This window comes from Streptomyces coacervatus (genome assembly GCF_029223485.1).
Classification (GTDB): Bacteria; Actinomycetota; Actinomycetes; order Streptomycetales; family Streptomycetaceae; genus Streptomyces; species Streptomyces coacervatus.
In genome coordinates this window covers 280,000-394,266 of the sequence record NZ_JARHTP010000004.1, presented here as the reverse complement: position 1 = coordinate 394,266, position 114,267 = coordinate 280,000, and the positions used below count along the sequence as shown (strand labels likewise).

Sequence of the window (114,267 nt, the reverse complement as noted above, 5' to 3'; positions counted from 1 at the left end):
CGTGGTGCTGGTCGGCGAGGCACTCGTCCGCTCGGGGGACCCGCGGACCGCCGTACGCGAGTTCATCGAGACGGCCGGGGCATAGCTGAGGCATGAACGGCGTCCGGCTCGGACCGGCACGCCTGGAGATGCGGGCCGACCCACACAGTGATTCGGCCCCGGCCCCGGCCCAGGCTGCGGCTGCGGGGAAGCCGGGGTCGTCTTCTGCCGGGTCGGTGGGGAAGAGGCGGCTACGGAGCACCTTCTACGCGCTTCCACGACCACATGGCGATCTACCAGAACGACATCTGGGTGGACCGCGATGTCGACGGATACCAGCCGGCGCCGTTGATCACGCTCAGGGCGGCCCCCGGCAACACCGCCGAGGACGTCAGCACCCTGGTCGCCGCCGACGACGGCCTGGTGTGCCTGACCTGTCTGTGGTGGACCGCAGAGGGGCCGGCGCGGCTCGTTTCGGCCACAGATACCTGCATGTCACCTGGAGGATTCCTGGGCGTTGCCTGGTCATCCATATGATCGTCGCCCCGATGTCAACGATGACACCTGCGTCAGGAGTATGGAGGTACGTGTCATGGGGCGTCCCGAGAGACCGGTGGACCCACAGGCCGGTCCCGTTCAGCGACTCGCGCACGAGCTGCGTGAGCTGCGGAAGGCCGCCGGGAGCCCCTCGTACCGGACGATGGCGAAGGCGGCGGGTTTCTCGGCGACCGCTCTGTCACTGGCTGCCGCCGGCGAGCGGCTTCCCTCTCTCGCCGTGGTCCAAGGCTACGTCCGCGCCTGCGACGGCGATCCCGCCGAGTGGGAGCCGCGCTGGAAGGACGCCGAGGCCGAGGCGAACCAGGCCCCCGTGGAGGACATGGAGGACGCGCCGCCGCCGTATCGCGGGCTGGCCCGTTTCGAGCCCGACCACCGGCACCTGTTCTTCGGCCGGGACCGCATGATCGACGAAGTCGGGCACCTGGTGTGCGAGCACCGGTTCGCGGTGCTGTTCGGTGCCTCGGGGAGCGGGAAGTCGTCCCTGCTGCGGGCGGGGCTGATCCCGCGCCTGCAGCAGGAGATCGCGGCGCGCGGCTGCCCGGCCACCCTGCGGATCCTCACCCCGGGAGCCACCCCGGCCACGACATACGGACATCTGCTGAGCCCCGCCGCGGATGAGCCGGAGGGATGGGTGGTGGTGGACCAGTTCGAGGAGGTCTTCACCCTCTGCCGTGACCCACAGGAACGTTCCGGCTTCGTCGATCTGCTGCTTGCCGCCTGCGACCCGGACAGCCGGCTGCGCGTGCTCGTCGCCGTACGCGCCGACTTCTACGCCCGCTGCGCCGAGCACCGCGGCCTCGCGGACGCCCTGCGCGGCGCCGGGCTGCTGCTCGGCCCGATGACGGCGGACGAACTGCGGGATGCGGTGGTCGGACCGGCGCAGAAGGCCGGGTTCCGGGTGGAGCGGACACTGACCGCCCGCCTGCTGGAGGAGGTCCAGGGCGAACCCGGCAGGCTGCCGATGCTCTCGCACGTCCTGCTGGAGACCTGGCGACGACGGAAGGGACGGATGCTCACCCTCGCCGGATACGAGGCCGCCGGCGGGGTGCGCGGCGCGATCGCGGCGAGTGCCGAGGAGGTGTACGGCGGCCTGTCCGCGGCCCAGGCGAGTGCCGCCCGGCGACTGCTGCTGCGGATGGTCGAGCCCGGCCAGGGCACCCCCGACACCCGGCGCCCGCTCACCCGGGCCGAGCTTCAGGAGTGGGCGGATGCCGATGTGCGGGTGGTGGTGGAGCGGCTGACCCGGGCCCGCCTGCTGACCGCCGACGAGGACGGCGTCCAGCTCGCCCACGAGGCCCTGATCACCTGCTGGCCCCGACTGCACGGCTGGATCGAGGAGGACCGCGAACGGCTTCGCCACCACCGGATGCTCGCCGACGCGGCCCGCACCTGGCTGGAGCACGACCGCGACCCGGGCGACCTGTACCGGGGCACCCGGTTGGCCCGCGCGGAGGAGAACTTCCCGGACCACGACAGGGATTCGGCGCTGACGGCGGCCGAACGTGACTTCCTGACCGCTTCGCTGGACGCCCGGGAGGCGGAGCGCAGGGCCGCCGCCCGGACCGTCCGCAGGCATCGGTTCCTGACCGTGTCGCTGTCCGCGGTCCTGGCTGTGGCGCTGCTGACGGCTGTCGCCGTCTGGCAGGCCTACGCCGACAACGAGCGCCGGCGCACTCAGGAAGCGGCCCGCCAGGTCGCCGACGTGGCAGACGCGCTGCGCACCACCGACCCGCGCGCGGCGCTGCTGCTGGGCGCGGCTGCCTGGCGCGTCGCCGAGCTGCCCGAGACCCGCCGCGCACTGCTCGGCTCCCTCGCCCAGCAGGAGCCGGACACCTTCACCGACCCCGTGCCCGGCGATTCCGCCTGGCGTTCCCTCTCCGCCTCCGGCCGCACCCTGCTGAGCCCCGTCGACCGCACCTGGCGCACCTGGGACGTCAGAACGCACCGGCGCACCGGCTCGGGCCGGCTACCGGACGGCATGGTCCTCGGGGCGAGCCCGGACACCCGGGTGCTCGTGGTCAGCGGCCACGACGGGATACGGCTCTGGGACACCGCCACCGGGCACTGGACCGGCGGCCAAGACCCGCTGCCGCAGTTCACCGACGTCCGCTTCACCGGCGACGACCGCGCCTTCCTGAGCACCGAGGGTGACCGGGTGCGGCTGCGCTCGGTCACGGACGGCCGCGTGCTGTTCGAGGCCCCGGCACCAGGTGTGACGGGCACGGCGCTCAGCGCGGACGGACGGCGCGCGGCCGTCTGCTCTGGCGGACAGGCCCCCCAGCTGTGGGACATACCCGGTCACCGTGCCCTGTCCGGGACCTGGCAGAAGGACCACATCTGCGACGAGGACACGAACACGACCGTTCTCGCGCTCGACGAGGACCGGCTGGCCGCCGCCACCGGCACCGGGCTGCGGGTCTGGGACACCGGGACCGGCAAGCGGATCGCTGACTTCGCCGACAACGGCGTGAACCACGCCTCCTTCAGTCCGGACGGCGCCTTCCTGGCGACGGCCGACCACGAGGAGATCCGGGTGTGGCGGCTGGCGGCCCCCGAAGTGCCAGTCTTCCGGCACTCCCTGAACAACCAGCGCCCCTACAGCGGCCCGGCCTGGGACCCCGACGGCCGCACCTTGCGCTACCTGGAGGGCACCACCGTCCACACCCTCGACCTCGGCCCGGCGGTCACCCGGGCCTGGCACGGCATCCCGCTGGACGCCGTCGGCTTCAGCCCCGACGGCCGTACCTACGCAACGGCCGAGCGAACCGGCGACCACTACCTCTTCCGGCTGCGCGCCACCGCCGACGACCGGCTGACAAGCACCCTGCCCTCGGTCGACGTGCCCGTCTTCCGCGATCCCGCTCCGGTGATCCCCGTCGCCCCTCTGCCCCTGCTGGCGTTCAGCCCGGACGGCACGGCGCTCGCGTACGGTGTCTCGGCGCCCCGCCAGGAGGTCGTCTCACAGTCCTTCACGGTGTGGGACATCGCCCGCCACCGCGTCCGCTCCACCATGCACCTGCCCGGCGACCCGGTGCTGAAGACCGCTCTGGGACCTGGTGGACGCACCTTGTACGCCTGCCGCGCCCCTCTTCGGCCGGGCGGCGACCTGTACGGCGAGGCGTGGGACACGGCGGCTCGCCGCAGGACGGCGGTGCTGCCGGGACTGACCGGCATTCATCTGGCGGTCCGCCCCGACGGCGGGCTGCTGGTGGGTGACGGACGGCTCGCCGGGCTGCCGTCGGCCAAGGTCACCAGCCGTGACCTCGTGCAGGGCGAGCAGGTGGGCGCGGTGGGGTTCTCGGCCAACGGCTCACTGCTCGCGGCCGGCGACCAGATGGGGCGGGTCGCCTTGTGGGACGGGACGGCGAGCCGGCGTGCCGGTGTGCTGCGCAACGTCTTCCCGGCGCCGCTCGGTGACCGCCCGGAGGCGGTGAACGCGCTGGCGTTCAGCCCCGACGGCCGGACGCTGGCGGTGAGCGGCGACGCCGGCAGCGTGCAGCTGTGGGACGTGGCGACCCGCCAGCCCCTCGGCACCCCGCTGACCACACCCGGCGACGCCATCGCGTCCCTGGCCTTCTCCCCCGACGGCACGACCCTGTACGCGGGCGGTGCGCACATCCCTCTCCAGCGGTACGACATCGATCCCGGACGGGCGATCGCGCGGGTCTGCGCCCGGGCGCGCACCGACCTGACGCGGGAACAGTGGCGGACGTACGTGCCGGACGCGCCCTATCGGCGGCCGTGCGCGGTCAGTGCGGGAGCCGGGGGGTGATCTGCCGGGCCAGCGAGACGAGGCGGTCGGCGCCCTTCGCCCCGCCCGTCTCCGCGAGGGTGAGCACCCAGGTCCTGGAACCCGCGCGCCACACCACGTAGGCGACGTTCTGCCGTGGCTGCAGCACCACCACCGTCTCGCGGAAGGCGCTCTGCCCCAGTCCGGTGACCTCGGTCGCCTTCACGTCGCGCATGCCCGCCGACGCGGGGTCGCGGACCAGGCTGTGCGAGGCGGAGACCTCGGCGTCGTAGGAGCGTGCGGACGGGTTGAGGGTCAGCAGCGCCGTCCCGTCGCCGGAGGCGTAGCTGCACGAGTCCGGAGCGGTGCCGTTGCCGGGTGCGAGGCGGGGAGCCTGCTTCGGGTCGGTCAGCACCTGCCGGGCGGCGGACCGGTCGAGGACGGCGCACAGCCGCGAGGGCGGCAGGGTCTTGGGCGAGGAAATGACGGAGGGCGTGACGGCGGGGCCGGGCGAGACGGTCGCCCTCGGAGCCGCACCGGTGGGGGAGGCTTCCGCGGCGGCCGGGGATGCGCTTCCTGAGGAACAGGAGGCCAGCAGAGCGCACAGGAGGGCGGCGGCCGCGGGCAGGGCGGTGCGGGGGAGACGGCGGAGACTGCGCGGGTGCATGGCCGGGGTACCTCATGAGGTCGGAGATGGAACGGGAAGGGGGCCCGGCCCCGGTGAAGGTGCAGGAACACCGGGGCCGGGCCGGCTTTTGGGTGTCAGTTCCAGACGTTGTACGAGCCGTAGTCGTTGACCCTGAGGTTGGCCGTCCACGAGCCCCACTCGTAGTTGCCGTCCCACCAGTACCGCTCCTGGCCGCCGCCGCAGCTGGAGTGGTCGGTGCGGAAGGCGCCGACGAAGGTGCCCTTCGTCCAGCGGCGCTCCACCACCTGGATCGGCTGGGCGTACTGCCCCGGGCTCAGGTTCGTGCCGAAGGTGAACGACGTGGTGGTGGACCCGTTGCGGCCGTAGGAGGGGGTGATGCTGGCGAGCACCTGGTTGAGCCACGGGACGGGGTTGCTGACGCTGACGCCGACCGACCACTGCCAGCCCGTGGTGTTCGACTGCTGCCAGGAGTAGGAGCAGCTGGGTGCATTCGGGGGGCAGCGGAAGGTGGGTCCGCGCCACACCCAGTCCTGGTAGGTGTTGGCTGCCTGGGTCTGGGACTTGGCCCAGGTGGTGTCGCCCTTGCGGATGTCGTAGCCGTCCGGCTTCCAGCACCAGGTGTCCGCCGAGGCGGAGCCGGGCGAGGCCAGCAGGAGGAGCGGGGCGAGGCCCAGGCTGAGCACCGGTGCCAGCCAGCGGCGGCGTGTCTTGCGCTCGGGGACGGTCGTGTCGTTGGAAAGCACGTTCGTGACTCCTTGATCGGAAAGTGGGGGGAAGCCTTGCTGAGCTTGTCCGGGCCTAGGAGGCACTGAGGATCCACCACTGGTTCTGATCGGGTCCGACCCACCTGTAATGCCAGTTGTCGGTCTTCGACCAGCCCTCGCAGTTGCCGCCGGTGTATGCCGTGGTGTTGACGGCGTCACGGCCGGAGAACCACACATCGGGGTAGTAGCTGATGTGGCCCAGGGGCGTGGTGCCGGTCAGGCACCGGGTCCACGCGTGGCCGTTGGGCTCTGTGACGTAGAGGCGGACGCTGCGGACGTTATAGGTGCCGTTCTGGATCTGCACGCATCCGGTGAGCGGAGGGGAGTTGCAGGTCGAGGCGGCGCTGGCCTCGCCGGAGGCCATGGTCAGCGAGCCACCCGCGAGGGCGACCACGGCCAGGGCGCCGGCGATTCTTTTACGGAGTGAACGGGACATGGCCCCGCTCCCTTCTGTCCGGTTGGGTTGGCACAACCGAATCTCCGGGGTCGGCAGTTGATAAGGGAGTCGGATCCAGGAGGTAATCAACCCCGAGGGGGTTTAATCAATGCACTTCATCAACGGTTCACAGGACGAAGCGCCGCGGCTCGCCCCGGGCGGTCAACAGCGTCCGGACCGCGTGCGGACGGCTTCTCTTGCGGCCGTCCACTTCGCAGCACTTCGCCCCGCCGCAAGTGGCGGGGCGAAGTAATCAATCCTTGAATCAACCGACAGCGTTCCCTGCGCGGGTCAGTGCCCTTGGCAGCAGGAACCACCCTGTGTCCGGCCGGCGCCCAGCGCGCCCATGCGCTGCGCCGCCTCGGCTCGGGCCCGTCCCGTCTCCGATGCCGCGTCGTGGACCACCCGTCCGGAGACCAGGGTGTAGCGGACCTTGGTGGCGCGGATGTCCTTCTCCGGCACGCTGGTGGATGTCCCGGTCGAGGACGATCAGGTCGCCCCGCCGGCCCGGCCGAACGGTTCCCGAGCCGCCGTCGTGCAGCTGGTGCGCCGCGCCAGCGGTGTGCATGACCAGCGACTGGGTCCGGGTCAGCGCTTCCCGGGTGTTGAGAGGCGGCTGGTTCTCCTCGGGGTTGCTGCGGTCGATCGCGGTGGCGATCTGGGTGAAGGGCAGCAGCGGGTCGACCGGCCAGTCCGAGCCACCGGCCAGCCGGGCCCCCGCCTTGGCCAGGCTCTGAGCCGGGTACAGGCGCGCGTACCGGTCCGGCCCGATGTACGGCCGCAGCGCGTCGTTCGTGAACGCGGAGGGCATCGCCCACTGCAACTGCATGCTGGCCACCACTCTCGCCCGGGTGAAACGCCGGTAGTCGTGGGGGTGCACCAGTTGGAGGTGGGCAATGGTGTGCCGTCGGCCGGGGCGGCCCGGGCGGGCGACGGCCTCGTAGGCGTTCAGGGCCGTGCGTACGGCGCGGTCGCCGATGGCGTGGGCGTGCAGCTGCCAGCCGTCCGCGTCCAGGGCTGCGACGAGAGCCCGGTAGTCCCGGTCGCTGACGTGCAGGGTGCCACGCTGATCGGTCGGCCTGCCCTCGGCGTCCAGGTACGGGTCCAGCAGGGCGGCGGTCTGCGCCGGGAACTCCATCACCCCGTCGAGGAAGACCTTGGCGGTGGTCAGCCGCAGGGTGTCCGGTCCGGTGAAGCGCCGGCGCACGCCGCGCAGGTACTCGGCCGCCGCCTGGGGCTTCTTGGCGAGGTCGGCGTCGATCAGCAGCGCGGGGGTGATGTGCTGCGGCAACAGGCCCTTGGCGATGAGGCCGGCGTATGTCTTGACGGAATCCTCACCGCTGGCGGCGTCGAGGAAGGACGTGATGCCGGCGGCCAGCAGCATGCCTGCCATCTTGATCTGGGCGGCCTCCATCCGGTCAGGGCTCGGCGGAGGGATCACCCCGCTGACGAGTCCTTGGGCGTCGTCCTTGAGCAGGCCGGTCGGTTCCCCGGACCCGTCGCGGACGATCTGTCCGCCCGCCGGATCGGGGGTGGTGCGGTCGACTTTCGCGAGGGCCAAGGCCCTGCTGTTCGCGAGACTGTTGTGGAAGTCCGAACCCTGCAGGAAGATCGGGCGCCTGGTGTTCAGCGAGTCGAGCAGCTTCTTGTCGGCCACCGTGCCCGCGGGCAGCAGGCCCACCGGGTTCCAGTCGGTCACCTGGAGCCAGCCGTCCGGTTCCTGCGCCGTCGTCGCGTCCAGCATCTCCTGGATCTTGGCGCGGAACTGCGGAACCGTCATGGACGCATTGCCCAGCGACGGGTTCAGGGACTGCGCGGCCGCGCCGAGCGGGTGCATGTGCCCGTCTTGCAGGCCCGGCATGACGGTACCGCCGCCGGCGTCGATGACGACCGTACGGGGGCCGATGCGCCGCCGTATGTCCGCGTCGCACCCGACCTCGATGATCTTTCCGTCGCTGCCGACGGCCACCGCCTGCGCTCGCGCGCTGCCGTGGGCTGCGGTGAACACTCTTCCGTTCAGGATCACGGTGGACACCCGCACCGGATGCCGGCCGGTCGCGGCCTGTGCGGCTGTACCGGAAGCAGCCACCGTGAGGGCGCCTGCCCCGGCTGCGGCCAGAAACGTCCGCCGGTGGAGCGGGCCGCCCGCGGGTGCCGCAGAGGCGCTGTCGAAGACTTCTGCCATCTGAATAACTCCTCACCCGGCGGCTGGTCCGGCCGCCGTCGCCCGGCACGCTGATTGATTAAGGTCATAACCACAAGCCGCCACGGGGCTGTTGCGGAACATGGGGTACACATGACGAGCTCGCGTGCCTGGCGGCGTCCCACGCTGGATGCCGTGGCCGCACGTGCCGGGGTGTCCACGGCCACGGTGTCGAATGCGCTCAACGGCACCGGACGACTGTCCGAGACGACCAGGCAGCCGGGTGCTGGCCGCGGCACGCGAACTCGGTTACGCCCCGGCCAGCACGGCCCGTGCCCTGGCCCGCGGGGGCACCGGAGTGCTCGGCCTGACCATGACGACGTACGGCGACCTTCCCGTCCCGTACACCGAGATCCCGTACTACGCACAGCTGACGCTCGGCGCCATGGCTGCGGCACACAAGCGCGGCTACCTGCTCCAGGTGATGCCGAGTTCGATGTCACCGTGGATGTGGCTCAACACGCCGATGGACGGCGTCATCCACGTCGATCCGCGCGCGGAGGACCCGGTGCGTTCCCTCCTGCGGGAGCGAGGCATACCGATGGTCTGCGAAGGCCGGCCGCCCCAGCCGCACTGGGGCGACGCGTGGGTGGACACCGACTACGAAGCGGGCCTGCACCTCCTGCTCGACCACCTCACGCAGTCCGGCGCCCGGCGGATCGGGCTCTCCCTGCCCCTGCACGACGACGCGTACCCTGACCTGATCGCACACGCCTACCGGTTCTGGTGCGACAAACACGGCATGCCTGCCCTCGTGGAGGAGTACGCCCCGCTGCCCGATCCCTTCGCGGCCGAACAGGACGCCGTCAGCCGACTGCTCGACCACGATCCAAGCCCGGACGCTGTCGTCGGCGTCTACTCCGACTCCGGTCACAACATCCTCGCCGCTGCTCGTCGCCACGGTCTTCGGGTGCCGCGGGATCTGCTGGTGGCGTGTGTCAGCGAGGATCCGGACTACGCGACGACCACCCCGCCCGTCACCACGCTCAGCCTCGATCCGGACCGGGTGGGCGCCGAAGCGGTCGACCTGCTGATCGCTGTCATCAACGCCCGCAGCGGCGTCGACCGGCATCGGCTCGTGCAACCGGTGCTGCTCCCTCGCCGGTCCACACGGCGCGCGGGCAAAATGCCCTCGAAATGAGTAGTACTCATTTTGGAGTGACGGTTGGCTCGACGGGTTGATCGGGCGGCGGCAAGCGTGCCGATCGCCACGGTCAATTGCGTTGCCACCTGCGGTAGTTCTTCGTTGCGAGCGGTACGCGCGCGCCGAGCCCGACATGTCGTGGCCGCGTAGGCGGGTTGAGCGGGCAGTACGGCCGCGAAGACGACAGCCGCCGCTGCGAGCGCCTTGACCGTCCCCGCGCCGATGCGTAGGGGTCTAAACACCGTCCGAGCGTCATCCAGTGGCCGAACTCCGGTGGTGCCAACCAGCAGTGGAACATCGTTCCGGTCAGCGGGCAGCTCGCTGCAGCAGTACGCCGACAACGGCGGCAACAACCAGCTGTGAGCCTTCGAGCCGACCAGCGGCGGATCGACGGCGAACGGAGCCGCCATCGATCAGTGGATGCCCCTGAACCAGTCCAACCAGGCTTGGACGATCCAGTGACAGGGTGACCCGGCGCAGGCCAGTGGGCGGTGAGGCCGGAAAGCGACGGCATTCCGGCCTCACCGTACTTACTTTTCGGCACGGCTCTCCGACGGTCGGATTCCGGTCGGTGAGCGCTCCATGCGGCACGTCCGGCTGGCGATCCACATCACTCCTCCTCGGCCGGAACCGGTGCGTAGGCGGGCAGCAGTCCGCATTCCTTGAGCTCCGCCCAGAGCGCGCCGGGGATGGGGTGGTTGACCATCGCGGCGGCGTCCCGCACCTCGTCGGCGCTGCGGGTGCCGACCAGGACCGACGCGACGGCCGGGTGTCCGAAGGGGAACCGGAGCGCGGCGGCGCGCAGCGGGACGCCGTGCCGCTCGCACGCTTCTTTCAACTCCGTTGCCCGGGCGAGGAGTTCGGTGGGCGCTGCGGCGTAGTCGAAGGTGGCGCCGGGCTTCGGGTCGGCGAGCAGGCCGGAGTTGAAGACCCCGCCGACCACCACGCCGACGCCGCGCTCGGCGGCGAGCGGCAGGAGTTCGGCCAGGCCTTGCTGGTCGAGCAGGCTGTAGCGGCCGGCCAGCAGCACGGCGTCGATGTCCGTCTCACGGACGAACCGGGCAGGCAGCTCGGCCTGGTTCATGCCGATGCCGATCGCGCCGAGCACGCCCTCGGCGCGCAGGCGTTCCAGCTCGGGGTATGCCTCGGTGAGGGCCCATTCGGCGTGGTCGTCCGGGTCGTGCAGATAGGCGATGTCGATCCGGTCCACGCCCAGGCGCTCGAGACTGCCCTCCAGCGAGCGGCGTACGCCCTCGGCGCTGAAGTCCCACCGGCGGCGGTGCGTCGCCGGGACCGCAAAGCCGCCGTGGGCCAGATCGTCACCGTCAACCGAGCCAGTGGGCTCCAGGAGACGGCCGACCTTGGTGGAGATCGTGTACTCCTCGCGGGGCATACCGCGCAACACGGTGCCGAGTCGGCGCTCGGACAGGCCGAGGCCGTAGTGCGGGGCGGTGTCGAAGTAGCGAACACCGCACTCCCAGGCGGCGACGACCGCTTCCTCGGCCTCGGCGTCGGTGACCGGGGTGAACAGATTGCCGATCGCCGCCGCGCCGAAGGCGAGTCCACTGACCCGCACCGGCCCGGGCCCGAGCATGTTCTGGCGCATGGTCATGGCTTCACGCCGGGTCGCAGGCGCAGGCCCGCCATGCCGCCGTCGACCGCGAGGGCGGTCCCGGTGACCGAGGCGGCCGCGGGGGAGGCCACGTAGACGATGGCAGCGGCCACCTCCCCGGCGGTGATCAGGCGGCCGGTGGGCTGACGGGCGTTCAGGGCGGCGCGTTCGGCGGCAGGGTCGGGAGCGGCCTCCAGCAGCCAGCCGACCCACGGGGTGTCGACGGTGCCGGGGTTGACGCAGTTGACCCGGATGCCCTCGCGAACGTGGTCGGCCGCCATGGCGAGGGTGAGCGAGAGCACGGCGCCCTTGCTCGCCGAGTACAGCGCACGCTGCGGCAGATCGGTAGCCGTGAGCGTCATCATGATCCCAAGGGCCGTTCACTAGGAGTGAGGCGGTAGAAGGTGGTCGCGGTGCCCGCGAGAATCGCCGAGGTCTCGTCGGCGGAACATCCGGAGAGGAGTTCGTCCACCGTGGCGGCCCAGCGGTCCCAACCGCCCGCGAGATTCGCCACCGGCCAGTCGGAGCCGAACATCAACCGGTCGGGTCCGAAGGCGGAGAGCAGGACGTCCCACACGGGGCGGATGTCGTCGACGGTCCACTTCTCGTGATCCGCCTCGGTGATCAGCCCCGACACCTTGCAGACCACCTGCCGGTGTGCGGCCAGCGTACGCAACTGGCGTTGCCAGTCGGCCAGTTCACCGTCGGCGATCGGCGGCTTGCCGGCGTGGTCGAGCACCTGGGGCAGGTCCGGGAACCGCTCGGCCAGCCGGATCGCCTGGTCCAGCTGGTGGCTGCGGACGAGCACGTCGTAGCAGAGCCCGCGGTCCCGGACCGCCGCCAACCCGCGTTCGGCATCGGGGCGTTGCAGCCAATCCGGATCCGTCTCACCCTGAACGAGATGACGCAGGGACCGCAGATATGCGCCGCCCGGTCCGGCGAGCAACCCGTCGAGCTGGTCGCCGATCCCCGGGGACGTCAGGTCCGCCCAGCCGACCACGGCCCCGATCAGCGGCTCCCGCTCCGCGAGCGCGAGCAGGTCCTCCGTCTCGTGCACGTCCGGCACGCACTGGACGGCCACCGTGCTGTGCAGACGGCGGTCCGCGATGAGTTGGGTGGCGGTGGTGCGCAGGTCGTCGGGGGTGAAGGTGCGGCGGATCGTCGCCAGGGCGGGGTCGTCGAGCCAGGGTTGCGGGCGCTGGTCGAGGTCCCACAGGTGGTGGTGGGCGTCGATGAGTGGGGCGGTGGCGGGGGTCACTGGTGGTCCAAGTCGGGTCGATCCACGTCGGATGGGGCCAAGTCCGTCTGGGGCAAGGTGTGTCAGGCGCTGCTGGTGGCGCAAGGCGGGTTCAGGTGCCAGATCTCAGGGAGCTCCGTCCACTGGCGGGAGTCGCCCTGGTCGGGCCAGGGCTCCTGGCAGGGGTCGGTGAGCTTCCACCACGCCTGGGTCTCGGGGTCGGCTTCGAGGACGGCCATGTCGGCCTCGAAGTCGCCGCCGTGGTACTCGAAGTAGGCGAACAGCACATCGCCGTGGAGGAAGATGCTGTAGTTGCGGATGTTCGCCCGGTGCAGGGCGGCTTCGACTCCGGGCCAGACGGCCGAGTGGAGTGCGAGGTACTCCTCGCGGTGCTCGGGCCGGAGCCTGATGGTCTGGGCGACGCGCTTCATGCGGTTTCTCCCTCCGTGTCCGGGGCGGGCCGACCGGCCGGGGTGTCGAACGGTGTGCGGTAGCTGGGGGCGTGGGCGCGCAGCCGGAGGCGCAGGGTGAGCCGGATGCGGGTGGACGCGGGCAGCCGGACTGCCAGGAAAGCGCCGTCGCAACTCCGCTCCGTCTCGGTGACGACGGGCTCGGTGTGGCCGTAGTCGTACATGTCGCCGATCCAGCCGTCGTCCGCGCAGGTCGAGTACCGGACAGCGGTGATGGTGTGCTCGGCGAAGGCGCCCGCCTGGACGATCACCGTGCGGTCCGTCTCGGGGGCGAGGTTGACCAGTTCGACGGTGGTCGCGTCGGGGTCGATGGAGGTGACCAGTGCGGCCACGTCCGGCGGTAGGCCGGCACGGCGGGCGTCGGCGTCGTGGTAGCGCAGCCGGGCCTGCTGGAGGCCGCCGTTGTACAGCACCTGGGGGCCGCCCCAGGTGAGCTGGACGAGGGCTTCGGTGGCCACGGGGTTGCACTGCTGCCACACATGGATGTCGGCCTCGGGCACGTCCAGGTCCCGGTAGCGGTCGATGCGCCGCAGGCGGTGGCGGACCTGGGCCTGGGCGGTGGCGAGGATCCGCTCGGGGTAGCCGGGATCGTCACCGGCGAGGAAGGCGAACCACGCTTTCTCGTGCCCGGACTCCTCCTTGGCGCGGAAGGGCCGCACGGTACGCCAGTCGATGCCGTCGGCGTCACGCAGCCCCTCCAGCCGGGCGCGGTCGGCGTCGGAGGCCGAGTGGTGCCACAGGGCCACCGGGACCGGCGCGGTCGCAGGGTTGTAGTCGAACCAGCCCGAGTCCTTGTACCGGAAGGGGAGGTGGAGCGTGGGTGTGTGAATGTCGGGGCCGAGTTCGACCGCCCACTTGGAGGGGAGGCTGGAGTCCGCCTCCGTGTGGGGCATCACCTTGGCGTGGCCGATGAGGGCGTCGAGCGAGGTCGTGACCATGGAGAGGTAGTCGTCGTCCCCGGTGACCGTGGCCGCCGCCAGCGCCGCCACACAGGCCGCGTGGCCCACGCTGTGCCAGCCGTGCGGCCAGGACCAGCCGTAGTGGCCGCCGTACCAGCGGCCCTCCAGCAGGCTGCCGACGACGCCGTCCGGGCCGGCGTTGTCCGGGATGAGACCGCCGTTCGCCTCGGTGCGCTCGCGCCACGCACCGACGTACTCGACAATCCAGTCGCGGTAGCGCTCCTCGCCGGACAGGATCCAGGCGTTGAGGACCAGCCCGGCCGCGGCCAGGTTGACGGCGGTGTCGCCGACGCCCATCCGGTCCCGCATCTGCGCGCCGAGCCGCGGGTCCGCGGAGAGGGAGTACGGGCCGCCGTCCGCCTCGGGGATCCAGTCGAGCGGGAAGCCGTACGTCTGCGCTTCCTTGGGCAGCCAGGGGTAGACGTCGCCGTCGAACAGGCCCGTGCGGTCGGGGTCGCTGCCGTTGTGGGGGCGGGTGATGATGCGGTGCTCGGGGTCGTAGTTGCCCTTGGCCGGGTCGACGTACAACTCGGCGAAGCGCAGGGCGCGTTCGGACCAGCGCTCGGGGTCGGCCATACACAGGAAGAAGAGCAGGAGCAGGCTCTCGCCCTGGTGGAACCAGTCGTAGCCGCGTTCGTACTCATCGCGCAGCATGTCCAGTTCGGTGAGCTGCCGGGTCACGCCCTCCCAGTGCTTCTCACTGGCGGGCAGCAGGTCGTCGGCGCCGCCGAGGAGGTACAGCTGGGGCCAGTTGAAGAACACCTCGTAGAAGTCGTCCACACCGTCGCGGGTGGTCAGCGGGCCGGAGTAGTTCAGTCGTCCGTCCGGGCCGGTGAAGTCACGGGCGAAGCGCCGCCAGGCGTGGTCGAGGAGGTCGAACAGGGACCGCTGGGCCACGGCCCAGCCGGGTGGTTCGAGCAGCGGCACCCCCGCCTCGATCTCGGGCGGCGGGACCGGATGATCGCGGGGGGCGTCCTCGGCGGAGGTGCGGTCGGCGGAGCTATAGGGCATGGGGTATCTCCGTTCGGGTGGGCGGCGGGGCGGCGCACGCCGGGGACGACGGCCGGGCGGTCGGGACGGGCCGCTATTCCTTGGTGGCGCCGGCGAGCATCCCGCTGACCAGGAAGCGCTGGGCGAAGAGGAAGACGACGAGCACCGGTGTGATGGCGACGAGGGTGGCCAGAGCCAGCTGGGGCCGCTCGATGGCGAGGTTGCCGACGGCCGGGTTGAAGGACGGCACGTTGCTGAGCAGGCTTCCGACTCCCACCTGGATGGGCATCTGGCTGCTCTCGGGGAGCATGACGTAGGGCAGGAAGTAGTTGGTCCAGTTGGCGACGAAGCTGAAGAAGCCCACGAGCGCGATGACCGGGGTCGCCAGCGGCAGCGCGATGTGCCAGAAGACGCGGAACTCCGAGCAGCCGTCCATGCGGGCCGCCGCCAGCAGGTCCTTGGGTACGGCGGTGGTGAAGTAGATGTACGTCAGGTACACGCCGAAGGGGTAGAACGAGTACGGCAGGATGATCGACCACATGGTGCCGATCAGGTGCACCGCGTTGATCTCCAGGAACAGCGGCACCACCAGGGTGGCGTTCGGCATGAGCATCACGACCAGCGTCGCGATCAGCAGGGTGTGCCGGCCGCGGAACTCGGTCATGGCCAGGGCGTATCCCGCGGGAATGGCGACAGCGAGTGTGATGACCAGTGAGATCACCGCGTATAGGGCGGAGTTGCCCAGCCACTGCATGACGGCGTCGTCCTGGAATGCCGTGAGCGCATCCCAGTTGGCCTTCAGTGCGTGCCACGACCCGAAGGACATCGGGTTGTCGTGGACCAGCTGCTGGTCGGTCTTGGTCGCCGCGAGGACGAGCCACAGCACCGGCAGCACGAAGAAGGCGAGGAACGCGGCCAGTACGGAGCCCGTCAGCAGCCGGGAGGCCAGCTGCTGTGCGGACCGGCGGCGGTGCGGTGGCTGGTGGTGAGGTCGGCTCATGAGGGGGGCTTCCCGTTCCCAGCTCGCCGTTGCGGCGTCTCGACTGCCAGAGGTCTTAGTCGGCATCGAAGAACCCCGACCGTGCGACGAAGAGGGCGGCGGCCGACACACTGACGACCAGGAGCTCCACCGAGACCGCGGCGGCGCCGTTGATGTTGTTCATCTGGAAGGCGAAGTCGAACGTCAGCTGGTTCAGCGAGTAGTCGCGTCCGGCCACGCCCACGCTGGCGAGCGACAGCAGTTGCGGCTCCACGAAGAGCTGGGCGCCGCCCGCGAACGCCAGGATCACCATGTACACGATCCACTTGCGGAGCATCGGGATCTGTACGTGCCAGGCGGTCTGCCAGGCGCCCGCGCCATCGATGCGCGCGGCTTCCATCACGTCCGTCGGGATGTTGTTGAGCGCGCCGTACATGACGACGATCCAGCCGCCCGCGCCGGTCCAGAACGCGATGACCGTGAACAGCAGGGGCAGGTTGCCGGGCGCGATCACCTCACCAAAGGTGTGGAATCCCAGCGCGCCCAGCAGCGAACTGACCGGGCTCACCGTCGGGTCGAGCATGAACAGCCACACCAGCACACTCGCGGCGCCGGCGAGCGCTCCCGGAATGTAGTAGAGGAAGCGCAGCGCCTTGCTGGCGCCACCCGAGGCCAGGCGGTGCAGCAGCAGCGCCAGGGCCACCACGAACACGACCAGCGAAACGAGCCAGAAGGCGAGGTAGGTGGCGACATGGGTCACGGCGTCCATGAAACGGAAGTCCTGCGCCGTGGACACGAAGTTGGCGAAGCCGGTGATCCTGCCACCGGCGTCGGTGAAGGCGAAGTAGATCGCGTACGCGGTCGGAAGGACGCCGAACGCGACCAGCAGGACCACGTAGGCGGCGACGAAGGCCATACCGGCCCGGCTCTGCCGGGCGGCGCCGCGGCGGCGCCGGTGGGCAGAGCCGGCCGGGGAGTGGGTGAGGGTCACTGGGAGACCTTGTATCCGTTGGACTTGGCGTACTTGACGATGGAGTCCTGCCAGGCCGGCAGCATCGAGACGACGCTCTTGCCCTGGGTCAGGCCGGGCTTGACGGTGGCGGCCCATATCGCCTCCTGGCTGAACTGGCCCGAACCCCAGCCCGGCCAGACCTGCGAGGAGGCGTCCTTGAGTGCGCTCAGGCCGGTGGCGAAGTAGCCGGAGGCGTCCTGCCCCTTGAGCCAGTTCTCCGCCGCCGGCGCGTAGGCGGGGAAGCCCGGCGCCTTCTCGCCCTGGTAGGCGTTGTCGGTGGTGACCCACTTCAGGAAGTCGGTGGCGGCCTTGATGTGCGTGGAGTGCTGGGACAGCAGCCAGGTGCCGCCGCCGACGTTGCCCGTGGACGGCGAGGTGTCACCCTGCCACTGGGGGATGGGCGCCGCGCCGATCTGCTTGGCCGGGGTCTTGAAGGTGTCCTTGAACACCGCGCCGCCGTACCAGGCGGGGCCGGGCATGAGCAGGACCTTGTCGGCCTTGTTCTTGCCGAAGTCGGTGCTGAAGACCCCGCTGATGGACATCGACTTGTTCTTGATCAGCACGTCCATCAGCTTGGCCATCTTGGTGCAGGCCTCGCCGGAGGTGTTCACCGACACCGACTTGGGGCCGGTGATGTGGTTGGCGCCGCACTTGCTCGCCCACAGGTAGATCTCGGGGGTGTAGGAGTCGCCGGCGTCACCCACGAGATAGCCCGGGTGCTCCTTGGCCACCTTCTCACCGAGCGCCTGGAACTCCTCCCAGGTCGTCGGAATCTGGTAGCCGAACTTCTTCAGCAGCGGCGCGTTGTACCAGAGCACCGCCTGGGAGAGGTCGTTGCGCAGACAGTAGACGGTGCCGCCCACCGTGCAGACGTCATTGGCCCCACTGGCAAACTTCCCCAAGGACTCTGAGGGGATCAGGCCCTTGTTGAGCGGAGCGACGAAGTTCTGGTCGACCGCCCAGCTCGCCTCGTTGTTCTGGGAGCTGAACACGACGTCCGGCCAGCCCTTGCCGGTGCGGTTGAAGAGCTGGACCTTGGTCTGGAGGTAGTTCGAACCGTTGGCGTCGCCGTCGTAGGTGACGATGTTCAGCTTCACGTCCGGGTGCTGCTGCTGGTACAGCTTCGCGGCCTCCACACGGGTCGCGTCCACCCAGACGGTCAACGCACCGTCCTTCTGCGGCGCCTGGGCGAAGCCGTCCTTGTTCGTCGTCCCTGTGGCGCCGCCGCCACCGCAGGCAGTCAGTGCCAGGGCCGCGCCGGCCGCGCAGCCGGCCAGCAACGCCGCACGCCTCTTGCTGGACAGCCTCTCCCGGCCGGACGAAGGCTTGTTGACGGTCATGTGCGACTCCACTGGTTTCACAGGGCGCCCTGAGCGAATGGACAGGTGGCGCCAGGATGGGGCGACGCCGGGCCGTACCGGTCGGGCGTCTGTGACCGCGGACGGCCGTCCCGCTTGCCGTCGCGGAAGAAATTAGGCGCCTTATCAAGGGTTCCGTCAAGAGCTTGTGCGGCCTTCATCCCGCGATTTGCGGATGATGATGCCAAGCAGAGGTGTGAAATGCCCAGTAAACAACTAGATGCAACGGTTATAGCCCCGGCTTTATGATGTGGATCTAGCTGCTAAATGAGTACGACTAATCGAGGCTTGAGATACGATGAGTACGGCTCCACAGCGATCAGCCGCCCCAGTTGCGTCAGCCAGGAGGCAGGACAGATGAACGACACGCCCGCGGCCCCGGCGGCCTTGCCGACGCAGGCACCTCCCGTTGCAGCGGCAGCGGTGAACGGCGCGGACGCGCGGGGGGAGTACAGGCCCGGCTACGAGGTCGTGGCGGAGCGGATCCTCGAGTTCATCGCCGAGAGCCGTCTGGTGGCAGGTGACCGGCTGCCCACGGAGAACGACCTGGCACAGAGACTGAACACCAGCAGGGCGGTGGTGCGGGAGGCCGTGAAGATCCTCTCGGCGCTCGGCCGGGTCCGGGCGCACAAGGGGCGCGGACTGTTCGTCGCGGACGACGAGGGCATGCTCATCACCAGCCGTTGGGGCGGCTTCTTCCGCCCTGTCGACCTCGATCACGTGCTGATGCTCTTCGAGTTCCGCCGGGTCCAGGAGATGGCCGCGAGCAGTCTGGCCGCCACCCGTGCCACGCCCGCCGAGCTGCGGACCATCGAGGTGGCCATGCAGCAGTGCCGGCATGGGTTCGTCCACGGTCAGGTCGACGTGTTCAACCAGGGGGACGAGGACTTCCACATGGCCGTGGCCGCGGCCTCGCACAACACCTTCCTCGTCAGCGCCGTGCGCGACGCGCGACGACTGCAGCGGCAGTCCAGCGCGATCGGGATCCACGACACGCTCGGTGAAGGCACCGAGCCCGCGGTCGAGGAGCACGAGGTGATCTACCGGGCCATTCGTGACGGCCGGCCCGACGAGGCGGCCGAGGCTACGGCGGTACATCTAGACAGGACGCTTGAGGACTACCGGCGGGAGATCCAGCGACGCCTGTTCGGATAGGGTTCCGGGCCGAAGTCCGTCAAGCGCCGACAATGCCGGCGCTGCGCCCGCGAACGCGGACCGCGCTCACCCTCCAGCGCAGTCTGCTGCCCGAGCGGCTGCCACGAGCGCAGGCGGTGGACCTTGCCCACCGGTACTTCCTCACCGGTTCGGGCGACGGACCATCGCCGACGCCGACTTCGCGCGTGACCGTTGCCGTGGTGGTCACCGCTGCTTACGGCAGGACGCCCGCTGACCGGCACAGTAGGTGCCGCGCAGATTCAGCAGGCGGCCGCCGCTGACCGTGGCCGTCGTGGCGCACATGACGCTGGACGGGGTGCGCCGACCGGAGGGGAGTACGCGCGGGGGCCGGACCGCGCCGTCACGCGGTACGGCCCCCGCCCGGCGTTGTCAAAGCGCGAGGATCTGCCAGTCCTGGTTGGAGCCGCCGGAGGCGGGCCACTGGATGATCGAAGCACCGTCTGCGGTGGAGGCGTCCTTGACGTCGGCGCACCAACCGTTGCGGACGTTGACCAGCTGGTGGTAGCCGCTGGTCTGGGAGGGCACCAGCTTCCACGACTGGTTGTCGCCGCCGTCGGCGGTCCACTGGTTCAGTCCGTCGCCCTGGGCGGAGCCGCCCGGGCTTTGAAGGACCTTGCCGCTGCGGACGTTGGACAACTGGAAGGAGCCGTCGGCGTTGGGCAGCAGCTTCCACTGCTGGTTGGTACCGCCGCTCGACGGCCACTGGATGACGGCGCCCCCGTCGGCGGTCGAGGCGCCGCTGACGTCCAGTACCTTGCCGCTCTTGCGGTTCACCAGCCGGACGGTGCCAATGTCCGCGCTGAAGGGCCGGTCGTAGACCTCCAGGTTGCGGATCGAGGCCCAGGCGCCGCTGGGGAGCCCGGTGACGGTCACCCGCACATAGCGTGCCTGAGCGCGGAACACGGACACCTGCACCTGGCTGGTGCCGGTGGTGGCGGTCAGGTCGGCGAGCGTGGTCCAGGTGCTGTTGTCGGTGGAACCCTCGATCCGGTACCGGTAGTTGGTGGCGGCGGACTCCCAGGCGATACGGGTGCCGGTCAGCGACTTCTGCGAGCCCAGGTCGACCTTCAGCCACTGTCCCGTGCTGCCGTTGTTCGCGGACCAGCGGGTGGTGGTGGAGCCGTCGAGGGCCTTGGCGGCGGTGTTGCCCTTGGAGTTTTCCTCGCTGCTGGCCGTGGCCGTCCTGCCGGCGGCGATGTCGGCCGGCTGGACGGAGCGGTCCAGCGTGACGCCGACGATGCTGTCCTCGGGGATGCGGGTGCGGTTGATGCCGGTTACCGTCACGCTGCCGTCCGCGCCGGTGGTGAACGACAGGTCGGCGCCCGTGGCGACGTCGAAGACGCGGGTGACCTTCGCGTCACCCGTGGACGGGGTGGTGAAGGAGGTGCCGCTGTAGCCGGGCAGCAGGTGGACGTAGAAGGTGTTGTCCTTGTACGTGTAGCCGTACTTGCCGTCCAGCGGTTCCCACGGTCCGCCGCGTGTGCCGTAGACGGCCTGGCCGCAGCTGGACAGGAAGGAGCCGACCCTGCGCACCACGGCGGCCTGGTCGGCGGGGACCGTGCCGGTGCGGTCGGGGCCGACGTTGAGCAGGACGGTCATGTTGCGCACCCAGGAGTTGACCAGGATGTTCATGATGTTGCCGTAGCTCATCACGGGTGCGCCGGCCTTGTAGCCCCAGGATCCGCAGATGGTGAAGTTCTTCTCCGCCAGACGCCCGTTGCGTATCGCGCCGGTGGGGACCGCGCCGCCTTCCTCGCTGAGGTAGTCGCCCATCCAGCCGGAGCGCGGGTTGACCACGACGTCCGGCTGATGCTTGCGCACCACGCCCATCACACCGAGGGCGCTGCCGGTGGCGGAGTCGGTGTCGCTGTAGGCGGCGTCCACCGGCCACTGGTTGGAGCTGTCGCGGAGTTTGCCGGGCTCCCAGAAGAAGGCGGCGTCCGCGTCCGAGCCCTTCTGGCCCAGCCAGCCGCCGTCGAAGTAGATGTCGTCGATCTTTCCGTACTGGGTCATCAGCTCCTTGATCTGCTGGTACACCTCGTTCTTCATGATCCGCGCGTTCTCCTTGTGCGCGGGATCGGTGGTGTAACCCCAGGTGTTGGGAAGGCAGTTGGTGCCGGTGACGTCGTAGTAGCCGGGGTAGCGCCAGCTCAGGGGGGAGTAGTAGAGGCCGACCTTGAGCCCGGCGGCGCGTACGGCCGTGACGTACTCGCCGACCAGGTCCCGTCGCATCGGGGCCAGTCCGGAGTGGAAGGCGTTCGGGTGGGTGGACGGCCACAGGGCGAAACCCTCGTGGTGACGTGTCGTCAGGACTGTGTACTTCGCGCCCATGTCCTTGGCCAACTGGGCCCAGTCGGCCGGCTTGTAGGCGCTCGCCGTGAACTGGTCGCCGGTCGCGTCGGTGAAGTACTTCCGGTAGTTCTCCGGCGTGACGGCGGCGTTCTCCATGTACCACTCGCCCTTGGCCGGGCCGGAGTAGACGCCCCAGTGGATGAACATGCCGAGCTTGGCGTCCTGCAGCCACTTGATCTTCTCGTCGGACTGCTGCTCGATGCCCAGCTCCGACTTGGGGATCCGCAGCGGGAGGAGCGGCAGCGGATGGGGGGAGGAGGCGGCGGCCTGGGCGGGGGTCGCCAGTGTGGGGGAGACGGCTGCGGCAACCGTCATGGCGGCCAGGCCGGCCAGCACTCTGCGGCGACCGATCGGTTCGGACAAGGAACTCTCCTGACTCTTCACAGAACAGCACGTGCGGCTCATTCGCGGGAACAGGCATAGGGAGGGGCCCGACGGTGGATCGCGTGAGCGGCACGTCAGGGACATGGGATGGATTAGCAGGCACCGGCAGGGCTGTTGTCCAGTGGTGGGGCGAAAATCCGCAAAATCGCACACGACTTGAAGAATAGTGGTGATCGTCGACTCTAGACATGGGATGTATTTACTTTGCGTAACCGTTGACGCGGGCATGTCGGGTGCCTACTGTCCTGCGACGGATCGAACACATTCCAACAATCAGCAAACTGTCTGCCCTTGGGAGCGCGGTGCCGATGCTCAGACGTGCCTTCACACCTCTTCTCGTCCTGCTTCTGGGCGTGTTCACCCTGCTCGTCACTGGATCCCCGGCCCAGGCCGCCGCGGTCACCGTGACCAACGGGAGGCAGTTCACCGACACCAGCGGCGCCGTGGTGCATGCCCATGGCGGTGGTGTGATCAAGGTCGGCTCGTTCTACTACTGGTTCGGCGAGAACCGGAACGCCGACAACACCTTCAGGGCCGTCTCCGCCTACCGCTCCACCGACCTGAAGACCTGGGAGTTCAGGCGCAATGTGCTGACCCAGGCCAGCGCTCCCGAGCTGGCGGTCGCCAACATCGAGCGGCCGAAGGTGATCTACAACAGCACGACCGGCAAGTTCGTGATGTGGATGCACAAGGAGAACGGCAAGGACTACAACGAGTCCCGTTCCGCGGTCGCCGTCTCCGACACCGTCGCCGGAGACTACGCCTGGCGGGGCAGCTTCCGGCCGCCGTCCGGTACGACGTCCCGGGACATGACCCTGTTCAAGGACGACGACGGAACCGCCTACCAGGTCACTTCCGCGGCCGGCAACGCCGACCTGCACATCTACAAGCTCACCGCCGACTACACCGGCTACGACAGCCTGGTCGCCAACCCGTGGCCGAACAACTTCCGTGAATCACCCGCGCTGTTCAAGCGCGACGGCGTCTACTTCATGCTCACGTCCGGCACCAGCGGCTGGAACCCCAACCAGCAGCGGTACGCCACCGCCACCAGCCTGACCGGTCCCTGGACCCCGATGGCCGAGATCGGTGACGCCACCGCCTACGGCTCCCAGACGGCGTACGTGCTGCCCGTGCAGGGCACCTCGGGCACCTCCTACCTCTACATGGGCGACCGCTGGGGCAACTCCATGGGCGGCACGGTCAACGACTCGCAGTACGTCTGGCTGCCGCTGACCTTCCCGACCAGGACCACCATGAACCTGCCCTGGTACCCGCAGGTCGCCATCGACACGGCCGCCGGCACGGTCACCGGAGTGGGCGGCGGCCCGTACTACAACCTGGTCGCACGGCACAGCGGCAAGTGCCTCGACATCACCGACAACTCGGCCGCCGACGGCGCGACCGCGCTGCAGTACTCCTGCAACGGTGGCCTCAACCAGCAGTGGCGGCTGCAGGACGCGGGCGGCGGTTACGTCCGGGTGCTCGCCCAGCACAGCGGCAAGTGCCTGGACGTCGACGGGGGCTCCACCGCTGACGGCGCGTTCGTGAACCAGTACCACTGCACGACGGGCACCAACCAGCAGTGGCGCTTCGACGACCAGGGAGGCGGCCACTACCGCCTGGTGGCCCGGCACAGCGGCAAGTGCCTGGACGTCGCGAACGCCTCGACCGCCGATGGCGCCCGCCTCATCCAGTGGCCCTGCGGTACCGGCACCAACCAGCAGTTCCAGCGAACCGCGGTGTGAGACGGGGCGGACGCCGACCAACGGTTCCAACTGCAGCGCGCCCCGGCCACACCCGGGGCGCGCCCCCCCCACAGCGGCGAGGCAGCCGCACGCAGTGAAGGAGACACAGATGACGGGCATGCGTACGGCATGCAGGGTCCCGCGGTGGCGACGTGGGAGGCGTACGGGGGTGCTCGCCGCGGTGACCGCCCTGATGGCGACTCTCCTGACCGGGTTAGGCGCCGTCGGGACGGCGCAGGCGGCCACCGTGGACACGAGCGCGTGGTACGTGCTGGTCAACCGGGGCAGCGGCAAGGCGCTGGATGTGGCGGGCGCGAGCACGGCCGACGGGGCGAGTGTGACGCAGTGGCCCCAAAACGGCGGCGCCAACCAGCACTTCCAGTTCGTCGACTCGGGCGGCGGTTACTACCGGCTGAAGGCGCAGCATTCCGGCAAGGTGCTGGACGTGCTCAACTACTCCACGGCCGACCATGCGGATGTCGCGCAGTGGAGCGATGCGAACGGCACCAACCAGCAGTTCCGGCCGGCCGATTCGTCGGACGGTTATGTCCGTCTGCTCAACCGCAACAGCGGCAAGGCTCTGGAGGTGGACAACGCCTCGACCGCGGACGGTGCCAAGGTCGTGCAGTTCACCGACTGGGGCGGCGCCAACCAGCAGTGGCAACTGGTCCGCGTAGGCAGCGGCAGCGGCGGCGCACTGCCGTCGACGTTCCGGTGGTCCTCCAGCGGCGCCCTGGCCGGTCCGAAGCCGGACGCACAGCACCAGACCGTGGCCATCAAGGACTTCTCGGTGATCCGCAACGACGGCCAGTGGGTGGTCTTCGCCTCGGCCGTGGGCCCGAACTACGGTTACGGGCTGGAGCAGTTCAGCTTCAGCGACTGGTCACAAGCCGCGTCGGCACCGACCTCGTACCTGGACCAGTCACCGATGGGACCGGGCTACCGTGCCGCGCCCCAGGTGTTCTACTTCGCGCCGCAGAACCTCTGGTACATGGTCTACCAGACCCCTGCGCCCACCTACTCCACCAGCACCAACCCCGCCGACCCCAAGTCGTGGTCCGCGCCGCGCACCTTCATCGACCAGGAGCCGCCGATCGTCACCCAGAACAAGGGCAACGGCACGTGGATCGACTTCTGGGTCATCTGCGACTCGGCGAACTGCCACCTGTTCTTCAGTGACGACAACGGCCACCTCTACCGCGCCGACACCAGCCTGGCGAACTTCCCGAACGGTTTCGGGAACACGCAGATGGTGATGTCGGACACCAAGAACAACCTGTTCGAGGCGAGCAACGTGTACAAGGTCGCCGGCAGCAACCAGTACTTGCTCCTTCAGGAGGCCATCGGCAACTCCACAGGCCGACGCTACTTCCGCTCCTTCACCTCGACCAGCCTCACCGGCGGCTGGACCCCCCTCGCCGACACGTGGGACGAACCCTTCGCCGGCCGCAGCAACGTCACCTTCCCCGGCGGTGCCTGGACCCAGGACATCAGCCACGGCGAGATGGTCCGCGCCGGTAACGACCAGACCCTCCCCATCGACCCCTGCCGTATGCAGTACGTCTACCAGGGCGTGGACCCCAACGCCGGTGGTGACTACAACTCGCTGCCCTGGCGGATGGGCCTGCTCACCCAGACCAACTCCACCTGCTGACCGCCTGAACCGTCACCGATCATCCACGTCACCCGGCTGGGCAACTCACCCGGCGGGGTGACGTGCTGTGTGCGCGTTTCCGCCGGTCGCGGGCGCCCTCAGGCCATGGCCAGGACGGCGGAGATCAGAGCCCGCATACAGACTTCTTCCGCCTTCTCGTCCGGCAGTGAGAGGTGCTGCATCGTCAGTCCGTCGAAGCCCGCGAGGAAGAACCTCGCGATCGTTTCGGCGGGCTGGTTGAGCTGGTGGCCGGTGCGTTCGCAGGCCTCACTGATCAGCTTCGTCGTCACGGCCGTGATGTCGCGCTGGTGGCCGTGCAGAGCCTCCTGGAGGTGGGGGGTGCGCAGGGCGAACATGGACAGCTCCGTCAGGAGCTGGTGGGACGCGGGTTGTTCGAGCACGGTGCGCCACAGCGCCTCGGCGAGCGTGGCGATCGTGTCCTCGAAGCTCGCCTCCGTGGGCGCGGCCCGCTCCACCTGGGCGACCAGGTCCTGGGTGAGCTGCTCCATGACGGCCCGGTACAGCTCTTCCTTCGTGCCGAAGGTGTAGTGCACGGTCGCCTGGGCCACACCCAGCTCGGCGGCGATGGCGCGGGTGCTTCCGGCGGCCACACCCTCCCTGGCCATGAGGTCGATGGCCGCCTTGATCAGTTGGGGGCGGCGCTCCGCCGCGGATACGTGAGCCATAACGGCATCCTATGCGACTCAGTCTGTCGAACAGGTCGCTCGACAAGATATGACTTCGAAAGGTTCCGTCAATCGACTGTGTCAGTCAACACAATCAATCGACATTGTCGAGTGACAATGTCGATCGTATGGTTCTGACCAGCGACAGCCTGCGCCGAACGAAAGGCAAGCTCATGACTCACGAGACCCTGCGCGGAACCGAGCCGATCCCTCAGCGGCGCGCCCTGCCCCTGGTCGGCCACGCGTTCGACATTCCGGGTGGCGCCGACGGCCTGCTCTACGTGATGAAGGAGGCCACAGAGCTCGGGCCGCTGTTCAAGCTCCGTATCTTCGGCAACGAGATCAACTTCGCCTCCGGTCTCGACCTGGTCACCGAGCTGGCGGACGAGAGCCGGTTCCGCAAGAACGTGCACCCCGACCTCGTGATCCTTCGGGAGATCGGTGGCGACGGACTCTTCACGGCGTTCAACGAGGAGCCCAACTGGCGCAAGGCGCACGACATCCTGATGCCGGCCTTCTCGCTCGGCGCGATGCGCGGCTACCACGCGACGATGCTCAAGGTGGCCCGGGAGCTGATCGGGAAGTGGGACGAGGCGGCCGGTACGCAGCCCGTGGACGTGGCCGGTGACATGACGCGGCTGACGTTCGACACGATCGGCCTGTGCGGATTCGGCTACGACTTCGAGTCCTTCGGCCGCGAGGAACCGCACCCCTTCGTCACTGCCCTGTCCCGGGCGCTCGGTTTCGCCCAGGCCAAGGGGGAGTCCATCCCGGGCACGGACCTGTTCAAGTGGAAGCAGGCCGAGCAGTTCCGCACGGACGTGACCGTGATGAAGGACCTGGTCGACGACGTGATCCGGGAGCGCCGGGCCTCCAGAGACCCGAGCACCGGCGACCTGCTCGGACGCATGCTGCACACCCCGGATCCGGTGACGGGCGAGCCCCTGGACGACGTCAACATCCGCTACCAGGCGATCACGTTCCTCATCGCCGGGCACGAGACCACCAGCGGGGCCCTGTCCTTCGCTCTCTACTACCTGACCAAGCACCCCGAGGTCCTCGCCCGAGCCCAGGCCGAGGTCGACGCGCTGTGGGGCGACTCCGACACCCCCGCGCCGGACTACGGGGACATCGGCAAGCTGACGTACATCCGCCAGGTGCTCAACGAAGGCCTGCGGCTGTGGCCGACGGCCCCCGCGTACGCCGTGGAGCCGCTGGAGGACACCGTCATCGGCGGGAAGTACGCGGTGCGCAAGGGCGAGTCGATCCAGGTGCTCATCCCGCAGCTGCACCGGGACCCCGCCTGGGGCGAGAACGTCGAGCTGTTCGACCCGGACCGGTTCCTGCCCGAGCGGGAGGAGGAGCGGCCGGTCCACCTGTTCAAGCCGTTCGGCAGCGGCGAACGCGCCTGCATCGGCCGCCAGTTCGCGCTGCACGAGGCGACGCTGGTCCTCGCGCTGCTGATCCACCGCTACCGCCTGATCGACCACACCAACTACCAGCTGAAGATCAAGCAGTCGCTCACCCTCAAGCCCGACGAGTTCACACTGAACCTGGCCCGGCGCAGCAGCGGGGAGCGCCGCCTGCCCACCGCCGCGACCGTCGCAGCGGGCAGCGCTCCCACCGACCAGGGCCGGCCCGGTGTCCGGCGGGCCACCGGATCCGCGCTGACCCTCCTGCACGGCTCCAACCTGGGCACCTGCGCGGGCATCGCCCGCGACCTGGCGGCGGACGGCGACGAGCGCGGCTTCGCCCCGACCGTCGCGCCGCTCAACGACGCCGTGGGCAAGCTCTCCCCGGGTGACGGACCGGTGGTGATCGTGGCCGCCTCCTACAACGGCAGGCCCACCGACGACGCCACGGAGTTCGTCGCATGGCTGGAGGGACTGGAGCCCGGCGCGCTCGACGGCCTCCGGTACGCCGTACTCGGTGTCGGCGACCGCAACTGGGCCGCCACCTACCAGCGCATCCCCACCCTCATCGACGAGCGGCTCACCGCCGCCGGCGCCACCCCACTGCTGGCGCGGGGCGCCGCGGACGCCGCCGGCGACTTCGCCGGCACGGTGGACCGGTGGACCGGCGACCTGTGGACTACCCTGCTGGAGCGGTACGGAGCCGCCGCGGCAGCGCAGGAGACCGGGCCTGCCGCTGAACAGGAGACGGGACTGTACGAGCTGGAAGACGCGACCGATTCGGTCATCGACGGCCTCGCGGCCCGACACGGCGTACAGCCGATGGAGGTGCTCGACACGTACGAACTGGTCGACATGGACAACGAGTTGGGCCGCTCGAAGCGATTCCTGAGGCTGCGGCTGCCCCAGGGAGTCACCTACCGCACCGGCGACCACCTGGCCGTGCTCCCGAGCAACCCGGAAGGCCTCGTGCGTCGGGTGGCCGACCGCTTCGGCCTCGATCTGGACCGCACCGTGCGGCTGCGCGCCCGTCGCCGCAGCCGGAGCGCCCTGCCCGTCGACCGGCCGCTGACCGTGCGCCGTCTGCTGACCGACTTCGTCGAACTGCAGGATGCCGCCACCCAGGAGCAGGTCGCCGTGCTCGCCGAGCACACCGCCTGCCCGCCCGAGAAGCGGCCCCTGGCCGAACTCGCGGCGGCGGACCCGGAGGCATTCCGCGAGCAGGTGACCGCCGCCGGACACAGCGTCCTGAACCTGCTGGAGCGCTACCGCGCCTGCGAGCTGCCCTTCGAACGCTTCCTGGAACTGCTGCCCGTCCTGCGCCCGCGCCACTACTCCATCTCCTCGTCCGCCGGAGCGGCACCCGGCGAGGTCGACCTGATGGTGTCGCTGCTCGCCGCGCCCCACCGCGGCGGCCAGGGCACGTTCCACGGCATCGCCTCGCACCACCTCCAGACCGTGCACGCCGGCCACACCGTCCAGGCCAGGGTGCTGCCCTGCAGCGACGCCTTCCGCCTGCCGCAGGACGAGTCGGTGCCGGTGATCCTGGTCAGCGCGGGCACCGGTCTGGCACCCTTCCGCGGCGCGGTCCTCGACCGCCACCACACCAAGTCCACCGGAACGCTGCTGTGCTACTTCGGCTGCGACCACCCCGACGTCGACTACCTCCACCGTGCGGAGTTCGAGGCGGCCGAAGCAGCCGGAGCCGTCAGCATGCGGCCCACCTTCTCCTGCGCCCCCGAGGGGGGTGCCCGCTTCGTCCAGGACCGCATCGCGAAGGAGAGCGATGAGGTCTGGGCGGTACTGGAGGCCGGCGGGCGTGTCCACATCTGCGGAGACGGCCGTCGCATGGCCCCGGCGGTGCGGGAGGCGTTCATGGCGATCTACCGCAAGAACACCGGCGCCGGTGACGAGGAGGCCACCGCCTGGCTGGCCGCCCTGACCGAGTCCGGTACCTACGTCGAGGACGTCTGGGCCGGCTGACCGCCCACACCGAATCCCTGATCGACGGGCCACGGACGTCCGACACGCCCGCGGCCCGTGCCCCGAAACGCGGCTAGTGCCCCCTGACTCCTGAGGCTCTCATGCTTGTTGCACACTCGGCGCTCCGCCGAGGAACGGTCGTAGTCCCCAACTCCCCGCAGAGGAGCGGCCGGTGAATGCCCGCAGCACCTCCGCCCTGACCTTCGGCGTGGCGGTGGCGCTCATCGCCGGAGTCACCCTCGGCAACGGCGGAGCGAACGCGATGCCCGTCTTCGTCGACGACTTCGCGTCACGCTTCGGACTCTCCGACTCCGGCGCCGGACTCGTGGCCGCGACCCAACTGATGGCGACGGCGGTGGTGACGCTGCTGCTGGCCAAGCGGGCCGCGCGGCCGGGCCGGGTGCGGATGACCCGCCTCGGTCTGGCCCTCTCGGGAGTCGGCTTCCTGGGAGCGGCGGCGGCCGGCGACCCGGTGACCCTGGTCCTGGCCAACCTGGTCCTCGGCGCTGGGCTCGGCGCGGTCTACGCGGCGGCCACGGCGGCACTCGCCGCCACCGACGACGCCGACAAGGCGTCCGCGGTCACCATCTCCGGCACGGTCGGCGTGACGGCACTGCTGATCATGGGCGTCCCCGCGGCCAACCACGACCTGGGGGAGGGCTGCGGCTTCCTGCTCATGGCATTGTGCTGTCTCGCCGCCTGGCCACTGATACGCCGGCTCCCGGACGGTCCCTCCACACCGGACGCCGGTTCCGTCGGCACGGAGGAGACGACCGCGACCGGGCCCTCGGTGGTTCTGCTCCTCGGGACCGCGCTCCTGTGGGCCGTCACCCAGGGCGCGTGGTCGTACGCCTCGGTCCTGGGCCGTCAGCACACCGGGATGTCCCACTCGGCCGTGTCGGCCGTCCTCGCGATCTCCAGCGTCGTGGCGCTGGCCGGCGCGGTGGTGGGTCCGGTGGCGGCGCGACGCTTCGGGCGCATGCGCTCGATGGCCGTCTTCGTCACGGCGCAGGCCCTCGCGATGGCAGCCCTGATCCTCACCCACGACCCAGTGCTCTTCACCGTCGCGGCCGTCCTCTGGCAGGCCTGCCAACTGGCGGTCCTGGTGCAGATGCTCGCCGCCGCGGCGCTCATCGACCCGACCGGACGCATGGTCGCCTCCCTCAGCGGCGCGGGCGCCCTGGGCACCGGCGTCGGACCTCTGGCGGTCGGAGCCGTCCTCGACGCCGCGGGAGCCGCCGTGCTCGGCCTCGTCCTGGCGCTCGGCACCCTCATCGCCTCACTGCCCCTGCTCCGGATGACGGTGGCCGACACGCACGCATCGGCCGAGCGCGGGCTCGCGCCCTCCTCCGCAGCCGGGACCGGGTGAGTACTTCAGGCGGGTTGTCCGACGGCTCGACGTCGTGCAAGCGGCCAGACCCCTGTTCTGCGTCAGGGTGCGGTGGCCGCTTCACGGCGTCGAGCGTCTGTCAGGCGACGTCGCAGAGGGTGTGGCCGGACCGCCGACGAACCAGCGGCCGTACCAGCCGGACGACGATCCGGCCGCCCCGTTCGACTTCGATACATGCCTGAACACGCCCGCCCTCGTCGGCAACTCGTGGACGCGCCCCTGCGACAGTCCAGCCAGTGCCGGGACGGCCACGGGTGAAGGCCGCCCGCGACACCACCCGCACGGCATCCGCGCCCTGGCCCTCCGATCGGTCTCAGTCCGTGCTGAGGGGAATCCGGAGCCGCACTCGGTAGCCGCCCTCCGCGGTCGGGCCGGATTCCAGGGTGCCGTGCAGGATCTCGGCCCGTTCCCGCAGCCCCACCAAACCCTGCTGTGACCCGGGGAGCGGGAGGGAGGGGCGCGTGGGCGGGGTGTTGGTGACGGTCACTCCGATGTCCTTGCCGTCCTGCCACAGCTCCACTGAGGCCGTGGCGCCGGGGGCGTGCTTGCGGACGTTGGTCAATGCCTCCTGGACCGCACGGTAGAGGGCCCGTTGGGCGGGTGTACCCACGGTGGGCGGAAGCGCACCCTTCAACTGCGCCTGAGTACCGCTCGATTGCACCAGTTTGTTCAGGTCGGCCAGGGTGGGCTGCGGCGTCAGCTCGGTGGCGCGGCCGCCGGAGGCGCGCAACAGCGTGACCATGGTGCGCAGTTCGTCAAGCGTGGTGACGCTCAGTGAACGGATCGTGCGGGCGGCCTCTTTGGCCTCCGGGTCCTTGGCGGCCACCTGCAGAGCTCCGGCCTGTACGGCGATCAGGCTGACCTGGTGGGAGACCACGTCGTGCATCTCGCGAGCGAGTTGGGCGCGTTCGCGGGCGAGTACGGCCTGGGCGTGCAGTGCCCGCTCGTGCGCCCTGGCCTCCTCGATCTCTGTCAGCCGCCGTGACAAGTCCCGTTGCGTCTGAAGGAGCTGCCCGAAGAGGACCGGGGCGGCAGCGGTCGCCAGGCTGTACACGAAGGCGATCAGCGTCATGGCCCGGCCGAACTCGGTGATGCCGCCGAGGGGCCACGGAGTGCTGCTTGCGACGGCGGACGTGGCGACGCACACCGCAAGGAGTGCTCGGTTGCGGGAGCGTTCGGCCAGGGTGAACAGAGCCACGAGTGGTGCGACGGCGACATCCTGCGTCAGCGCGACCGGCAGGGTGAACAGGAAGACGCCGAGCGGGAACCGGCGCCGGAACGCCAACGCGGCGCAGCCGAGGGCGGCCAGCGCGACGCCGAGGCGCGAGTCGTCCCACAGGTTCAGCCATACGTCCACGGCGGCAGCCGCCACCACGACGAGGTCGGCGACCGGTGCGGGCACACGCTGCCACAGTGCGAGTGGCCGGGTCATCGCCCGGCCTCCGACCGTGGACGCCCGTCGAGCAGTCCCGCCCGCTGCGCCAGCAGCGCGGCCTGCACCCGGCTGGTCACCCGCAGCTTGGTGAGGATCGAGCTGACGTGGTCCTTGACCGTGCCCGCGCCCAGGTGGATGCGCGCCCCGATCTCGGCGTTCGACAGCCCTTCCGCCACCAGGACGAGGACGTCGCGCTCGCGGGCGGTGAGCAGGCGGACGCGGGCTGCCTCCTCGTCGACCGCCGCCTCGTTGCCGGGGTGGCTGTGCAGCAGTGTCCGGGACGCCTTGGGGGACAGCACCACGCCGCCCGCGGCCAGGGTGCGCACCAGTTGGGCGAGCTGCTCCGGCTCGGTGTCCTTGAGCAGGAAACCGGCCGCGCCGGAGTGCAGCGCGGTCAGGATGTACTCGTCGGCGTCGAACGTCGTCAGCATCGCCACCACCGGAGCGTCCGGCATCGTCCGCAGCTCGCGCAGCACGGTGAGCCCGTCGACGTCAGGCATCCGGATGTCCAGCAGCACCACGTCGGGCCGCTCCCGGCGGACGGTCTCGACGGCCTCGCCCCCGCTCGAGGTCGCGACGACCTCGATGTCGTCGGACGCGCCCAGGATGAGCCCGAACCCCGACCGGACCAGTGCCTCGTCGTCCACCACCACTACCCGGATCACGCGCTCCGCCTCGGATTCGTCCATGCCACCCGGCCTTTGCAGCCTCGACCTTAAGGCCCGCGAGAGTCCGCGTGGCCCGACGAGCGGCAGCTCCAGCTGTACGGCGGGGTATCACCCGCCGGTCGGCGGGGACAGCGCAGCCTGTCGCCGGATACTCCCTGGCCGGCCCGTCTTCCAGCCTGAGAGCCATGACACAGCACTCAGACACCGCGATGCCCTCGTTCGGCGCGGAGTCCCCGATACGCGAGAGCAATGAACCCCGGACAGCCACGCCCGGCGTGGGCCGGCTGATCGGCGTGGACCTGGCCCGCGGACTCGCCGTGTTCGGCATGTACGCGGCCCATGTCGGACCCGACCCGAGCGAGGGCGGAGTGACCGGGTTCCTGATGGAGCTGGCCCACGGCCGTTCCTCGGCCCTCTTCGCCTTCCTGGCCGGCTTCGCCATCGTGCTCATCACCGGGCGCAGCGCGCCGAAGACGGGCCGGGCCGGACGTCAGGCCGCCGCCAAGGTGGTCATCCGAGCCGTGATCCTGCTGGCCCTGGGCACCGCGCTGACCATGTCGGGCACCCCGGTCGAGGTGATCCTGGCCTTCTACGGCGTCTACTTCCTGTTCGTCCTGCCGTTGTATCGACTCAGCGCCGGCGCTCTGGCGGTGACGGCGGCGGGCACGGCCCTCGTCCTGCCCCAGGTGCTGTACGTGGTGAAGCCGGCGCTCGGCGACGGCGGATTCCCCTCGCCCGGTGAGCCCGACGGCCTGCTGTCCCTGCTCTTCACCGGAAGCTATCCGGCCCTGACGTGGGTCCCGTTCGTCATCGCGGGCATGGCCGTCGCCCGCCTCGACCTGGCAGCCACCGCCGTACGCCTGCGCCTCGCGCTGACCGGCGTCGTGCTCGCGGTCATCGGCTACGGCGGCTCCTGGCTGGCGCTCCACCTCGTGCCGGGTGCGCTTTCGGCGCTGAGCGCATCGGGGTGGGGCGGGAACCCGGCGAGTGCGTGGTGGTCCGACACGGCCGGTTACCCCTTCGGTGACACTCCCTACTGGCTGCTGGCGGCCTCCCCGCACAGCGAGACGACCCTGTCGATCCTCGGCAACACCGGCGTGGCGATCACCGTCGTGACCGCCTGCCTGGCCGCCATGGACCACCTTCCTCGCCTGCGCCGGCTGGCCCGGCCGGTCATTGCGGTCGGTTCCATGTCGCTGACGGCCTATGTCTTCCACATCGTCGGCATTCGGTTCCTGGGCATCGAGGAGCTGCCCGGGTCGCCGCTGCACGTGCTGCTCGGCTTCATCGCGGCTGTCGCGGTCTTCGCGACGCTCTGGTCGCGGTACGTCTCGCGTGGCCCGCTGGAGTGGCTGATGGCGAAGGCGACCGGCATCGCGCGTCATGTCCGGTAGGGATTTCGCGGCGTGCGGAGCCCCGTACGGTCCGTCCCGAAGGGCCGGAAGCCGGTCAGCGGCCTCCGGTCCTTCGGGCGCCCTTGCATCGAGGGGGTGGTTCAGGACGTCGAACCGACCACCGTGCCACCGGACTTGGTCACGTAGTACGTCACCTTGGCACCGCTCCAGAAATGGAAGGTGAGGTTCACCCGTGCGCCGTCGCGAAGCGAGTCGAGGAAGTCACGCGTGAGCGTGATGCCGTTGCCGGTGTAGCCAGGCGAGAAGGCCTTGGTGAACTGCTGGTACGGAGTCCAGTCGAGCGGTCCGGCGTTGCCGCCCTCGGCATACTTGGACTCCATCGTCGCCAGCAGGTCGCCCCGGAACTGGGTGGGGATGCGCACGGAACCGGTCGTTCCGGTGGCGTTCGAGAGTACGGGCGTGCTGTTCGAGATCACCTTGATCTGCCAGGGCACGCCCTTGGAGAACTCGGCCTGGAGTGTCGCGCGGACGCCGTAGGCGCGGTCGCCTGCCAGCCTGGTGAGCGTCGCCGCCTTCAGCGTCAGCCGGTTGCCGGAGAGGGTGTAGTCCCTGCCCTTGGCCAGCGTGACACTGCCTGCCTTGAGTCCCTTGAAGGTGGTGCGGTTCGGGTTCAGGGTGAGTGTCCGGTCCGGGATGTGCCCGGACCGGGGCACGAAGACCAGGTCCGAGGAGGCCGTTCCCGAGCGTGTCGTCCAGCTCGACCTCATCTGGCGGAACAGTCCGGCATCCTTCCACCGCAGCTTGCTGCGGTCGAAGAACGCGCCGTTGTCCCACAGGAGGTCGGTGACCCCGTTGGTGCGGGCCGCGTTGCCGAATGCCTCGAAGTACTTCAGCATTTCGCCGCGCTCCACGCCGTCGGGGCCGAAGTCGTAGCCGAGCACGCCGTACTCACCGATGACGACGGGGACTCCCTTGGCGACGAAGGTGTCGTGTGCCCGCTTGAACACCTTGGCCATGTCGGATTGGGCCGCGGCGTCGAAACGGGTGGAGCCTGCGAGGTTCGTGCTGAACGGCCAGTAGCCGTAGTAGTGCACGCTGGCGACCAGCCTCGGGTCGTGCAGCGACTTGATGGTGGTGGCCAGGTTGTCCATCAGGGCCTGGTCCGGAGTGTCGACCATGGTGGGCAGCACGAGCAGCCGCTTGGCGTTGTTGCCGCCGGACTTGCGCACGACGTCGTGGAAGGACGTGTTCAGCTCGTTGAGCAGCTTGGCCTTGAGTGAGTTGTCGGAGCCGTCGAACGTCGGCTCGTTGATGCTCTCGAAGGTCAGCCGGCCGGGCTCGTTCCGGAACGTGCCGGCGATCTGGGTCCAGGTCGCTTCGTAGCGGGCGAGCACCGCGTCGTGGTCGGTGGGCATCTTGCCGGCCCATTGCCATGAGTCGTGATGGATGTTGAGCATCACGTAGAGGCCGTCGTCCAGGGCCCAGTCGACGACCTGCTTGACGCGGCTCAGGTAGGCCTTGTCGATGGCGTAGCCCGGCGCCGATTGCTGGTGGTCGCTCCATGTCACGGGGATGCGGATGCTGCGGAAGCCCTGGGAACGGAGCTTGTCGAGCATGGCTTTGGTGGTGCGGGGCTGGCCCCACGACGTCTCGTCGGTGCCGGCGTCCAGGCTGTTGCCCAGGTTCCAGCCCGGCTGCATCGCGGCCACTGCCGTCATCGCGTCATCGGAAACCGCGGGCGCCGCGTCCGCCTGCGACCGGGAACCCTCGCCGAACGGGCCGAATTCCGTGCCGTATGCGAGAACGCCCGCGGCGATCAGCGCCAGCGGGGCCCCCACCACCAAGCCGAGCCTGCGCCTGCGGTGCCGGGCGGCCTGCTGCCTTGCCGTCATTGCTCATCCGTTCTGGAAGTCGAGTGGGCCTTGCCTCCCTTGGTGGTCACAGGCGGCTCAAAGGGTGCCGAACTTTCCGACGAAACTTTCGTTGTTCTCCCGGCCGTTCGGGGAACGGGGTCACGTCCCGGCAGGACGCGACCCCGTCTTCGCCGTCAGTACGGCCTCGCGGGCGGCCGGTCAGAGGCTGACGATCTGCCAGTCCTGGTTGGAGCCGCCGGTGATGGGCCACTGGATGACGTTGGTGCCGTCGGCGGTGGAGGCGTTGGCGACGTCGGCGCACCAGCCGGTGCGGACGTTGACGAGCCGGTGGTAGCCGCTGGTGGCCGAGGGGACCAGCTTCCACCACTGGTTGTCACCGCCGTTGTCGGACTCCTGGGCCAGGGTGGCGCCCTGGGTGCTGCCCGGGCTCTGCAGGAGCTTGCCGCTCTTGACGTTGGCCAGTCGGAACGATCCGTCGGTGTTCGGCAGGAGGCTCCACTGCTGGTTGGTCCCGCCGCCGTAGGGCCACTGGATGAGTGTGGCGCCGTCGGCGGTCGAGGCGTTGCTGACGTCCAGCGCCTTGCCGCTGTTGCGGTTGATCACCTTGTAGGTGCCCAGGTCCGCGGTGAAGGGCCGGTCGTAGACCTCCAGGCTGCGGATGGACGCGTACACCCCGGCGGGCAGCCCGGTGACGGTGACGCGGACGTGGCGTGCCTGGGTCTGGAACACGGCCGTCTGGACCTGGCTCGTGCCGGCGGTGGCGGTGTTGTCGACGAGCGTGGTCCACGTGCTGTTGTCGGTGGAGCCCTCGATCTTGTACTGGTAGTTGGTCTTGTCCAGTTCCCAGGCGATCCGGGTGCCGGTCAGGGAGCGGGTCGAGCCGAGGTCGACCTTGAGCCAGTGGCCGGTGTTGCCGTCGTTGGCGCACCAGCGGGTGGAGGTGGCCCCGTCGACCGCCTTCGCCGCGGTGTTGCCCTTGGAGGTCTCCTCGCTGTCGGCGGTCGCGGTCCGGCCGGCGGCGATGTCGCCCGGCTGCACGGGGCGGTCCAGGGTGACGCCGACGACGCTGTCCTGGGGGTGGGTGGTGCGGTCGATGCCGTTGATCGTGACCCGGCCGTCGCCTGCGACCGAGAACGTCAGGTTGGCACCGGAGCGCACATCGAAGACCCGCGTGACCTGGGCGTCCCCGATCGACGGAGTGGTGAAGGCGGTGCCGCTGTAGCCGGGCAGCAGGTGGGTGTAAAAGGTGTTGTCCTTGTACGTGAAGCCGTACTGGCCGTCGACCGGGTTCCACGGTCCGCCGCGAGTGCCGTAGACGGACTGACCGCAGGCGGTCATGAAGGCGCCGATCTGACGCAGCAGGCCGGCCTGGCCGTCGGAGACGGTGCCGTGCCGGTCCGGGCCGACGTTGACCATCACGGTCATGTTCCGCACCCAGCAGTTGACCAGGATGTTCATGGCTGTGCCGTAGCCCATGACAGCGGTGTTGGAGTAGCCCCACGTGCCGATGATGCTGAAGACCTTCTCGACGAGCCTGCCGGTGCGGATCGCCCCGCTCGGAACCCCCGGACCCTCGTCGCTGTCGTAGTCGCCCTTCCAGCCGGAGCGTGAGGTGGCGACGATGTCGGGCTGGTGCTTGCGGACCATGCCCATCAGTCCGAGCGGCTTGCCGCTGGAGTCCGTCTCGCCGTAAGTGGCGTCCACCTGCCACTGGTTGGCGGTGTCACGGAACTGGCCGGGCTCCCAGAAGAACGCGCCGTCCGCGTCGCTGCCCTGCTCGGCGATCCAGCCGCCGTCCCACCACAGGTCGTCGATCACGCCGTACTGGGTGACCAGCTCCTTGACCGACTGGTACACCTCGGTCTTCATGATCCGCGCGTTCTCCTTGTGCGCCGGATCGGTGGTGTAATTCCACGGGTTGCTCGCGCAGTTGGTGCCGGTGACGTCGTAGTAGCCGGGGTAGCGCCAGTCGATGGGCGAGTAGTACAGGCCCACCTTCAGCCCGGCCGCACGTACCGCCGCCACATAGTCCTTGACGAAGTCACGGCCCAGCGGTGCCTGTCCGGCGCTCCAGGCGTTGGGGTGGTTCAGCGGCCACATCGCGAACCCGTCGTGGTGACGGGTGGTCAGCGTCGTGTACTTCGCCCCGAAATCCTTCGCCAACTGCGCCCAGGCCGCCGGGTTGTAGGCGTCCGCGGTGAACTGCTCACTCGTCGCGTCGGTGACGTACTTCCGGTAGTCCGCGGGCGTGACGGGCCCGTTGTGCATCCACCACTCGCCCTTGGCCGGGCCCGCGTACGGCCCCCAATGGATGAACATGCCCAGCTTGGCGTCCATCAGCCACTGGATCTTGGAGTCGGGCTGCTGCTCCAGGCCCAGGTCGACCTTGGGGATCCGCAGGGGAGGGAGCGGCAGCGGGGCGCCGGCCGTCGCCGCATACGCAGGTGTTGCCAGCGCGGCGGAGCCGACCGTGGCGGCCACCGTCATGGCCGCCATTCCGGCAAGAACTGATCTTCGTGAGATGGATTCCGGCACTGTGTATTCGTCCTGTTCGGTCGTCGGAACCCCGCCCGGAGTCGGCGGCTGCGGGCAAGGCGGCAGCGCGGCTCGCGCCCCTAATACATGGGATGTATTAACGAGTATGAGCGTTGTTCCCGTCTAGCCCCGTGACGTAAGTCTTCGCAATCTCACGCCAATTGCGCGCTTGCGGCCCTGGCGACCAAACCAAACATTGGATGTATTGAGAGGGGTTGTGAGGTGATCGGTCAACTCGTCACGCGGAAGGTGGCGTCGCTGCGTCCCGTCGTGTCGGTGATCGGGTCGAGCCGCAGCTCGTATGCGTAGTGCCGGATGTAGCGGTCCGGGTGGTTGTACGACTGGAACGACGACCAGCTCGCGTCGGCGAGCCCGGCGACCTTGCGGAAGGTGGCGTCCTGGGCGAACTGGCTGCTTCCGTCGTTGTGGGCCAGCTGGAAGTCGTAGTCGGAGTGGCGCAGGAAGTAGCCGGGGAAGTTCACCGACTCGAAGGAGACGGTGCCGGTGCCTGCAAGGCCGGGCCGCAGCCGGAACTGGGCGTCCTCGGCGGGGCTGACGTTCGGGTCGATGCGTACGTCGAAGTTGGTGTGCCGGACGTACCGGTCCTGGAAGTTGTACGACTGGAGCCGGTTGATCGCGGTGTTGGGCCAGCGGGCGAGCACACGGCTCTCCTCGGCGGCCGTCAGGTTCAGGATCCAGCCGTGGCGCTTCTTCGTGCCGCCCATGTTGTAGCTTCCCGACGCCTGCTTCCGGTAGGTCGCAGGATTGGACGGGTCGGTCGTCAGGACCGGCATGTAACCGCCCCCTGAGGCGTACTGGTCGAGGTAGAGGGCCCACTCGTTGCGGCCGTTGGCCTTCATCCACATCGGGCCTTCGACCTGCGAGCCGGTCAGGCCGATGCCGGAGAGGTTGCCGAGGTTGGTCCAGGTGCCGAGGATCGAGTTGCTGCCTTCGAGCGTGATCTGGCCGTCGCCGGAGGCCCGTACGTAGCGGTAGTTGCCGACTCCGGCCGGTACCCCGACGATCTGGGTGTCGATGATGCCCTGGGTGCCGGGGCGGTCGATGTACACCTGCGGGGTGGTGATGGTGTGGAAGTCGGTGGTGCGGGCGTAGTAGATACGGTGCTTGAGTACGCCGTTGAGGGTCGCGTTCGTCGCCCAGTACAGGACGTAGTCGTTGGTCTCCGGGTTCCAGATCGCCTCCGGCGCCCACGCGTTGCGCCCGTCGGGGATCGCGCCGGCGACGTTGAGCAGCCACGGCTGCGACCAGTTGACCAGGTCCGTCGACTCCCACACCACGATGTTGCGGCTGGCGTTGTTCACGGCCTGGTCCCAGTTCTGCCCGCAGCCGATGCACAGGTCGGTCGCGATGATCCAGTACCGGCTCCCGTCGGGGGAGCGCACCAGTGCGGGGTCGCGTACTCCGCGCGTGCCGACCGTGGAGCGCAGGGCTATCCCGCCGCCATTGAGATCACTCCAGTTCAGGCCGTCCGTGCTGTGCGAGAAATAGATCTGCTGACCGTTCGCCCCGTCCCCGGTGAAGTGCACCATCAGGTAGCCGGGATCGGCGGCGGCAGCATGTTGCGGTGTGGTCAGGGCCTGACCGGTGAAGAGGAGGCACGCGGCGAGCAATATCGCCGTCAGTCGTGCGCGCAGCGCGGACATGTACATCTCCTGTCGTCCTTCGCACGCCACCATCGGGTGGCGAGGGCGCGGTGGAGTGGTGGGGGGTTGGCTCGGTCTCGTTGTGGCGGGACGGACGCGGCTGCAGCCTGACATGTCAGGGCCACGTCACGGTTGTCGTCCGGGTGGGGCGGTCATGGTGCGGGGGTGGTGGAGCAGGGCGTTCCACGGCGTTCGGGCGCCCGTGAGGTGGCGCTTCAACTGCGCCGCTTCGGCGGCCTGTTCCCGTGCGACACCTGCTTCTCTCTTGTTCAGGCCCGGAGGCTTCGGAGGCCTTCGGGGTACGGCGATGTCCGGCGGGCGACCGAGGTCTCCGCCTGTGGCGGGAATCGCCGTTGCGGCTTGCGGTGTGCTGTCGCAGTCCTTGGCCGGGGGAAGCCCGCGCAGCCGATTCCCTGTTCAGTGGGGCGAGTTGTCCGAAAAATCGAACGGCGTTCGTAAAGTCGGGCAGACGCTAAATGGGGGAAGCGGGACGCGTCAATACCTCCGACATCTGTGGATCGGGGGACCGGGGAGGCGGTTGGGGTCGGCGGCCGTGCCCTGACGCTTGACGCAGGCACCGCCTCGCCACGGCTTTTGCCGCCGGGGGGGATTCGTTGGTGGGCAACGCGTGCCGTTCTGCCAGGTGGGGGTGGTGAATGCGGGGTGTGGGCGGTGGCTGTGGGGTCGTGCGTTCAGGTTTCCGAGGTGATTCGGATGGTGTGCGAGAGGTATTGACACCCGCACGGTCAGCTCCTACGTTCCCTGCACGCGAACCGGTTCGACATCGGAGCGCCTCTTCACCTCAAACCCTTTGGCTCGATGGGCTCTTTTCCTCGAAAGGTAGCGAACCGGTTCGATGAAGGAGTCTCGTGAACCCCGGTGATCTGGCCGAGCGGGCCGGAGTCCCGGAGGCCGCGGCCGCCGGTGACCACGACCGGCCCGAGCGGCTGCCGCGCGCCGGGGCCACCGCAGGTTGGCACGGTGGACGGGACTTCTGGCTCGCCCCCCCCGCCGCGCACCGGGCGCCACCCCGCCAACTGCCAGCACGAGGACAGCGGCTGGGGCAGCGCCACCACCCTCGACCCCGAGCGCGTGGTCGTCACCGCCGACCTGGCCGCCTTCCACGTCCGACGGCTCCGCGAACTGCCCGGCCCGGCCACCGAAGCGGGCCTTCCCGGCGAAGGCCGCCGCCGGACCCGTACCGCCGAGGCCCCCCGAGCCGCGACGCGCGACGAACTGTGCACCGGGCAGCGGTTCGTGGCTCGCAGCGTGGACAGCACCGGAACCTGGGACGGCTCCAGCCCGCTCCACCCGAAGCCGACGGCACCGCTGTACCCGATGCCGACGGCTGCGGGCGAGTATCCGTCCCAGGCAGATGGGCGAGGCCCTCGCCGCCCGGATCGAGACCCACCTGACCGCATCCGGACCGGTCACCGAACGGCCGCCGCGGCCGGCAACCACCACAGGCTGTCCGACACATTCACCGATTGATGCTCGATATATCGAACATCTGGAAGGAGTGCCGTGCCCCTCCCCCCTCTCAGGTCGTGGCTGGTCGGCGCGGTGGCACTGCTCACGGCGCTGGCCTGCGCACAGGCCCCCGTGTCCGCGGCAGACGGCCGCCCCTACGCGAACCCGCTCAAGTCCGCGAAGGGCGCCGACCCCTGGCTGGAGTACTACGGCGGCAACTACTACCTCGTCACTACGACGTTCACCGGCGTCCTGGCCATGCGCAAGTCGCCCACCCTCGCCGGCCTGGCCACCGCTCCCAGCGTGCAGATCTGGTCGGACACCACACCCACCCGTAACTCCAACATGTGGGCCCCGGAGATCCACTTCTTGGGCAATCACTGGTACCTGTACTACAGCGCCGGGCAGAGTGGCACTCCGTGCTGCGGGGCACAGGGCACTCAGCGCACCCACGTCCTGGAGAGCGCGGGTACAGACCCGATGGGTCCCTGCACTTACAAGTCCATGATCACGGGCCCCAACCTCTACCCGGCCAACTGGCTGATCGACGCGAGCATCCTGCGGGTCGGCGGCCGGACATACATGGTGGGCAGCGGAAGGACCAGCAGCGCCATGCCGCCCAGCCTGGTCATCGCGCCCATGAGCGACCCGTACACCGTCAGCGGGAACTGGTCCGTCATCTCCCGGCCGACCCTCGACTGGGAGACCCGGGGCGCACCCGTCAACGAGGGACCGGAGGCGTTGCAGCACGGCGGCCGGACCTTTCTCACCTATTCGGCGAGCGCCTGCGACACCCCCGAATACAAGCTGGGCCAACTGGAGCTGACCGGCACCGATCCGCTGAACCCCGCCTCCTGGACGAAGAAGCCCGCACCGGTCTTCCAGCGTGATGACGCGGCAGGCGTCTACGGCCCGGGCCACAACGGCTTCTTCACCTCCCCGGACGGCACCGAGAACTGGATCGTCTACCACGCCAACGACAGCACGAACGGCAGTTGCGGCAACGGCCGCACCACCAGGGCCCAGAAGTTCACCTGGAACGCCGACGGCACGCCGAACTTCGGGACCCCCGTGGCCCTCGGTGCCATCCTGCCGGGCCCCTCCGGTGAGACGGCGGCCACCCCGACCTCGTACACCCTGGTGAACCGCAACAGCGGCAAGTGCCTGGACGTGTCGGGCGCCGGCACCGCAGACGGCGCGAACATCCTCCAGTGGACCTGTCACGGCGGCGCCAACCAGAAGTGGCGGATCGAGGACCTGGGCAACGACACCAGCCGGCTGGTGAACGTCGCGACCGGCAAGGTCATGGACACCGCGAACTGCGGTACGGCCGACGGCACGGACATCCGGCAGTGGTCGTGGCTGAACAACAACTGCCAGAAGTTTCGCATGGTGTATACGGCCACGGGTGACTACGTGCGGATCGTGAACGAGAACAGCGGCAAGGTCGCCGACGTCGCCAACTGCGGTTCCGCCGACGGCACCGACGTCTGCCAGTGGACCTGGCTGAACGACAACTGCCAGCAGTGGCGGCTGGTACCGGTCAGCTGACCGCCGTAGAGAGAGGCAGTTTGCGGCGGGGGCCGCCAAGGCCTTTATCGCGCGTGCAGTCCGCCCAGGTCCAGAAGGGACTGTCCGAGGTCCGGTTGTTGTCGTGTGGGCACGGGGCGGGATTGTGACCTCGATCGAGCGGACCGTGTTTCCCGTTCAAGCGGCTGATCACCGCGCATGAGCTGCCTTTCTCGCCGACTCGTTGAGCATTGTGTCGATCGACGATCGGCGGAAGTCGGTGCGCCAGACGTCGATCACATCACCGTGGTCGTTGGTGACGAGGTACTCGGGCCACCGGTCAAATGCCGAGCACGGGTGCGAGATCCCGAACTCGACGACATCCGTCACCTCAGGATTCCATGCGTCGGAGAGCACGGTGTGGTGGTCGTACAGCGCGCGGACGCGTCCGTGGACATCGGACTTGTCCTGTCCGGCCGCCGTGCTGGCGGACAGAAGGACCGGCGTCTCGGTGTCGTAGGGAAGGTCGCGCTTCCAGGCTGCGACGATGCCGGGAATCGGGCTCACGCGGGCGTAGACGCCGTGATCGTGCGTGACGTAGCAACCGGATTGTGCCCGGAACGTCGTCGTCCGTCGGGAGGGAGTCGACGACACGGTCGGGAAAGGCCGATCCGCCCATCGAGTACACGGGGCGGTCTGGGGTGGGTGGGGTCTCTCTCGTGGGCGGGAACAGGTGGTGTGGGAGCGGGTTCAGGGTTCGATGGCGAGGTGTTCGATGAGGTCGTCGCGGAGCGTGAACCGATAGTGGAGATCGATGGTGCCGCCGGGGAAGTTGCCTTCGAGGTGGTGTGTGGCGATGTAGTGGGCGGTGTCGGTCTCCTGGGCGTTCGTGAGGTTGATGGTGTAGGTGAATTCGGTGGCGGATCGGTTCAGCCACTGCTCGATCGCGGTGCTGCCCTGGTAGGTGTTGCCGTCGTCGATCACTGTGGCGTCGTCGGTGAACGTCGTGACCGCGCTGGCGGTGTCGTGGGCGCGGTGCGCTGTGAGGTAGCGGGTGATCACCTTGGGCAGGTCGGCCGGGGTGATGGTCCGGGGCTGGTTGTCGTGCATGACGCTCCTGATGGCGGTGGGGGCTCAGACGGTGGGGGTGGTGCCGCCGTCGATGACGTGTTCGGCGCCGACGATGGCCGAGGCGCGGTCGGAGACGAGGAAGGCGACGAGTTCGGCGACTTCCTCGGGCCGGTTGGGGCGGCCGAGCGGGATGCCTCCCAGGGAGTCCATGAGCCGGCCCAGCGCCGCTTCCTGGCTGATGTCGGCGTCGTGGGCGATCCGGGCGACGAGGTTGTCGGCGGCCGAGGTCTGGACGAAGCCGGGTGAGACGGTGTTGACGCGGACGCCGTGCGGGGCGACCTGGTTGGCCAGGCCCTTGCTGTAGGTGGTCAGGGCGGCCTTGGCGGCGGCGTAGGCCAGGGTGCCGTTCCACAGCGGCATGCGGCGCTGGATCGAGGTGACGTGCACGACCGCGCCCCTGCCCGTGGCGATCATGTGCGGGAGGAGTGCGCGGTCCAGGCGGACGGCGGCCAGCAGGTTCGTGTTCAGCTCTCTTGCCCAGTCGTCCTCGCCGAGCGCGGCGAATCCTCCTGCCGGTGCCTCGGAGCCGCCGAGGGTGTTGACCAGGATGTCGACGCCTCTCACGCGGGCGTCCACCTCGGAGGCGATGTGGGCGGCGCCCTGGGCGGTGGACAGGTCGGCGGTGATGAACGTCTTCTCCTCGACGTCGTCGGGGCGGCTGCGGGCGGTGACCAGCACGGTCGCGCCGGCCTCGGCGAGCCGTCGGGCGATGGCGGCTCCGGTGCCCTTGGTGCCGCCGGTGACCAGAGCGCGTCGGCCTTCGAGGGATTCGCTGATGGATGTGGTCACGTTGTGCTCCGTTCCCGGGCGCGGGTATACGAGGCGCCGCTCCCGCCTCGACTGCTAAAATAGAAGCTACTAACTTCGACTTTAGCAGTAACTGAGGAGATGGTCGCCGTGGCAAGCCGGATCAGGCTGGAGGACCGGGAGTGCCCGCTGTCCACGACGGTGGAACACGTCGGCGAGTGGTGGACACTGCTGATCCTCCACGACGCCTTCGATGGCTACACCCGCTTCGACCAGTTCCAGGAGAGCCTGGGCATCTCCTCCAGCATGCTCACCACCCGGCTGAAGACCCTGGTCGCGGACGGTCTGCTGGAGCGCCGGCCCTACCAGACCAGCCCCGTCCGGCACGAGTACGTCCTGACCGAACTCGGGCGCTCGCTGCGCCCGGTGATCGTCGCCCTGGCCGCGTGGGGCAATGCCCGCCTCACGCCGACGGAGCGCAGCATGATCCTCGTCGACGCGCACAGCGGCGAGGAAGTCGAGCCCGTCGTCGTCGACGCCAAAACCGGCCGCCGACTCGACGACAGCGCCGCCTACGTCTTCACCGCGGGCCCCGCAGCCAGCGACGCGATGCGCAGCCGCTACGCGGCACGGCCGACCATTCCCGCGGAAGAGGCGTAAGTCCGCCCGGTCTCGTGAAGCCCTGAGTCGTGGCTGGACGTGGGGTCTGCCCTACCTAGTGCCCGGGGGCTTGTAGGAGTGCCTGAGGCCAGCCGTGCATGATCCCCTGTTCGTACGTGAACCGTGCGACAGAGGTGGATATGAAGACTCGGATCGGATACGCCGCGTGGGTTGCAGGTGTGGCGCAATTCTTTGTGGCCCACGTGATCGCCGAGTTGGCCTGGGCCAGAACATACAGTTGGGCAGGGAACAACATCAGCGACTTAGGTAACGCTCACTGCGCCATGCAGTCGGAACCCGAACCCCGCTATATCTGTTCGCCCGAACACGGCCTGATGAACGCCTCGTTCATCACTTTGGGAACGCTCCTCGCCGTCGGTGTCTTCTTCACGGGCGCTGTGTGGCGCCGAGGCGCGAGCGCGCTCGTGGCCCGGTGGCTGCTGGCCTGCGCCGGCATGGGATTCGTGTTGGCCGGGCTAGCGTCTGCGGACGTCCACGAGAACCAGCATGTCCTGGGTGCGCTGCTCATCATGGCCATGGGCAACATCGGTCTTGTGCTGGCGGGCGTCGGCCTGGCGGACGATGTGTCGGGTCCGCTGCGCTGGGCGACCAGCCTGCTAGGGGTAACGGCGATCACAGCTTTCGGGCTCTTCCTCTCCCACCGCTATCTCGGACTCGGGATGGGTGGCATGGAGCGGGTAGCGGCATTTCCCCTCTTGGTATGGGCATTGGCAGCCGGAGTCCGCGGCCTGTGCCACCAGGCGACTCGCGTGCAGGATGCGCCGCCGGGAAGGCATGGCGCGCAGGCCGCTCACAGCTGATGCTGCCTCCTGCGGTCGGCTCGTTCGCGGTCAGGTGAGGTCATGGCTGAGTGAGGATCCGGACCCGGAGGAGTTCGAACGAGGCCCGGCCGTACATAGCTCGCTTGAGTGTTTTCACCCGGTTTACGTGTCCCTCGACGACCCCGGAGCTCCAGGGCAGGGTCAGACCGGCGGTTACCGCGTCGAGGTCCTGGCGGAGAAAGCCGGCGAAGCCTTTCATGGGCTTCGGCGCGTCCTGCTCGGCCCGTCGGATCCACTCCAGCAACAGGTGTCCGCGCTGGTGGCGGGCCAGGTCGGCGAACGCCCGGGCGAGATCGCAAGCTCGGGTGATGTCGGGGCAGGCGAGCCGGACTTGACGGAGTCGCTCGTCCTGGCTTTCGGTGAGCGTCTCTCGGGGCCGCATGATTCACGAGGTGATCTTGCGAGGGCTCGGAATGTCGGCCCGGACCGGTTCGGCGGTGCCCGCGCGGAGGGCGGCGAGGTGTTTGCGGATGACCTGACGGTTGCCGCGGTAGCCGCGAGCCTGGATCTCCAGGAACAGTCGGGTGCCGCTGACATGGCCTTGTGCTTCGGTGAAGCGGGCGTTGAGGTATGCCTTGAACGGCTCCAGGACGCCGTTGGGGGCGGCGCTCGCGGGCGGAGGCCAGCAGCTCGTCGAGGTCGGTGTCGCGGATCCGGCACACGGTCTTGCGGTCGAGGTTCAGACGGCGGGCGATGGCGCTGATCGTCCGCGTTTCTCCAGCAGGCGGTGGATGTCCTCGTAGCAGTGGCGGGTGCGTTCGATGATCTGGGTGCGGGGCACTTCCACGGGCGGTAACAGCATCGGGGGCGCCTCCGGCACCGCAGGTGCCAGCGATCAGCGACTTCCAAGACGTGAGGGGCGGCTTCCCTGACCGCCTTGGTGTAGGCGGTGGCCTGTTCCCGACAGATGATCTCCGTTCCGGGATGCTCCATCACATCCGGACGACGCACCACAATGAGAGCGCAGCCGGTGGCGCGGAGCCACCGGAAGTGGGCCCGGGAAGTTCCCGCCGGACGGCGGGGTCCCGGGCTCGCGCCTTCCCTGTCAAGCGCTCTAGCTGTGCCATCTCATGACACTGGTTCCTCGCGGTCAGGCTTGGCGGGCGTAGGACGCGAGGCGATCGGCGAGCGTGATGACGAGGTCGCGCAGTTCATCGGGGCGTTCGATGACGAACGGCCGGTCGATCGAGGCGAGTACCGGAGGCAACCAATCGAGCCGCTCCGCCCGCAGCTCGACGCGCAGCCAGCGCTCGATCGCCCCGTCCTCGCCTGCCACGGGCGCGTACTCCTCCAGGCTCGCGACGCTTGCGGGAAGGTGGGCGCGGATCTGCTCGACCGTTCCGTGGATCCGCAAGGTCACCTCGTGCCGGTACTCGGCCGTGGCGAAGGCTGACAACAGGCGATGTGCCGGATCGGGACCCGCGGGCGCTTCGAATGAGCCGGGCAGGGTTCGTGCGTCCGCGATGCGATCGAGCCGGAAGGTGCGGTCCTCGCCGATCCGGGCGTCCTGGCCCGTGACGTACCACCGGCCCGCATGGGCGACGATCCCGTACGCGTGCAGCGTGCGTTCGCTGCGCTGTCCGTCGCGGTCGGTGTAGCGGATCGAGACCGGTCGGCGGTGGCGCACCGCATCGGCGATGGTGAGCAGGACCTCGGCGTCCGGGGTGTCGAACTCGCCGGGCTGATCCGTGAAGGCGAGAGCCTCCAGGAGTGTGTCGAGCCTGCGGGCGGTGTGCTTGGGGAGCACCCGCCGGATCTTCGCCGATGCCGTTTCGCTCGCCGTGCGCTCCGTCGTCGTCAACCCCGCCCGGCGGCCGGCGACCAGGCCGAGCAGCACGGCCAGCGCCTCGTCGTCGCTGAGCATGAGCGGAGGCAAGCGGTACCCGGGGGCGAGCCGGTACCCGCCGTAGCGCCCGCGTACCGATTCCACCGGCACGTCCAGGTCGATCAACTGGTCCACATACCGCCGCACGGTGCGCCCTTCGACGCCGAGCCGGTCGGCGAGTTCGGCCACCGTCCGGGTGCCGCCCGACTGCAGCAGCTCCAGGAGTGTCAGCACGCGGCCGGTGGGTCGAGGCATGTTCGCAGCCTAACGCGAATACAGGACCGATTCTGTCCACTATTTCTCCTAGCCTGCGACGTGCACGCCTTCAGCGCAGCCAAGGAGATCCCCATGGACTTCGTCTCGATCCGCATCATCACCGGCGACGTAGCGCGCCTCGTCGAGTTCTACGAGCGAGCTACAGGGGTGCAGGCGACGTGGGCCAACGAGGACTTCGCCGAACTCAAGATCGCGGGCGCCACCCTCGCGATCGGCAGCACCCGCACGGTCCCGCTGTTCGCTCCGGGCTCTGCCCGCCCGGCGGACAACCACAGCGTGATCACCGAGTTCCTCGTCGACGACGTGGACCGCGTCTACCAGAACCTGACCGGCTTCGTCACCGACTTCGTCAACGAGCCCACCACGATGCCCTGGGGCAACCGGTCGCTGCTGTTCCGTGACCCCGACGGCAATCTCGTCAACTTCTTCACCCCCGTCACCCCGGCGGCCATCGCAAAGTTCGCACGCTGACGCCACGCACAGCCGCTCACGCGGGAGCCCAGTCCGGGAACGCCACCAGCAGGGCACATCGGAACGCACCGCTGACCCTCGAAGGACGACGACCACTCCCGGCTCGCCTGCGCCGAGTCCCTGGACGAGGAGAAAGGCCGTCACCGCGGTCGCCTTCTGCTCCAGGGCCACAACGCCGGCCCGCTCCGTACTTGAACCGAGCATGGACCCGTTCCGAGGGTTCTTCATCGGTCGCAACCCGGCCTGAGACGGACGGTTCACGGGGCGGCCCGTCCGGGACTCAGGACTGCACGATCAGAGGCGCATCGGTGCGGGCCACGATGTCCTGAGCGGTCACACCCGGCGCGCACTCCACCAGCGCCAGGCCGTCCGGCGTGACGTCGAGGACGCCGAGGTCGGTGATGACGCGGTGGACGCACCGCTCGCCGGTGAGGGGGAGAGAGCACTCCTTGACGATCTTCGGGGTGCCGTCCTTCGCGGTGTGTTCCATCAGCACGATGACCCGACGCGCGCCATGGACGAGGTCCATCGCGCCGCCCATGCCCTTGACCATCTTGCCGGGGATCATCCAGTTGGCCAGGTCGCCGTCGGCCGACACCTGCATGGCGCCGAGCACGGCCGTGTCGATGTGGCCGCCACGGATCATCCCGAAAGAGAGCGCGGAGTCGAAGAAGGAGGCGCCCGGAAGCACGGTGACGGTCTCCTTGCCGGCGTTGATCAGGTCCGGGTCGACCTCGGTCTCCGTCGGACAAGGCCCGGTGCCGAGGATGCCGTTCTCCGAGTGCAGGACTACATGGACATGCGGCGGGAGATGGCCGGGGATGAGGGTGGGCAGGCCGATGCCGAGGTTGACGTAGGAGCCGTCGGCGAGTTCGGCGGCGGCACGGGCGGCCATCTGGTCGCGGGTCCAGCTCATGCTCGTACGGTCCTCTTCTCTATTGCCTTGTCAGCGGCCTGAGTTGGAGTCAGCGCCACGACTCGCTGTACGAACACGCCCGGCAGGTGCACCTCGTCGGGGCTCAACTCGCCCGGTTCCACGAGTTCTTCGACCTCGGCGACCGTCACGCGTCCGGCCATGGCGGCGAGCGGGTTGAAGTTGGCGGCGGCCCGGCGGAAGACCAGGTTGCCGTGACGGTCGCCGCGCCAGGCCCGCACGAGGGCGAAGTCGGTGGTGATGCCGTGTTCGAGGATGTGGGTGCGGCCGTGGAAGTCGCGTGTCTCCTTGGCGGGGGAGGCGACGGCCACCGACCCGTCCGGCGCATACCGCCAGGGCAGGCCACCCCTGGCGACCTGTGTGCCCACGCCGGCCGGAGTGTAGAAGGCCGGGACGCCCGCACCGCCGGCCCGCAGCCGCTCGGCGAGGGTGCCCTGCGGGACGAGCTCCACCTCCAACTCGCCGGAGAGGTATTGCCGGGCGAACTCCTTGTTCTCGCCGACGTACGAGCCCGTGACCCGGGCGATGCGGTCGGCGGCCAGCAAGACGCCCAGACCGCGATCGTCCACACCGCAGTTGTTCGAGACGACCTGCAGGCCGGTGGCACCCTGGGCGTGGAGAGCCTGGATGAGGACATTCGGGATGCCGCTGAGACCGAAGCCGCCGACGGCCAGCGACGCGCCGTCGGGGATGTCGGCGACCGCCTCCGCGGCGCTCGCGCAGACCTTGTCCATGGGGACCTTTCTGTTGGTGCTACGGGCGTAGTGCGTCCGAGATCGACTTGACGCCGCCATGTGAGGTGAGGCCACCGTCGACGGGGATCTCGGCACCGGTGATGAAGGACGCCTCGTCGGAGAGGAGGAAGACGACGAGCGGGGTGATCTCGTCGACGGTTCCGGTACGGCCCAGCGGGGTCTCGCGAATGTTCGCCTCGCGGAACGCAGGGGCGGCCGAGGCGGTCATGTCGGTCTCGATGAACCCGGGGTGGACGGTGTTGATCCGGATGCCGCGCGGGCCGAGCTCCAGCGCGGCCGTCTTCGAGAGGCCGCGCAGTGCCCACTTGCTGGCCGTGTACGCGACGGGGTAGTGGCCGGTGAGGGCCGCGGAGGAGCCGACGTTGACGATCGACGCCCCCGCGCGCATCAGCGGTGTCAGGTGCTGGATGCCCAGCAGCGGTCCGGTGACGTTGACGGCGTGGACGCGGGCCATGTCCTCGGGGCGTACGTCGTCGATGCGGGCGCGCCAGGTGACGCCCGCGTTGTTGACCAGGCCGTGGACCTGGCCGTACGACTCCCCGAGTTCGGCGGCGAGTCGGGCCCACTCCTTGTCGCTGGTGACGTCGAGGCGGCGGCAGCCCGGGGCGTCGGTCACGTCGGTGGCGATCACCCGGGCGCCCTCGCGGGTGAGGGCGTCGGTCTCGGCGGCGCCCTGGCCGCGGGCCGCTCCCGTGACGACGACGACCTTGCCGAGGAGCCTCTTGGGATGCAGGTCGCTCACGGCCGCTCCCGGGAGCGAAGTCGGGCCGCCGGCAGCGGTACCGGGTCGGCGCCCGCGACCACGGTGTTGGAGACGGTTCCGATGCCCTCCACGGTGAGGGTGACCGTGTCGCCGGGCTTCAGCGGTGCCGGGTCCTGCGTGCCTCGTACACCCCAAAGCTCCGCCAGGCAGCCGCCGTTGCCACAGGTGCCCGAGCCGAGGACGTCGCCGGGGCGCACCCGGGTCCCGCGCGAGGCGTAGGCGACCATCTCCTCGAAGGTCCAGCTCATGTTGGACAGCAGGTCCTCGCCGACCACCTTGCCGTTGATCTCCGCGGTGAGTGCCAGACGCAGGAAGCCGTCCGCGTCGCGGTACTTGTCCAATGCGTCTGCGGTGACCAGGAAGGGGCCGAGGGTGGTGGCGGTGTCCTTGCCCTTGCACGGGCCGAGACCCACTCTCATCTCGGCGGACTGCAGGTCGCGGGCGGACCAGTCGTTGAAGATCGTGTAGCCGATGATGTGGTCACGGGCCTGCTCGGGGGTGAGGTCCCGGCCCTCCTTGCCGATCACCGCGGCGACTTCGAGCTCGAAGTCGAGCATGCTCGCCCCCGGCGGCATGGGGATGTCGTCATACGGGCCGTACACCGCGTAGGGGTTGGTGAAGTAGAAGGTCGGGGCCGCGTACCACTGCTCGGGCACACCGGCGGCCCCGTCCACCGACCGTCGTACGCCCTCGACGTGTTCCTCGAAGGTGACGAAGTCCCGCACGGTGGGCGGCTGCAGGGGCGGCAGCAGGGTTACGTCGGAGATGTGCGGGCCGGGCGGGACGTCGAGCGTCACGGAGCCCGCGTCGAGCAGTTCGGGCAGTCCGCCTCCACCGGCGAGCAGGTCGGTCAGCGAGCTGACGCCGGGCAGGGGGTGGAGCGTGCCGTCCTCTTCGACGACCGCCACCTGGCGTCGATTGCGGTATTCGTACGTGGCGAAACGCATGGGAGGGTCCTGTCGACGGGAGGACGGGGAGGACGGACGGAGCGGGACCGGGGACGCGACGGGGAGTCAGGGCATGACAGGGCTGCCGCGCCCCCGGAATTCGGGGGGGGGATCAGACCGGCGGCGCGACGAAGCAGCCGTGGTCGGGGTCGTTGAAGGACTCCTTGGTGACCAGCTCGTTCATGGGATTCGCCGTGCCCCACTGGTCGGTGACCTCGGGCTGGAAGAAGTCGTAGACGTGCGGGTGCCAGGTGTCCTCGTCCAGCAGTTCCAGCTCGGTGGTGTACTCGACGGTGTTGCCGTGCGGGTCGAGGAAGTAGGTGAAGGTGTTGTCGCCCGCCATATGCCGGCCCGGTCCCCAGATCTTCCTGAAGCCGGCCCGCATCACCCGGCCGGAGCCGCGCATGTACTCGTCGATGCCGCGCATCTCGAAGGAGATGTGGTGCAGGGCGGTGTGCGGCCCCTTGGCGATGGCCATGGAGTGGTGCTGGTTGGAGATCCGCATGAAGTGCATGACATCGCCGATGTGCGGATGGCCGAGCGTGTCGGACAGGCGGAAGCCGAGGTGGGTCTCGTACCACTCGCGGGTCTTGTCGAGGTCCGGGGAGTTGAGGACGACGTGCGACAGCTTGACCGGGATCGACTCCTTCTCCTCGATCTTGCGGTGCTGTCGGACCTCGACCTCGGCCGAGACCTCGATCGTGCGTCCGTCGACGTCGAAGAAGCGGAAGCCGTAGCCGCCGCCCGGGGTGTCGACCTCGCCCGGCCGGGAGATCAACTGCACGCCGCCGGCCAGCAGTTGCTCGGCGAGCGTGTCCACGTCGGCAGCTGATCCCGCGCCGTAGGAGACCAGGTCGAGGCGCTTGTCGTCGGCTTTGCGCAGGCGTACGACGTACTGCTCGGGGCTGCCCTCGGCGGCGAGGAAGGAGATGCCGGAGTCCTCGGCGACCTTGGTAAGGCCCCAGACGCCGGAGTAGAAGTCCAACTGCTTGTCGTAGTCGGGCACGGCGAGGTCGACGTGCCGCAAGTGGGTGAGCAGGCGGTTGCTCATCGGGGGGTTCCTTCTCCGGAGAGGTTGAGCAGGGCGGCGGCGTTGCCGCCCCGCACCGCGTGGAAGTCGTCGTCGGGCAGGTCCGCGGCGCGCAGTGCGTCCAGCGGGTCGTCCGTGCCCATGTCGAAGGGGAAGTCGGAGCCGAGCAGGACCCGGTCCGGTCCGGCGGCTCGCAGCAACTCCCGCAGTACGTGCGGGTCGTGGACCAGCGAGTCGAAGTACAGCTGCTTCAGATAGCTGCTCGGCTCCCGTGAGCAGTTCTGCGCGTCGGGGCGGGCCCGCCAGGCGTGGTCGGAGCGGCCGAGGTGGGTGGGCAGATAGCCGCCGCCGTGCGCCGCGATCAGCTTCAGGTCCGGGTGGCGGTCCAGGACGCCGGAGAAGATCAGGTGGGAGAGTGCGACCGCGTTCTCGGTGGGCTGGCCGACAGTATTGGACAGGTACCACCGGTCGAGGCGCTCGTCGAGGGTGCAGCCGAACGGGTGCAGGAAGACCAGCGCGCCGGTCTCCTCGGCGCGGGTCCAGAAGGGTTCGTACGCGGGATCCGACAGCTCGCGGCCGGGGGCGTGCGAGGAGATCTCCACGCCCTTCAGGCCCTGGTCCAGTGCGTGGTCGAGCAACTCCACGGTGAGGTCGGGGTATTGGAGGGGGACCAGGCCGAGGCCGTGCAGCCGGTCGGGAGCCTTCGCGCAGTGCGCGGCGGTGCCCTCGTTGGCCAATCGGCAGACCTTCTCGGCCAGTCGGGACCCGGCCCAGTAGTGGTAGTGCGACGGGGACGGACTGACCAGTTGGACGTCCACGCCCTGCGCGTCCATGGCCGCCAGACGCACGGCGGCCTCCGTCAGCTTCGGTACGCGCGCGCCGACCATCGGACCGTTGACGGTCAGGGCCGCGGGGCCGTTGCGGCGGGCGTCGAGGTCACGGGCCTCGGCGAGACCGGGCTGACCGGCGACGGCCTCCTCGACCTCCGGCAGCAGGAGATGGGCGTGGACGTCGATCGTCGGCGCGGCGGATGCGGTGGCGGTCACGGGCGCTCCTTGAGGAGATTCATGGTGCTGCCGACCAGCCCGGCGATGTCGGCGTCGCGTACGCCGTCCAGCTGCCACTGGCCGATCTGTACGGAAGCCTCGACGACGGTGCGCACCCGGGAGATGCGGCGGTCGTGGTAGCCCTGGAGGAGCTCGTCGTCCCAGTCCCGTCCGCTGGTCAGCAGCTCGGCCAGTACTGAGGCGTCCTCCAGGGACATCGCCGCACCCTGGGCCATGGTGGGCGGGCAGCAGTGGGCCGCGTCGCCGATGAGCACGACCCGGCCGCGGTGCCAGGAGCCCTCGACCAGCAGGCGGTCGAACCAGGTGTAGTTGACCTTCTTCGGGTCGGTGATGTGCTCGGTGATCTCCGGCCATGCGCCTCCATAGCCCTGCGCCAGACGGCGCATCTCGTCGGCGTACGTGGCCGGGTCGATGGCGGCGCGGTCGCGACACGCCTCGACGACATAGGCGTAGATGGTGTTCTCGCTGGTGGGGCAGTAGCCGGCGATGTAGGCGGGGCCGCCGTAGGCCAGATCGGTGCGCGTCACGCTCTCGGGCCGGGGAGCGGCGATGCGCCAGATGGCCATGCCGGTCGGCTCGGCCTTCTCGGCGATGCCGATCGCTGCGCGGGTGGCCGAGTTGAGGCCGTCGGCGGCGACGACGAGGTCGTAGCGGCCGCTCGTGCCGTCGCTGAAGCGCACCGAGACACCGTCGGCGTCCTGCTCCAGCGCCTCGGCGGTGGTGCCGAGCCGAACGCCGGCGCCGGAGGCGCGGACCGCGTTTATGAGGAGCTGCTGCAGCCGGGGCCGCTGCATACCGAGGGTGGCGGGCAGGTCTTCTCCGCCGGTCTGGATGTCCTCGGCGACGAACAGCACGGTGCCGTCGGGGGCGGTCACGCCGAGCGAGCCGAAGGCGTAGCCGGAGGCTTCCACCTGTTCCCACACGCCGAGTTCACGCAGGACGCGCAGGGCGTTGCCCTGGAGGGTGATGCCGGAGCCGGTGGTGGCGTTCCAGTCGGGCCTGGCCTCGACCAGATCGACGGCGATGCCGGCGCGGCGCAGCAGGATGGTGATGGCGTTGCCTGAGGCGCCCCCACCGATGACCAGCACGATGGGGGTCCCCCCGCTCGAGCGAAGTCGAGAGTGGGGGAGGGTGAGGCTGTCAGCCATGTCGGAGTTACCTCCCGGGATTGGGCCGCGCGACTTCGGGCGGCAGGAGTGCGGCTCGCCCGCTGGGGGCGCGGGCCAGGGTGGGGACGGGGCGCGGGGGGCCGGATGCGCCGCTGCTGTCCGGGAAGGGCGCATCCGGCGGCTGAGCGTGTTATTTGACGGCGATCGGGTTGACCGGGGAGCCGACAGCTCCGGTGATGGGCAGGGGCGCGGCGGTGAGCCAGAACTCGTACACACCGTCGTCCGCGCAGTCCGCGGCCAGGGCGTCGAGGTCCCACATCTCACCGATGAGCAGACCCATGTTGGGGATGACGACCTGGTGCAGCGGCTGGAAGGCGTTCTCGAACTCGTTCGGCCGTACCTCGAAGCCCCAGGTGTCGGTGGCGATCGCGGCGATCTCGGTGCCGTGCAGCCAGCCGGCGGTCGTGAACGACAGCCCCGGCGCGGGTCCGCCGGCGTAGTCGCCCCAGCCGTCGCGCCTGGCGCGGGCGAGATGACCGGTGCGGACGAGGACGATGTCGCCGCGGCCGACCGTGACGCCATGAGCGTTCGCGGTGGCGGTCAGGTGGTCCTCGGTGATGGCGAACCCGTCGGGCAACTCGCGGTCGGTGCCGATGACTTGGCCGACGTCGAGGAGGACTCCGCGCCCGGCGACGTACGGCGCCATGTGCTCTATGCCGGTGACGAGGTCGCCGTCGGAGGTGACGACCTTGTCCGCCCGGCGTCCGTTCCAGGCGAAACCGTGGTCGAAGATGTGCCCGAGCCCGTCCCACTGCGTCGAGCACTGCAGCGGCATCGCGATCACGTCGTCCGCACCGCCGATGCCGTGCGGGAAGCCCTGGTTGCCGAGGGCCGCGTCGGTCCCGGTGTCCAGCATCGTGTGCACGGGGTTGGTCCGCCGGCGCCAGCCCTTCTGCGGGCCGTTCATGTCGAACCGCTGCGACAGCGAGAAGCTCACGCCCCGCCGGACGAGTGCGGCGCCCTCGCGGCGCTTGGCCTCGTCGAGGAAGTTCAGGGTGCCGAGCACGTCGTCCTCGCCCCAACGCCCCCAGTTGGAGTACGCCTTGGCGGCCTCCTCGATCGCGCCCTCGGGGTCGTTCGGATTCACGAGGCGTCCTCCGAGACACAGCGGGTGCGCTGCGCGCCGAGCCCCGTGATCGAGCCGTCCATGACGTCGCCGTCCCGCAGCAGCCGGCCCCAGTGAAGTCCGTTGCCGGCCGGGCTGCCCGTCAACACCAGGTCACCGGGCAGGAGTTGAGCGGTCTGCGAGATGTACGACACCAGGCGGGCGACCCCGAAGAGCATGTCCTTGGTGGACTCGTCCTGCATGGTCTCGCCGTTCAGCTTCAGCGTGACCCGCAGGTCGTCGGGGTCGGCGATCGACTCGGCAGGGACGAGCCACGGGCCCAGCGGAGTGAAGCCCGGCGCGTTCTTGCAGCGCAGCCAGTCGGTGCCGATGGCCTTCATGTCCCGCCGGAAGACGGTGGCACGGTCCGTGAGGTCGTTGGCGATCGTGTACCCGGCGACGTACTCCAGAGCCTCCTCCACGGTCACCCGATAGGCAGGCTTGGCGATGACGGCCGCCAACTCCAGCTCCCAGTCGGGCTGTTGGGCCCATTCGGGCAGTACGACATCGTCGTACGGGCCGGCGATCGTGCTCGGCAGGCCGATGAACACGTACGGCAGGTCCTCGGCGGCCCGCCGGTCCATGACCGCGGCGATCTCCGCTCTCGCCTCCTCGACCGTGCGCGGGTCGTCGGGGGAGCGGTGGGCGACCTCCAGGTCGATCACGTGCTGCCGGTAGTTGGCGCCGGACTGGAAGATCTGGCGCGGCTCCAGCGGGGCGTGCACCCGCAGCTCCTCCAGCGGCCGCCAGTCCAGGGCCTCCTCGTCCGCCAGGACGTGCAGTACGGGCAGCGCCTCCTCCCACCGCTCCACCACGGCACGCAGACCGCACGGTGCCCAGGCCAGGGCTCTGGTCAGGTCGAGAACCCGGCCCTTCGCCAGGAGCCCGGGGAACGGCGCTGTGTCCGGAAGCGAGAACGTGCCGAGCGCGAACGGGCCGGCAGGTTGCGCGAGTGTTGCCATCAGATGTCCTTCTGCTGGGATGCGGTCTACTCTGACCCTGATCGGCTGATCACGGAAATAGATCCTGTGGATGCAGCTCATCCATCGCGTGGATGAGCGTCGTCCTGTGTAGGTGGTGCTTGGTGAACCTGTCCCGACTGGACCTCAACCTGGTCGTCGCCCTGCGCGCCCTGCTGGAGGAGCGCAACGTCACCCGGGCCGGCGAGCGCGTCGGGCTGAGCCAGCCCGCGATGAGCGCGGCGCTTTCCCGGCTGCGCCGCCATTTCGACGACGAATTGCTCGCCCGCACGGGCAACAACTACGAACTGACGCCGCTCGGGGTGGCGCTGCGGGACCGCAGCGCGACCGCGTGCGATCTGCTGGAGCGGGTCTTCGCCAGCCAGGCGGACTTCGACCCGGCCGCCGAGACACGCGAGTTCACGCTGCTCTGCTCCGACTACGGCGCGGCGGTGTTCGGCTCCGCGCTGGCCCGCGCACTGCACCAGGAGGCGCCCGGCATCCGGCTCACCTTCCAGCATTCGACGCCCGCGGTGGTGGAGAACACCGCGACCGTGCTGAGCACCGTCGACGGCCTGCTGCTGCCGCACGGCATCATCGACGGTCTCCCATGCGTCGACGTCCACCAGGACCGCTGGCTGTGCATGGTCGCCGACGACAATCCGGAGGTCGGTGACGCACTCACCCTCGACCACCTGTCGCGGCTGCCCTGGGCGGTCTACCAGCGCCCGTACGACGCCCCGGCCGCGCGCCAGCTCAGCATGATCGGCATCAGCCCCCGGGTCGAGGTCTCGGTACAGACCTTCCAGCTGCTGCCCCACATGGTCGAGGGCACCCGCCGGATCGCGATGATCCAGGAGCGCCTGGCCCGCAGAGCGGTCCGCGCCGCGGCGGTACGGGTCCTGCCCTGCCCGTTCGAGGCGGTACCGGTCCAGGAGGCGATGTGGTGGCACCCGGTGCATACGCAGGACGCGGCTCACATCTGGCTACGGCAGAAGGCCGCGGAGGTGGGTGCCACGCTGACCGGCAACGGCCTGGACGAAGTCGTGTCCGCCACACGGGAGATGGGGCCGGCGCCAGGCCCGCTCTGATGCCGGCCCGGCGCCCGTCGGTGACCGATACGACTCGGTCCACGGGAGGGTGTGTTCAGCCCGTGCCGGTCTCAGACCAACTGCTCCGGCAGTGGCCGGGGATCCACGGCGCCCGCGCGGCGCCGAGCCGCCCACAGCACCGCCGCGACAACCGCGGCAGCCAGCCCCAGCGCGCCCACCGCACCCGCGAGGCTGCCGACCGCCGCCTCCCCGGCGAGCAGCACCAGCGGGCAGACGAACTCGCCGCCGAAGAAGGCTGCCATCCACAGCCCCGTGCCGCGGCCGCGCTCCTCGAACGTCAGGCGGGACATGGCACTCGTGAGGAGGGCAGGCAGCATCATGCCGGTGCCCACACAGTTGATCACCGCCCCGACGACCAGCAGCGGAACGTTCCCCCCGAGGAACATCACCACGAAGCCGGCTGCGCAGAGTCCGAGAACACCGGGCAGCATCGGGTCGGGAGAGCGCTTGAGGCGGGCGAACGTGACCGCCCCGCCCACCGTCGCAGCGCTGGCGATCGCGGTGGCCAGACCGATGACACCGGAGTTCTTCACCCCGAGGTCGTCGAGCAGGTACGACATCTCGACCGGGACGGTGTAGAACACCATCGCGCCGAAGAAGGTCAGGGCACAGATGCCGCCCAACTGCCGCCGGGGAAAGGGGCGCCGCACCTCGGGAGTCGGCGTCTCGGTGACTGTCGCGCCTGCCGCCGGAGTGGGCAGCGCGGAGGCCATGAGCGGGGCGAGCGCCAGGCTCACGGCGTACACCCAGAAGGGCACCCGCCAGCCCGCCGATCCGGCGGCGCCGCCCAGCACAAAGAAGACGGTGGCCGACGCGGACGCGCACATCGTCTGCAGCGCGAGGTACTTCACCCGCCGCCGGCCGCTGTAGTAGTCCCCGATCAGCGTGGTGCAGCACGTCATGATCGCCGCCTCGGTGACCCCGACCAGGGCCCGGCTGGCGATGATGGCACCCAGCGACTCCAGCCAGAGCGGGGCGGTGCCGAACACGGCGTACAGCAGGGTCGCCACGATCAGCAGGCGCTTGCGGCCCAGCCGGTCCACGATCACGCCGGCGAACGGCGCCAGCAGCGCCAGTGCCAGAGCCGGAACGGTCAGCGCCAGCGGCACCAGCGCCTTGGCCCCCGGCACCGACGCGAAATAGTCCTGCATCTTCGGCAGCACCGGGGCGATCAGCACCGCCCCCAGGATCGGCAGACAACTGCCCGCCATCAGCAATGTCACGCGCAGCAGATGAGCCGGGCCCGAGACGGCCACGGGCGACGGAGCAGCGTCGTCGACCGCGATGGCAGACGGCGGCGGAACGGAACCGGGCATGGCGACTCCAGGAACGTCGTACGGAGCGGGCATGCCTTCCACGGGCGCCTTCGGCGCACGGCATGCAGGGGACGGCCACACACCGGCGGCTGGTCCGGACAGCGGCGTGCGGGTAGGGACGACTATGGGCCGTCGACCGCCTGCTCGCCATCCTCCACGCGATCAGAATCCCGTATCCGGCTCATCCACACCGTGGATGAGCTGCCTTCACGAGCTGCGACCGGCGTACTGGCTGCGCGATGGTACGCGCAGCGGGCTCGCGCGGGCAGCCGTCTCGGGGAACCGGTGTCCGAGGCCCGCATCGCTGTGTGCCCGGAACCGGCCTCCAATCGGTGCCGGCAAGGTCTCCAGGATGTGCCGCCGTGGAGGCCGTGGCTTTGCCCTGGCCCGGAGTGGAGGCACGCGTCCCCATCGCGGCTCGACCGAGGTCGACACAGAGCACCGTCAGAGCCGCCCGCCCGTGATCCACACCGGCCAACGCCTATTGCTCAAGGGCCAGTTGCAGAGGGCGCTGCCTCTGACTGCCCCCGCTCGCCTCTGCAACCCGTCCTAGCAGGTCACAGCCTCATCGCCCCCACGCAAGCGCAGGTCAGAAAGGTGCGCCGGCTGTACCAGTGGTTCCTGGCGAAGGCGGTTGTGTGGGGCATGATGCGTTGACCCCGGCGCCGGTGAGTGTGGTGGGGGAGGAGGGGATGGCGTCCAACCCACCGCCGTCGCCGGCGCGGCCTTCGGACGCCATGCTCAGGCTGTCCGACGGTCGGCCGGTCCGACAGTGGCCCCGCCCCTGCTTCCGCCCTGGTCGGGCGGCGACGGCCGGCGTGTCCCCTCCCGCGCTCGGCATGACACGCTGTGTCTTCAACCATGCGAACGCAGGAGGTCACCATGACTGCCGATTCTTCACCGCAGGACGGTCCGGAGGCGCCTGACGCCGAGCGCCCTCCGCTGACGCCCGACGAGGAGGGCCAGTACGACCTCAAGCGCAGGTTCCGTGAAGCCCTTGAGCGAAAGCGCGGTGGGCAGGCCGAGGGTGCCGCGCACACGGATGCGTCGAAGATCCGCGGCGCGCACGGCCCGGCCGCGAGCCAGCGGACGTTCCGGCGTAAGAGCGGGGGCTGAGTCTGCCCTCGGCCGGATGATTGCAAGCTCTCGCGCATCTGCAGGATCAAGAAAATGATCCACAGTTCGTGATGCCGAGTGCGGGGCGTGGACGCGTAGGTGGCGTCTGCGGCCCGCACCGGCCCCGATCCGCGCCGATCGTCGTGCGCCGCCGCACCGCACGACATGCTGCGCCGGGAGTTCAGCACCTCGCAGGGCGTTCACCGCCCCCGGTCTCTCTCAGGACGCTTCCACGGCCGCCTTGATGCGCTGCCCGAACGCGGGCGCGTCTTTGCGTGCCGCAGCCAGTGCGAAGCCCACCAGCAGCTTTCCGATGCCGTGGCCTTCGAGGACGTTGAAGATCCGCACCTTGGTCGTGCCCGGACCGGTGGACTCCAGGTCGTAGCCGCCCTCGTCCGCCGTCACGATGTTCTTCGAGGTCTCCGTCCAGCGGATTCGGCGGGGAGCCTCGAATTCGGTGATCCGGAACTTCCGGCCCGTCTTCATCCCGGCGTCCTTGACCGTACTCGTAAAGACCGTGCCGACTGCCGTCGGCCCCTCCGGAGTCTTCGTGATCGCCTGGACTCTCGGGCTGAACTTGGGGTCGTTCGTGCCGTCGGCGAGGAAGGCGAAGACTTCCTCGATAGGGCGGTTGATCTCGGCTGTCGCCTCAAACTGACCGGACACGTTTCCTCCTGTGTTGCGGTCGCCGGGGTGCGGGCTGAGCGCACGCTGGTTTGCCGAGCACCATCAGCGTATCCGCGCGCCTGCACCCGTGCTCTTCATGGGCGCTACGACGCCGATGCACCGCCCACGCGACACGGCTCTCAGGCCTCTTCGGGCCAGAGGATGAAGTCCGCGAACGCGCGGCGAGCGGGGTGAGGCCCGACTTCGTCCAGGGCCGCGCGCACGGCATGCAGGTGGGCCGGGGTCATCTCCAGCGGGGGTTCGTCCGGCTGGTACGTGGTGCGGATCGGGTAGTCGACACCCGGCTTGCCTGTCATCTCGATGTGGCAGCCCAGAACGTGGGTGACCGGACGCCGGTCGGCGAATGCGATCAGCCGGTCGATGGTCCGTGAGAAGGCCGACCAGTCCTCGATGTAAAGCCGCCCGCGGTAGACGGTGTCTCCCGTCAGCAGGAAACCGGTCCACGGGTCGTAGAACGTGATTGCCGCAGCGTCATGGCCCGGAGTCGCGAGCGCTTCCAGCACCCGCCCCCCGAGGTCGAGGGGCCGCACCGCCTCCGGATCGTCGGCGAACCCGAAGTAGGTCCAGGCCGGATCCCGATCGCCACCCACCACCATCGTGTCCGGCCGGTCGAGGAACTGTCCGTCGCCCGCGACGTGATCGCCGTGCGAGTGCGTGTGGAGTACGAGAAGGCCATAGGAGTCGCGGGGGTTACGGGCCAGCCACGCCTCGACAAGGTCATCGACAGTCCGGCGGACCGGAAAGAATTCCGGTGACGCTGTGGCACCCGTGTCGATCAGGACCGCCTCACGCTCCCCGAACAACAGATACAGAAACGGAGCCTCGTAGTGGATCGCCTTGTTCTGTCGCAGCAACACCGTGTGCTCGTCGTACCAGTGCACTTGAAGATCGGGGTCGGTGTTGTGCTTGGCCGACGGCGACCCGTGAATCCAGTCGACGCCCAGCGGCTCTGCGCTGAATTTCCGGACACCAGCCTCGCCCGCATCGGACACGATGCCTCCTGAAGTGCGTCGTCTTGGCGGGCCGGGTACGGCGCACATCTCGTCCGGGAAGACACGCGCTCGCGTCTCCAGCCGGGACGCTATCACCGCACCTCGGCCATGGTCAGGGCGCGGTGAACAGGGTCGGGAAGCGGGGCGCGAGCCAGGGTTTGCGTCCCCAGGTGACCACCTGGCCCCGCCCGATGGCCCGCCACGGGTTGCGACGGCCCAGGGCTATGAGGAGGAAGGTCACGGGTTCGATCAGGATGGTGCAGTCCGGACGTTCCGGCGGCGTCGGGGTCACGTGCACGGCGCCGTCGCCCAGGCTGACGCCGAACGCCGTACCGCCCCGCAGGCGGATGGCATAGCGGACAGCCAGATCGGCGATGGCGGCCGGGTCGACGACGCGCGGCATGACCGAGAGCATGAACGGCATGCACAGCCCGATACGGTCGCGCTCGATCATGTGCGGGCGGTGCAGCGCACGAGCGAGGTCATAGCCGTGGCCCAGCATGTGGGTCAGCAGGTAGGACGCGAGAACGTGCCGGTCCATGGAACCCAGTGGTGTGACGAGGGCCGGGCCGGCGATGCTCTCGTCGCTCGCGGCCCGATCCACGGCGTCGAGGAATGCATGGGCCTGCTCTGTGATCATCGACGCCAGCGGCTGCGCCCCGCGCTCCCCGAACGTGGCGAGGGCCTGGGCGTTGGCAGCGGCCAGACTCTGCGGCGTGCCGTCCCCATAGGGGCGCTGGTGCCCGGCTGCAAGGTCGGCCATCAATTCGTTGGCCAGCGCCAGATGGGCGGCCGCCTCGCCGACCGTCCACTCCGAATCCGGTACGGGAACGGTCGTGTCGGAGGCACCTTTCAGCAGCGTCGCGATGTCACCCGCGGTGTCACGTATCGCTCGTGCGAGCCCTTCGGGGAGAGGTCCCCGGATGTCCTCCTGCGCCGTAGGCTGCACGCTGCCTGCTCCCTCCCGCCCGACGCGCCTCTCGCGTATCCGGCGCGCCGTACCCAATCAAACTCTGGGACGCGCGACAAGCCCTGGTGTCCCGAGTGGCCCGGGCTACGGGCGGGACGCTCAAGGGCCGTGGGCCGGCCCTGCGTACGGTCTGGGGTCCGAGCGAGGCGGACAGCGTGGCGTACATCGATGTCGACCTCCACCGGCTTGGACGGACTGCTCCGGCGGATCACCCTGGTGGCGAGCGGCCACTCGGACGAGGTAGGGCAGGAAGGCGACGGCATGCCCCTGCTCAACCGGACGGAGTGGCCGAGGACCACACGCCGAACCACTGCTCGGCGCCGTACTCCTCGAACCGCTCCACCTCCGTGAAACCCAGCTTCGCCGCGAGGCGCATCGAGCGGTCGTTGGCGGTCTGGGTGCGCAGTACCACGGGCTTGCCGGGCAGCGCGTCGGCGAACCAGTCGAGCGCCGATGCGCACGCCTCGGCGCCGTACCCGCGTCCCCACGCCTTCGGCAGGATCAGGTAGCCGAGCTCGGTCTGCCCGACGTCCGGACGGACGTGCCCCGGGCTCTCCGCGCCGTGCCGATCGAGCGTGACCATGCCGATCATCGCTCCATCGAGATCGATCACGAACAGGCCGGGGCGCTGGCCGGGTACTTCAGGCACCGCGCGCTCGAGCTCATCACGCGGTCGAGGTCCACCGAGGTAGGTATGCACCTCCGGTGAGGAGAACAGCTCGATGAACGCCGCACGGTCCCGGGCCTCGGCCTCACGGAGCACCAGCCGCTCCGTCCTGATCGGGGCAGGTGGCCAGGCGAAGGGTCCGAGCTCAGTCATGGCGGGCAACCTATCGCACGCCCACCGGGCAGGAGCCTCGGACGACCGACCGCCGAGCATGTCCGCACCACTCCTGAACGGGGAAAAGCGCGTTGCCGAGGCCGCCGTGCCGACAAGGAGATCAACCTTCGTCGCCACGCGAGCGAACCGGTGATATCGGGGACGGCCTTCCTGCCCGGATCGCCGTCCCGGCTTTCAATTCGTCGTCGGCTCCGCGCGTGCCAATTGCCCTTTCGCTGTGCGCAGCAGGCGTAGGCCGACGAGGCTCTGGAGTGTCATCACGGCGGCGGCCGAACCTGCCGCGCCGGCCGAGCCGAGCCAGGAGAACGCCTGGGTCAGGACGGCCTGGTGGACGGTCGACGCGGTGAGCACGGAACAGAGCGTCAGAAGAGGCGGGATCGTGGCACCCGTCAGGACCACGACCAATCCGAGCCCGAGCGGTGAGCCGACCGTGAGCAACAGCAGCGTGCCGAGCGTCAATGCATTGGTCGCCGCAAGCAGTTGTACCGGGGCGCGACACGCCACCGGCGCAGGCCGTACAGCCATCCGGCCAGCAGACCGCTGCAGTTGGAGACGGCGAAGATCGGGGCCGCGGCGCCCGGTGCGCCGTGCTCCACCACGAAGGCGGTCACCGACACCTGCATGGCACCGAAGAAGACCCCGAGGGCGAGATTGAGGCCCATCAGTACGACGACTGCGCCGCGCAGCAACGACCGGTCCGCACGGGCGTGCGTGGCGCCGTCGACCGCAGGCGAGGGTGCACTGCCGCGCTGTGCCGCAAGGAGCAGACCGCCGGCCACCGACAAGGAGGCGGCCAGCACGATGCCGACCATGGGATGTCCGGCCGCGGCGAAGGTGCCGGTGTGGCTGTGTACGAGCCGCTGCCCGGCGGGACGGTCCACCTGGGTCGTCGTGCCCGAACGTACCGACCCGTGGTCGCCGCCTGAAACCGTCCAGCGCTGGCGCGGAGAGGGGGCACGCGCCCCGCACCGACTACGTCGCCGGGGCCCGCGATGTCCATCACGACGGCGCCGGTGTTCGTGGGCTAGGAACGCGCACCTCGCTTCCTGTGAACCGGCGCGGCACCGGTCGTGACGGCACCACCGGTCACCGGACCGTGCAGTTCCCATGCCCTCTCGCGCACGGCCCGGATCTCCGAGCAGCGCGAGAGGCGTCGTGCGGTGCGCAGCAGGGCGGTGAGGTGGTCGTCGGCGCGGGCGGAACGGATATAGGGGCAGTCGTCGAGAAACGCGTGCCAGTGCCTGCACGCCTCGTCCAACTCGCCCTGCCCGGCCAGCAGTTCGGCGAGGCGCGCCCGGGTGAGGGCCCGTCCGCGCCGGTCCTCGACCGACCGCTCGGCGACCGACCGGCGCAGCGCCGCCACCGCTGCCTCGTCGTCGCGAAGGGCGGCCAGGGTCTGTGCCGACTGGTACTCCAGTGCCGCCCTCGGGTACGACGTGAACGGCCCGGGCGGGCCCATGCCCCTGGCGTGCTGCCGCTCGGCCTCGGCGAGGTCCGCGCGTGCCTGGGCGGCCCGGCGGAGGTGGGCGTGGGCGACGGCCCGCTGGGCGTAGGTGAAAGCACGGAGGGCGGGCTCGCCGTTTGCTGCCGCGGCGACGGCCCGTTCGGCGAGCTCGTGGGCGTGCCGGAGGTGCCCCAGCCGCAGGGCCTGCGCGCTCAGGGCCCGCAGCGTGACCGCGACGGCCGGCCGGTCGTCACCGAGTGCCCCGAGGGCGAGCGAGGCGTGGAAGTAGTGCTGGGCCAGCCCGTCCCGGTGTGCGTCCTGAGTCATCAGGCCGAGGAGATGGGCGAGGCGCGCGGTGTCACCGAGCGCCTTTCCGCGGAGGGGGCCGGAGCCGGTGAGAACGTGCCCGACGTCGTCGGAGAGGTAGGCGGCCAGTGCCGTGCGGGCATGCGCGCCGCCGTGCGTCTCGGTCAGCCCCGCGAAGAGCGCCGTCATGGCCTGCATCCTGCGTAAGTCTTCCTCCCGGACCTGGCGGGGTGTCCCCTGCCGGGCCACCTGCACGCGGGGGCTCTTCCGGGGCCGCTGCCCGGTCTCGTGCACGGTCGGCTGCACGGGCACGTACACCACCCCGGTCACCCTGCTGCGCGAGCCGGCGTCGAGGTCGGTACGGCACAGAGTCAGCAGGGCGTCCACCGGATCGCTCCCGGGGGCCGGGAAGGGGCGTGCCGGGGCGACGAGAAGTCCGGTGTCGGCCGTGGTGACCGGGCGGTCGAGGCGTCGGCTGAGCACCGCCGCGACGATGTCGGCGACGGTGCCGCGCGGGCGGGAGCCGGACAGCCAGTGCGCCACGGACGTCCGGTCGTATCTGAGGCGCAGTCCGATGGTGGTGCCCGCCGAGTTGACGGCCCGGGCCAGTTCCCCGCCGGTCCACTGCGCCTCCGACAGCAGTGCGGAGAGTGGATGGTCCGTGCTCCGACCCGTCACCGCGCCACCCGCCCCCGGAAGCCCCCGCCGCTGCGCCCACCGCCGTGATGAGAATTCCCGGCATTTGACCGTTCGTCACGTCTTTCAACGCATTCACGCGGTCCGGCATTCACCTGCGTCGCGATCGTGATAATCCGTCACTCCGCAGAAAGGGAACAGCTGACTGAATTACGGAAAATCGTCGAGGATGTGGCCGTTCGATCGGTATTTTGTGAAGACGGATACGGAATGGCGCCGTTCGGTGCGCAACGCTTTCAACGGCCGGTCCACGGCCCTCTCGCATGGGTGCGGTCGCAGCGAGGAACACCTGGGAGGTGGATGCCGACCCGAGCCTGAGCCCTGCCGCGGTGACGGGGGCCGAGGCGCTGTTGGATGCCCTGGAACAGGCGGGAGGCCGGACGGTGTTCGGGATCCCGGGCGGAGCGGTGCTGCCGGCGTACGACGCCCTTGCGCATTCGAAGACGGTGCGCCATGTGCTGGTGCGGCATGAGCAGGGCGCGGGGCATGCGGCCGAAGGCTACGCCCGTGCGACGGGCCGGGTGGGCGTGTGCCTGGCGACCTCCGGGCCCGGGGCGACCAACCTGGTCACCCCGCTGGCCAACGCCTACCGGGACTCGACGCCCATCGTGGCTCTCACCGGGCAGGTTCCCAGCAACCTGCTGGGAACCTGCGCGTTCCAGGAAATCGACATCTGCGCCATAGCCCGCCCGGTCACGAAGGCGGCGTTCCAGGTCGTACGGGCCGACCAGGTCGCCGAGACGGTCCGCAGGGCCTGCCGTATCGCCATCGCCGGGCGGCCGGGCCCCGTCCTAGTGGACATCACCAAGGACGCACTCCAGGGCCGCACCGCACGGACCGTCGCCGCCCCGGCCGGCACGGAAAGGGCGGCACGGCCGCGCCCGGCAGCCGAACAGGTCCGGGCAGCGGCCGAGTTGCTGCGACAGGCGCATCGGCCCGTGGTGTATGCGGGCGGGGGAGCAGTGGCTTCCTCCGCATGCGGCGCACTGCGTGAACTGGCAGAGCTGCTGGCCGTGCCCGTGGTCACGACCTTGATGGCACTGGGAGCCCTGCCCGCCGGGCATCCCCTGCTGCTGGGAATGCCCGGCATGCACGGGAGCGTCCCCGCCGTGATGGCCCTGCAGGACTGTGATGTGATCCTCGCGGTCGGAGCCCGGTTCGACGACCGGGTCACCGGCCGAGCCGACACCTTCGCTCCCCGCGCATGCGTCATCCACATCGACATCGACCCCGCGGAGATCGGCAGACTGCGGCATGCTGACGTGCCGCTGCACGCCGACGCCCGGGAGGCTCTCGACGCACTGACCGCCGAACTGCGCGGCACGCTCACCCGCCGGCAGGACCGCATGGCTCACTGGTGGCACACCCTCCACCGCTGGCAACAGGCAGGAAAACCGGCCGAGTCGGCCACCGGTCCCGCCGAGGAGACCATCAGCCCGCAGGCGGTGCTCGAACAACTCGGCGCCCGCACACCCCCGGACACGGTGTTCACCACCGGGGTGGGCCAGCACCAGATGTGGGCGGCCCAGATCCTGCCCATCCGCACACCCCGCACCTGGGTCACCTCGGGCGGGGCCGGCACGATGGGCTTCGCCATCCCCGCGGCGATGGGAGCCAAACTCGCCTGCCCCGACGCCGTCGTATGGGCCGTGGACGGCGACGGCAGTTTCCAGATGACCAACCAGGAACTCGTCACCTGCGCAGCCGAACACATTCCCATCAAAGTCGCCGTCATGAACAACGGGACGCTGGGCATGGTCAGGCAATGGCAGGACCTCTTCTACGGACGCCGCTACGCCTCCACCACCCTCGGGCGGTCGATTCCCGATGTCGCCGCACTCGCACAGGCCATGGGCTGCGTCGGCCTGCACTGCGACCGCCCACAGGACATCGCGCACGCCCTCGACCAGGCCATGACCATTCACGACGCTCCCGTCGTCGTCAACTTCGCCATCCGCCCCGACGCCCTGGTCTGGCCCATGGTCCCGGCCGGCGCCTCCAACGACGACATCCTCATCGCACGCAACACGCGCCCCGACTTCGACGACTCACCCGTCTGACCAACATCCTGCGCCGAGCACCACATTGAGGAAGGAGCAGCCCATGCCCCCGCCCCCGCCCTCGCCCCTGTCAAGCCGCTCACGCGCCATCAATTCCGCGGCTCCTTCCCCCTCACCCCTGTCGCCCCCGGGGCCCCAGACCACCCCCCTCTCCTTCGGCGCCACCCCCTTGCACTGCACGCTGCCGCACTACGCAGACTCCACCTTCGCCCTGCAGAGCGTGACCTTCCCGCCAGGCGCCAACACCGGCTGGCATTACCACCCCGGCACCCTCTTCGTCATCGTCGAAGAAGGCGACCTGCTGCACTACGGCCCCGACGGAAAGCTGCGCACCTACCACGCCGGCGACGCCTTCATCGAACCCCCCGGCCCCGATCACGTCCACTGCGGAGCAGCACCACCGCATCGCCCGGTACGGCTCCTGGCCTTCTACGTCACTCCCCAGGGGCAGAGCCTCACCGTTCCGGCGCACCTTCCCCGAGTGTGGGAGGGCCGGGAAATGCCATGAAGGCCCGTCGCACCCGGCGGAGCGCTCAGTTCCTGCTGAGTGTCCGTGTCACCCCGGCCACGACCGCGGTCGTCAGGACCCAGCCGATCGCGATCAGCGCGTACGCAAGACCCTGCACGCCGCCCTGCGCCCAGTGCCAGGCGCTCCGCTGGCCGAGGCCGCCGATCGGCACCAGCAGGTCAAGGGTGTAGGCGACCGCGTTGAACGGCGTGCCCTCGTCCTTCGTGTTCGCCACGGGAGTGTGCGCCGCGAACACGAGCGAGCCGACCAGCGTGAGCAGCGCCAGCCAGATCCCGGCGAGCCACGGACGGTAGCCGTATCCGACCGTGGCGTCGAGGAGCCAGCCCCAGGCTCTGCCCGCCGGGCCCAGCGTCGCCCGTCTGCGCCGCTCCCGTACGAGCAGCACCCGCCGTGCCTCGTCCTCGTGCCCGCACCTGCGGAAGTAGGACGCGAGTTGCTCGTACGGCTGCGGGACGTAGCCGGGCTGGTGAAGCAGCCACGCCAGCCGGTTCTCGACATCCTCGCGCCGGGTGGGCGCCGTGTCGCCGAGCCAGCCGTACGTCAGCCCGTCCAGGCCCAGCGTCGTCGGCCAGGTCGACGGGTGGTCCTGGATACGTTCCGCGTGCGCGGTGCGCAGGTTCACGCCGCCCGCGGGCCTGTACCGGAACCGCAGGTCGAGTGCCCCGGCCTGCATCCCCACGCACATCAACGACGAGCCGGAGCCGAGCAGTTCGGCATCGTCGAAGCTGAGCAGGTCCTCTATCCGTACGGCGCGCAACCGCACCTTGCCGTCGGCCGTGAACCCCCGCGAAAGCCGTACGGTCGACGCTTTCAGCATGTCCCCGTTGAAGGCGAACGCGTCCGGCACGCCCACCGTGATCCGTGCCCCGCGCATCCACAGCCCCCCCGGCAACTCGGCCCCGGGGAAGCTGACTTCACCTTCGGCGACGAACCCGTCCTCGCAGAACACGCCGCCCCGCATCACCAGGCCACCGGCATCCACCGCCATCCGCCCCGGCGCGATCAGCCGTGCCCCGTCGAGCTGCAGCCCTCCGGCGATGTCCGCGTGCACGAGCTTGAGAGCGCTGTGCCCGTCCCCGCCGATGGTCGACCGGCGCAGGTCGAGTCGCCCACCGAACTGTGCCGTCGGTGCCCGGAAGCCGGGCAGCGTGCAGTCGACGAAGCTCACCCCGAGCGTCGTCGCAGCCTCCAGACCGACCGCCTCGTCGAACCGGCACGCCTCGAACCGCACGGACCGCCTGATCTCGGCCCCGTCCAGCAGCAACGCCCCTGTGACGTGGGCGCCGCGCAGCATGTACGGCTCGGCTCCCGCGGCCTCGTCGAGGATCTCCCGCCTGACGCGTTCCGCGTCGACCGGTCGGCTTGCGGTGTTCATCAGGCTCCAGGCGGTCCGTCCGGCAGGCGGGCACTCTCTGCAGGAGACAGTGCCTGGGACCGCAGCATTCCACACCTCTCCAGGACCACCGGCTGCACCGGGATCAGGAAGCACACGTGGACGGGCCGGAGACCGGCGGTGCGGACACCGTCAGTCGGCAGAGTGGGCGGTCCAGGTGATGTGGGGTGGCACGACTCGCGCACACAAGGGGGCGCCGCGCTCGTCGGTCAGTCCGAGGCGGCCGACCAGCAGGCCCCTGCGGGCGGCGGCGTCGAGTACTTCGGCGGGGACTGCGTCGAGCATGAGCTTGGCCCGGCGGAACATCGTGAAGCAGCCGGAGCCGTCGACAGTGCCCCACGACAGGTAGATGAAGCGGCCTCCCGGACGGCCCTGGATATAGGGGCCCTTCACATCCGGGCCGTTCACTGAGGCGGCTGTCGTGCACTCCAGGATCCATGTCGCGGAGGCGGAGTCGCCGGGCTGCGGGTCAAGGAGCTCGGCTGGGCGGTCGCGGCGCTGCACGGCGACGTGGATGTTGCCGTACGCCGCAACATCGTCGCCGGTGAGTGCCTCGGGCGGGCAAGTCGGGCCGGGCAGGTCGACGGCGTCGATGCGGATGCGCATGACGGCCATCATCCACGTTCTCGTCCGCGGGTGCCGTGATACGTCCTTGGCCGTCCAGGGTGAGGACGTCCTCGGCGGCCAATCGGTGCACAGTCCTCGGTCGACACAACCTCGGTGCCGATGTGGCGGACATCAAACGCCCGCTGCACTGCTACGTCAGCGTCCCCGCACCCCCTTCGGCCGCCGCACCCGCCGCCCGACGACTGTGTCACGCCGTGCGGCGAGATCCTCGCCCAGCCGGCAGCCACCGGCTCCTCGTCGGGCTCGGGGCGAGGCGTCCGAGTACTACCGTGGATTCATGGCGGCACCCTTGGATGTGCTGGTGGTGGGCGCGGGGCCCACCGGGCTTGCGCTCGCCGCACAGCTGCGTGCCTATGGAGCGTCGTTCCGGATCGTCGACCGCTCTCTCGACCGGGTCCATGAGTCGCGCGCGCTGGCCATCCAGCCACGCACCCTGGAAGCACTCGCCCCGTTCGGGGTGACCGGCGAACTGATCGGACGCGGCAATCCCGCGATGCAGGTGAGGATGCATCTGCCGCGGCGGGTGGTGCGGCTGCCGTTGTTCGACATCGGGCTGACCGACACCGCGTACCCCTTCCTTCTGTTCCTTTCGCAGGCGGAGACCGAAAGCGTTCTCTCCGAGCATCTGCTGGATCACGGCGTGGATGTGGAGCGAGGCACGGAGCTGGTCGGTCTGGAGCGCGCGGGCTCGTCCGTCGCCTGTCGACTCCGCCACGGCAATGGCACCGAGGAGGCCGTGGCGGCGACGTACGTCGTGGGCTGCGACGGTGCGCACAGCACGGTGCGCGACCGGGCGGGCATCGGCTTCGAGGGGTACGCCTATCCGCAGACCTTCCTGCTTGCCGACCTGGAGGTCGACGGGCTGGAGCGCGGGGCGGTGCACGCGTACCTGACCGGGGCCGGTGTGCTGTTCTTCTTCCCCCTCGGCTCGCCGGCCACCTGGCGGATGCTCACCCTGCGGCCACCGGACGTCCCGGACACCCAGGTGAACCTGGGGCTGCTGCAGCAGATCGCCGACCGATACGCCGACGACCGGCCGGTGTTGCGTGACCCCGTGTGGATGACCGACTTCCGTCTCCACAACCGGGGAGCTGTCCGCTACCGGTCGGGGCCGTTCTTCCTCGCCGGGGACGCGGCCCACATCCACAGCCCGGCCGGCGCCCAGGGCATGAACACCGGCATCCAGGACGCTCTCAACCTGGGCTGGAAGCTCGCCCTCGTAAGCCGGGGAAGGGCTCCGGAGGAATGGCTGGAGACCTACGAGGCCGAGCGTGCCCCGGTCGGCCGCAGCGTGCTCCGCTTCACCGACCGGGCGTTCACCATCGGCACCAGCAGCAACCCGGTCATCCGCTTCGCCCGCACACGGCTCGCGCCGCGCCTGGCCCCGTCGGTGCTGCGGGCGTCCGGGCCGCGCAGGCTGGTCTTCCGTACGGTGTCGGAGCTTGGCATCCGCTACCGGCACAGCCCTGCCACCACTGCGGGCCCACGGCCGCCGGGGCGCGGTCCGCGTGCGGGCGACCGGCTGCCCGACCTGCCGCGCGGACTCCAGGCGCGGACCATCGGGCCCGGGTGGCACCTGCTCCTGTGCGGGCCGCCGGCGCTCTGGCGCGATGAACAGCTCGTCTCGCTGCTGAAGGGACGGGACGACCTGGTCGATGTGCACCGGCTCGGCGACGAGAGTCCGTGGACAGCGGTGACCCACGGGCTCGTGCGCCCTGACGGCTACCTCGGCTACGTCGCTCGCGGCACCCGCCTGGAAGGTCTGCACACGTACCTGGACAGGTGGCTTCCCGTACAGCACCGATGAAGCCTGAACATTTGGGTAAGTTCCCGAATAGGCGACCGTATATGGGGTGTTGCGCATCGAGGTGTAACGCGACCGCACCGGTAATACGCAGAGGGGGGGAGGAGCGGGTAAACGTCCCGGATTGAATTCCCGCGCACCTCGGCAGATCGGAATTTCTTGTGAGCAACACAGACCCTGTTTCCGGAAACCCCCCGTACAACCACGTGCGCCGCCAGGCCGCTGGACGCCGGGCGGCTCTGACCCTCTGCACGATCGCCGACACCGCGGCTGGTCTGCTGGCTCTTTGGGTCCTGCTGTTCCTGCTCGACGCGAATCAAGCGAATGTGTTCGTCAAGTTCGTGCAGGGAGCGGCGGATTGGCTGGCCTGGTGGTCGCAGGACATTTTCACGATGGACACAGAGGGTCTACGCGTCGTCCTTAATTATGGACTGCCTGCGGTCATGTATTTGCTGATCGGTCATGGAATCGCCGCCCGGCTCAACCGGGCCTGAGCGACGGCCTCGGTCGGGTCGGCGATCGGCAACTGGTGGCGGGTCGGCGGGACGGCGTCATTGACGGTGTGCCAGGACACTCCGGGCCCGGCGGCGATCCGGGCGGTCGACGTCCGGTCGATCAGGCGCGATCGTGGAGTGTGACCTGGTAGCCGTCGGGGTCGGCGAAGGTGAAGGTCCGACCGAAGGGGCCGTCGATCGGTGCGGAGACGATGGTGTGACCGTCGGCGACGAGCGCGTCGTGGATGGCCTGGACGTCGGTGGCGTGGAGCCAGATCGCGGCACCGATGCCGGGCTGAGCGACGGATGCGAGGTCGGTGCCGGGAATGACGTCGCGGAGTGCGAACGCGATCGGCTTCGTCTCGAAGACGACGGCGTGCGGAGGTCCGGCCGGCGAACGGACGAGACCCAGGTACTGCTCGTAGAACGCCTGCGAAGCGTCGAGGTCGCGCACTTGGAGCGAGATGAAGTCGGGGCCGGTGGCGGGCATGATGACGCTCCTTCTTTTCGTGTCAGTTATCTGACATGCATCAACGTATGTCAGAATACTGACATGAGTCAAGAAGGTGTCGGCGTCGACCTGGAGACGTCACTGGGCTACCTGCTCAAAGAAGCGTCGAGCGCCCTCCGCGCGGCCATGGAGGAAGTGCTGCGACCGCTCGGGATGAGCGTGACGCACTACTCCTGCCTCGAGCTGCTGGCGCAACGACCGGGCTTGTCGAACTCCGAGCTCGCGCGGGGCGCGTTCGTGACACGGCAGACGATGAACGTGCTGCTCCAGGCCCTGGAACGAGACGGCTACGTGACCAGGCCCGCGGAGGCACCCGTCGGGAAGGCGCTTCCCGCGCGGCTCACGCCTCGCGGCCGACGAAGCCTCGAGAAGGCGAGCGCAGCCGTCCGGTCCGTGGAGGCCAGAATGCTGGCCGGCCTGACCGGGGCCGAGCAGTCGGACGCGTTCCGGATCCTGCAGAGCATGATCCATTCCCTGCACGGTGACAGCGAGGGTGCATAGCTCGTTCCGCGGCGCACGTCTCGTCGCGCTCGGACAGGGGTGCAGCCGAGCCTGAATCCGTGTCGGCGACCTCGAAAACCGAGAGACCCCGACCACACCCTCTACTGCGATGTGCCGGCCTTGACTCGACAGCAAGGACCCGTCGTCACAGGAGTGTTGATCTCGTGACCATCCGCCGTTCCCGGTGACGCTCCAGGTGGGTGACGCGCTGGAGGAAGTGACCCGCAAGGAGGGTCACAGAGCCCGCCCCTCTTGGGGGAGGTATGCGGGCTCCAGCGTGCAGGGGGAGGCAAGTTTCCCCCCGTGACGGGTCTGCCCCTGCACGCTTCACCGGCCGCACGGCGGTCTTCTGCTTGGTCATCCGAGAGCGTTCCAGAACGCGCAGTGGTGGCGGGACTGCGCCGTGCGGGTCGGGACGACGTGGTCCGGGGCCAGGGACAGCACCGTCTGCCGGGGCCAGTGCGGTGACGACGGGCCGTTGGGGTCGGCGGTGCGGGCGAAACGGGTCCAGTAGTCGATCATGGCGTCGGCCAGCCGGTGCTGTGCCGCGGTCAGGTCGCGGGGGCGGCCGCCCAGGTCGAACAGGTAGGGCAGTTCGCTCGCGTGCGGTGCGCCGAGCGGGAACGGCGGTGTGCCCGGGGTGAGCGGCGGGGCGTGCTCGTCGGCGAACTCGTAGCGCCAGACGGGCACTTGGCCGGTGAGCAGGTCGTCGGTGCGCGCAGTGGGGCAGGCGAAGTTCGCGTCGCCGATGACCGCGCCGAACACCGGGCCCCCGTCGGTGCGGTGGACCGGGTACTCGCGGACGATCGCCTTCGCCTGCCCCGTGGCGGGGAAGAAGGTGGCCGCGACGTCGGGCCAGGTGTCGGGGGTGACGGGATGGCCGGCCTGGACGATCCCGGCGGCCCAGCCGTTGCCCTCGTCGTGGTTGTTGCCGATGAGTACGGGGACGTGGTGGAAGCGGCCGGCGGCGATCGCGGCCGCGGGGTCGCCGGGCAGCAACGGGGTGGTGTGGGCGGGCTGTTGATCGGTGTCCTGGGCGGCGAGCAGCCGGGAGACGTTCACGCGCCGCAGGCAGGCCAGGATGTCGCGGGCGGAGCCGCAGCCGACCTTTGCCGCGAGGTCCGCGCCCGCGGCGCGCGCCGTGGACAGGGGGACGGAGGACGGGGCGAACGGCTGGTCGGGGCGGCCGGTGCACGGGCCGCTCTCGATGATCGCCCGGTCGAAGAGCCCGGCGGCAGCAGGTGAGGCGAGCTGGGCGCAGACGCTGTAGCCGCCCGCCGACTCGCCGGCCAGCGTCACGTTGTGCGCGTCGCCGCCGAAGGCGCCGATCTCGGCGCGGACCCAGCGCAGCGCCGCCTGCTGGTCGGCCAGGCCGAAGGTGCCGGAGCCGGGCAGCCCGCCGTGCGCGAGGAAACCGAGGGTCCCGAGGCGGTAGTCGACGGTGACGACCACCACGTCGCCGCGGGTGGCCATCCGGTGGGCGTCGTAGGAGCTGCCCGCTCCGGTGGTGAAGCCGCCGCCGTGCAGCCACACGATCACCGGCCGGGGGCGCGCCGGTCCTGGGCCGTCGGGTGTCGTGACGTTCAGGTGGAGACAGTCCTCGTCGGTGCTGCCGCCCGGCACCTCGCCGGCCGGCTGCGGGCAGGCGCTCGCGGGCCGGGTCGCGTCCCGTATCCCGGACCAGGGGGCCGCGCGGTGGGGCGGCGCCCAGCGCAGCCTGCCCTCCGGGGGCGCCGCGTAGGGGATGCCCTCGAAGGTGCGGTAGCCGTCGTGAGCGGCGCCCCGCACCAGGCCGTCGTGGGTGCGTACCGTGGTTGTGGTTGCGGGTTGTGTCGGTGACGCTGCGGACCAGGCCGTCGCGAGCACGGCGGTCAGGGCGCAGCCCAGGGTGGTCAGGACGCGGTGCATGCTCATTTCGTCTCCCCGTTCGGTCAGCTGCCGCCCATGCCGCCCATGCCGCCCTGCGCGGCGATCATGGTCATCGGCAGGGCGCGTACCGCTTTCTCCAGGCCGGGCGCGAGGGCGGCGAGACACCCGGTGCAGGCGTCGATACGGGCCCGGAAGGTCTTCTGGTCCTGCCGTGACACGACCGAGCGGATGCCGCCCGCCGCCGACAGCGCCAGCAATGCTGCGTCGGCGGCGGGAATCTCCTGCACGGGGCCGTCCCCCTGCAGCGCCGCGCACACGCGGGCGCGGAGTACGGCGGGCACGGCGGGGTCCGTCACGGTCGACCGCCGGGTGCCGAGGCGGGTGCGGGGCGCCTTGACGGTGAGGAGGCCGGCCGTGGCGAGCCGGTCCTCCACATCCGCCAGGGTCCGCTTGCGGTGGCGGCGCACCAGGTACTTCCAGCCGTGCCCGGCGGCGGCATCACGCAGAACGCCGTCCAGGACGGGGTCGCCGGTCGGTTCCGTGCCGGACACGGTGACCGTGCCGCCGTCCTCCCGCAGCCGGCCGCGCAACGCGAGGTCGACCAGGGCGGCGGCACGGACCAGCAGCTGCGTCCGGGAACGGTCGTACGGGCCTTCGGCCGCGTCGTCGTGGGCGAGCAGATACATGAGGCAGGCCAGGTCGTCGTTCACACCTCGACGCTATGGCCCGGTGCCCCGGCCACGGATCGGCCACGCGAAGGGACTGCCACTGGGAACGCAGGAGGACGGCCGCCCGGTCTCCTCCTTGAGGAGGAGACGGTGCCGTCAGGGGCGGCGCGGCTGCACTAGCCCGTGGTCGTAGGCGGCGACGACGGCCTGGAGGCGGTCGCGCAGGCCCAGTTTGCGCAGCACCGCGGTGACATGGTTCTTGACGGTGGCCTCGGACAGGCGCAGCCGCTCGGCGATCTCCGCGTTCGACAGCGCCTGCCCGATCAGGGTGAGCACCTCCCGCTCGCGGCCGGAAAGGCCCTCCAGGGAGGGTGGCGGCGCCGGGTCCGGCGTGGTGCGCAGGAACCGGTCGAGGACGCGGCTCAGCACGGCCGGCGCCAGCAGCGCGTCGCCGCGCGCGGTGAGGCGGATCGCGTCGACGAGTTCGGCGGGGCGCATGTCCTTCAGCAGGAAGCCGCTCGCCCCGGCCCGCAGGGCGGCGACCACGTGCGCGTCCACGTCCCAGGTGGTCAGCACGAGCACCCGGGTCCGACTGCCCGACTCCGCGATCTGCCGGGTCGCCTCGATACCGTCCACGACGGGCATGCGTACGTCCATCAGCACCACGTCGGGCGCCAGCCCCCGTGTCAGCCGCACCGCCTCCTGGCCGTCGGACGCCTCACCGACCACCTCGAGGTCGTCCCGGGCGTCGATGATCATGCGGAATCCGGTACGGACCAGGGCCTGGTCGTCGGCCACCACCACACGCAGCGTCATGACACGCCCTCCACCGGCAGCTGCGCCGCCACCTCGAACCCGCCCCCGGGCAGCGGACCGGCGCGCAGGCTGCCGCCCACGAGCCGTGCCCGTTCCTTCATCCCCACCAGACCGCGTCCCGCTCCCGCCGCGGCCGAACGACCCTGCGTCGTACGCCCGTTGTCGACCACCGTGACGCTCACGCACTCCCTTTCGGCCATCACGCGCACGCTCACCTCGTCGGCGCCGGCCGCGTGGCGCAGGGTGTTGGTGAGGGCCTCCTGGACGATCCGGTACGCCGCCAGGTCCACCGCGGGCGGCAGCCCCTCGGTGACGCCCTCGCGGCGCACGTGCACGGTCATCCCGGTCGCGCGCACGGTGTCGGCCAGCTCGTCCAGGCGCGCGAGCGAGGGCCCCGGCTCCCGCTGCTCCCGGTTTTCGTCCTCCCCCTCCTCGGGCCCGAACGCCCGCAGCAGCAGGCGGAGTTCACCGAGCGCCGAGCGGGCGCCCGTCTCGATGGCCCGCAGTGATTGACGAGCCTGTTCGGGCTGCCGGGTGAACACGTCATCGGCGGCGCCCGCCTGAATGACCATCACCGACAGGGTGTGCGCCACGACGTCGTGCACCTCGCGCGCGATCCGCGCCCGCTCCTCCACCACGGCTCGGCGCAGCTCCGCCGTTCTCCGCGCCTGCTGCGCCCCGCGCCACTGCCCCACGGTCCACGCCAGGACTACCGCCAGCAGATAGACCGCCACCCCCGCGGGGCCGCCCGCCCCGAACGCCAGTGGTGCCGGCAGGCACATCGCCGCGAGCGCCCGCACCGACACCCGCCGCGGCCTGATGGCCGACAGCACACACAACGCGACCTGCGCCGCGAGCAGCGCCCCCGTCAAGGTCACCGCGGGTAGCAGCGCCCACACCCCGAGCCCCGTCGCCGCGTTCACGGCCAGTACGACGACCGGGACGCGCGCCTGCCACCTCAGGGCGCAGACCTGCGCGAGGACCAGGGCCAGGGCCACGGCCGGTCGCCAGCCGCGCTCCGCGCCCGCGACGAGCACCGAGCTGCCGAGAACGCCGAGCACCAGACCGGCCGACCCCCACCACAACGCGCGGGCCGCCCGGGGCGACAGCTCGCCCCGCGCGTCCCCGGCGATTGCGTCACCCGGCTGTCTGCTGCTGCGATCCACGCCCCGACCCTATCCAGCGGCGCGGGCCGAGCCGTTCAGGAGCGAAGAGTTCCGCCCGGCCGCGTCGTCTGCACCGTGGACCAGAAGAACGTGAGCGCCACCCTGACCGTCGCCGTGCCCGCCGCGAGGGTGTTCGCGGTGCTGGCGGACCCCGGGACGGTCACTGACCCGGCGCGAGGATGTAGGTGTTGAGGGTGCCCACCGTGCTGAGCGGGGTGGGGGAGCCGAGGTCGTAGCGGTCCACGGCGAGGTAGTTGGGCTTCTTGCGGGCGGCGGGTGTGCAGAAGTTCTGCGCACGGTTGAGGAGTTTGCCGTTGTCGGTCTGGGCGGTGGTGCCGATGGTGTAGTCGCGGAAGTGGTTCATCACGAAGAGCGGGTGGAAGGCGGACGAGTCCGTGGTGAGGGGCCTGGTGTCCCAGCGGCTGTAGCAGGACCAGTCGGAGTTGCCGAGTCCGCCGCCCATGGACCAGTAGTTCTCCACGGTCCACTCGCGCTGGTACATCACTCCGAAGGTGTCGCGGGTGCTCCAGCCGCTCGCGGTGTCGCTCGCCCGGGTCCGGTCGCTGAAGATCAGCAGCTGCTTGCCGCGGGCGGCGAGGTCGGCCATGGTCGGCCAGCCCTTGGTGGCCACACCCTCCTGATCGGGCCGGTACAGGACGTTGGACAGGCCGCTCACGGCGGAGAGGGAGGACTTCAGTACGTCGGAGGAGGCGTAGTCCTCAAGGAAGACGGTGGCGAACTGCCCGGGGTTGGCCTTGAGGAAGTCGACGATGCGCTGCAGGTCGGTGGCGAGTGGGACGGGGCTGCTGACGCCGTCGCAGCTGTTGTGGCAGAGCACGGCCTGCCCGGAGACGGCGTAGTCGTCGAGCATGAAGCCGCGCACGCCGTCGGCCAGTTGGCGGCTGATGCCGTAGTTCTGGTTGGGGAACCAGCTGACCGGGAACGTGGCGAAGTTGCCGTCTGCGCCGTTGGCGAAGGCGTTGTGCGCGGTCAGGAAGGTGACCTGGTCCAGGGTGCGGGTGTCGGCGGAGGGCATCGCGGTGGTGGCGTAGGAGACCGGGGTGAGGTACCAGCGGGCGAGGTCGCCTGCGGCGCCGATCTGCACGGCGCCGGCGTCGGAGGCGGAGCCGGTGAGGTACTGCGAGGTGCCGGGGACGGCGATGGTGTACGTGCCGTCGGCGCCGGAGGTGATCGTCCAGCTGGTGCCGTCCGCGCCGCAGGTGCTGGTGACCGCGGAGGTGCCGCTACGGCCGAGACATGTGCCGGACTCGTCGGCGTTCTGCAGCTGGTAGCCGCCGCCGACCGCGACCGGGGTCCACTGCTGGTGGTCCTCGTTGCCCTTGGGGTTGTGCGCGGCGACGGTGCCGCTGCTGTCGGCGGCGTTGCGGCCGGTGGTGTAGTTCTGCAGATAGACCGAGGAGCTGGGGACCGCAGCCGAGGCCGTGCCGGGAAGCAGGGCGGGCAGGGACAGGGCGAGGGCGGCGGAACAGCACAGGACGCGCAAGGGGCGCAGGCGCACGGGGGGTTTCCCTTCACTCCGGCACGGATGTGCCGACATCGCAGATCCACGAACGTATGACCGAGGCATGACATACCGGGTGACACGTGCGATGTGCCAGGTATCGCGTGTGAATTCCTGCCGCTGCTCAAGATTTTGACGAACCATCAGTCTCTGCGATGGTGCCACCGGCGTTGCCGTCCACCACCGAACGGCGGTGACGGCGCCCCGACTTGGTGTTTTACAGTGACTCTCATCTGACCTGGCACTTTAGGGATCTGCGAGGGATACGCGAACCATGCCGACCGAAACGTTTGAGTTCCAAGTAGAGGCCCGTCAGCTGCTCCAGCTGATGATCCACTCCGTCTACTCGAACAAGGACGTCTTCCTGCGGGAACTCGTCTCCAACGCCTCCGACGCGCTCGACAAGCTGCGCCTGGCCGCGCTGCGGGACGACAGCCTCGACGCCGACACCTCCGACCTGCACATCGAGATCGACCTCGATCCGGACGCCCGTACGCTCACCGTGCGGGACAACGGCATCGGGATGTCGTACGACGAGGTCGGCAAGCTCATCGGCACCATCGCCAACTCCGGGACGGCCGAATTCCTCAAGGAGTTGAAGGAGGCCCAGGACGCCGCCGGGGCCGAGGGGCTGATCGGCCAGTTCGGCGTCGGCTTCTACTCCGGTTTCATGGCGGCCGACGAGATGACGCTGGTGACCCGGCGCGCCGGGGAGGGCAGCGGCACCCGCTGGTCGTCGCGCGGCGAGGGCACGTACACGCTGGAGAACGTCGCCGACGCGCCGCAGGGGACCGCCGTCACGCTCCACCTCAAGCCGGCCGACCCCGAGAACCAGCTGCACGACTACACCTCCACATGGAAGATCAAGGAGATCGTCAAGCGGTACTCCGACTTCATCACCTGGCCGATCCGGCTGGTCCCGAAGCCGGGCGACGAGGGCGAGGACGCGCCCGAGCCCGAGACGCTGAACTCGATGAAGGCTCTGTGGGCCCGCTCCCGCGACGAGGTCTCCGACGACGAGTACCACGAGCTGTACAAGCACGTCAGCCACGACTGGCGCGACCCCCTGGAGACGATCCGCCTCCAGGCGGAGGGCACCTTCGAGTACCAGGCCCTGCTGTTCCTTCCGGCACACGCCCCGCACGACCTGTTCACCCGGGACTTCCGGCGCGGCCTGCAGCTGTACGTCAAGCGCGTGCTGATCATGGACGACTGCGAGGCGCTGCTGCCGCCCTACCTCCGCTTCGTCAAGGGCGTCGTCGACGCGCAGGACCTCTCGCTCAACGTCTCCCGCGAGATCCTCCAGCAGGACCGGCACATCCGGATGATCCAGCGCCGGCTGACCAAGAAGGTCCTGTCCTCGGTCAAGGAGATGAAGGCGGGCGACCCTGACAAGTACGCCGCGTTCTGGCGGGAGTTCGGCGCCGTGCTGAAGGAGGGGCTGTTCGGCGACCCGGACAACCGCGACGCCCTGCTCGCGGTCGCGTCCTTCGCCAGCACGCACGCCGAGGACGAGCCGACCACGCTCCAGCAGTACGTGGAGCGGATGACGGACGGCCAGGACGACATCTACTACATGACCGGCGAGTCCCGGCAGAGCATCGAGAACTCCCCGCACATGGAGGCGTTCCGGGCGCGCGGCGTCGAGGTCCTGCTGCTGACCGACGCGGTCGACGAAGTGTGGGTCGACGCCGTGGGCGAGTTCGACGGCAAGAAGCTGCGGTCCGTGGCCAAGGGCGAGATCGACCTCGACGTCCAGGGCGACGAACAGGCCGACGGTGAGCGGGAGAAGCAGACGGAGGCGTACGCCGCGCTGCTGGGCTGGCTGAAGGAGCAACTGGCCGAGGACGTGAAGGACGTCCGCCTGTCGACGCGCCTGACCGTCTCCCCGGCCTGCGTCGTCTCCGACGCCCACGACCTGACTCCGGCGCTGGAGAACATGTACCGGGCCATGGGCCAGGAGATCCCGCCCACCAAGCGGATCCTCGAACTCAACCCCGCACATCCGCTGGTGCAGGGCCTGAACCAGGCGTACCAGGAGCGCGAGGACCGCGCCGAACTCGTCGAGACCGCCGAGCTGTTGCACGGCCTGGCGGTCCTCGCGGAGGGCGGCCAGCCGAAGGAGCCCGCGCGTTTCGTGAAACTGGTGGCGGAGCGACTGGAGCAGGCTCTGCGCTGACGGGGGAACAGGGCCCGCTCGTATTCGGTGAGGGCGGCCTCGACGTCATCGGGGTACGCGGCGAGGGCCTTGCCGAGTTCGGCGCCGTCGCCGAGCAGGGTCAAGTCGATGGGGCTCAGCCAGTGCTGCGGCTTGCTGAGCCCCACGTGGATGTGCAGGGTGCCGGCAGATCATCGGCCCGCACTACGTGGACGACACCGTCCTGCGCACGGCCGCCGTCTATGAAGAGCACGCGGGACGGCACAGGGACCCGGCCCCGGCCCACCCGTGCACAGGCGGGACGGCGTCCTAGGTCCATGTGCCGAGTCCGATTCGGGCTGGGGGCGGACGCCGATCCCGGACGGCGTCGCTAGCGTTGGCGATCAGCCACGATCACGTGCGCGACGCGCCCGGCCGCCCCGACGCCAGGGATGTACGCGAGGAGAGCAATGCCCAGCAGCGGCTGCACATCCCTCTGCAAGTTCGAGGCCGGTGCAGATCGAGGACGGATGCGTGTACGCCCGTGTCGTATCGCGGAGTGATCGGTGACGCAGTGCCGGACGAACTCACGGGGGAGCGGGCCGATGCCGCCCGCAACCGTTACCTGCTGCTGGAGGCGGCCGCCCGGCTGGTGGCCGACCGGGGAGCCGAGCATGTGACGATGCACGAGGTCGCGCGGGCGGCGGGAGTGGGAAAGGGCACGCTCTTCCGCCGGTTCGGCGACCGCAACGGACTCCTGCTGGCGCTGCTGCGCGACGTCGAGGCGGAATTCCACGAGGCGTACACCTGCGGTCCTCCACCGCTCGGACCGGGCGTGTCGGCGGAAGCGCGACTGACGGCATTCGGTCGTGCCTTGATCGAGCGCGTCGCCGACGACACGGACCTGGGCCCGGCGCTGGGCCGCCAGGTCCCCTGCGAACGGCGCCAGGCCTCGACCTACGGCCGGGCCTTTCATTGTCATGTCTCGTCACTCCTGCGGGAGGCGGGAGTCGAGGGTGATCACGACATGCTCGCCCATGCCATGCTCGCTTTCACGGACCTCGAGAACATGGACTACCTGCGCAACGAGTGTCAGGCCACCACAGCACGTCTGCAGAGCACCTGGGCGGACCTGGTACGGCGGGTGACCCGCGCCGACGAACACTGAAGGCCGGGGGACCAGCACGGCGAGAGGACGCGAGCGGCACTCGTCCCGCCCATGGTCTCCGCCTCCTGAGCGCCATGGGCAATGCGGTGAACGACGACGTTGCCCGGAACACGGGACAGCTGGGTGACGTACGTTCCGCCCGACAGAACGCACATCGCGGACTTGTGCGCGCGGCGGGCCCAGGTCCGCGACGCCTCGGCGGTGGCGAACTTGTCGGGGGTGGGGGCCGCCGCGGCGACTTCGCCGGCTTTCCACGACCCGGCGGCCGGCCGTCTCCCAGGACGGCTTCTGGCGCGGCGGCAACTTCCTCACGGTGGGCGGCGACCAAGAGGCGGAGGACGGCTTCGACCTCATCAACGCCTACTCGTCCGTGACCATCGAGAACTCCTGGGCGTGGCGCAACGGATACCTGCCGGAGACGACCACGGCGTCCGGCAACGGCAACGGCTTCAAGGCGGGCGGCTACGGCGGCGACTACGACACCGCCGCCGTCAAGCACACCGTCCGCAGCTCAGTGGCCTTCGCCAACAGGGCTGCGGGCTTCTACGCCAACCACCACCCGCTACACCGGCACCCTCACCTCGAACATGACCGGCACGAGCGCCGCGAACAACTCCTGGAACCTGGGCATCGCCCTGTTGGACGCGCAGTTCCAGAGCGTGTCGACATCCGGCTGGGACGCGCCCCGCGGGGCCGACGGCAGCCTTCCCGTGCTGCCCCACCTCCGCCTCGCCGCGAACAGCGCACTGATCGACAAGGGAGTGGATGTCGGTCTGCCGTACACGGGGGCCGCGCCCGATTTCGGTGCCTTCGAATCCTCCGGCAGCACGGTCGGGGGCTCGTCTCTCCCCTGAGCGCGCATGCGTGCAGACGGTCGCGGGGACGAGCGCCTCGTGGGGCGACGCTGCACCTGCCCGCTGACTCGCCGATGCGGGCGCTGGTCGTCGGACGTCGGCCCAAAGGGCTCAGCGCCGGCGGCGCTACCCTGCTGTGTCATGCAGGAGACGCGCCTCGACACCGCTAGGATCCGGGCGGCTCGCCGGGTGATCGATCCGGTTTTCCTCGACACTCCGCTGTACCGCTGCGAGGCGCTGGAGCCCGACCTCGGGTGCACGGTGAGCATCAAGCTCGAAACGGCGAACCCGGTCCGCAGTTTCAAGGGCCGCGGCACCGAGGTGGTCGCGAGCCTGCTCGCCGCGCAGGACTCGCGAGCCGTGGTGTGCGCCAGCGCGGGCAACCTCGGCCAGGCCCTCGCCTGGTCCGGTCGCGGCCGAGGGCTCGACGTCACCGTCGTGGCCTCCCGCTTCGCAACGGCGGCCAAGCTTGATCGTATCCGGGCACTGGGCGCCAGGCTGGAAGTGGTCGACGGCGACCACGAGTTGGCGCGCGAGCGGGCGGCGGCCATCGCGCGCCACGACGGCATCCGGCTGCTCGAGGACAGCCTGGACCTCGAGACCTGTGAGGGCGCGGCGACCATCGGCCTGGAACTGGTGGACGCCGTGCCGTCCTTCGACGCCGTTCTGATTGCCCTCGGCGGCGGGGCGCTGGCCACCGGCGTGGGTCATGTGGTGAAAGCCCTGGCGCCCGAAGTCGAGGTGATCTGCGTCCAGCCGCTGGGCGCACCGGCGATGACGCACTCGTGGCGCAGGCGGCGCGTCGTCACCACCGACTCGACCGACACCATCGCCGACGGCGTCGCCGGCCGGTGTCCGATCCCGGCCGTCCTGGACGACCTCCTGCTCGTCGCCGACGATGCCGTCCTGGTCCAGGAGGCGTCGATCGTCGCCGGTATGCGGATGCTCCTCGACCACGCCGGCCTCGTCGTCGAACCGTCGGCTGCGCTCGGCGTCGCGGCGATCCTCGAAGACCGTGACCGCTTCGCCGGCCGTCACGTGGTCACCATCGTGTGCGGCAGCAACGTCGACGTGGACACCTATCACCGCTGGGTCGGTGCGCCTCCCGTCCACAGGCCTTGACCGCCGGCCTGACTTCAGCTCTCTTCGCGGCCCGTGCGCAGCCCGTCCACGAAGATGTGCACGTGGCGGGTGGCGAGGGCCTGGCCTGTTCCGCGGGGAGGTACGGCATGGGCCGGCAGGCCAGGGCCCCTGTGGTGATCAGGTCCATGTGGTCTGCCAACGCAGCCTGGCGCGCGGCCTGTTGTTGGGAGCGGTGAAGTGAGCCGGGTCAGGGTGCCCGCTCCAGCAGTACCACCCGCACCGGCCCGAACTCGATCCGGGAGATGGCCCTGTCCGGCGCCCACGTCACCCGCACCCCGCCGCCGTCGACCACCACATCGGCGACCGCCTCCTCCAACCCGACCGGCTCGGCGGTCAGAGCCGCCAGGCACACATGGACCGTCGTGCCCCCGGCCCGGCCGACCAGCCGCGGCACCTGCGCCCAGCGGGTGTAGGCCGTGCCCTGGGGCGCGCGGACGGGTTCGGATTCTTGGTCCCAGCCGTGCAGGCCGTACAGCGTCGAGGCGACGGCGTCGCCGGGACCGGCGGCCCAACCCGTGTGTGTGGTACGGGAGTTGACCGGTGCGCCGATCACCCGGTGCACGCGCAGTTCGTGGCATCCCCGGGCCACCGTGACGCTCTCCACCCGCAGGCCCGGCACCATGGGCGAGCCCGCGGTGAACACCGGCCGGTGCCAAGAGGCTGCCCACCCCCAGCCGTCGCCCTGGCCCGCGCCGAGCGGATGAATACGGCGCCGCACACTCCCGCATCCGTTCACCTCGACGGACAGATGGTTGTCCGCGACGTTGCCCCGTGCGGTCGGCCCGGTGCGGGTCGAGTACGCCTGCCGCCCGTAGTGCGGATCGTCGGCGGCCGCCGTCTCGCCCTCGCCGGGCCGCATGTGGTCACTGCCGTGGTTGTGCAGTCGTACGATCCCGTCGGCGCGGGTCGCCTGGACGAGCAGCCCCGGAGACGGCAGGGCGAGGACCCGGTCGCTCTCCTCGACCGGTGCGGGCTCCTCGCGGTCGGTCCACAGGGGGTGGTCCGGCGGTGCCAGCAGCGCGACGAATGCCTTGGACGCCCAGTACGGCGAGGACGGGCCGGAGTAGGGCTGCAGCGTCGCCTCGTGCGGGCCGTACCAGCCGAGCGGGAGCAGGCCGTCCTCGGTCAGGGCGCCGCGATCCAGGAAGTGGCGCAGGCTGCCGCTGGCCAGACGGCGGGAGGTGCCCGGCGTCAGTGGGGTGTGACCGGTGACGGCGCCCAGGCCGATGGCGGTTGCGGCGGCGAAGCGGTACGTCAGGGAGCGGCCGAAGTGCACGGGCGCGCCGTCCGCGCCGAACATCAGCGAGAAGCCGCGCAGATGCTCGCGTAGCCGTGGACCGTACGGCTCCGGATCCGCACCGGCCAGGTGGGCGTCCAGCAGCGGGTACAGGTGCAGGGCCCAGCCGTTGTAGTGGTCGAAGGCCCGACCGTCGCCGTCGGCGTACCAGCCGTCGCCGGCGTACCAGACCTCCAGCAGTTCCCGGGCCCGCTCACGGGCGGCGGCCGTCTCGGCGTCACCGCGGCCCACCGACTCCAGGAACCCGGCGACGGTGTACGGGAAGAGGTACCAGTTGTTCGCCGCGGGCGTGTGCCGCAGCGCGCCCCGCAGCCATTGCTCCGCGCGGTCCTGGACGTCGGCGTCGAGGTTCTTCCACAGCCAGGGCGTGGTCAGTCTGAGGCCGAGCGCGACGGACGCCGACTCGACCATGGGCTGGCCCTGGATGTGGTGGTCGAGGATCAGCGGCCAGGACTCGGGGTCGTCATGGCCGGCGGAGCGGGTGCCGGCGGCGAGGCCGCGGGCGTAGCGGTCGAGCCAGCCGTGCGGGTCGTCGCCGCGGGCGCCCGCCACGCGGAACGCGGCCGCCAGGAACGTCCGTGCGTAGCCCTCCAGACCGTCGGAGCGCACCCCCGACCGCGACGGGCGGCCGGGCAGGTCGAGCAGGGCACCGCCGGGGGTGCTCCACCGCCAGGCGGCGGCCAGCAGCCCGTCCGCGACGGCCTCCCAGTGGGCCCGCGTCCAGCCGGTGTACGGGCTCGACTCCCGGTCTTCCGGCGGCAGTTGGAAGGGGATGGTCATGCCGAATACGCCAGCCTTTCGCGTCGTACGGGGTGCAGGAAACCGGCGCCGGAGGCCCAACGGGCGGTCTCGGCGACGGCATGCTCGGCCAGCCGGCGCCACTCGTTGCCCTGGGAGCCGGCGAGATGCGGGGTGATGAGCACGTTGTCGCAGGCCCACAACGGGTGCTCGGGCGGCAGGACTTCGGGGTCGGTGACGTCGAGAACCGCCCGGATGCGGCCGGCCCGGGCGGCGTCGGTCAGCGCGTCCTGGTCGACGACCGCTCCGCGTGCGGTGTTGATCAGTACGGCGCCGGGACGCATCGCCTCGATCAGGGGCCTGCCGACCAGGCCACGGGTGGCCGGCAGCAGCGGAGTGTGCACGCTGACGGTGTTGCTGCGGGCGAAGAGTTCCGTCAACTCGGTCTTGTCGACGCCGAGTTCCGCCGCTTCGGTGTCGCTGACGTAGGGGTCGTGGAGGAGGATCTGGATGTCGTACGGGCGCAGCAGCTCGATGACGCGGCGGCCGGTGAGGGATGCGGACAGGATGCCGACGGTGCGGCGGTGGTTGCCGAGGGTGCGCGGGATGTGCGGCAGACGGTCGCGGATGCCGGTGGAGCGCAGGGTACGGGCGCGTTCGAGAACCTGCTTGCCGGTGAGCAGGATCATGGCGAGGGTGTACTCGGCGACCGGCAGGGCGTTGGCCGCGGCGGCCGAGGACACCTCGATGCCACGCTCCCAGCAGGCCTCGGTGATGTGCCCGCGCACACTGCCCGCGGCGTGCACGACCGCGCGCAGCCGGGGCGCGGTCGCCAGCACGTCCGTATCCAGGGGCGGGCAGCCCCAGCAGGTCACCAACAGGTCGACTTCGGCCAGGACTTCACGGGCGCGGGCCGTGGTGAGGTCGTCGAGGGCGGGCGGTGGGGCGAGGTCGCAGACCGCGGCGAGCGCGGCGAGCGACTCGGGGTCGAGGACGGCCGTAGCCGCGGCCTGGGACATGGCGAGGGCGGTCCGGGGGCGGAATGTCGAGTCGGTCATCGGGGTGCAGAGACTCCTCAACGAGGCGACAGGCGCGGTCACTTGACGGACCCCGCCGTCAGTCCGCTGCGCCAGAAGCGCTGCAGCAGGACGAAGGCGAGGATCAGCGGGAGCACGGCCAGCAGCGAGCCCATGATGACCACCGGGTAGTACTCGGGCGAGACGGTGGCCGAGCTGTTCCACGTGTACAGGCCGAGGCTCACGGGATATAGGTCCTGGTTCGACAGCATCACCATCGGCAGGAAGAAGTTGTTCCAGATCGCCGTGAGCTGGAACAGGAACACGGTCACCAGTCCGGGGCCGAGCATGCGCAGCGACACCCTGGCGTACGTCGTGAGCTCCCCGGCACCGTCGATGCGGGCGGCCTCCAGGACCTCGTCGGGGACGTAGCCCCGGCTGAAGATACGGCCCAGGTAGACGCCGAACGGGTTGAACAGGACCGGGATGAACACCGACCAGTAGGTGTTGACCAGGCCCGCGTCGGAGGCCATCAGGTACAGCGGCAGCGCGAGCACGGTCTGCGGGACCATGACCGCCGCCAGCACCAGCCCGAACAGCTTCTCCTTGTGCCGGAAGCGGTACTTGTCGAAGGCGTACCCGCAGGCCACGCTGACCAGCGCACCTACCGCGGCGCCGACGACGGCGTACAGCAGGCTGTTGACGTACCAGCGTCCGTACTGGCCGTCGTCCATGGTGAACAGGTCGTGCAGGTTCTGCCCGAAGGAGAAGTCCTTCAGCGACAGCACGTTGCTGCCGAACAGGGCGTCACGGGTCTTGCCGGCGGCCAGGACCAGCCACAACACGGGCAGCAGGGTGTAGAGCACGGAGAGGGCGACCACGACGTTGACGGTGGCGCGACCCAGGAGCCTCGGGCGGACGAGGGTGTCGTCGGCGGCGCTCATCGGGCCTCCTCGGCGCGGTCGGCACGGCTGGTCCAGCGGGTGACGCCGTAGGACAGGACGACGGTGCACAGCAGCAGGACGACCGAGGCTGCCGCCGCCAGGCTGTAGTTGTTGCGGGTGAAGGCGGCGTCGTAGATGTACATGCTCGGCGAGAACCGGGCGCTGATCATCGGGGAGGACTGGCTGAGCAGCATCGGCTCGGTGAACAGCTGCAGGCCCCAGATGAGGGTGAACATGGCGACCATGACGATCGAGGCACGCACCAGCGGCGCCTTGACCTGCAGGGCGGTGCGCACCGGGCCGGCGCCGTCGACGACCGACGCCTCGATCACCTCACGGGGCACGGCCTGCAGGGCGGCGTAGAAGACCACCATGTTGTAGCCGAGGTTGCTCCACAGCGCGATGTTCACGATCGACGGGAGCACGGTGTGCAGGCCCAGGAAGTCGAGATGGATGTCGGCCTTGGCGAACAGCTCGACGACCGGGCTGATGCCGGGTGTGTAGAGGTAGAGCCAGATCAGTGCGGCGATGATGCCGGGCACGGCGTGCGGCAGAAACAGGCCGAGCTGTGCCGTGGCCCGCAGCCGTACGACACCGGAGTCCAGCAGCAGCGCCAGCGCGAGCGAGCCGATCACCATGGCGGGGAGGTAGATCAGGCAGTACAGGGCGACCGTGCCGAGCCCGGACAGGAAGGTGGGGTCGGTCAGGACGGCGGCGTAGCTGCGCAGTCCGACGAAGACCGTGCGGGCGTCGCTGAAGCCGAGACCGGGGTGGTCGTCGCTGTGGAAGCTGAGGTAGACGGCGGTGCCTACAGGGATCAGGAAGACGGTGACGAGCAGCGCGAAGAAGGGCGCCATCAGGACGCCGCAGGCGCCGAGTTGACGGCGGCGGGCCGCCTTGCGGCTACGGCGGGCGGATGCCGGGGCGGCGGTGGGACGTGCGGCGGCCGGGGCGTGCTGGGTGGTCGCGGTCATAGGGATTTCACCTGCCTTTCGGGCGGCTCAGGTGCTGTGCTGGGTGGTGGACAGACCCAGGGCCTTCAGATCGGGCATGGTGCCGTCCTGCGCCGCGCGGGCCGCGCCGATGAGGGTGCCCTGGCCGGCGCTCACCCGGGCGAAGGCGTCCTGCATCACCCTCCCGGTGGCGGTCATCCGGGGCCCCACACCCAGCCGTCGCGGATCTTGTGGGCCTCCTGCTCGAAGAGGCGGTAGATGTCCTGGCCGCCGTAGTAGGAGCGGTCGAAGGCCTTGCGGCCGACGGCTACGAGCGCGGTGGCAGCCGGGTACTGGCTGCTGGTGCCGCTGGAGAGGCGGGCGCGCAGCGAGTCGGGGTGGGAGACCTGCCACTCGATGAACTCCATGGCGGCCTCGGGGTGCCGGCTGTCCTTGGTGACGGCGAAGGTGGAGCCGCCGTGCGTGCCGACGTAGGGACGAGCCGGGTCCCACTGCGGCAGCGGCGCGATTCGCCACTGTCCCTGCTGCGCGGGCCGCGCCTTCATCTGCGCACCGGCGTCCCAGGCCCCGCTGAGGCGGGTGAGGACCAGACCGTCGGCGATCTGCGCGTCGGACTGGCGGTTGTCGACGGCGTTCATGAACACCGCGTCGTCGTCGATGAGTTGCTGCCAGTACGAGGCCACACGCCGGGTGGGCGCGTCGGCAAGGGAGACGTTCCAGGCGCCGTGGGAGGTGTCGAACCAGTGGGCGCCGGTCTGCCAGCTGTAGGCGGCGAACTGCGTCGCGCCGTCGGTGGGGAACAGGACCAGCCGCCGCTTGGGTGCCTTGCGTGCGACGGTGTGCGCGAGCCCTGCGAACTCGTCCCAGGTGCGGGGCACTTGGAGGCCGTACTGCTCGAAGAGGTCGGTGCGGTAGTGCATGACCATCGGCTCGACGTCGAGCGGGACGCTGTAGACACGGTCCTGAAAGGTCGTCAGGCCAAGGGCCTGGGGCAGGAGTTTGGCGCGCAGGCCGTCGCCGACCAGGGCGGTGATGTCGCGGGCGACGCCGTCGCTGGCGAAGCCGGGCAGCTGCGGGTACTCGATCGTGGCGACGTCGGGCGCGTTGCCGGCCCGGGCGGCGTTGCTGAGCTTGGCGTAGCCGCCCTGACCGCCGGACGGGATCTGCTGGAAGTCGACCTGGATACGGTCATGGGTGCGGTTGAACGCGTCCACCACCTCCTGACTGCCGCGCAGGGCCGACCAGAAGGCGATGCGGGTGGTTCCGCCGGTGCTGCGCGCACCGCCTGCCGCCTTGCTGCTGCAGGCGCTCACGGCCCCTGTCAGCGGCAGCGCGGCCATCGCGGCGAGCACGGATCGACGGCTGTGCCGACCAGGCATGGCGCCTCCCGAAGCTCCTGCGTGCCCGAACGGGCCCGACCTGTTCGAGTCACGGGAATCCTCAACGCCCCACAACAAACGGTCAAGAGACCGATCAGAAGAAAATAAAGCGGTCAAACGCTCATGCGGGGGTGCTTCATGCGGGGTGCTTCATGCGGGTCGGGTCGAGCCGCGCACCGTGAGCGCGGGCAGCAACTCGATGCGCTGCACCGCCCGCGCACCGCCCGCGCCCGGATCGTCGATGCGCCGCAGCAGCAACTCCGCGGCCACCCGCCCGACCTCGCCCTTCGGCGGCGACACGGCCGTCAGCGGCGGGGAGCCAAGGCCGGCCACCACGTCGTCGTAGGCGACGACCGAGCAGTCCTCCGGCACCCGCACCCCGTTCCCGGCGAGCTGCTGCACCAGCATCAGGGCGTCCACGTCGCCGTGCAGGACCGCGGCCGTCGCACCCGCCTTGCGCAACACCGCGGCCAGATCCGTCACTTCGGTGGGCTCCCGGTCCAGGCCGCCGCGGGAGGCACTCAGCGTCCAGACCCACTCCTCCACCAGCGGGTGCGCACCCGCGATCTCGGCCAGGGCGGCGCGCAGAGTGCGCGCGGTGGGGCTGTCGTCGCGGGTCGCGAACACCAGCCGCCGGTGGCCGAGGCCCACGAGGTGCTCGACGGCGAGGTGGGCGCCGTACCAGTGGTCCGAGCAGACCGAATCCATGGCGTGCAGGGCACTGCCCCTGGGCGGCCGGCGCTCCATCAGCACCGTCGGCACGTCCAGTTCGGCGAGCCAGCGGTAGTCCGCCTCCTCGGTGGCCGGGCTGCGCCACCGCGGCGCGAGCAGCACACCCCGTGCACCGTCCGCCAACGCCCGCTCCACCTGCGGTCGTTCGGCGCCGGGCACCTGCGGCGCGATGTGCAGGGCGACTCGCACACCGGCCGCGTCGAGCACGGTGCGGGCGCCGTGCAGGGCCTCGTAGAGGTAGGAGTGCCGCTCGGGCACCACCACGGCCACGGTGTCACCGTCGCCACCGACGCGCTCCGGCAACTCCTGCGCGGGCAGCGTCGAACGCACCACGCCATGCCCGCGCCGCAGCCGCCCCTCACGGGTCAGCTCCTCGACGTCCCGCCGGATCGTCACCACCGACACCTGCAGCTCGGCGGCCAGATCCCGCACCCGCGCCGTACCGCGCGCCTGCACAGCGGCCAGAATCCGCTGTCGCCTGAGATCGACCGGCTCGCGCATGCTGGCCTCCGCCCCGGATGTTCGGTCGCCCCGGATGTTCGTTTGAGCGATCGGGGCGCCATCATACGATCGCTCGGGGAGTGAGAACAGCGGGCTTCGGACGGTTGTCGACCGGGAGATCGATCGGCAGCATGGTCGCTGTGGATCAGGGCTTGGCAGCGGTACTCGGGGCAGGCGTCGGCGTCGTGGGCACACTGGGCACTGCGTGTCTGACGTATCTGGCGACTCGACAGCAGGCCAAGGACCAGGGGCGTGTGGAGCACGGGCAGTGGTTACGCGGCCGGCGCCAACTCGCGTACGAGGACTTCCTCATCGCCTACGAACGCTTCGCGGGAGCCGCAACGGCGATGGAGGACGCACTGGAGGACGGCCGGACCGAAGGACTGGAGAACCTGGCGGCCGGCCTCAAGGAGGCGGTGGAGACCTTCGGGAACACCCGAAGCCGAGTCGCGGTCGCCGGACCTCAGTTCGCCTCGCAGAGCGCGGGGCAGATCGCAACCCTCCTGCGGGGCGCTCACAGGTCCCTCCTGACCTGGCGCGACGACCTGCTGTCGGGAGCCGACGTCTCCGACCGGAGTGCCCAACTACGCGAACTGCAAGGGCAGATACAACTCGCCTACCGGGACTTCGTACGTGATGTGCGCAGCATTCTGGAGGCACCTCCGGATGCCGGCGGGGAGAAGCTGTAGCGCTCACCCACGTCGATCTGCGCCGCATCGCCCGTGGTGGCGTGCTGCCGACGCGGCTGGACCTGCCCGCTCAGGCCACCGCCACCGGGACGGTCCCGGCACTGCTGCGCGGCCTCGTACGGACGCCGGAACGCAGGGCTGCCGACGACCCCGCGGCCTCCGCGGACGGCGGTTCGCTCGCCGTGAGCAGGCGGGTCATGTGGTTGCGGGCCTTCCGCGGTCGGCCGCCGGGCGACGGCCGCGCCGATGCCCGACGACGAACCGGCGAGGTTCCGCCCACCTGCCGGTGCGCAGATGATCCGGCCCGCCCTGCACCCCTCGTACCCTGTTCCCCGTGCCGCCCTCCCGTCTCCATCGCGTCGCCGTCCTGGTCCTGGAAGGCGCGAAGCCGCTTGATGTCGGCATTCCCGCGCAGGTGTTCACGACCCGCGCGAGCATGCCGTACGAGGTGCGGGTGTGCGGTGCGGCGCCCGGGCTAGTGGCCGGTGGCGACGGGCTGGCCTACCACGTCGCCGACGGCCTCGATGCGCTCGCGTGGGCCGACATCGTGTTTGTGCCCGGCTACCGTTTCCCGGACCGCGAGGACCCGCCGCGGGCCGTCGTCGAGGCGCTGATCGCCGCCCATGACCGGGGCGCACGGCTCGCCGCCATCTCCACGGGCGCCTTCGCGCTCGCCGCCACCGGCCTGCTCGACGGCAAGCGCGCCACGACGCACTGGCACTACACGCGGGCCCTCGCGGAGAAGCACCCGCTCGTCCGGGTCGACGAGAACGTCCTGTTCGTCGACGAGGGCAGCGTGCTGACGTCTGCCGGCGCCGCCTCCGGTATCGACCTGTGCCTGCACATCCTGCGCGGGGACCTCGGCGTGGCCGCCTCCAACCATGCGGCCCGGCGCCTGGTCGCGGCCCCCTACCGCAGCGGCGGCCAGGCGCAGTACGTGCCGCGCAGTGTGCCCGAGCCGCTCGGCGAGCGCTTCGCCGCCACCCGCGAGTGGGCCCTGCACCGGCTCGACGAACCCCTCGGCCTCGACACCCTCGCCCAGCACGCGGCCGTCTCACCGCGCACCTTCTCGCGGCGCTTCGTGGAGGACACCGGATACACACCCATGCAGTGGGTCATGCGCGCCCGCATCGACCTGGCCCGTGAACTGCTCGAACGCTCGGAGCGGAGCGTCGAGCAGATCGCGAATGACGTCGGCCTAGGCACCGGCGCAAATCTGCGCATGCACTTCCAGCGCATCCTCGGGACCACGCCGAGCGAGTACCGGCGCACGTTCACCCAGGGCGAGTAGCCCACGCCGCCCCTCCGGCGGGCTTGGCGCGATCCTTGCGAACCATGGCGCTCACGCCACGGCCACGACCGGATCCCGCACGCGAGGCTGGTGATGAACCCGCACGAGCCGCAGAGACACCAAGGGGTATTCATGACTCGCGTCGCCATCAACGGATTCGGCCGCATCGGACGCAATGTGCTGCGCGCCCTGCTCGAACGCGACACCGACCTCGAGATCGTCGCCGTCAACGACCTCACCGAGCCCGCCACCCTCGCCCGGCTCCTCGCCTACGACTCCACGGCCGGCCGCCTCGGTCGCCCGGTGACCGTCGACGGGGACACCCTCGTCGTCGACGGCCGGCGCATCAAGGTGCTCGCCGAGCGCGACCCGGCGCAGCTGCCCTGGGCCGAACTCGGCGTCGACGTCGCGCTGGAGTCCACCGGCCGCTTCACCTCCGCCAAGGCCGCCCGCGCCCACCTCGACGCGGGCGCGAGGAAGGTCCTCGTCAGCGCGCCCTCGGACGGCGCCGACGTCACCCTCGCGTACGGGGTCAACACCGACGCCTACGACCCGGAACTGCACACGATCGTCTCGAACGCCTCCTGCACCACCAACGCGCTCGCGCCGCTCGCCGCGGTCCTCGACGACCTCGCCGGTATCGAGCACGGCTTCATGACCACGGTGCACGCATACACCCAGGAGCAGAACCTCCAGGACGGCCCGCACCGAGACGCCCGCCGCGCCCGCGCAGCCGGCATCAACATCGTTCCCACCACGACGGGCGCCGCGAAGGCGATCGGCCTCGTGCTGCCGGGCCTCGACGGCAAGCTGTCGGGCGACTCGATCCGCGTGCCGGTTCCGGTGGGTTCGATCGTCGAGCTCAACACGACCGTCGCCCGCGAGGTGACCCGCGAGGACGTGCTGGCGGCCTACCGTGCCGCGGCCGAGGGCCCGTTGGCCGGTGTCCTCGAATACTCCGACGACCCGCTCGTGTCGTCCGACATCACCGGCAACCCGGCCTCGTCGATCTTCGACTCGGCCCTCACCCGAGTCGACGGCCGCCACATCAAGGTGGTCGCCTGGTACGACAACGAGTGGGGCTTCTCCAACCGGGTGATCGACACTCTGGAGCTCCTCGCGGCCGGCTGACCGGCGTCGGCCGCCCTCGCCGGGCGCGGGTAGCCCTGCGGCCCGCCGACGTCCGAGGCCGGTCGTACCTCGTCGAACGCCCCTCGATTTCCGGTCGGGCATGGCCCGGCTCGGGTTCGGCGACCTGAAGAACCTCGACATCGCCCCCCTCCCCGCCCGGCTCCAACGCCCGGCGGGGAGCGGCGTGTTCACGGCTTGCGTGCCACCCCGCAGAACTGCGTCACATCGACGATCTCGCCGACCTCGGGCTGCTGCGCCTGCCAGCGCGAGCACGACACCACGCCGGGCTCCAGCAGTTCCAGGCCGTCGAAGAAGCGCAGCAGCTGCTCGCGGCTGCGGAGTTTCATCGGCGCCGAGCCCTGCTCGTTCCAGCTGGCCACCGCCGCCGTCATGGCCTCGGTGTGGACCTCTGCGGTGGGATGGGCGAGCGCCAGGTAGCTGCCCGAGGGCAGGGCGGCGATCAGCCGGTCGACGATCTCGTACGCCTGCTCGTCGTCGTTCACGAACTGCATGATGCCCAGCAGCATCAGCGCCACCGGCTGGGCGAAGTCCAGCGTCCGGGCGGCGCCCTCGATGATCGGGCCGGGTTCGTGGACGTCGCCGTCGATGTAGTCCGTGACGCCCTCGGAGCTGCTGGTGAGCAGGGCCTGGGCGTGGACCAGGACCAGGGGGTCGTTGTCCACGTAGACGATCCGCGAGGCGGGGGCCAGCCGCTGGGCGACCTCGTGCGTGTTGTCCGCGGTGGGCAGGCCGGTCCCCAGGTCGAGGAACTGGCGGACGCCCGCCTCACCGACCAGATGCCGCACCGCCCGGCCCAGGAACGCCCGGTCGGCCCGGGCGGCGTCGACGATCTCCGGGAAGTACTCCAGGACCTGGTCGCCCATGGCGCGGTCGGGGGCGTAGTTGTCCTTGCCGCCCAGCCAGTAGTTCCACACCCGTGCCGAATGCGGGGTGGTCAGATCCAGCCGCGCCAGCACGGCCTCACGGTCGGCGGCCGGTTCCTCGGTCATGCCACGCTCCTCGTCCTGGACCGACGGTCGCTTCGACCGCCGCCCCCTCGCGCCTGTGGGCAAGCGCCAACGTAGCGGGCGGTGTTGGCTCGGGCCACTGATTCCCCGATCTTCACAGTGGCCTCAGCTTGGGTCTCATCAGATACATCGGAGCTAAGTGAAACGTCTGTTCGTACTGGCCACTGTGGCAGCCCTGTTGGCCCTCCCTGCGCAGGCGCAGGCAGCGGGCCCCGGCCGCAACTACCATGTCGCGCCCTGGGGCAGGGACCAGGCGTATGGCTCCCCGACCAGCCCCTTCCGCACCATCGGCGCCTGCCTCTCCCGCGTCCGCCCCGGCGACACCTGCCTCATCCACCGCGGCACCTACCGCGAGCAGGTGACCCCGCCCTCCGGCACGAAGGACGCCCCGATCACCCACGCCGCGTACGGCGACGGCCCGGTGACCGTCGACGGAACCGAGCCGGTGACCGGCTGGAAGGACGTCGGCGGTGGACTGGTCGCCGCCGACACGAAGCTGCCGCTCGACTCCGACTTCAACGCGGTGTTCCTGGACAACGACCGTGCCCCCGAGGGCCGTTGGCCCAACTCCGGCTCCGATCCGCTGAACACCACCTGGGCCGAGGCCGACCCCACCTCCACCGACCAGCACATCGACGACCCCGACCTCCCGGCCGCCGACTGGACCGGCGCGACCGTGCACCTGTGGGCCGGCTCCAACCCCTGGGCCCAGCAGACCGGCACGGTCACCGCCACTGCCCCTGGCAACCTGGACTTCAAGGGCGGCAACCACCGCTGCCCGCCCCTGTGCATGGGCAATCAGAACTACCGCAACTACTACCTCGTGGGCTCGAAGGCCGCCCTCGACCAGCCGGGGGAGTGGTACTACGACAAGGCCGCGCACCGGCTCTACCTCGTCCCGCCGAAGGACGGGATGGCCGGACACACGGCGACCGCCAAGCACCGCATCTGGGGCATGGACCTGAGCAACACCTCCTACGTCACCGTGCGCGGCCTGAACCTGTGGGGCACCTCCCTGCGAACGGGCCCGTCCAGCACGGGAGTTGTGGTCGACGGCCTGCACGCCACATACATCTCCGAGTTCTCGACCCTGCCCATGCCCCCGGACAGCGACCTGGCGATCCCGCCCTCCGAGGGGCACATCGTCGCCTCCCGCATCCTCGACTCCGGCGTGCAGATCCTCGGCACCGGCAACACCCTTGAGAACAGCGAGATCTCGCAGTCCGCGGGCGACGGCGTCCTGGTGCGCGGCACCGGAAACACGGTCACCGACAACTACATCCACGATGTCGGCTGGATGGGCAGCTACACCCCCGGCATCGAGATCAACGGCAACGACCACACGGTCACGCACAACACGATCCGCCGCACCGGACGCGCCTCCATCGACACCGCCTGGCAGCTCAACGGCACCGAGTTCCACGGCAACCGCATCGCCTACAACGACCTGTCCGAGGCGATGCGCACCTCCCGCGACGGCTCACCCTTCTATGTCTGCTGCAGCCTGAACGGCTCCGGCACCTCCATCGACCACAACACCGCGCACGACGCCGACGGCCAGGTGGGCTTCTACGTCGACAACTACTCCGGCCACTTCCTCCTGCACCACAACGTCGCATGGAACACCGGGAGTCGAGGGACCTTCTTCAACGGCCACACCGGCCCGAGCATCGCCAACCAGGACCACAACTCCAGCTACGGCCCGGGAATCAACGGCAACTCGGTGCTGCTGAGCGGTGCGACCGACGCCTCCGGCTCGTACCTCAGCAACATCGTCGGGCCGCAGCCGGTCAGCGCGAGCCGGACGGGCGATCCGCCGCCCGTGGTCCGCTCCAACCTGATCAGCGAGCAGCCCGGCTACACGGACGCGGTCAACGGCGAACTGTGGCCGACTGCCGGCTCACCCGTCATCGACGCGGGCGAGACGATCGACGGAGTGACCACCGAAGTCCGGGGCGCGGCCGCCGACATCGGCGCCTACGAATACGGCGAGCCGATCTGGTCGGCCGGCTGCAGCCTCCCCGGCTGCCGGCAGCGCGTCCGGCACGGCACCTGGACCGCGACCGCAAGCGACGGCACGGACGCCTCAGCCGCCGTCGACGGGGACATCAACACCCGCTGGACGGCCGACACCGCGCAGGCGCCCGGTCAGTCGCTGACCGTCGACCTGGGCGAGTCGAAGACCTTCGACCGCCTCGCCCTAGACGCGGGACGCGACACCAGTGGACAGCCGTACGGCTTCTCGGTGTCGGCCAGCCACGACGGCACGCACTGGGGCAAGAACCTCGCCCGGGTCTCCGGCCGTTCCTTCACCCAGGACGCCGCCTTCCCGACCCGGACGGCCCGTTACGTCCGGATCACCCTCACCGCACGTGGCCCCGTCCCCTGGGTGGTCAACGACCTGCGCCTGTACGGCGAGGGCCCCGACGCCTCCACCACGCTCCAGGCCGAGCAGGGCACGTCCGTGGTCGGGGCGGAGTCCGGTACGGCCGCCACCGGCGCACTGGGCGACGGCGACCGGATCGGCTTCGGGCGGGCGAGCATGAGCGGCGACCGCCTCACCGTGCGTCTCGCCTCCACCTGCACCAGCGGCTGCACACTCCAACTCCGCCTCGACACCCCGCACGGTCCCCTGGCGGCAACCCTTCCCGTGCACCCGACCGGCTCCGCCGACACCTGGCAGGAACAGCCCGTCGCCCTGTCCCGTCGGCTGACCGGCATCCACACCCTCTACCTCGTCGCGAAGGGGGGTCCTCGGGTCGCGGCCCTGGACTGGCTGACGATCGGTGAGTGAGAGAGGCCGGGCGCGCCCCTATTGGCCGGGCGCGCAACCCTTAGAAGAAGCGTGCCTCCGGCAGGCGCCTCGACGGCCCGTCCAGCAGCCCGTCGTCGTCCCGCCCGCGCAACTCGCGGTCGAAGAAGGCGGCGATGCAGGCCCGTTGGGCGGTGATCGCGTGCCCCGGGTCGATGGTGCCGATGTTCTCGACGACGGTCTTCCGGGGCAGACCGAGCCCCCGGGCGATCTGCGGGACGACGGCCTCGGCATCGGTGTACGTGGCGTGTTGCGCGCCCCGCAGGCTCAGACCCCGGCGCGGGCCACGGCTGTGCCGCCACAGCGCCGCCCAGGACGGCACCGTGCCGAGGTTGTTGCCGTCCTTGCCGATCAGCAGGAAGGGGCGGTCGAGGCCGTCGACGGCCACCGTGGAAAGGTTGCCGGGGGTGCTGTCGTCCTGGACGTAGGCGAGAACGCCGTCCAGGTTCGCTGCTGCTGCGATGCGCCGGTCGTCGTGCATGGCCTGCAAGGCGGTGAAGCCACCCGCCGACTGACCGAACATGCCGATGCGGCCGAAGTCCGCCAGGCCGCACAGGTCTTGAGGCAGTGCCCTCGGCAGTACGTCGAGGAGGAAGCGGGTGTCGGCCACGCGTACGGCCATGGTCTTCCGCAACAGCGCCGTGATGCGCTTCCGGTCCGGGTACGCCTTGGCGAACTCCGCCGGTAGTACGGAGCGTTCGACACGGCCGCCGGGGAACTGGACCGCGGAGGCGTCATAGGTGTGATCGACGGTCACCACGACATGGCCCCGGGAGGCGAGGTCGTCGCAGAGCGTGGTGCCGAAGGAGCGCGGGTCCCCGACACCGGGGGAGTAGCAGACGACCGGGAACGGGCCGCCGTTCCGGTCGGCGGGTGCGCCTTCGTGGGCATGGGTGCGGGTGGCCGCCCAGTCGACCTGGCTGCCGGGTACATCGGTGAGGTTGTTCAGGTCCGCGAATCCGGCGGCTTCGCCGGGGAGCATCTGGGGTGCGGCCGGGTACCCGCCGACGCGCCGCGCCGGGTACCGGATGCTGATCATGAGCTCCCGGTACGGCTGCCTCGTGATCCAGGGATCGGCCCGCGAGGCATCCACGAGGCGCAGCGAAACCGTCCCCACGGGATGCGGGCCGCTGGGTGCGGGCAATGTCAGCCGCACCGGCCCGGCCCTGCGCGGCCCGGCGGACGCGGCTCGTGCCGGGACGGCGGACAGGGCGAGCGCTGCAACAGCCGACAGCATGGCGGTGCGGCGGGTCTGCATGCCTGAACTCCTTTGTCTGTACTACGTGTTCAACGACCACGTACAGACTTGTGGAGCCACCCGGTCACCGACCATCCGGCAGGCCGGTTGATCCGCATGGGGGTTATCCCACAGGAATCCAGTCACCCAGTGATCCAGTCACCCAGTCACCCAGTCACCTGGGCTTCGGGCGAGCCGCCCATCATCCGCAGCATGGCTGGGCCGCCGGTGCGCCAGAACCGTACGAGCAGCGTCGCGGCCAGCAGCAGAAAGGCGATGTTGAGCCACGTCGTGTAGTTCCAGGTGATCCCCTCCTCGGGGATCGTGGCATCGGCCTGGTCGGGGATCAGCCCCAGCCCGCCGAAGGCGAACTCGACGACGTACCCGGCGACGGCCATCGCGGTGAAGAAGGTGACCAGGAGGAAGACGGCCGTCCGGGCGCCGTAGTACTTCCGGTAGATGTTCAGGATGGGGAGGATCAGCAGGTCGGCGTAGATGAAGGAGATCACACCGCCGAAGCTGATACCGCCCTTCCACAGGACCACGGCCAGCGGCACATTGCCGATCGAGCAGACGAACGTGGCGATCGCCACCAGGGGCCCGACCAGTGGGCCGACCACCTTGGCGGCGACCGGATGGCCCGCCAGGAAGAACGTGTGCCAGAAGTCGTCCGGCACCCAGGCCGCGATCGCCCCCGCGATCAGTAGTCCCGCCACCAGGTCGCGCATGATCGCCGCCCATTCCATGACGAAGATGTGCGCCACGGACGTGAAGCCGGCCCCGGAGAACAGGCGCCGCGCGAAGCCGCCCTCCGTCTGCACCGACATGTCCATGGCCGCGTGGCCCTCCATCGATCCCGCGATCCCGCGCTCCGCCTGCTCCCGCGCCCGGTGCAGCAGCCGCTCGCGCAGGAAAAGGCGGAACAGCACGGCGAGTACGACGATCATGATCGGCCCGCCGGTGAACTCGGCGGCCGTGAACTGCCAGCCCATCAGCAGCGCGAGGATCACGCCGAGCTCCACCACCAGATTGGTGGAGGCGATCTCGAATGCCATCGCCGACGTGAAGTCCGCTCCCTTGCGGAACAGCGAACGGGCCAGGGCCACGGCCGCGTACGAGCAGGAGGACGAGGCCGCCCCGAACCCGGCCGCCCGGGCGAGAGTGCTCGGCCGGTCGTCCCCCAGCAGCCGGACGACCGTCGACCGGCGCACCACCGCCTGCACCACGGCCGACAAGGTGAAACCGAGGATCAGCGCCCAGGTGACCTCCCAGGTCATCGACCCGGTGATGGACAACGCGTGGCCGATCGCTTCCACAGGGCACCTGCTTCCGCCGGGTTCGGATCGTTTCACCGTGATGTGCCGTTATGCCGTTTACATGCTCATTTGTCAGGCATAGCGTAAAAGTAAAGGACGACGCTCGCCGCCATCATCATCGGAGAGGGGAGCACTCATGTCGTGGACGATATCCGGCACCTATGTGGCCGGTTGCTCTTGTGCGGTGTTGTGCAGCTGTCCGTACGACGGTCAGCCGCGGGACGCCAGGGGCGGGACCGAATGCCGGGGCACCGCCGTGTTCCATGTGGCCGACGGGAATCTGGACGATCTGGACCTGTCCGGCGTGGACTTCGCGTTCTACAACCTGTTCCCCTCCAATCTGTCCTCCGGCGACTGGAAGGTCGGACTGGTCGTGGACAGCGCGGCCGGCGACGAGCAGGCCGAGGCCCTGGAGCGCATCCTGTCCGGCCGGGAGGGCGGCCCGTTCGGCCAGCTGTCGCAGTTCTACGGGGAGTACCTGGGCATGGAGCGGGCCGGCGTCTCCCTCACGGAGGGAGAGAAGCCGGGCTTCACGGTCGAGGGCCGTACGGAACTCTCCTACGAGCCGCTCACCGGCCCCGACGGCAGCGCGACGAAGATCAAGAACGCCATGTTCGGGTTCGCGCCCGAATTCGAGGTCGGCCGGACCACCGGCCGTTCCGACGCCTTCGGGCTGAGCTACGAGGCGTCGTACGGCGAGCGGGCCGAGTACGTCTTCAGCAGCGAGGAGGCCGCGGAGGCCGCCCACGGCCGCGTCTGAGCGAGAGGGCGGGTCCGAGCCGGAGAGCGGCTCCTCGCGACCGTGTTCTCGGCGGCCTCGTTGTCGAGGTGCGCGCCGATCGCCCTCCTTGTGGGCGCCCTGCTCTCGCTGGTCAACCAGGGCGCGGTGATCGCGTCCGGCGACGCCACTGCCGCGGCCTGGTTGCGGGTGCCGGTCAACTGCCCGGTGCCGTTCTGCATGTCCAGTGCGGGCTTCTTCAGCTCCCGGCGGGCCGCCTGGCGCGGCGCACGGTCTTCGTCGGGCAGGTCTTCCGGAACCCGGTGAGTCACATGCCGTCCATCGATGGCATCGATCCCTGCAGCCCCGGCAGCACCCAGTCCTGGAACGGTGCGAGCACGGCCAGCACGAGGAACGCGACGCCCACCACCCGGGCCAGCAGCGGGCCACGGGACCACAGCTTCTCCACGAAGATCACCACGGCCAGCCCGGCCATCGCCGCCACGTTCATCACGCCGAGCGGGATCAGGACGACCATCAGTCCCGCGCAGCAGCCGACACAGTAGGCGCCGTGATGGACGCCCACCCGGAGATCGCGGGCCGGCTGCCGGAATCCGGCGTAGTGCACCAGGTGGCTCATGGGGTCGCGGCAGTGCCGCAGACAGACGTATTTGAGGGGGCCGAGCTGGTACAGGCCCGCGAGCAGGAAGGCCGCCGAGCCGATCCAGCGTCCGGCGGTCGGATGATCGTCCACCAGGTGCCCGGTGAGGGCCAGCGCCGCATAGGCGAGCAGCCCGAACGCGGTCCACACCAGCAGATACCCGGCCACGAACTCGATGGTGCGCACGGTCCGTGTCCAGCCGGAGGACTGCCGGCCGATGCCCCGCACCCAGGTGATGGCCACCGGCGCCATGGAGGGCAGCATCATGGCCGCCATCATCGTCACCCACAGCAGCAGGAACAGCGGCAGCGCCATCCCCATCGTGCCCGGCTCGACCCCCATGTCCCGGGCCTGCCCGATCGTCAGCGCCCAGGCGGGCACCGCGATCAGGACGACCAGCAGCCAGGCGGCCGCGAGATCCCGCGCCGACAGCAGTCCTCCACCCGATCCGGTCGGCGCGGGCGACCGGGCGGAAGCGACGGTGGAAGTCCGGATGTGACGCATCGGCGTGCTCTCCTGCAGACACTTCCAGGACAGCACGCCTGCGTGTGCGGCGCCAGCGCGACGAACGGGAACTCAACCTGGACGTGGGGCCCTGCTCCCCGAACCGCATGGTTTGCCGACCCCGCACCGGCCTCACACCGGCTGGAGCGAGGCGGCCGCGTTCCCCGAGGACATCTCGTAGGCCGTGAGCAGGCGTTCGGTGTCGGCCATCTGCCTCAGCCAGCCGTCGCGGACCACGTCGATGCCCGTCTCGGGCTCCTGCAGGGAGGCCAGGTAGCGGGCGACGGGGGCACCCCCCGGGCCCGCCTGCTCGTGCAGTGCGATCATCCTGGCCGCGAGCTTGGCCTGCATGCCGTAGACCGGGATCTGGGGGCCGCGCGGCGCGATGAGGCCGATGAAGTACAGCTTCTCGACGCTGTCGGTCACCGTGCCGCCCGCGTAGCGCACCGGCGCCCCGGCGGTCCAGGGGAAGAGGGAGTCGTCGAGGAACGGGAGCCGGACGTTGAAGCCGGTGGCCCACAGGATGGTGTCGTACTCGCGGGCCGAGCCGTCGGCGAAGTGGACGGTCCTGCCGTCGAACCGCTCGATTCCCGGACGGACGGTGATGCGGCCGTGCTGGATCCAGTACAGGAGAAGGTCGTTGACGACCGCCCGGCCCTCGGCGAGGGTCGCACCCTCGGGTCGGGGCAGGCCCGGGTAGGCGTTCCACTCCCCGATGGACAGCCGGGCCATGAGCCGGTTGATCAGATCCTGCTCCGCCGGGGAGAACTCGGCGAGGAACGGGACCTGCTGGCGGGGCACTCCGAAGTATGTCTTGGGCTGGAACCACGAGCCGTGCCGGATGACGATGTCGGCGTCCAGCCGATGCTGGGCGAGATCGACGGCCAGGTCGCAGCCGGAGTTGCCGGCGCCGACGACGAGGACGCGGTCTCCTTCGAGGTCGGAGATGTTCCGGTAGACCCCGGAGTGGATCGACCTGCCGGTGAACTCGCCCGGGATGTCGGGAACTTTGGGGTCCCACAGATGGCCGTTGGCCACGAGGACGCCGTCGTAGATCTCGTCGTCCCCCGCGGCGGTGGTCACCCGCCAGCCGTGCGCGCCGATCCGTGCGTCTGCCGCTGATGCGGGCGCCTCGACCGGTTCGACACTCGTCACCGCGGTACCGAACCGGATGATGTCGTAGAGGCCGTGCTCGCGTGCGTACGACTCGATGTAGGCGCGCACCTGGTCGCGGCGCGGGAAGTGCGGATAGTCGGCGGGCATCGGGAAGTCCTCGAACGCCGTCATGTCACGTGACGTGATGAGGTGCAGGGCGTCGTAGTCGGTGTGCCAGTGGCCGCCGACCCGGTCGGTCTTCTCGAAGCAGTCGACGTCGTGGCCGAGTCGGCGCAACTGCTGGAGGGCTGAGACGCCTGCGGCGCCGGCACCGATGACGCAGTAGCGGGGCATGGGGATTCCCTTCGTGGACGGGATCCGTGCGGGATGCGCAAAGGGGGATGACGGAAGTATCGGCAGCGGGGCTGCTCCAGGTGAAGCCACGATTTCCGGCATTCCCCATAGGGTTTCCCTATGGGTGCGCAAGACCCCCCAGCCGGGCCAGGTGCTTCGCCGCCAGTTCCATCAGCACGCGAGTGGCGGGGGAGAGGTGGGCCCGCCGCCGGGTGATGAACGCGAAGGTTTCGTGCAGCGGCGGGTCCAGCGAGACCGCGTGCAGCCGGTCCAGGTAACCGAGGCAACGGGCGAGCGGCAGGGAGCTGACGGTGTCGCCGACTCCGCGCGCGGCGAGGGAGATGGCCAGGGCGGGGGACTCCACCTCGACCACCGGCGTCAGGGAGAAGCCCTCTTTCTGCACCCGCTCCAGGAGCCTGCGCCGGGTGGGGTCTGCGTTGCCCCAGCGTGCCTCGGGGAGGATGAGCGGCGCACCGGCCAGCCGCTCGGCCGTGAGCGGCTGGGTGACGCGGGACGGGTCGGCGCTGAGGTAGACCGCCTCGCAGGTCCATGCGGCGTTGCTCACGTCGAGGCCGCGGTCGTCCACGGGGAGTGAGACGAGCCCCGCCTCCAGCGTGCCGTCGCGGACGGCGTCCGCCACCTCCGTGGAGTTGAGCCCGACGACCCGGACCCGCACATGCGGATGACGTTCGTGGAAATCGGCGATCAGCTCCCCCAGCAGCAGATGCTGCGCGCTGCTGAACGTGCCGAACGTGACGGTGCCGCCGGTCAGCGTGCGCACGCCGCGCACCGACTCCGCCGCCTCCCTGGCGGCGGCAAGAGCATGCTGGGCGCGCGGCAGCAGCAGCTGCCCGGCGTCGGTCAGCACCAGCTTGCGGTTGGTGCGCACGAAGAGCGGCACGCCGAGCGAGTGCTCCAGACGCCGTATCTGCTCGGACAGGCTCGGCTGGGCTATGTACAGCGCCTCGGCGGCCGCGGAGAAGGAGCCGTGCTCGACGGCGGCGAGGAAATAGGTCAACTGCTGGAGTGTCATCGCGCCTGCCAAAGGTGCTTCCGGAAGCTCTGCCAGAGGTTCTTCCTTGAGGAACCCCGGAACTTCGAGGGTTCACCGATCGCCCGGGGGCTCCTCATACTCACCGCAAGCGCTGAGGCGGTCAACGGCCGTACGCACAAGCCGCAGTCGGCCCCGGACCTCCCCGCACCCTCACGCTCAGACTCCTCCCACCTCGCCATTTCCCAGGTCCCCCGGAGGTCTCTCGTGCTGCAATCTCCTGAGCAGTCCCAGCAAACAGCCCCGGACGAGGGCGCGGACGGCAGACTCCGCCGCACCATGTCCCTGCAGCAGGTCCTGTTCCTCGGCGTCGGCGGCCAGATCGGCTCGGGCTGGCTGTTCGCCATGCTCTACGCCGCCGGTGCCGCGGGCCCCGCCGCGATCATCTCCTGGCTGATCGGCGGCGCCCTGATCATGCTGATCGCGCTGGCGTGGATGGAGGTGGGCGCCGCGCTGCCCCGCAGCGGTGCCATCGTCCGCTACCCCTACCTCACCCACGGCGGCCTGACCGGCTGGATCATGGGTTTCTCGTACTGGATCGCCAACATCTCGCTGCCCGCGATCGAGGCGCTCGCCGTCATCACCTACCTCGGCAGCGCTTTCCCCGGCCTCGACCTGATGGAGGTCAAGGCCGGCGTCTCGGTGCTGACCTGGCCGGCCGGCGTCCTGGCCGGCATCGGCCTCATGATCCTCTTCTATCTGATCAACACCTTCGGCGTACGGCTGCTCAGCGAGGCCAACCGATGGGTGACCTGGTGGAAGATCATCGTCCCGTCGGCGACCTTCGTCCTGCTCCTCTTCGTCTTCAACTCCTCCAACTACACGGCCCAGGGCTTCTTCCCGGGAGGCGGCGGCTCGGTCTTCGAGACGGTCGCCGTGTCCGGCATCGCCTTCGCGCTGATGGGCTTCCGCGGCGTCATCGACTTCAGCGGCGAGGTGGTCAACCCGCGGCGCACCATCCCGCTGGGCACGATCGGCTGCGTACTGATCCCGCTGGCCGTCTACCTCGCCCTGCAGATCGCCTTCATCGGCGCCGTCAACTGGCATGACGCGGGCCTCTCCGTGGGCAACTGGTCGGGCCTGGGCGGCAGTTCATGGGCGGACGGCCCGCTGCTGCACGCCCTGCGCGCCTCGTCCATGGCAGCGCTCGGCGCCTTCGCGACCGTGCTGCTCATCGACGCCGTCGTCTCGCCGGGCGGCGCGGGCTACATCTATCTCGGCACCGCCGCCCGCGTCGGCTTCGGGCTGAGCGTGCACGGCTATCTGCCCAAGGCGTTCCAGAAGACCAACAAGCACGGCATCCCCTGGTTCTCCACCCTGGTCACCTTCGTCGTCGGCTGCGTGTTCTTCCTGCCCGCACCGAGCTGGTACCGGCTGGTCGGCTTCATCAGCGCGGCGATGGTGCTGAGCGCCCTGATGGCGGCCGTCTGTCTGCCCGTGATGCGCCGTCACGCGCCGTCCCTGCCAAGGCCGTTCGTCCTGCGGCAGCCGAAGCTGTGGGCACCGGCAGGCTTCCTCGCCGCCGCCGGAATCATGTACTGGGCGGGCTATGTCACCCTCGTCAACCTCACCGTGGTGACCTTCGCCGGCCTCGCGGTGTACGGCGCCCACTACGCCCCGCACCGCGGCTGGATCCCCCGTCCCGTCGGCCTCACGGTCAGCGCGGTCTACCTCGCCGCCTGGATCTACGTCAGCGACATGGGCGGCTGGTTCCTCGCCACCGGCACCAAGGCCGCCGACGGCAGCTGGCCGTTCCCCGTGTACTGCGCGGCAAGCACGGCCGTGGTCGCCGCCTACTGCGCCACCGTGTGGTGGCTGGCCGACGCCGAGGGCAGAAGGCACACCCGCAGCGGCTTCTGGCTGGTCTTCCTGCTCCTGGCGACCCTTCCGGTCTCGTACGTCGGTGAGTTCGGCCCCGTGAAGGACCTCGCGTTCCCCGCCGGGACCCTCATCGAACTCGGGGTGGCCCTCACCGCCTACTACTGGGGCGTCGCCTCCGGGTTCGCCACCGAAGAACTGGAGCAGAGCGTCGCGCTGGAGATCAGCCGCGACGCCACCCCGGCCGTCGCCCTCGCCGACTGAGCCGCAACCCCGCACGTCACGGCACCCGAACACCCGCCGAAGGAGCCCGAGTTGAGCTCACCCACCCCCTCTTCGCCCCCTGCCCGCCTGACCGGCAGAACCGTACTGATCACCGGCGGGTCCCGCGGACAGGGCGCCTCGCACGCCGAACGGCTCGCCTCCGAAGGCGCCCGGGTGCTGGCCTGCGACGTCCTCGACGACGAGGGCAAAGCCACCGCCGCCCGACTCCAGGAGGCCGGGCTGGACGTGGAGTACCTGCATCTCGACGTCACGTCGCCCGACGACTGGGCGGCAGCCGTGGAGCACGCCCGCAGGACGACCGGCCGCCTGGACGTGCTGGTCAACAACGCCGGCATCATCCACGTCAACCCGCTTCTCGACGAGCGCGCCCGGGACTGGAACGCCACCCTCGCGGTCAACACCACCGGCCCGCTGCTCGGCATCCAGGCGGCGGCCCCGCTGATGCGCTCGGGCGGCGGCGGCTCGATCATCAACATCGCCTCGATCTTCGGCGTGGTCGGCGCCGCCGGTTACGTCGCCTACTGCGCCAGCAAGGGCGCCCTGATCGCGCTCACCAAGACCGCCGCCCTGGAACTGGCCGCCGACGGCATCCGCGTCAACGCCCTCTGCCCCGGCGGGGTCAGCACCCCCATGAACGAACACGAGAAGGAAGGCGGCGTGATCCCGCAGACCCCGCTGGGCCGCCGCGCCCACGTCCGGGAGATCTCCGGCGCCGTCGCCTTCCTGGCATCCGAAGACTCCAGCTTCACCACCGGAACGGAGATGATCATCGATGGCGGCTTCCTCGCACACTGAGGCTGTCGACAGCACGGCTGTGGTGACCGGCGCGGCGAGCGGCATGGGCAAGGCCGTCGCCGAACGCTTCCTCACCGAGGGCTGGACGGTCCTCGGGGTGGACCGTGACGCCGAGGCGCTCGACAAGGCGGCCGCCGAACTCGGCGCGGCCTTCCACCCGGTACCGGTGGACATCACCGACCGTGCGGCCGTCTCCACGGCACTCGGCTCCCCGGTCGGCCTGCGTGCGGTGGTCAACGCGGCGGGCATCTACCCGCCCACTCTCCTCGCCGACTACGACGAGCAGACGTACCGCCGCATCTTTGACGTGAACGTCCTCGGCAGCCTCAACGTCACCGCCGAGGCAGCCCCCGCCCTGCGCGCCTCCGGCGGCGGCACCGTCGTCAACTTCGCCTCCATCGACGCCTTCGCCGTCTCCCCGGGCCAGCTGCTCTACAGCGCCTCGAAGGCCGCCGTGGTCTGCCTGACCCGTTCCCTCGCCCAGGAACTCGGCCGCGACGGCATCGCTGTCAACGCCATCGCCCCCGGCTGGGTCGACACCCCGGGCACCCGCGCGGGCGGCCGCATGCAACAGGCCGTGGCCGCAGTCCCGTTGGGCCGGGCGGCCCGGCCCGAGGAGATCGCGGACTGGGTCTGGAAGCTGTGCCACGGCAGCTACCTGACCGGCGAGACGCTCGTCGTCAGCGGCGGCCTCACGGTCCGCTGACCCGGCCGGAGGACGACACGACCAACCCCATGGGCCGACCCCACGGGCAGGGCCGCCTCAGCCCGTGGGTGGAGACCTCTCCATCGACCCGTGGGTGGTGGTGATCCACCGGGTGCGCGGAGCAGGCTTGAAGCATGGGCTCTCTCCACTCGGCACTTGTCGCTCTCAGCGGCGTCTGCGTCCTGGTCTTCGTCGTGGCCTGGATCGCGGGCGCCGTCTACTTCGGCGTGCGGAGCCAGGCCGGCCTGCGCGGCTGGGTGCATGGACTTCGTCGCACATTGCCCCGCCGGGTTCTGCTGATAGCAGGCGTCTACGTCTTCTCCACGCTGGTCCGTCACTCGCGGGACCTCTGGCGCCATCTGCAGTACTGGCAGCCCGAACTCGCACTGCTGGGCGGCCTTCTCGCCGTCGCCTCCACCGCGTTGCTGCTGTGGGCCCGCTGGGTTCTGGGCACGATGTGGGCCGGCGTCCCGACGGTCCGGGAGCACCACGAGCTGCGCACCGACGGCCCCTACCGACTGGTCCGCCACCCCATCTACACCGGGCTGCTGGGCCTGATCACCGGCTCCATGCTTGCCTGCGGCTTCGGCGCGTGGATTGCCGTCATGGCCGTCGCCATACCGTGGCTGCTGCGCCGGGTGCGGATCGAGGACGCTCTCATGGCGGGCCGGTTCGGCACGTCCTACGACGCCTACCGCGCTCGAGTCCCGGCGCTGATCCCCTGGACGCGCCCCGCCGTGCCGGCAGAGAGGGGCAGCAGCTCTGAACCTGACGGACGTCATTGACAGCACATCCGTGACAGGCGTCCGGTGCGCGGCGATGAGGGTGGCCGTCAGCGGATGTCGTGACCAGGGTGGGTCCGGTCGTATGCGTGCCGTGCCTCGGCGATGACGGCACGGTGAGTGAGGGACCAGTCGGCGAGTGCCTTGACCAGGTGGGTCAGTCCGGTCCCGATCTCGCTCAGACGGTAGTCGACCTGGGCCGGGACGGTCGGGTACACGGTGCGCAGCACAAGGCCGTCGCGTTCGAGCCTGCGCACGGTGAGGGTGAGCATGCGCTGGGAGATGCCGTCTATGGCGCGCTGGAGTTCGCGGAACCTGCGCGGACCGCCCGCGAGTTCGACGATCACGAGCACCGACCACTTGTCCCCGATGCGGTCCAGGACGTCACGGATGCCGCAGTCGGGATGCTCCTCGCGTCCGCAGGGCTCGAGGTCGGCGGGGGTGGTTACCCCGGTGTGCGTGAGTGACATGAAACTGCCTTCTTGTGGCCGGTGGGCGTGCGGTCGAGGATCAAGCGTAGTTACCGATGAGAACCACGACGGAAGACTGCGACTGACATGATCTTGGTGACCGGAGCGAACGGGAACCTCGGCTCGGCCACTCTTGCGGCCCTGCGTGCCCGCGGCGTCGCCGCGACGGGCGGCAGCCGCACGCCGGGCGCGGGGATGCGACGCCTCGACTTCGACGATCCTGCGGGCCTCGACCTCACCGGTGTGTCGACCCTGGTGCTGATCTCCGCCGGCTATGCCGAGGACGACCAGGTCGTCGGGCGGCATACGGCGGTCCTGGACACCGCCGTCCGGGACGGCGTCCGCCACGTCGTCTACACGAGCCTGACCGGTGCCGGCGAGCATCTCGGTTTCGCGCTCGCGCACCGTGCGACCGAACGCCTTGTCCGGGCAAGCGGGTTGCCCTGGACGATCCTGCGCAACGGCCTCTACGCCGAACTCTTCGGCGGCCTGCTGATGTGGGCCGAGGACGGTGTGGAGTCGGCGTTCGGGGACGGCGCCCTGGCCGCGGTCGCGCGGGAGGATCTCGCCGATGCCGCGGCGATCGTGGCGGCGCATCCGACACGGCACGAGGGGCGCGTCCATGACCTCGTCGGCATGCCGATCACGGCGGTTCAGGTGGCCGACCGGCTCGGGGTCCCGCACCGCACCATTGGCCTCGGCGAGTACCGGCGCAGGCTTCTCGAAGAGACGCCGGGACTGCTGCCATTCCAGCCGCCCATGCTCGCCTCGATAGCCACAGGCATCCGACACGGCTTCCTGGACGGCACCACCCCCGACCTCGCGGACCTCCTCGGCCGCCCGGCCCGCGACCCACTGGCCTCGGCAGTTGCGGCCGCGTCCGCCACAAGACCAGAAGCAAGGATCCAGCGGCATCCGGCGTCCCCCTGCTCCACCTGATCATCATCCAGGGGGCGGGACAGGACCTGACCCACCCCCTTCCGGATCAGCCTGCGGCCTTGCGGCGCGCGAGGTCGGCGGCGACGGGGCAGCGATCCGGGCGGGACCGGGTGCCGGACGGCGGTGCCGCGGCGCGGTGAGGGGGTGGCCCGAGGTGGCCTCGGGTTGTCGGACGTTCGCTCGGCAGGTCACGGCGGTCGCGGTCGGCACGGCCCTGGCCCCGCTGT

Annotated in this window: 99 protein-coding genes, 4 pseudogenes and 1 riboswitch (1 of these 104 only partly in view); of the genes and pseudogenes, 38 read left to right on the top strand and 65 right to left on the bottom strand. The window is 70.1% G+C overall.

All coding sequences use genetic code 11. From position 1 onward, the window contains the following. The 3 genes from trpC to P2Q00_RS12685 form a co-directional block, all read left to right on the top strand. On the top strand, nt 1-85 hold the 3' end of the coding sequence (gene trpC / locus P2Q00_RS12695; protein WP_275772426.1) for an indole-3-glycerol phosphate synthase TrpC. It extends 701 nt beyond the left edge of the window; only the last 85 of its 786 coding nucleotides appear in the window; its start codon lies off the left edge, out of view; it ends in the stop codon at nt 83-85. Nucleotides 86-264: 179 nt separating this feature from the next. Then, nucleotides 265-516 (top strand): hypothetical protein, encoded by a 252-nt coding sequence (locus P2Q00_RS12690; protein WP_275772424.1) that lies wholly within the window; start codon nt 265-267, stop codon nt 514-516. 55 nt (nt 517-571) lie between these two features. Beyond that, complete coding sequence (locus P2Q00_RS12685; protein ID WP_275772422.1) at nt 572-4,309, top strand: WD40 repeat domain-containing protein; 3,738 nt, start codon at nt 572-574, stop codon at nt 4,307-4,309. On the opposite strand, the gene P2Q00_RS12680 is transcribed toward P2Q00_RS12685, so the two are convergent. The 4 genes from P2Q00_RS12680 to P2Q00_RS12665 all read right to left on the bottom strand — a co-directional run bounded on the left by P2Q00_RS12680 (nt 4,287) and on the right by P2Q00_RS12665 (nt 8,301). Continuing rightward, a complete protein-coding gene (locus tag P2Q00_RS12680) occupies nt 4,287-4,934 on the bottom strand; it encodes a hypothetical protein (protein ID WP_275772421.1) in 648 nt (215 codons plus the stop codon). The two genes, P2Q00_RS12685 and P2Q00_RS12680, sit on opposite strands and share 23 nt — an antisense overlap. A gap of 95 nt (nt 4,935-5,029) precedes the next feature. Next, nucleotides 5,030-5,659 (bottom strand): hypothetical protein, encoded by a 630-nt coding sequence (locus P2Q00_RS12675; protein ID WP_275772419.1) that lies wholly within the window; start codon nt 5,657-5,659, stop codon nt 5,030-5,032. Nucleotides 5,660-5,714: 55 nt separating this feature from the next. Then, the gene (locus tag P2Q00_RS12670) at nt 5,715-6,116 is read right to left on the bottom strand and encodes a hypothetical protein (protein WP_275772417.1); all 402 of its coding nucleotides are present in this window, start codon (nt 6,114-6,116) and stop codon (nt 5,715-5,717) included. 265 nt (nt 6,117-6,381) lie between these two features. After that, nucleotides 6,382-8,301, bottom strand: a complete 1,920-nt coding sequence (locus P2Q00_RS12665; protein WP_275772415.1) for an amidohydrolase — start codon at nt 8,299-8,301, stop codon at nt 6,382-6,384. Between the two features lie 111 nt (nt 8,302-8,412). On the opposite strand from P2Q00_RS12665, the pseudogene P2Q00_RS12660 reads away from it, so the two are divergent. Next, nucleotides 8,413-8,493 (top strand): annotated as a pseudogene (locus tag P2Q00_RS12660) (hypothetical protein); the annotation flags it as partial. Nucleotide 8,494: 1 nt separating this feature from the next. Further along, nucleotides 8,495-9,460, top strand: a complete 966-nt coding sequence (locus P2Q00_RS12655; protein WP_275772414.1) for a LacI family DNA-binding transcriptional regulator — start codon at nt 8,495-8,497, stop codon at nt 9,458-9,460. 613 nt (nt 9,461-10,073) lie between these two features. On the opposite strand, the gene P2Q00_RS12650 is transcribed toward P2Q00_RS12655, so the two are convergent. The 8 genes and pseudogenes from P2Q00_RS12650 to P2Q00_RS12615 form a co-directional block, all read right to left on the bottom strand. Next, entirely contained in the window at nt 10,074-11,069 is a 996-nt protein-coding gene (locus P2Q00_RS12650) for an aldo/keto reductase (protein ID WP_425579585.1), read from the bottom strand. A 2-nt stretch (nt 11,070-11,071) separates the two neighbouring features. Next, nucleotides 11,072-11,416, bottom strand: a pseudogene (locus P2Q00_RS12645) (SDR family oxidoreductase); the annotation flags it as partial. A 20-nt stretch (nt 11,417-11,436) separates the two neighbouring features. Further along, a complete protein-coding gene (locus P2Q00_RS12640) occupies nt 11,437-12,333 on the bottom strand; it encodes an amidohydrolase family protein (protein WP_275772411.1) in 897 nt (298 codons plus the stop codon). Nucleotides 12,334-12,395: 62 nt separating this feature from the next. Further along, entirely contained in the window at nt 12,396-12,743 is a 348-nt protein-coding gene (locus P2Q00_RS12635) for an L-rhamnose mutarotase (RefSeq protein ID WP_275772409.1), read from the bottom strand. Next, nucleotides 12,740-14,752, bottom strand: a complete 2,013-nt coding sequence (locus P2Q00_RS12630; protein ID WP_275772407.1) for a DUF8034 domain-containing protein — start codon at nt 14,750-14,752, stop codon at nt 12,740-12,742. The genes P2Q00_RS12635 and P2Q00_RS12630 overlap by 4 nt, the downstream gene beginning before the upstream one ends. Before the next feature lie 73 nt (nt 14,753-14,825). After that, nucleotides 14,826-15,731 (bottom strand): carbohydrate ABC transporter permease, encoded by a 906-nt coding sequence (locus tag P2Q00_RS12625; RefSeq protein ID WP_275772406.1) that lies wholly within the window; start codon nt 15,729-15,731, stop codon nt 14,826-14,828. Between the two features lie 55 nt (nt 15,732-15,786). After that, nucleotides 15,787-16,701, bottom strand: coding sequence for a carbohydrate ABC transporter permease (locus P2Q00_RS12620; RefSeq protein WP_275772404.1), 915 nt, complete (start codon nt 16,699-16,701; stop codon nt 15,787-15,789). Then, a complete protein-coding gene (locus tag P2Q00_RS12615) occupies nt 16,698-18,062 on the bottom strand; it encodes an ABC transporter substrate-binding protein (protein ID WP_275772402.1) in 1,365 nt (454 codons plus the stop codon). Before P2Q00_RS12615 ends, P2Q00_RS12620 begins: the two co-directional genes overlap by 4 nt. Nucleotides 18,063-18,437: 375 nt before the next feature. On the opposite strand from P2Q00_RS12615, the gene P2Q00_RS12610 reads away from it, so the two are divergent. Continuing rightward, entirely contained in the window at nt 18,438-19,235 is a 798-nt protein-coding gene (locus tag P2Q00_RS12610) for a FadR/GntR family transcriptional regulator (protein ID WP_275772400.1), read from the top strand. Nucleotides 19,236-19,625: 390 nt separating this feature from the next. Here P2Q00_RS12610 and P2Q00_RS12605 read toward each other — a convergent pair whose 3' ends face one another. Continuing rightward, complete coding sequence (locus P2Q00_RS12605) at nt 19,626-21,971, bottom strand: alpha-L-fucosidase (protein ID WP_275772398.1); 2,346 nt, start codon at nt 21,969-21,971, stop codon at nt 19,626-19,628. 329 nt (nt 21,972-22,300) lie between these two features. Between P2Q00_RS12605 and P2Q00_RS12600 the strand changes: the two genes are divergently transcribed. Continuing rightward, nucleotides 22,301-23,740, top strand: a complete 1,440-nt coding sequence (locus P2Q00_RS12600) for an RICIN domain-containing protein (RefSeq protein WP_275772397.1) — start codon at nt 22,301-22,303, stop codon at nt 23,738-23,740. A 118-nt stretch (nt 23,741-23,858) separates the two neighbouring features. Beyond that, the gene (locus tag P2Q00_RS12595; RefSeq protein ID WP_425579586.1) at nt 23,859-25,394 is read left to right on the top strand and encodes a non-reducing end alpha-L-arabinofuranosidase family hydrolase; all 1,536 of its coding nucleotides are present in this window, start codon (nt 23,859-23,861) and stop codon (nt 25,392-25,394) included. A 98-nt stretch (nt 25,395-25,492) separates the two neighbouring features. Here P2Q00_RS12595 and P2Q00_RS12590 read toward each other — a convergent pair whose 3' ends face one another. After that, nucleotides 25,493-26,080, bottom strand: coding sequence for a TetR/AcrR family transcriptional regulator (locus P2Q00_RS12590; protein ID WP_275772393.1), 588 nt, complete (start codon nt 26,078-26,080; stop codon nt 25,493-25,495). Between the two features lie 173 nt (nt 26,081-26,253). On the opposite strand from P2Q00_RS12590, the gene P2Q00_RS12585 reads away from it, so the two are divergent. Both P2Q00_RS12585 and P2Q00_RS12580 read left to right on the top strand, forming a co-directional pair. Beyond that, complete coding sequence (locus tag P2Q00_RS12585) at nt 26,254-29,475, top strand: cytochrome P450 (RefSeq protein WP_275772392.1); 3,222 nt, start codon at nt 26,254-26,256, stop codon at nt 29,473-29,475. A gap of 172 nt (nt 29,476-29,647) precedes the next feature. Further along, on the top strand, nt 29,648-30,844 hold the full coding sequence (locus tag P2Q00_RS12580; RefSeq protein ID WP_275772390.1) for an MFS transporter: 1,197 nt from the start codon (nt 29,648-29,650) through the stop codon (nt 30,842-30,844). A gap of 334 nt (nt 30,845-31,178) precedes the next feature. Here P2Q00_RS12580 and P2Q00_RS12575 read toward each other — a convergent pair whose 3' ends face one another. Both P2Q00_RS12575 and P2Q00_RS12570 read right to left on the bottom strand, forming a co-directional pair. Further along, entirely contained in the window at nt 31,179-32,297 is a 1,119-nt protein-coding gene (locus tag P2Q00_RS12575; protein WP_275772388.1) for a sensor histidine kinase, read from the bottom strand. Next, the gene (locus P2Q00_RS12570; protein WP_275772386.1) at nt 32,294-32,989 is read right to left on the bottom strand and encodes a response regulator; all 696 of its coding nucleotides are present in this window, start codon (nt 32,987-32,989) and stop codon (nt 32,294-32,296) included. The genes P2Q00_RS12575 and P2Q00_RS12570 overlap by 4 nt, the downstream gene beginning before the upstream one ends. 164 nt (nt 32,990-33,153) lie before the next feature. Between P2Q00_RS12570 and P2Q00_RS12565 the strand changes: the two genes are divergently transcribed. Further along, entirely contained in the window at nt 33,154-34,362 is a 1,209-nt protein-coding gene (locus P2Q00_RS12565; protein ID WP_275772384.1) for a DUF418 domain-containing protein, read from the top strand. A gap of 101 nt (nt 34,363-34,463) precedes the next feature. Here the strand turns inward: P2Q00_RS12565 and P2Q00_RS12560 are convergent, their stop codons facing one another. From P2Q00_RS12560 to P2Q00_RS12550, 3 genes are all read right to left on the bottom strand, one after another. Continuing rightward, complete coding sequence (locus P2Q00_RS12560; RefSeq protein ID WP_275772382.1) at nt 34,464-36,215, bottom strand: cellulase family glycosylhydrolase; 1,752 nt, start codon at nt 36,213-36,215, stop codon at nt 34,464-34,466. A 180-nt stretch (nt 36,216-36,395) separates the two neighbouring features. Continuing rightward, a complete protein-coding gene (locus P2Q00_RS12555) occupies nt 36,396-38,684 on the bottom strand; it encodes an alpha-L-fucosidase (RefSeq protein WP_275772380.1) in 2,289 nt (762 codons plus the stop codon). 278 nt (nt 38,685-38,962) lie between these two features. Then, nucleotides 38,963-40,396, bottom strand: coding sequence for a glycoside hydrolase family 43 protein (locus P2Q00_RS12550; protein ID WP_275772378.1), 1,434 nt, complete (start codon nt 40,394-40,396; stop codon nt 38,963-38,965). A gap of 981 nt (nt 40,397-41,377) precedes the next feature. Between P2Q00_RS12550 and P2Q00_RS12545 the strand changes: the two genes are divergently transcribed. After that, a complete protein-coding gene (locus P2Q00_RS12545; protein WP_275772377.1) occupies nt 41,378-41,887 on the top strand; it encodes a hypothetical protein in 510 nt (169 codons plus the stop codon). Between the two features lie 33 nt (nt 41,888-41,920). Then, complete coding sequence (locus P2Q00_RS12540; RefSeq protein ID WP_425579582.1) at nt 41,921-43,417, top strand: family 43 glycosylhydrolase; 1,497 nt, start codon at nt 41,921-41,923, stop codon at nt 43,415-43,417. Nucleotides 43,418-43,585: 168 nt separating this feature from the next. Here the strand turns inward: P2Q00_RS12540 and P2Q00_RS12535 are convergent, their stop codons facing one another. The 3 genes from P2Q00_RS12535 to P2Q00_RS12525 all read right to left on the bottom strand — a co-directional run bounded on the left by P2Q00_RS12535 (nt 43,586) and on the right by P2Q00_RS12525 (nt 45,295). Beyond that, the gene (locus P2Q00_RS12535) at nt 43,586-43,942 is read right to left on the bottom strand and encodes a type III PLP-dependent enzyme domain-containing protein (RefSeq protein WP_275772375.1); all 357 of its coding nucleotides are present in this window, start codon (nt 43,940-43,942) and stop codon (nt 43,586-43,588) included. Nucleotides 43,943-44,125: 183 nt separating this feature from the next. Next, complete coding sequence (locus P2Q00_RS12530; RefSeq protein ID WP_275772374.1) at nt 44,126-44,485, bottom strand: nuclear transport factor 2 family protein; 360 nt, start codon at nt 44,483-44,485, stop codon at nt 44,126-44,128. Nucleotides 44,486-44,509: 24 nt separating this feature from the next. Continuing rightward, complete coding sequence (locus P2Q00_RS12525; protein ID WP_275772372.1) at nt 44,510-45,295, bottom strand: SDR family oxidoreductase; 786 nt, start codon at nt 45,293-45,295, stop codon at nt 44,510-44,512. A gap of 99 nt (nt 45,296-45,394) precedes the next feature. Here P2Q00_RS12525 and P2Q00_RS12520 point away from each other — a divergent pair, with 99 nt between their 5' ends. Together P2Q00_RS12520 and P2Q00_RS12515 are read left to right on the top strand one after the other, a co-directional pair. Then, entirely contained in the window at nt 45,395-45,913 is a 519-nt protein-coding gene (locus P2Q00_RS12520) for a winged helix-turn-helix transcriptional regulator (RefSeq protein WP_275772370.1), read from the top strand. 140 nt (nt 45,914-46,053) lie between these two features. Further along, on the top strand, nt 46,054-46,734 hold the full coding sequence (locus P2Q00_RS12515) for a DUF998 domain-containing protein (RefSeq protein WP_275772368.1): 681 nt from the start codon (nt 46,054-46,056) through the stop codon (nt 46,732-46,734). 40 nt (nt 46,735-46,774) lie between these two features. On the opposite strand, the gene P2Q00_RS12510 is transcribed toward P2Q00_RS12515, so the two are convergent. The 3 genes from P2Q00_RS12510 to P2Q00_RS12500 all read right to left on the bottom strand — a co-directional run bounded on the left by P2Q00_RS12510 (nt 46,775) and on the right by P2Q00_RS12500 (nt 48,835). Beyond that, complete coding sequence (locus P2Q00_RS12510; protein WP_275772367.1) at nt 46,775-47,137, bottom strand: transposase; 363 nt, start codon at nt 47,135-47,137, stop codon at nt 46,775-46,777. Nucleotides 47,138-47,434: 297 nt separating this feature from the next. Next, a complete protein-coding gene (locus P2Q00_RS12505) occupies nt 47,435-47,557 on the bottom strand; it encodes a hypothetical protein (RefSeq protein WP_275772364.1) in 123 nt (40 codons plus the stop codon). Nucleotides 47,558-47,845: 288 nt separating this feature from the next. Next, the gene (locus P2Q00_RS12500; RefSeq protein ID WP_275772363.1) at nt 47,846-48,835 is read right to left on the bottom strand and encodes a helix-turn-helix transcriptional regulator; all 990 of its coding nucleotides are present in this window, start codon (nt 48,833-48,835) and stop codon (nt 47,846-47,848) included. A gap of 93 nt (nt 48,836-48,928) precedes the next feature. Here P2Q00_RS12500 and P2Q00_RS12495 point away from each other — a divergent pair, with 93 nt between their 5' ends. Further along, nucleotides 48,929-49,327 carry a VOC family protein gene (locus tag P2Q00_RS12495; RefSeq protein ID WP_275772360.1) on the top strand — a complete coding sequence of 133 codons (399 nt, stop codon included), beginning with the start codon at nt 48,929-48,931 and terminating at the stop codon, nt 49,325-49,327. A 280-nt stretch (nt 49,328-49,607) separates the two neighbouring features. Here the strand turns inward: P2Q00_RS12495 and P2Q00_RS12490 are convergent, their stop codons facing one another. The 9 genes from P2Q00_RS12490 to P2Q00_RS12450 all read right to left on the bottom strand — a co-directional run bounded on the left by P2Q00_RS12490 (nt 49,608) and on the right by P2Q00_RS12450 (nt 58,059). Continuing rightward, nucleotides 49,608-50,243 (bottom strand): CoA transferase subunit B, encoded by a 636-nt coding sequence (locus P2Q00_RS12490; protein ID WP_275772359.1) that lies wholly within the window; start codon nt 50,241-50,243, stop codon nt 49,608-49,610. Then, nucleotides 50,240-50,995, bottom strand: a complete 756-nt coding sequence (locus tag P2Q00_RS12485; RefSeq protein ID WP_275772358.1) for a CoA transferase subunit A — start codon at nt 50,993-50,995, stop codon at nt 50,240-50,242. Before P2Q00_RS12485 ends, P2Q00_RS12490 begins: the two co-directional genes overlap by 4 nt. Nucleotides 50,996-51,014: 19 nt before the next feature. After that, nucleotides 51,015-51,758 (bottom strand): SDR family NAD(P)-dependent oxidoreductase, encoded by a 744-nt coding sequence (locus tag P2Q00_RS12480; RefSeq protein ID WP_275772356.1) that lies wholly within the window; start codon nt 51,756-51,758, stop codon nt 51,015-51,017. After that, nucleotides 51,755-52,726 (bottom strand): fumarylacetoacetate hydrolase family protein, encoded by a 972-nt coding sequence (locus P2Q00_RS12475; RefSeq protein WP_275772354.1) that lies wholly within the window; start codon nt 52,724-52,726, stop codon nt 51,755-51,757. The genes P2Q00_RS12480 and P2Q00_RS12475 overlap by 4 nt, the downstream gene beginning before the upstream one ends. Before the next feature lie 112 nt (nt 52,727-52,838). Continuing rightward, complete coding sequence (locus tag P2Q00_RS12470) at nt 52,839-53,777, bottom strand: VOC family protein (protein ID WP_275772352.1); 939 nt, start codon at nt 53,775-53,777, stop codon at nt 52,839-52,841. Then, complete coding sequence (locus P2Q00_RS12465; RefSeq protein WP_275772350.1) at nt 53,774-54,802, bottom strand: amidohydrolase family protein; 1,029 nt, start codon at nt 54,800-54,802, stop codon at nt 53,774-53,776. Before P2Q00_RS12465 ends, P2Q00_RS12470 begins: the two co-directional genes overlap by 4 nt. Next, nucleotides 54,799-55,971 (bottom strand): FAD-dependent oxidoreductase, encoded by a 1,173-nt coding sequence (locus P2Q00_RS12460; protein WP_275772348.1) that lies wholly within the window; start codon nt 55,969-55,971, stop codon nt 54,799-54,801. The genes P2Q00_RS12465 and P2Q00_RS12460 overlap by 4 nt, the downstream gene beginning before the upstream one ends. 151 nt (nt 55,972-56,122) lie before the next feature. Then, nucleotides 56,123-57,079 (bottom strand): cyclase family protein, encoded by a 957-nt coding sequence (locus P2Q00_RS12455; protein ID WP_275772347.1) that lies wholly within the window; start codon nt 57,077-57,079, stop codon nt 56,123-56,125. Further along, on the bottom strand, nt 57,076-58,059 hold the full coding sequence (locus P2Q00_RS12450) for a fumarylacetoacetate hydrolase family protein (protein ID WP_275772346.1): 984 nt from the start codon (nt 58,057-58,059) through the stop codon (nt 57,076-57,078). The genes P2Q00_RS12455 and P2Q00_RS12450 overlap by 4 nt, the downstream gene beginning before the upstream one ends. A gap of 122 nt (nt 58,060-58,181) precedes the next feature. Between P2Q00_RS12450 and P2Q00_RS12445 the strand changes: the two genes are divergently transcribed. Beyond that, nucleotides 58,182-59,147 (top strand): LysR family transcriptional regulator, encoded by a 966-nt coding sequence (locus P2Q00_RS12445; protein ID WP_275772344.1) that lies wholly within the window; start codon nt 58,182-58,184, stop codon nt 59,145-59,147. 71 nt (nt 59,148-59,218) lie between these two features. Here P2Q00_RS12445 and P2Q00_RS12440 read toward each other — a convergent pair whose 3' ends face one another. Next, complete coding sequence (locus P2Q00_RS12440; protein ID WP_275772342.1) at nt 59,219-60,484, bottom strand: MFS transporter; 1,266 nt, start codon at nt 60,482-60,484, stop codon at nt 59,219-59,221. Nucleotides 60,485-61,366: 882 nt separating this feature from the next. Here P2Q00_RS12440 and P2Q00_RS12435 point away from each other — a divergent pair. Next, nucleotides 61,367-61,600 carry a DUF5302 domain-containing protein gene (locus P2Q00_RS12435; protein WP_275772340.1) on the top strand — a complete coding sequence of 78 codons (234 nt, stop codon included), beginning with the start codon at nt 61,367-61,369 and terminating at the stop codon, nt 61,598-61,600. A gap of 219 nt (nt 61,601-61,819) precedes the next feature. Here P2Q00_RS12435 and P2Q00_RS12430 read toward each other — a convergent pair whose 3' ends face one another. The 7 genes from P2Q00_RS12430 to P2Q00_RS12400 all read right to left on the bottom strand — a co-directional run bounded on the left by P2Q00_RS12430 (nt 61,820) and on the right by P2Q00_RS12400 (nt 67,518). Next, nucleotides 61,820-62,266: an SRPBCC family protein gene (locus P2Q00_RS12430; protein WP_275772339.1), complete on the bottom strand. Its 447-nt coding sequence runs from the start codon at nt 62,264-62,266 to the stop codon at nt 61,820-61,822. Between the two features lie 140 nt (nt 62,267-62,406). Then, nucleotides 62,407-63,279: an MBL fold metallo-hydrolase gene (locus tag P2Q00_RS12425; protein ID WP_275772338.1), complete on the bottom strand. Its 873-nt coding sequence runs from the start codon at nt 63,277-63,279 to the stop codon at nt 62,407-62,409. Nucleotides 63,280-63,291: 12 nt separating this feature from the next. After that, nucleotides 63,292-63,360, bottom strand: a riboswitch (guanidine-III (ykkC-III) riboswitch). A gap of 31 nt (nt 63,361-63,391) precedes the next feature. Then, nucleotides 63,392-64,228: a maleylpyruvate isomerase family mycothiol-dependent enzyme gene (locus P2Q00_RS12420; RefSeq protein ID WP_275772336.1), complete on the bottom strand. Its 837-nt coding sequence runs from the start codon at nt 64,226-64,228 to the stop codon at nt 63,392-63,394. Between the two features lie 292 nt (nt 64,229-64,520). After that, nucleotides 64,521-65,069, bottom strand: coding sequence for a GNAT family N-acetyltransferase (locus P2Q00_RS12415; RefSeq protein WP_275772335.1), 549 nt, complete (start codon nt 65,067-65,069; stop codon nt 64,521-64,523). A 195-nt stretch (nt 65,070-65,264) separates the two neighbouring features. Then, the gene (locus tag P2Q00_RS12410; RefSeq protein ID WP_275772334.1) at nt 65,265-65,549 is read right to left on the bottom strand and encodes a hypothetical protein; all 285 of its coding nucleotides are present in this window, start codon (nt 65,547-65,549) and stop codon (nt 65,265-65,267) included. Further along, entirely contained in the window at nt 65,546-65,971 is a 426-nt protein-coding gene (locus P2Q00_RS12405; protein ID WP_275772333.1) for a hypothetical protein, read from the bottom strand. The genes P2Q00_RS12410 and P2Q00_RS12405 overlap by 4 nt, the downstream gene beginning before the upstream one ends. Before the next feature lie 143 nt (nt 65,972-66,114). Continuing rightward, complete coding sequence (locus P2Q00_RS12400; protein WP_275772332.1) at nt 66,115-67,518, bottom strand: NsdA family TPR-like regulatory protein; 1,404 nt, start codon at nt 67,516-67,518, stop codon at nt 66,115-66,117. 281 nt (nt 67,519-67,799) lie between these two features. Here P2Q00_RS12400 and ilvB point away from each other — a divergent pair, with 281 nt between their 5' ends. Both ilvB and P2Q00_RS12390 read left to right on the top strand, forming a co-directional pair. Beyond that, nucleotides 67,800-69,596: a biosynthetic-type acetolactate synthase large subunit gene (gene ilvB / locus P2Q00_RS12395; protein ID WP_275772331.1), complete on the top strand. Its 1,797-nt coding sequence runs from the start codon at nt 67,800-67,802 to the stop codon at nt 69,594-69,596. 43 nt (nt 69,597-69,639) lie between these two features. Beyond that, the gene (locus P2Q00_RS12390; protein WP_275772328.1) at nt 69,640-70,104 is read left to right on the top strand and encodes a cupin domain-containing protein; all 465 of its coding nucleotides are present in this window, start codon (nt 69,640-69,642) and stop codon (nt 70,102-70,104) included. Nucleotides 70,105-70,129: 25 nt separating this feature from the next. On the opposite strand, the gene P2Q00_RS12385 is transcribed toward P2Q00_RS12390, so the two are convergent. Together P2Q00_RS12385 and P2Q00_RS12380 are read right to left on the bottom strand one after the other, a co-directional pair. After that, complete coding sequence (locus tag P2Q00_RS12385; RefSeq protein ID WP_275772326.1) at nt 70,130-71,500, bottom strand: pentapeptide repeat-containing protein; 1,371 nt, start codon at nt 71,498-71,500, stop codon at nt 70,130-70,132. A 150-nt stretch (nt 71,501-71,650) separates the two neighbouring features. Further along, on the bottom strand, nt 71,651-72,124 hold the full coding sequence (locus P2Q00_RS12380; RefSeq protein ID WP_275772324.1) for a DUF5990 family protein: 474 nt from the start codon (nt 72,122-72,124) through the stop codon (nt 71,651-71,653). A gap of 298 nt (nt 72,125-72,422) precedes the next feature. On the opposite strand from P2Q00_RS12380, the gene P2Q00_RS12375 reads away from it, so the two are divergent. Both P2Q00_RS12375 and P2Q00_RS12370 read left to right on the top strand, forming a co-directional pair. Further along, nucleotides 72,423-73,952, top strand: coding sequence for an FAD-dependent monooxygenase (locus P2Q00_RS12375; RefSeq protein WP_275772322.1), 1,530 nt, complete (start codon nt 72,423-72,425; stop codon nt 73,950-73,952). Between the two features lie 158 nt (nt 73,953-74,110). After that, on the top strand, nt 74,111-74,443 hold the full coding sequence (locus tag P2Q00_RS12370) for a hypothetical protein (protein ID WP_425579583.1): 333 nt from the start codon (nt 74,111-74,113) through the stop codon (nt 74,441-74,443). A 121-nt stretch (nt 74,444-74,564) separates the two neighbouring features. On the opposite strand, the gene P2Q00_RS12365 is transcribed toward P2Q00_RS12370, so the two are convergent. Then, entirely contained in the window at nt 74,565-74,933 is a 369-nt protein-coding gene (locus P2Q00_RS12365; RefSeq protein WP_168512773.1) for a VOC family protein, read from the bottom strand. A 63-nt stretch (nt 74,934-74,996) separates the two neighbouring features. On the opposite strand from P2Q00_RS12365, the gene P2Q00_RS12360 reads away from it, so the two are divergent. Further along, the gene (locus P2Q00_RS12360; RefSeq protein WP_275772318.1) at nt 74,997-75,455 is read left to right on the top strand and encodes a MarR family winged helix-turn-helix transcriptional regulator; all 459 of its coding nucleotides are present in this window, start codon (nt 74,997-74,999) and stop codon (nt 75,453-75,455) included. A 357-nt stretch (nt 75,456-75,812) separates the two neighbouring features. Here P2Q00_RS12360 and P2Q00_RS12355 read toward each other — a convergent pair whose 3' ends face one another. From P2Q00_RS12355 to P2Q00_RS12335, 5 genes are all read right to left on the bottom strand, one after another. Next, nucleotides 75,813-77,369, bottom strand: coding sequence for a carboxylesterase/lipase family protein (locus tag P2Q00_RS12355; RefSeq protein ID WP_275772316.1), 1,557 nt, complete (start codon nt 77,367-77,369; stop codon nt 75,813-75,815). 17 nt (nt 77,370-77,386) lie between these two features. After that, nucleotides 77,387-78,034, bottom strand: coding sequence for a GOLPH3/VPS74 family protein (locus tag P2Q00_RS12350; RefSeq protein ID WP_275772314.1), 648 nt, complete (start codon nt 78,032-78,034; stop codon nt 77,387-77,389). A 114-nt stretch (nt 78,035-78,148) separates the two neighbouring features. After that, nucleotides 78,149-78,808, bottom strand: a complete 660-nt coding sequence (locus P2Q00_RS12345; RefSeq protein ID WP_275772312.1) for a response regulator — start codon at nt 78,806-78,808, stop codon at nt 78,149-78,151. Next, nucleotides 78,805-79,974, bottom strand: a complete 1,170-nt coding sequence (locus tag P2Q00_RS12340; RefSeq protein WP_275772311.1) for a sensor histidine kinase — start codon at nt 79,972-79,974, stop codon at nt 78,805-78,807. The genes P2Q00_RS12345 and P2Q00_RS12340 overlap by 4 nt, the downstream gene beginning before the upstream one ends. 160 nt (nt 79,975-80,134) lie before the next feature. Beyond that, the gene (locus P2Q00_RS12335; RefSeq protein ID WP_275772309.1) at nt 80,135-81,532 is read right to left on the bottom strand and encodes a phosphoinositide-specific phospholipase C-related protein; all 1,398 of its coding nucleotides are present in this window, start codon (nt 81,530-81,532) and stop codon (nt 80,135-80,137) included. A gap of 238 nt (nt 81,533-81,770) precedes the next feature. Between P2Q00_RS12335 and htpG the strand changes: the two genes are divergently transcribed. From htpG to P2Q00_RS12315, 5 genes and pseudogenes are all read left to right on the top strand, one after another. Then, nucleotides 81,771-83,675 (top strand): molecular chaperone HtpG, encoded by a 1,905-nt coding sequence (gene htpG, locus P2Q00_RS12330; protein WP_275772306.1) that lies wholly within the window; start codon nt 81,771-81,773, stop codon nt 83,673-83,675. Between the two features lie 517 nt (nt 83,676-84,192). Then, complete coding sequence (locus P2Q00_RS12325) at nt 84,193-84,801, top strand: TetR/AcrR family transcriptional regulator (RefSeq protein ID WP_275772304.1); 609 nt, start codon at nt 84,193-84,195, stop codon at nt 84,799-84,801. 313 nt (nt 84,802-85,114) lie between these two features. Further along, a pseudogene (locus P2Q00_RS51105) lies at nt 85,115-85,306 on the top strand (right-handed parallel beta-helix repeat-containing protein); the annotation flags it as partial. An 82-nt stretch (nt 85,307-85,388) separates the two neighbouring features. Continuing rightward, nucleotides 85,389-85,655 (top strand): hypothetical protein, encoded by a 267-nt coding sequence (locus P2Q00_RS12320; protein ID WP_275772302.1) that lies wholly within the window; start codon nt 85,389-85,391, stop codon nt 85,653-85,655. Between the two features lie 141 nt (nt 85,656-85,796). Then, entirely contained in the window at nt 85,797-86,777 is a 981-nt protein-coding gene (locus tag P2Q00_RS12315; protein ID WP_275772301.1) for a threonine ammonia-lyase, read from the top strand. 208 nt (nt 86,778-86,985) lie between these two features. Here the strand turns inward: P2Q00_RS12315 and P2Q00_RS12310 are convergent, their stop codons facing one another. From P2Q00_RS12310 to P2Q00_RS12285, 6 genes and pseudogenes are all read right to left on the bottom strand, one after another. Continuing rightward, nucleotides 86,986-88,875, bottom strand: coding sequence for a DUF2264 domain-containing protein (locus tag P2Q00_RS12310; RefSeq protein WP_275772299.1), 1,890 nt, complete (start codon nt 88,873-88,875; stop codon nt 86,986-86,988). After that, nucleotides 88,872-89,891 carry a hydroxyacid dehydrogenase gene (locus tag P2Q00_RS12305; RefSeq protein WP_275772297.1) on the bottom strand — a complete coding sequence of 340 codons (1,020 nt, stop codon included), beginning with the start codon at nt 89,889-89,891 and terminating at the stop codon, nt 88,872-88,874. Before P2Q00_RS12305 ends, P2Q00_RS12310 begins: the two co-directional genes overlap by 4 nt. 38 nt (nt 89,892-89,929) lie before the next feature. After that, nucleotides 89,930-90,793, bottom strand: a complete 864-nt coding sequence (locus P2Q00_RS12300; protein ID WP_275772295.1) for a carbohydrate ABC transporter permease — start codon at nt 90,791-90,793, stop codon at nt 89,930-89,932. Beyond that, on the bottom strand, nt 90,790-91,767 hold the full coding sequence (locus tag P2Q00_RS12295) for a carbohydrate ABC transporter permease (RefSeq protein ID WP_275772293.1): 978 nt from the start codon (nt 91,765-91,767) through the stop codon (nt 90,790-90,792). The genes P2Q00_RS12300 and P2Q00_RS12295 overlap by 4 nt, the downstream gene beginning before the upstream one ends. Before the next feature lie 27 nt (nt 91,768-91,794). Continuing rightward, nucleotides 91,795-93,125 (bottom strand): annotated as a pseudogene (locus P2Q00_RS12290) (ABC transporter substrate-binding protein). Between the two features lie 150 nt (nt 93,126-93,275). Then, on the bottom strand, nt 93,276-94,358 hold the full coding sequence (locus P2Q00_RS12285; protein WP_275772291.1) for a substrate-binding domain-containing protein: 1,083 nt from the start codon (nt 94,356-94,358) through the stop codon (nt 93,276-93,278). Between the two features lie 152 nt (nt 94,359-94,510). Between P2Q00_RS12285 and P2Q00_RS12280 the strand changes: the two genes are divergently transcribed. Beyond that, entirely contained in the window at nt 94,511-95,047 is a 537-nt protein-coding gene (locus P2Q00_RS12280; protein ID WP_275772288.1) for a hypothetical protein, read from the top strand. A 70-nt stretch (nt 95,048-95,117) separates the two neighbouring features. Here P2Q00_RS12280 and P2Q00_RS12275 read toward each other — a convergent pair whose 3' ends face one another. After that, complete coding sequence (locus P2Q00_RS12275; protein ID WP_275772287.1) at nt 95,118-95,246, bottom strand: hypothetical protein; 129 nt, start codon at nt 95,244-95,246, stop codon at nt 95,118-95,120. 135 nt (nt 95,247-95,381) lie between these two features. Here P2Q00_RS12275 and P2Q00_RS12270 point away from each other — a divergent pair, with 135 nt between their 5' ends. Further along, nucleotides 95,382-96,338 (top strand): GlxA family transcriptional regulator, encoded by a 957-nt coding sequence (locus P2Q00_RS12270; RefSeq protein ID WP_275772286.1) that lies wholly within the window; start codon nt 95,382-95,384, stop codon nt 96,336-96,338. A 132-nt stretch (nt 96,339-96,470) separates the two neighbouring features. Next, nucleotides 96,471-97,469, top strand: a complete 999-nt coding sequence (gene gap, locus P2Q00_RS12265; protein ID WP_275772284.1) for a type I glyceraldehyde-3-phosphate dehydrogenase — start codon at nt 96,471-96,473, stop codon at nt 97,467-97,469. A 188-nt stretch (nt 97,470-97,657) separates the two neighbouring features. On the opposite strand, the gene P2Q00_RS12260 is transcribed toward gap, so the two are convergent. Next, complete coding sequence (locus P2Q00_RS12260; RefSeq protein ID WP_275772283.1) at nt 97,658-98,479, bottom strand: SAM-dependent methyltransferase; 822 nt, start codon at nt 98,477-98,479, stop codon at nt 97,658-97,660. A 157-nt stretch (nt 98,480-98,636) separates the two neighbouring features. On the opposite strand from P2Q00_RS12260, the gene P2Q00_RS12255 reads away from it, so the two are divergent. Continuing rightward, a complete protein-coding gene (locus tag P2Q00_RS12255) occupies nt 98,637-101,291 on the top strand; it encodes a discoidin domain-containing protein (protein ID WP_275772281.1) in 2,655 nt (884 codons plus the stop codon). A gap of 40 nt (nt 101,292-101,331) precedes the next feature. Here P2Q00_RS12255 and P2Q00_RS12250 read toward each other — a convergent pair whose 3' ends face one another. Then, on the bottom strand, nt 101,332-102,567 hold the full coding sequence (locus P2Q00_RS12250) for an alpha/beta hydrolase family protein (protein WP_275772279.1): 1,236 nt from the start codon (nt 102,565-102,567) through the stop codon (nt 101,332-101,334). 146 nt (nt 102,568-102,713) lie between these two features. After that, nucleotides 102,714-103,862: a permease gene (locus P2Q00_RS12245; RefSeq protein WP_275772277.1), complete on the bottom strand. Its 1,149-nt coding sequence runs from the start codon at nt 103,860-103,862 to the stop codon at nt 102,714-102,716. Nucleotides 103,863-103,998: 136 nt separating this feature from the next. Between P2Q00_RS12245 and P2Q00_RS12240 the strand changes: the two genes are divergently transcribed. Next, complete coding sequence (locus tag P2Q00_RS12240; RefSeq protein WP_275772275.1) at nt 103,999-104,622, top strand: DUF1326 domain-containing protein; 624 nt, start codon at nt 103,999-104,001, stop codon at nt 104,620-104,622. On the opposite strand, the gene P2Q00_RS12235 is transcribed toward P2Q00_RS12240, so the two are convergent. From P2Q00_RS12235 to P2Q00_RS12220, 4 genes are all read right to left on the bottom strand, one after another. Further along, entirely contained in the window at nt 104,541-104,912 is a 372-nt protein-coding gene (locus P2Q00_RS12235; RefSeq protein WP_275772273.1) for a hypothetical protein, read from the bottom strand. The genes P2Q00_RS12240 and P2Q00_RS12235 overlap by 82 nt on opposite strands. Further along, a complete protein-coding gene (locus P2Q00_RS12230) occupies nt 104,909-105,745 on the bottom strand; it encodes a DUF2182 domain-containing protein (RefSeq protein ID WP_275772271.1) in 837 nt (278 codons plus the stop codon). Before P2Q00_RS12230 ends, P2Q00_RS12235 begins: the two co-directional genes overlap by 4 nt. A gap of 132 nt (nt 105,746-105,877) precedes the next feature. Beyond that, on the bottom strand, nt 105,878-107,194 hold the full coding sequence (locus tag P2Q00_RS12225; RefSeq protein ID WP_275772269.1) for a flavin-containing monooxygenase: 1,317 nt from the start codon (nt 107,192-107,194) through the stop codon (nt 105,878-105,880). A gap of 118 nt (nt 107,195-107,312) precedes the next feature. Next, nucleotides 107,313-108,227, bottom strand: a complete 915-nt coding sequence (locus P2Q00_RS12220; RefSeq protein ID WP_275772267.1) for a LysR family transcriptional regulator — start codon at nt 108,225-108,227, stop codon at nt 107,313-107,315. A gap of 225 nt (nt 108,228-108,452) precedes the next feature. On the opposite strand from P2Q00_RS12220, the gene P2Q00_RS12215 reads away from it, so the two are divergent. The 4 genes from P2Q00_RS12215 (at nt 108,453) to P2Q00_RS12200 (ending at nt 112,634) form a co-directional block, all read left to right on the top strand. Then, nucleotides 108,453-110,327, top strand: a complete 1,875-nt coding sequence (locus P2Q00_RS12215) for an APC family permease (RefSeq protein WP_275772266.1) — start codon at nt 108,453-108,455, stop codon at nt 110,325-110,327. A 51-nt stretch (nt 110,328-110,378) separates the two neighbouring features. Continuing rightward, complete coding sequence (locus tag P2Q00_RS12210; RefSeq protein WP_275772264.1) at nt 110,379-111,143, top strand: SDR family NAD(P)-dependent oxidoreductase; 765 nt, start codon at nt 110,379-110,381, stop codon at nt 111,141-111,143. Continuing rightward, nucleotides 111,121-111,849, top strand: a complete 729-nt coding sequence (locus P2Q00_RS12205) for an SDR family NAD(P)-dependent oxidoreductase (RefSeq protein ID WP_275772262.1) — start codon at nt 111,121-111,123, stop codon at nt 111,847-111,849. The genes P2Q00_RS12210 and P2Q00_RS12205 overlap by 23 nt, the downstream gene beginning before the upstream one ends. A 134-nt stretch (nt 111,850-111,983) precedes the next feature. Beyond that, the gene (locus tag P2Q00_RS12200; RefSeq protein ID WP_275772260.1) at nt 111,984-112,634 is read left to right on the top strand and encodes a methyltransferase family protein; all 651 of its coding nucleotides are present in this window, start codon (nt 111,984-111,986) and stop codon (nt 112,632-112,634) included. A gap of 47 nt (nt 112,635-112,681) precedes the next feature. Here P2Q00_RS12200 and P2Q00_RS12195 read toward each other — a convergent pair whose 3' ends face one another. Continuing rightward, complete coding sequence (locus P2Q00_RS12195; RefSeq protein ID WP_275772259.1) at nt 112,682-113,101, bottom strand: winged helix-turn-helix transcriptional regulator; 420 nt, start codon at nt 113,099-113,101, stop codon at nt 112,682-112,684. Nucleotides 113,102-113,188: 87 nt separating this feature from the next. Between P2Q00_RS12195 and P2Q00_RS12190 the strand changes: the two genes are divergently transcribed. Beyond that, a complete protein-coding gene (locus P2Q00_RS12190; RefSeq protein WP_275772256.1) occupies nt 113,189-114,040 on the top strand; it encodes an NAD(P)H-binding protein in 852 nt (283 codons plus the stop codon). Nucleotides 114,041-114,267: the final 227 nt, after the last annotated feature.

Excerpts from the sequence above, each read along its gene's own strand:
- P2Q00_RS12685 (WP_275772422.1), top strand. The coding sequence starts at position 572 with ATGGGGCGTCCCGAGAGACCGGTGGACCCACAGGCCGGTCCCGTTCAG.
- P2Q00_RS12435 (WP_275772340.1), top strand. The coding sequence starts at position 61,367 with ATGACTGCCGATTCTTCACCGCAGGACGGTCCGGAGGCGCCTGACGCC.
- P2Q00_RS12520 (WP_275772370.1), top strand. The coding sequence starts at position 45,395 with ATGGTCGCCGTGGCAAGCCGGATCAGGCTGGAGGACCGGGAGTGCCCG.
- P2Q00_RS12320 (WP_275772302.1), top strand. The coding sequence starts at position 85,389 with ATGACCGGCACGAGCGCCGCGAACAACTCCTGGAACCTGGGCATCGCC.
- P2Q00_RS12555 (WP_275772380.1), bottom strand. The coding sequence starts at position 38,684 with ATGACGGTGGCCGCCACGGTCGGCTCCGCCGCGCTGGCAACACCTGCG.
- P2Q00_RS12570 (WP_275772386.1), bottom strand. The coding sequence starts at position 32,989 with ATGGACGAATCCGAGGCGGAGCGCGTGATCCGGGTAGTGGTGGTGGAC.
- P2Q00_RS12665 (WP_275772415.1), bottom strand. The coding sequence starts at position 8,301 with ATGGCAGAAGTCTTCGACAGCGCCTCTGCGGCACCCGCGGGCGGCCCG.
- P2Q00_RS12440 (WP_275772342.1), bottom strand. The coding sequence starts at position 60,484 with ATGCCCGGTTCCGTTCCGCCGCCGTCTGCCATCGCGGTCGACGACGCT.
- htpG (WP_275772306.1), top strand. The coding sequence starts at position 81,771 with ATGCCGACCGAAACGTTTGAGTTCCAAGTAGAGGCCCGTCAGCTGCTC.
- P2Q00_RS12635 (WP_275772409.1), bottom strand. The coding sequence starts at position 12,743 with ATGAAGCGCGTCGCCCAGACCATCAGGCTCCGGCCCGAGCACCGCGAG.
- P2Q00_RS12615 (WP_275772402.1), bottom strand. The coding sequence starts at position 18,062 with ATGACCGTCAACAAGCCTTCGTCCGGCCGGGAGAGGCTGTCCAGCAAG.
- P2Q00_RS12470 (WP_275772352.1), bottom strand. The coding sequence starts at position 53,777 with ATGAGCAACCGCCTGCTCACCCACTTGCGGCACGTCGACCTCGCCGTG.
- P2Q00_RS12385 (WP_275772326.1), bottom strand. The coding sequence starts at position 71,500 with ATGAACACCGCAAGCCGACCGGTCGACGCGGAACGCGTCAGGCGGGAG.
- P2Q00_RS12600 (WP_275772397.1), top strand. The coding sequence starts at position 22,301 with ATGCTCAGACGTGCCTTCACACCTCTTCTCGTCCTGCTTCTGGGCGTG.
- P2Q00_RS12240 (WP_275772275.1), top strand. The coding sequence starts at position 103,999 with ATGTCGTGGACGATATCCGGCACCTATGTGGCCGGTTGCTCTTGTGCG.
- P2Q00_RS12680 (WP_275772421.1), bottom strand. The coding sequence starts at position 4,934 with ATGCACCCGCGCAGTCTCCGCCGTCTCCCCCGCACCGCCCTGCCCGCG.
- P2Q00_RS12335 (WP_275772309.1), bottom strand. The coding sequence starts at position 81,532 with ATGTCGGCACATCCGTGCCGGAGTGAAGGGAAACCCCCCGTGCGCCTG.
- P2Q00_RS12260 (WP_275772283.1), bottom strand. The coding sequence starts at position 98,479 with ATGACCGAGGAACCGGCCGCCGACCGTGAGGCCGTGCTGGCGCGGCTG.
- P2Q00_RS12590 (WP_275772393.1), bottom strand. The coding sequence starts at position 26,080 with ATGGCTCACGTATCCGCGGCGGAGCGCCGCCCCCAACTGATCAAGGCG.
- gap (WP_275772284.1), top strand. The coding sequence starts at position 96,471 with ATGACTCGCGTCGCCATCAACGGATTCGGCCGCATCGGACGCAATGTG.
- P2Q00_RS12250 (WP_275772279.1), bottom strand. The coding sequence starts at position 102,567 with ATGCAGACCCGCCGCACCGCCATGCTGTCGGCTGTTGCAGCGCTCGCC.
- P2Q00_RS12310 (WP_275772299.1), bottom strand. The coding sequence starts at position 88,875 with ATGACCATCCCCTTCCAACTGCCGCCGGAAGACCGGGAGTCGAGCCCG.
- P2Q00_RS12275 (WP_275772287.1), bottom strand. The coding sequence starts at position 95,246 with ATGACCCGCCTGCTCACGGCGAGCGAACCGCCGTCCGCGGAGGCCGCG.
- P2Q00_RS12345 (WP_275772312.1), bottom strand. The coding sequence starts at position 78,808 with ATGACGCTGCGTGTGGTGGTGGCCGACGACCAGGCCCTGGTCCGTACC.
- P2Q00_RS12200 (WP_275772260.1), top strand. The coding sequence starts at position 111,984 with ATGGGCTCTCTCCACTCGGCACTTGTCGCTCTCAGCGGCGTCTGCGTC.
- P2Q00_RS12485 (WP_275772358.1), bottom strand. The coding sequence starts at position 50,995 with ATGGACAAGGTCTGCGCGAGCGCCGCGGAGGCGGTCGCCGACATCCCC.
- P2Q00_RS12490 (WP_275772359.1), bottom strand. The coding sequence starts at position 50,243 with ATGAGCTGGACCCGCGACCAGATGGCCGCCCGTGCCGCCGCCGAACTC.
- P2Q00_RS12190 (WP_275772256.1), top strand. The coding sequence starts at position 113,189 with ATGATCTTGGTGACCGGAGCGAACGGGAACCTCGGCTCGGCCACTCTT.
- P2Q00_RS12225 (WP_275772269.1), bottom strand. The coding sequence starts at position 107,194 with ATGCCCCGCTACTGCGTCATCGGTGCCGGCGCCGCAGGCGTCTCAGCC.
- P2Q00_RS12460 (WP_275772348.1), bottom strand. The coding sequence starts at position 55,971 with ATGGCTGACAGCCTCACCCTCCCCCACTCTCGACTTCGCTCGAGCGGG.
- P2Q00_RS12305 (WP_275772297.1), bottom strand. The coding sequence starts at position 89,891 with ATGACCGACTCGACATTCCGCCCCCGGACCGCCCTCGCCATGTCCCAG.
- P2Q00_RS12560 (WP_275772382.1), bottom strand. The coding sequence starts at position 36,215 with ATGACGGCAAGGCAGCAGGCCGCCCGGCACCGCAGGCGCAGGCTCGGC.
- P2Q00_RS12530 (WP_275772374.1), bottom strand. The coding sequence starts at position 44,485 with ATGCACGACAACCAGCCCCGGACCATCACCCCGGCCGACCTGCCCAAG.
- P2Q00_RS12355 (WP_275772316.1), bottom strand. The coding sequence starts at position 77,369 with ATGAGCATGCACCGCGTCCTGACCACCCTGGGCTGCGCCCTGACCGCC.
- P2Q00_RS12295 (WP_275772293.1), bottom strand. The coding sequence starts at position 91,767 with ATGACCGCGACCACCCAGCACGCCCCGGCCGCCGCACGTCCCACCGCC.
- P2Q00_RS12505 (WP_275772364.1), bottom strand. The coding sequence starts at position 47,557 with ATGCTGTTACCGCCCGTGGAAGTGCCCCGCACCCAGATCATCGAACGC.
- P2Q00_RS12595 (WP_425579586.1), top strand. The coding sequence starts at position 23,859 with ATGCGTACGGCATGCAGGGTCCCGCGGTGGCGACGTGGGAGGCGTACG.
- P2Q00_RS12515 (WP_275772368.1), top strand. The coding sequence starts at position 46,054 with ATGAAGACTCGGATCGGATACGCCGCGTGGGTTGCAGGTGTGGCGCAA.
- P2Q00_RS12630 (WP_275772407.1), bottom strand. The coding sequence starts at position 14,752 with ATGCCCTATAGCTCCGCCGACCGCACCTCCGCCGAGGACGCCCCCCGC.
- P2Q00_RS12195 (WP_275772259.1), bottom strand. The coding sequence starts at position 113,101 with ATGTCACTCACGCACACCGGGGTAACCACCCCCGCCGACCTCGAGCCC.
- P2Q00_RS12300 (WP_275772295.1), bottom strand. The coding sequence starts at position 90,793 with ATGAGCGCCGCCGACGACACCCTCGTCCGCCCGAGGCTCCTGGGTCGC.
- P2Q00_RS12285 (WP_275772291.1), bottom strand. The coding sequence starts at position 94,358 with ATGCGCGAGCCGGTCGATCTCAGGCGACAGCGGATTCTGGCCGCTGTG.
- P2Q00_RS12690 (WP_275772424.1), top strand. The coding sequence starts at position 265 with ATGGCGATCTACCAGAACGACATCTGGGTGGACCGCGATGTCGACGGA.
- P2Q00_RS12415 (WP_275772335.1), bottom strand. The coding sequence starts at position 65,069 with ATGACTGAGCTCGGACCCTTCGCCTGGCCACCTGCCCCGATCAGGACG.
- P2Q00_RS12205 (WP_275772262.1), top strand. The coding sequence starts at position 111,121 with ATGGCGGCTTCCTCGCACACTGAGGCTGTCGACAGCACGGCTGTGGTG.
- P2Q00_RS12450 (WP_275772346.1), bottom strand. The coding sequence starts at position 58,059 with ATGGCAACACTCGCGCAACCTGCCGGCCCGTTCGCGCTCGGCACGTTC.
- P2Q00_RS12220 (WP_275772267.1), bottom strand. The coding sequence starts at position 108,227 with ATGACACTCCAGCAGTTGACCTATTTCCTCGCCGCCGTCGAGCACGGC.
- P2Q00_RS12230 (WP_275772271.1), bottom strand. The coding sequence starts at position 105,745 with ATGCGTCACATCCGGACTTCCACCGTCGCTTCCGCCCGGTCGCCCGCG.
- P2Q00_RS12610 (WP_275772400.1), top strand. The coding sequence starts at position 18,438 with ATGAACGACACGCCCGCGGCCCCGGCGGCCTTGCCGACGCAGGCACCT.
- P2Q00_RS12360 (WP_275772318.1), top strand. The coding sequence starts at position 74,997 with ATGAGTCAAGAAGGTGTCGGCGTCGACCTGGAGACGTCACTGGGCTAC.
- P2Q00_RS12510 (WP_275772367.1), bottom strand. The coding sequence starts at position 47,137 with ATGCGGCCCCGAGAGACGCTCACCGAAAGCCAGGACGAGCGACTCCGT.
- P2Q00_RS12625 (WP_275772406.1), bottom strand. The coding sequence starts at position 15,731 with ATGAGCCGACCTCACCACCAGCCACCGCACCGCCGCCGGTCCGCACAG.
- P2Q00_RS12670 (WP_275772417.1), bottom strand. The coding sequence starts at position 6,116 with ATGTCCCGTTCACTCCGTAAAAGAATCGCCGGCGCCCTGGCCGTGGTC.
- P2Q00_RS12380 (WP_275772324.1), bottom strand. The coding sequence starts at position 72,124 with ATGCGCATCCGCATCGACGCCGTCGACCTGCCCGGCCCGACTTGCCCG.
- P2Q00_RS12495 (WP_275772360.1), top strand. The coding sequence starts at position 48,929 with ATGGACTTCGTCTCGATCCGCATCATCACCGGCGACGTAGCGCGCCTC.
- P2Q00_RS12655 (WP_275772414.1), top strand. The coding sequence starts at position 8,495 with ATGCGCTCAACGGCACCGGACGACTGTCCGAGACGACCAGGCAGCCGG.
- P2Q00_RS12575 (WP_275772388.1), bottom strand. The coding sequence starts at position 32,297 with ATGACCCGGCCACTCGCACTGTGGCAGCGTGTGCCCGCACCGGTCGCC.
- P2Q00_RS12375 (WP_275772322.1), top strand. The coding sequence starts at position 72,423 with ATGGCGGCACCCTTGGATGTGCTGGTGGTGGGCGCGGGGCCCACCGGG.
- P2Q00_RS12550 (WP_275772378.1), bottom strand. The coding sequence starts at position 40,396 with ATGTCCGCGCTGCGCGCACGACTGACGGCGATATTGCTCGCCGCGTGC.
- P2Q00_RS12365 (WP_168512773.1), bottom strand. The coding sequence starts at position 74,933 with ATGCCCGCCACCGGCCCCGACTTCATCTCGCTCCAAGTGCGCGACCTC.
- P2Q00_RS12585 (WP_275772392.1), top strand. The coding sequence starts at position 26,254 with ATGACTCACGAGACCCTGCGCGGAACCGAGCCGATCCCTCAGCGGCGC.
- P2Q00_RS12565 (WP_275772384.1), top strand. The coding sequence starts at position 33,154 with ATGACACAGCACTCAGACACCGCGATGCCCTCGTTCGGCGCGGAGTCC.
- P2Q00_RS12650 (WP_425579585.1), bottom strand. The coding sequence starts at position 11,069 with ATGCGCCAGAACATGCTCGGGCCCGGGCCGGTGCGGGTCAGTGGACTC.
- P2Q00_RS12500 (WP_275772363.1), bottom strand. The coding sequence starts at position 48,835 with ATGCCTCGACCCACCGGCCGCGTGCTGACACTCCTGGAGCTGCTGCAG.
- P2Q00_RS12390 (WP_275772328.1), top strand. The coding sequence starts at position 69,640 with ATGCCCCCGCCCCCGCCCTCGCCCCTGTCAAGCCGCTCACGCGCCATC.
- P2Q00_RS12475 (WP_275772354.1), bottom strand. The coding sequence starts at position 52,726 with ATGCGTTTCGCCACGTACGAATACCGCAATCGACGCCAGGTGGCGGTC.
- ilvB (WP_275772331.1), top strand. The coding sequence starts at position 67,800 with ATGGGTGCGGTCGCAGCGAGGAACACCTGGGAGGTGGATGCCGACCCG.
- P2Q00_RS12315 (WP_275772301.1), top strand. The coding sequence starts at position 85,797 with ATGCAGGAGACGCGCCTCGACACCGCTAGGATCCGGGCGGCTCGCCGG.